Consider the following 115,343-nt stretch of genomic DNA (forward strand, 5'->3'; position numbering starts at 1 on the left):
ATCTGGACCTGCAGCTGCATAGTGCAGCCACGCTGGCACTTGCCATTCCGGCCGGTCATAACGCGCTGGTTTATCCTTATGAAGGTGAAGTCTGGCTTGGCACCCATCGCGTGCCACTGCATCATGCCGGTGTGCTGACGGATGGTGATAGCCTTGCGCTTCGTACAGAGGGCCCGGCCCGCGTCATTGTGCTTGCCGGTAAACCACTGCAGGAACCAGTCGCGCAATACGGCCCTTTTGTGATGAACACTGTGGCTGAGATTGAACAGGCGATTGCCGATTATCAGCAAGGTAAACTGACAGACCGGGCCGCCAAAGTCCTGCAGATTTAAGCCGCAGCCCCCGGCGCGAAATCGCGCTGGGACATTGTCTGACCTGCTTGTATAATGCCGTTTTTTTGTCACAGGATTTTCCTCATGCAATTAATCGGCATTATCGGCGCGATGGAACAAGAAGTTGCCATCCTCAAAGCGCAACTGAGTCAGATTGAAACTACCCGCGTCGCCAGTTTTGAATTTCACCGCGGCCAGTTACAGGGCCGCGATGTGGTGCTGGTGCAGTCCGGCATCGGCAAAGTCACCGCTGCTATTGCCACTACCTTATTAATCCAGATATTTCAGCCATCAGCAGTGATCAACACCGGTTCAGCCGGTGGTTTTGACCCTGAACTGAATGTTGGCGACATCGTCGTCTCCACCGAATTACGTCATCACGACGTCGACGTCACCGCTTTTGGCTATGAACCGGGCCAGCTGCCACGTCTGCCGGCGGCTTTCACTGCAGATCCGGCTTTAATCGCCGCCGCGGTACGCAGTATCCAGACGCTTGGGTTTTGCCAGACCAAAACCGGCCTTATCACCACCGGTGATGTGTTTATGTGTGATCCGGAGCGGATTAACAAAACCCGCGCCACCTTCCCGCAAATGCTGGCGGTGGAAATGGAAGGCGCGGCCATTGCGCAAGTGTGTTACCAGCTCAACACGCCTTTTGTCGTGATCCGCAGTTTAAGTGATATCGCCGGCAAAGAATCGCCGACCTCGTTTGAAGCCTATCTGGAGATTGCCTCGAAAAACAGCAGCGCTATGGTGCTGGAACTGCTGCAGCAGTTAGCTTAAGCGGCCCGATTTCGTGTCAGCAACGCTGCAACAATACTGGTTTGCCTTACAACAAACGCCGGTGTTTGAACCCGGCGTGTTGTTATTACTGACCCTGTTGCTGGCACGTTACGCCGCGCTGCCGCTGCAATATCAGCCCTGGCCGTTATTGCGGGTACTGGCAGAACGTGTCGCCGGCAAAGTGAATAAAGCTGCAGATAACCCGGCGCAGCAGCGTCTGGCCGGCATTTTGGCTTTGTTGGTGGTGGTGCTGCCGCTGCTGACGCTGGCCTGGACCTTGCGCCACTTATCCGAATGGCCGGCCGGTTTTGACGCATTGCTGCTGTACCTTTGCCTGGACCATCGTCATTTCGCCAGTCAGGTCGCCACTATGGCCGGCAGTCTGCAACGCCGGCAGCTGCAGCTGGCAAAAGATCAGCTCCAACCGCTGCTGCGGCGCGATTGTGGCAAACTCTCCGCGACCGGATTGGCCAAAGCCGGCATCGAAGTGCTGGCGCAGCGACAGCTGCGTCATTTTGCTGCCGTACTGTTCTGGTTTGTGGTCGGCGGCGCTATGACGGCGCTGGTCTGGCGCTTACTGGTTGAATTGCAGCAGGCCTGGTCCGGCAAAATCAGCGACCAACGCCGGTTTGGCAGTGCGGTCGGCCAGGTTGGTCGGCTGATGTTATGGCCAGTGTGCTGGTTACAGGGCACGTTGGTTGCCCTGTTGTTCCGTTTTGTGCAAAGCGTGCAGTTTTTTCGCGCCAGTCCGCTGGCCGCTTTGCCGGCGGCAGAGCGCTGGTATTTGTCAGCCTGGAGCGCTGGCCTACAGCGTAATCTGGCCGGGCCCGTGATGTATCAGGGCGTGAAAATCCGTCGCGAACGGATTGGGCCTGAGCAAGCACCAGAGCTGGCCGATTTATTGCTGGCGCAGGTGATGGAACAACAAATCCAGCGTGCACAGTGGCTGCTGTGCTGCATTAGTGTTGCGCTGATTTTGCTGTATCAATGGCCACATTCACTCTGACGGCGCAGGCTGGACTTTTGAGCAGATTCTGCGTTATGTTCGCCGCCACAGGTCAACAACAGGGCAATCTATTGGCTACAAATATCACTGGGTTTCGCCACAAATTAAGCCAGTTGCTACTGTTGATTCTGTGCAGTGTTTTGTTGCTGCCGTCTGCTTTTGCCAGCGAACATCAGGACCCTGTGCCTTTGTTACAACCGCTGACCACCACGCAAGGACTCAGCAGTGGTGCGGTGAATAAGGTCATGATCGACCACAGCGGCTTTTTATGGCTGGCAACAGACCGCGGGCTGAACCGCTATGACGCCAATCAGGTGCGGCAGTTACCGCTGGTGGACGACAGTCAGGTCGAGCTTGATGTGTCCGCAGTGGTGGAAGACAGCCAGCGGCGGCTATTCGTCGCAGCACAGCAACAAGGTTTGTATCTGCTTGACCGTAAAACGGGTGCTGCCGAGTTATTAACTCCGCTACAGCAACTGGAAAGCGATACCATCCCGCTGCTACACGATGTGATAGAGCAACAACCGGATTTATTGCTGCTGGCCATCAATAAAGCGGTTTATCAGTTGCAGTTACCTGGTCGTCAGCTGAAGCAAATCTTTGAGTTCGATGGCGGCAACAGCCTGATGTCCCGTGTCCGGATCTTAAAGAAACTCAACCAGTTGCTGCTGATTGGCACTTCACGTGGCTTATTTATTTATGACCTGAAAACCCAGCAGCACTGGCCGCTGCAGCTGGCGAATACCGGCCAGGGCCGCTTTGACAATTGGGTCAGAACGCTTGAAATCATTGATAACCAGCTTTATTTGTCACAAGGTTCAAGCTTATACCGGCTGGACGAAACCGAACTGCGTCAGGCCGCTACACAACCGCTGACAAGCCAACCGCTGCTGCAGGACCTGCAGGTCAATAAAGTATTGTCGCGGGTCAGTGGTTTATTACTCGGCACCAACAAAGGCCTGTTTCAGCTGGACAATGGCCAGCAGCAACCAAGGTTGTTGTGGCGCTTTACCGACAGCCAATACGATGTGGATCAAGACAGTATCACCGATCTGGCGGCAACACCGGACGGTGGTTTTTGGGTAGCGAGCCGTCTGCAGGGCGCTTATTACTGGCATCCGCGCAGCACCCACTTCCAGCATCTGAAACTGCCGATCCCGGCCGGTTCCGGTCAAATTTTACAGGCCGGATTCAGCCCAAGGGCGGTGCTGGCGCTGGCCGAGAGTCCGGCCAATCAGCTGCTGCTGAGTACCCTCAGCGGCTTAAAGCGCTTTGATCTGATATCTGGCAGCATTACCGATATTCCCTACCCGGCGACCATGCCGGCGACGTTCTCAACGGTCGTAGCGCGGATTTATCCGGATCACGCCGAAAAACTCTGGCTACGCAACGGCAATGCACTGCATCTGTTTTCCACTCAAACACAAGAATTTCTGCCGCTGCCGTTACAGGACCCAATGCAGCAATCATTGGTCCAACTCAATGCCCGTGGCCATTGGCGCGATGACAACGGCGCCTTTTGGTTTTACAACGCGGAAGATTATTACCGCTACCAGCCGGCTGACGGCTCGTTGCTGGCAATGCCGGAAATACGTCAGGCCGAACCAACCCACAGAGCAGGCCGGTTTTTGGGGCCGCATCCACAGCATAAAGAGCTGATGTTTTTCAGTGCGGCCGACCGGCTCTGGCTGTTTGATCAGCAAAAGCGGCAGGTGCGGAAAATCTATGAGGCCATGCCTTACCAGCCCGGCCTTGCCCGCACTGCCGACAGAATGTGTGTCGATGGTCGCGGCGACTTGTGGTTTACCATCCGCGGCCTTGGGTTATTGAGCTTTGATGGGGCTACTTTGCAGCTGAAACATCATCTGCATAAACAAAATGGCCTGCAAAATAATGCGATTTACTCCTGTGAAGCTGATAGCAATGGCGATATCTGGTTCGCCAGTCAACAGGGGCTGACCCGGCTGGCCCCGGCTACGATGCGGCTGGAACCTTTTGATAAAGGCGATGGCTTGTCCGGCAGCGATTTCAGTTATGCCGCGAGCCTGAGACTATCCAATGGTTTGCTGGCATACGGCACCAACTCAGGCCTGACCTGGTTTAATCCAACAGAACTGGCTGAGACAGCCCAGCCACCGAATATTGCCATCACCGGCATCGGTGCGATGAATCAGGCGACGTCGACGGCACTGGATAACCTTGACGGCCAGTTTTTCCGTTTCGCCTATGACAGTTTGGGTATCGAAGTCAGTTTCTCAGCGCTGAACTTTCGCGATACCGATAAAATTCAGTACAAATTCTGGCTGGAAGGACATCGCGAGATCCGTTTCCCGCAACAAAACAATGCCAGCGTGACTTTTCCGCAACTCGAACCCGGCCAATACACTTTCCATGTCAAAGCACTGACACCGCACAATGGCAAAGAAAGCCGGACTGCCACTTTGACACTGCGCATCGAGCCGGCCCCCTGGTATTCGACCACAGCATTGATTAGCTATGCAGTGCTTGGATTCATCCTGCTGTTTATCTGGCAGCACAACCGGCTGGCGCAAAAACGCCTGCTGGCGCAGGCGCATCATAAAGTCCGCGCCAGCGAGCAACGCCTAAAGCAGGCACTGGAAGCGGTGAACAGCGGCGTCTGGGATTATCTGGTGCAGAAAAACAGCATGTACGCGCAGCGTGTCCACGCGATGCTCGGTTACAGCGAAGAACTGAATCCGCTGTCAATGCAGCAACATCTGGCACTGATCCATCCGGATGATCGCGACAGTTATCAGCAGGCCTGGCAACGTTTTATTGCCGTACCGGAACGCAGTTTTGATTTTACCTTCCGCATGCAGCATAAAAACGGCAGCTGGCTGTGGTTCCGCGATATCGGTAAAGTGACGGAAACTCAGGGCGACAAAGCGCTGCGGGTCATCGGCACCTACAGCAATATGACTGAAACCCGCGCCACCAAAGAAAAAGCCCGTTTATTTGGTGAAGCCTTCCAGCAAACCCGCGACTGGGTGGTATTACTGGACCCGGAACAACGGGTGCTGGCCGCCAATCAGTCGTTTGCCGACGTGTTTGGCAATATGGATGATTATCTGTCCAACCCACGGGTGCATGAACTTGGCATTAGCTTGTCGCGCCGGCGTTTTTATACCCGCTTGTTAAGCGGCATGACGGCCAACCAACACTGGCAGGGTGAAGAAATAGTGCTAAGCCCGGATGGCACTGAGCGCCCTACTTTGCTGAACATCAGTGCAGTAGGCGATGAAAACGGCGTTGATTTTTATGTCTTAGTATTTACTGATATCACAGCGCAAAAACAAGCCGAAGACGACTTGCGTTACCTGGCCAATTATGACGCATTAACCGGTCTGCCCAACCGCGCTTTGCTGATGGACCGCATTCTGCACGGCATCGAAACAGCAAAACGGGAAAAACGCTCGCTGGCGCTCTGTTTTATCGATTTGGACCGGTTTAAACAAATCAACGACAGTCTCGGCCATGACATCGGCGATATGTTGCTGAAACAAGTTGCGAAACGCCTGACGTCGATTTTACGGCTGACCGACACTGTCGCGCGCCTTGGCGGGGACGAATTTGTTGTCTTGCTGGAAAGCTATAAAAATGACGACAATATCAGCCATGTCGCGCGTAAAATGCTGAAATCCATCGCTGAACCTATGTCATTGGGCGGGCACTCCGTCAGCGTTTCGCCCAGTATAGGCATTGCGGTCTACCCCGAAGACGCCGCCGACGCCACTGAATTACTGAAACACGCCGATGTGGCGATGTATCACGCCAAAGATTTGGGGCGCAACAACTTCCAGTTTTTCATTCAGGAAATGAACGACAAAGCCCAGATGCAGCTGGCGCGGGAAACCCGGCTCAGAAGCGCGTGGCAACACAATGAATTCCTTAATTATTATCAGCCGATTTATGACAGCCTGCAGCGAAAAATTGTCGGGGTGGAAGTGCTGATGCGCTGGCAGGATGCAGACCGGCTGGTACCGCCGAACGATTTTATCCCGCTGGCTGAAGATCTGCGGCTGATAGTGCCGATGACTCAAGCCCTGCTGGTGCGCGCACTGGCCGACTTACAACAATGGCATCGGGCCGGCTATCCGTTATATGTGTCGGTCAATTTATCCCCCCGTCATCTGGAGCAGCAAAATCTGGCGCTGGAGACCGCGGCTTTGCTGGCGCAATACCAACTGCCCGCCAACTGTTTGCGGTTTGAAGTGACCGAAAGCGCGCTGATGCAGGACCACCACAGTGCCATTGCCACTATGCTGGCTCTGAGTGAACTCGGCGTGCAGCTGGCGCTGGATGATTTTGGCACTGGATATTCTTCACTGAAGTACCTCAAAGAACTGCCGATCGACGGCATCAAAATCGACCGGAGTTTTGTCAAAGACATCGGCATCGACCGCAACGATGAAACCATCATCGATGCAATGCTCAGTATGGCCAGCAGCCTTGGCATGTATTGCATCGCTGAGGGTGTCGAAACCGAACAACAGCTGGCGTTTTTCAGTCAGCGCGGCTGTCATTTGATCCAGGGTTATCTGTTTGGCAAACCAATGGCCGCAGCGCAATTGCTGCAAAGCCTGCAACAGCATTAAACTATGCCGTCCTAGCGCCTGTACCGGAGTCGATGGTGCCTGTTTCCCGTTTGTATCTGGCTGCGGCCTTGTTATTACTGGCCGAAGCCTGTTTTGCCGGCATTGGCGCTTTGGTCAAACTGACCAGTGATTCGGCAAGTCAGGTCCAGGTGGTGTTTTTCCGCAATTTTTTTGCTTTGCTGGTGATGCTGCCGTGGATTTATCTGCAAGGTGCGCAGATTCTCAAAACCAAACGTTGGTATCTGCACTTAAGCCGGGCCAGCACCGGCATCATCTCAATGTATTGTTTTTTCTATATCATCAGCCAGTTACCTCTGGCCCAGGCCATGCTGGTGCTGTTGCTGTCGCCTTTTGTCGTGCCGATTATTGCCAGGTTCTGGCTCAATGAACGACCAAGCAAACTGACGCTGTTTGCCATTTTGCTCGGGTTTATCGGCGTGTTTATTGCCATTCCGCTGAACGAAGGCCCGGGCAACTGGCTGATGCTGGCGATTGGATTACTCTCGGCAGTGCTGGTGGCTGTGACTAAAACCACGATCCGCTATATGTCCGACACAGAACCGGCGGCCCGTATTGTGTTTTATTTTTCGTTGCTGACCGCCATCATTTCTTTTATTCCAGTGCCTTTTGACTGGCATCCGCTACCGGCTATCGCCTGGTGGGCTTTTGCCGGCATGGGCCTGTTGGCGGCGGCCGGCCAAATGGCAATGACGCGGGCTTATGCGCTGGCACCAGCCAGCGATATCGGCATGTGGACCTATAGCAGTGTGATCTTTGCCGGTCTGTTTGGTTACCTATTCTGGCAGGAACCGGTGACGATGGCGTGGTTTGCCGGCGTGCTGATTATCTTTTACGCCGGTTATGTCACCAGCCGGCAGCGCCTGATTTAGCGCTGCTGTGGCGTCGCTGCGATGCGCCTTTGATTAGAATGTGGCCAGCACTTTGACTTTGTCAGTGACGGCGGCCTTGTCGATGTAGCCAATCACGCTGGGGTTCTGGCTGACCAACTCGAGCATTTCAGCGTCGCTGCTGATTTCTTTTGGCGGCGTACCTTTGCCGGTGAACACCAGCTTGGACCAATATGCTTTAATTTGACTGCCGGATTTATTCAGCACCTTCTGGTTAAACATTTCAGTAGTAGAACTGCCCTCCGGCTGACCTAAAGGTAAGGCCGCTTTACCGTCCGGGAAGCTTTTGCTGCGACCAAGATAAATCTGCGCTATCGCTTCGGGGTTTAACGCAGCAGCATTGGAAGGATGCACGACTACAGCGATTTCTGCTGCCACTGACAGACTTAACAGTGCCAGTGGCACCAACAGGATTTTTTTCATTTATTCACTCCGCTCTGGCTTTACAACTTTTCACAAGTGTAGACCAGTATTCTGAAGCGATTGAACTGACAGCAAAATTTACAAAACTGACCCGTTTTGGCCACGCCGTTGCAGGATTTGGCTGCACAACACTGGTACTTGCGCAGGGTGTCAGTTAAAATACGCGCCATTTTTCCGTCCGACTGTTACAGGCAAATTCTGACCATGAGTAAAAAGCTGCACATCAAAACCTGGGGCTGCCAGATGAACGAATACGATTCATCAAAAATGGCTGACTTATTGGATGCCACTCATGGCTTTACCCTGACTGAAGAAGCTGAAGATGCTGATGTGATCTTGTTAAACACTTGCTCTATCCGCGAAAAAGCCCAGGAAAAAGTCTTCCACCAACTGGGCCGCTGGCGTCCGCTGAAAAAGAAAAACCCGAACTTAATCATTGGTGTTGGCGGTTGTGTTGCCTCGCAGGAAGGTGCAGCCATCCGCGAACGCGCGCCTTATGTCGACATCGTGTTTGGTCCGCAAACGCTGCATCGCCTGCCGGAAATGATCAACGCCGTGCGCGGCGACCGCTCGCCCGTCGTTGACGTCTCTTTCCCTGAAATCGAAAAATTTGACCGTCTACCAGAGCCTAAAGCCGAAGGCCCGAGCGCTTTTGTGTCTATTATGGAAGGCTGTTCAAAATACTGTACTTTCTGTGTGGTGCCCTACACCCGCGGCGAAGAAGTCAGCCGTCCACTGGATGACGTGTTACTGGAAATCGCCCAACTCGCTGAGCAAGGCGTGCGTGAAGTCAACCTGCTGGGTCAGAACGTCAACGCCTACCGCGGCGAAACCCATGACGGCCAAATCTGCCATTTCTCCGAATTATTGCGTTTAGTTGCTGCCATCGACGGCATCGACCGCATTCGTTACACCACCTCACATCCGGTGGAATTTACCGACGATATTATCGAAGTTTACCGCGACATACCGGAACTGGTTGATCACCTGCATTTGCCGGTGCAAAGCGGCGCCGACCGCATTCTAACGTTGATGAAACGCAATCACACTGCGCTGGAATACAAAGCCAAGATCCGCAAACTGAAAAAGATCCGGCCTAATCTTTCGATGTCGTCTGACTTTATCATTGGCTTCCCGGGTGAAACTGCTGAAGATTTTGCCCAGACCATGGAGCTCATCAGCAGCATCGGTTTTGATATGAGCTTCAGCTTTATTTACAGCGCGCGGCCGGGCACGCCAGCGGCCGATCTGCCGGATGACGTGCCGGAAGAAGAGAAAAAACAGCGTTTGTATATTCTGCAGGACCGCATCAATCAGCAATCGTTGCAAATCGCCCGTGGCATGCTCGGCACTGAACAACGCATTCTGGTTGAAGGCCCGTCGAAAAAAGATTTGATGGAACTGACCGGCCGGACCGAAAACAACCGGGTGGTGAATTTCGAAGGTACGCCTGATATGATTGGCCAATTTGTCGACGTGCGCATTACCGATGTATTCACCAACTCACTGAAAGGTGTCGTGGTTCGTACTGAAGCCGAAATGGGACTGCGCCGTGAAATATCGCCGCAACAGATTATGGCGCGCCAGCAAAAGCCGGATACGGCGCCGGATATCGCGCCGGATGCCTTAGGTGTGGCCACTTATCAGCCTTGATCCAAAGGCATAAATGCGGCAGTCTTGAGTTTTCCCCAGCAAGTCCGGTTTTCTGCCGGACTTGTTTTATCTGATGAGAGAAGGACATTTGGACAACCCAATCAGTAGCCTCGAATTCAACTTATCCCCGGCCGATCATCAACGCCTCGCGCTGTTATGTGGGCCTTTTGATGACCACCTGCACCAGATTGAGCGCCGTTTCCGCGTACAAATTCAAAACCGCGAAGACAAATTCCGTTTACTCGGCCTGACGGAACAACTGCCATTGGTGCGCCAGTTATTGGAAAGTTTATATCTGGATACCGTCACTGCGGCCGGTAAATTACAGCCGCTGACCCCGGAACAGGTGCATCTGGCGCTTAGCAGCATTGAAAACCCAAGTTCGCTGGTCAGCGTCGATGCCGGCACGCAGGAAGTCAGCATTAAAACCAAAAAAGGGTTGATTAAAGGCCGCAATGCCAATCAAAGCCGCTATGTTGCCAATGTGCTGACCCATGATGTGACTTTTGGTATTGGCCCGGCCGGTACCGGCAAAACTTATCTGGCGGTGGCCTGCGCCGTCGATGCGCTTGAAAAACAGCAAGTCCGGCGTATTGTGCTGACCCGCCCTGCCGTCGAAGCCGGTGAAAAGCTAGGCTTTTTACCCGGCGACCTGACGCAAAAAGTCGACCCTTACCTGCGGCCTTTATACGACGCTTTGTTTGATATGCTCGGTTTTGAAAAGGTCGAAAAATACTTAGAACGTGGCACCATCGAAATCGCGCCGCTGGCCTTTATGCGTGGCCGCACCTTAAGCGACGCCTTTATCATTCTCGATGAAAGCCAGAACACCACGGTCGAACAGATGAAAATGTTCCTGACCCGGATTGGTTTTAATTCTAAAGCGGTGATCACCGGTGACGTGACCCAGGTCGATTTGCCACGTGGTCAATATTCTGGCCTGAAGCACGCCATTGATGTGTTATCGCAGGTCGATGCGCTCAGTTTTAATTATTTCACCGCCAAAGACGTGGTGCGCCATCCGGTCGTGCAAAAAATTGTCATGGCCTATGAAGCACACGAAAAAGCAGCGGCAGAAGCCAAAGCTGCAGCGCGCGCCGCCGAACAGGCCTTAGCGACATCGCAAGTCCAGCTGCAGCAAAACGCGGAAACAACCGCTGAAACGCCGACAGTCTCTGCCGCCAAACCAACGCGCCGGCGCACAAAAGAGGTATAAATGGCGATTATTCTGGATTTACAGCAAGCCAGCACGGCGACCGATTTACCAACCGAAGCCGAACTGCAACGGGTGCTGGACGCCGCAGTAACACCTTTTCAGGCCGATGCGGAAGTGACCATCCGGATTGTTGATGAAGCGGAAAGTCAGCAGTTGAACTTTGATTATCGGGAAAAAGACAAACCAACTAACGTGCTGAGTTTTCCGTTTCAGTGCCCGCCCGGCATTGAATTGCCACTGCTCGGTGATTTAGTGATTTGTGCCCAAGTCGTGGCGCGTGAAGCAGCCGAACAAGGTAAGACACTGCAGGCGCATTGGGCGCATATGGTAGTGCATGGCAGCTTGCATTTGCTGGGCTTTGACCATATAAATGAAGCTGATGCCGAGGAAATGGAAGCCGAAGAGATCCAAATCCTGCACGACCTTGGTTTTCCCAATCCTTATCTGATTGACTGAACATGGAGCTGATCTGAAGTCATGAGTGACGACAATCCACACTCGGGTCGCGGTTCTGCCGCGAAATCCTGGTTAGAACGCATTGCCGCGATTTTTACTGCAGAACCCCAAGACCTGACTGATTTAGAAGCCATTATTACTGAGGCCAACACCAGGCTGCTTATCGACACCGACACCAAAGGCATGTTGCAGGGGGTGTTGGCGATCTCCAAAATGCGCGCCCGCGACATCATGGTGCCGCGCTCACAAATGGCCACTATTGATATCGACCAGCCGCTGGAAGAATATCTGCCAATTTTGCTCGAAAACAATCACAGCCGTTATCCGGTGGTCAATGAAGACAAAGACCACATCGAAGGCATTCTGATTGTCAAAGACATCCTGCAATACGCGTTAAAACCGCAGACCGAATGGCAATTGCGCGATTTACTGCGCCCGGCGGTGATTATTCCGGAAAGTAAAAGAGTTGATGCACTGCTGAAAGACTTTCGCCAGCAGCGTTATCATATGGCCATCGTCGTCGACGAATATGGTGGCGTGTCGGGTCTTATCACTATTGAAGATATCCTCGAGCAAATCGTCGGTGAAATTGACGACGAGCATGACGAAGTGGAAGGTTCAGACATCCGCAAACTCGGCAGTCATGTGTATTTAGTCAGTGCCTTGACGCCACTGGATGAATTTAACGAAGCTTTTGCCACCGGTTTTGATGAGGCAGAAGCCAGCACCATCGGCGGTATTGTGCTGCACGCCTTTGGCCATATGCCGGTGAAAGGCGAAAGTATCAACCTCGGCGGTCTGACGTTTAAAGTCAATAAAGCCAATAGCCGCCGGCTGGTGCAGCTACAAGTAATTAAACCCAAAACCGACAGTACCAATGATGAATAACGGCAGCCGCGCTGGCGCCGCAGGATAAATTCAGTGCAATTCAGAATCTCTGCCCGGACCGGGCTGATGAGCCTGCTGCTCATCGGCGCAGGTCTCCTCAATACCTTTGCTTTTGCGCCTTATGACTGGCATGCGCTGCCGCTGCTGACCCTGACCATTCTGGCGGTGGCACTGCGTCAGAGCCAAAGCCCGGCGCAGGCCGCCTGGCTGGCGTATTGTTATGGCCTTGGCTGGTTTGGCCTTGGCGTCAGCTGGGTGCATGTCAGTATCGCCACTTTTGGCGGCATGCCGCTGATTGCCAGTCTCGGCATTATGGCGCTGCTGGTAGCTTATCTGTCGTTGTTTCCGGCGCTGGCTGCTTATCTGGCGGCACGCCTGGCCAAAGGCCAAGCCAGCTTTTGGCCATTGCTGCTGGCTATTTGCTGGACCTTTGCCGAAAATCTGCGCTCCTGGCTCTTTACTGGTTTTCCATGGTTATCAGTGGGCTACAGCCAGACCGATGGCTGGCTCAGCAGTTACGCCCCACTTATTGGTGAAACCGGTATCACTTTTATCCTGTTATTCGCGGCCGGCAGCTTTGCTGCTTTTTTTCGCCTGTCACGCAAACGCAGTAGTTTGAATCCGCCCGACAATCCAAACAACCTGCTTCAACGCAGCGACCAGGCCCAGCTCGCCGTTGCCGTGTTATTGCTGGCACTGGCGCCATTGCTTACTGGATTAAAAGGCTGGCAGCCAACGGGTGCAGAGGCCAGTGTCGCGCTGGTACAGGGCAATATCCGTCAGGAACTGCGCTGGGCACCAGAGCAAGAACTGCCGACAATGAAAAAGTACATGCAACTGACGCGGCCACAACTCGCCAACCGGTTAGTGATTTGGCCGGAAGCGGCTATCCCGCAGCTGGAACCGGATGCCCAGGCTTATCTGTTTAACCTCGATATGCTGGCAGCAGAAAATCAGTCTGCCGTCATCAGTGGCATTCTGGATGTAAAACGCAACGGCGATGCCTACAACGGCATGATTGTACTTGGCGATACCGGCGTGAAAAGTCAGATTTATCATTATGAAACCCACAACCGCTATCAGAAACATCACCTGCTGCCGATTGGCGAATTTGTACCTTTTGAGCGGCTGCTGCGGGATATCGCACCGTTCTTTGATTTACCCAACAGCTCTTTCGCCCGGGGCGAGTGGCAACAACCGAATCTGCAGGCCAAGGGTTATCAGCTGCTGGCGGCGTTGTGTTTTGAAATCGCTTTTCCGCGCCAAATCCGCGCCAATTTCAGCGCTGACACCGACTTATTACTGACCGTCAGTAATGACGCCTGGTTTGGTGATTCGCACGGTCCATGGCAGCATCTGGAAATTGCCAGAATGCGTGCACTGGAATTTGGCCGGCCACTGCTGCGCGCCACCAACAATGGTGTGACAGCGGCGATTGACGCTGACGGCAAGGTCTTAGGCCAGCTGCCGCAATTTCAGGATGGTGTGCTGACGCTGGATGTGCCGTTAACGCAAGGCCGCACGCTCTATAGTTTACTGGGCGACTGGCCGCTGTACCTGCTGTGCCTGTTCGCAGCGGCACTGTGGTTCTGGCGCCAGCGTCAGCTGCAAGCCAGTGCTAGCAGCAAAGCACCAACTCAATCCGTAGCCCCCACAGCGACAGTGGACGTTTCGGTCAAAACGGCTGAGGCCACAGTTGCGGCAGATCAGTCTGAGGCAACTACAGCACCAAAAGACCGCATCGAACCGCATTTCTGAGCCTCATCGCCAGCACATGGACCAATGAAGCCGCTAAATTAGCGGCTTCTTGTTTTATTCAGCTTCCATCCAGTTTCAGCCGGTTAGTCTGCGGCCAAGTCAGTCGGACTTTTCGGAGAATACTATGAGCAAGATGATGATGATTGGGTCTATGTTAGGCGCTGCCGCTATTACCGCATTAGGCGCAGTAGCCACCAATTACAACAGCCAAAAAGACAGCCAGCCACAGTGGGTTGAGATCGTCGGCAGCAAAGCCCTGACCGAAACCAGTACCGAACCACAACAACAATGCACCACCAAAAAAATCGCTAAAACCGCCCCGGTTGAAGACCAGCACGAAATTGCCGGTACTGTGATTGGTGCAGTGGTTGGCGGCGTGTTGGGTAATCAGGTTGGTGGCGGTTCCGGTAAAAAGCTAGCGACAGTGGCTGGTGCTGCGGCTGGTGGTTATGCCGGTAAACAAGTGCAGGAAGACATGCAGCGTAAAGATGTCAGCTATCAGGAACAGCAAGTGTGCAAAACGGTGCAAAAGACCGTCGAGAAAACTATCGGTTATGAAGTGCGTTATCTGCACGATGGCGAGCTGAAAACCACGCAAGTGAGCCAAAAACCCACAGGCCGGATGTTATTACAGGATGGCAAGCTGATGGCGGTAGAACCCGCCAGCTCATAACAGTTTTTGCAGTTCCCGGCAGCGCTCTGGTCATCAACAGTGTTTATATACTAAAGACCACAGCGCTGCTTTTTCTTACTTCCGTTTCATCCGCAATAACGTATTGTCTTTGACGATATGATGATGATAAATCGCCGCTAAGGCATGAATACCAATCAGCGCATAACCGGCGTCTGCAATCAATTCATGTAAGTCTTCAAAGCTGCCGGCAAGTTCCTCATTTGGCGCGATCAGCGCCGGCAATTCCAACCCCCAGAATGGGATCACTTTGCCTTCGGCCGATAAAATCAACCACCCCAACAATGGCAAGCCGATCAGCATTGCGTAGAGCGCCAGATGCACTAATGCCGCCAGTTTGTGCTGCCAGACCGGCGGTTGTGGCTCGATCGCCGGATAGGGCTGACGGCTGCGGAACCAGATGCGGGCGACGGTCAGCAATAATACGGTCAGGCCCAGCATATAATGCACAGTTTTCATCAGTTCACGCTCCGGGCTGCCGCGCTCAAAGCTGCTACGAAATTCCATCGTGACGTAGACGGCAATAATAAGCAGAAAAGTTAACCAGTGCAGTGCAATAGTCGGTAAAGAATAACGGGAATTACTCATCGATTCGCTCCGTAAAAAGTGACAAACAACAGCATGCGTCAGTTTTTTCACACTGACTTTGCGTTAGCACAAAGCTATTTAAAAAAGCTGTCTGAAAAATCTACCTGAAAAAACTGAAGGCTTTCTGAAGTCTGCTACCAGCGACCAAAATACTGGTCAATCAGCAACATCAGGTGATGATTTAACTCTTCGACCAGCGTGTCGGCGTCGGTCTGATAGCTGCTGCACAAGCGCTCAGCCTGTGCTTCGCTTAATAGCCGGCCACCCAGCGAAAACTGTAATTCAGGCAAAGACTTATCAAATCTTGGGGTCAGTACCCATTGCATAAATACCGGGGCATGACTACTGACCAATGGCTGGGCAAACTGGCAAAACTCAGTGATATATTGCGCGCCGTCCGGCCCCAGACAGCCTGGTTCCAGCCGGTAAATCGCTTCAACAACTGCTTTTTGTGTCATGCCCAGTCCTTGTTCTGCAAGTATTATTGCTGTTTGATAGTGGCAATAAACTGATTCGAATCGGCAATAGCCCGGTTCATATCCAGCACCAGCCGGTCCACATCCTGCTGTAACACAGAAAATTCACCCGAGATGGCCCCTACCGCTTTCGCATTCAGATTATGTTTTAAATACAATACATTATCCTGCAATACCCGCAACACTGGTGGCATTTTACTCTCGGCGCGGCGCATCACTTTAACCAGTGCATCAAACTGGCGTTTGGTATCAAGCAGCTTTTGTTTGCTCTCGGCGCGCAGTTTTTTGTTCTGATATTGCTTTAATTCATCATCCCATTCGTTGAACAGATCAAAAGCCACCAACTCGACTTTGTTGATGCGGGCACTGACTTCAGCCGCCGCTTTTTTACTGTCTTCGTATTGGCTATTCAGCGCTTCATAGCGGCCTTGCAGATCGCCGCCATGAAAACCAATCAGCTGGGACAACTGATCGAGCGCATCTTTAAATTCCTGCTGGCCCTCAATTTGCGCGTCACGCGCCTCTTCAACCCGGTCAATCAGGATGTCGCGTTTATGAATGCCGACTTTTTCCATCGCCGCATAATAGGCCGTCGAACAACCACTTAATGCCAGCAAGCCCGCCAGCAGTACCACTTTTTTTAACATTTATTCTTCCTCAGCGCCGCCATTGACCAGTTCAGCAATGGCAGCCAGTTTTTGCATCGTCAGCGCGTTTAAGGTTTTTTTCGGGTATTGGCCTTTGTGATTGCGCTCGCCAGCGCACAGACCAGTCAGCAGCTCCAGCGCTTCATCCACAGTGCGCACGGTGTAGATATGGAACTGCCCGGCAGCCACTGCCGAAATGACTTCCTGATGCAGCACCAGGTGCAATAAATTGCTGGCCGGGATCACGACACCTTGTTGGCCGGTCAGGCCACGCGACTGGCATAACTTAAAAAAGCCTTCGATTTTTTCATTGACGCCGCCAATGGCCTGCACCTGACCATGTTGGTTGATGGAGCCGGTGATAGCCAGATCCTGGCGCAGCGGCACACCGCAGATGGCAGAAATCAGCGCCAGCACTTCGGCGAGCGACGCGCTGTCGCCATCAATCAGGCCATAAGACTGCTCCATGGCAATATTGGCCGACAGCGTCAGCGGAAATTGCTGGGCATATTTAGCGCCCAGATACCCGGTCAGCAACATCACGCCTTTGGAGTGAATGGCTTTGCCCAGTTCCACTTCACGTTCGATATCGGTCACACCGCTGGAACCCGGATAGACAGTGGCACTGATGCGCGCCGGCGTACCGAACGCAGTATCGCCAATTTCCAGCACCGTCAGGCCGTTGATTTTACCGACAGCCCAGCCGTCAGAATCAATCAAAATCTGGCCTTCCTGAATGTCTTCGAGGAAGGATTCGCTGATGCGGCCGGTACGGTATTGTTTGCCAGCGAGCGCCTGCTGTACATGAGCGCCAGTCAGTTCAGTGTCGCCGGCCTGATTGGCATAAAAACAGGCTTCACGCACCAGTTCCAGCACATCGGCAAAGCGGGCGGATAACTTCTTCTGATGCTCAGCCTGGCGGAAACTGAATAACAACAGCTGCTTGAGGCCACAGACAGTCAGCGGCCCTGCTTCTAGTTGCTGAATTTGGTCCTGCAGCTGCAGCGACATATATTTAATGGTCTGGTCGTTCAGTGGCAGATAATTCTCAAAATCGGCCAGCACGCGAAACAGTTCGTTAAATTCGTCGTCCACATCCTGCACCAGATAATACAAATCACGCGAACCGAGCAGCACAATTTTGACACTGAGCGGAATGGCTTTGGGTGTGATAATGGTGGAGTTAGTGACCGCATGTTCGCTTAAGGTATCAATCGACACTTCGCCCGCTTTCAGGGCAAGCTTCAGCGCATCCCACACCTGCGGTTGTGTCAGCAAGCGGTCAGCATCGAGGATCAGATAACCGCCATTGGCTTTATGCAACGCGCCGGCGCGGATCATCCGGTAGTTGGTATACAAAGAACCTTGCGCTGAACTGTACTCCACCCGGCCAAAAATATTGCCGTAGCTGGGGTTGGCTTCAAACACAATAGGTGCGCCGGACATAGATTCATGATGCACCAGCACGTTCGGCACAAAATCATTGATAAAAATACCGCGGATATCCAGCTCTTCGGCTTTGTCGCTTTCAAGTTCCTCTGGCAATAATTCCAGCACGGCTTTGACCAGCTCAGGCCGCATTTCACGTAAATAACGCAAGATACCCAATTCAGTGGCGTAATCATGTTCCAGCTGTTTGAGCAGCGGCTTGATGGCCTGTTCGATAGTTTCGCGGCGCAGCGTACGTAAGTTCTCTGACAGTTCACGTTTCCATTGCGGCAGTTCCAGCAACTGCTCGTTCAGGATGGTTTCAAGTTCACTGACCAGCTCGTAGAAAAATTGCCGTTTGTCATCTGCGAGGTTGGCAAACTCAGCATCATCCAGCGGTTTGCCGTCCACCACCGGTGAAAAACTGACAGCGCCATTTTCTTCATACAGCACCACTTGTTTTTCCAGCGCTTTGCGCTCGACCAGCGCAATCGCGGCTTCGTATTTGTTATCAAAGGCGGCGTGAATGGCTTTTTTGCGGCGCTGATAACCGGGGTTATCAAAAGCAGCCGGGAAAGTGTCGAGCAACTCGTCGATGAGCGCTTCGAGTTTTTTCACCAGCACCCGGCCTTCCCCCGGCAATAGCCGTAAGGTTTGCGGCGTGCGCTCATCATCAAAATTATTTAAATAACACCAGTCATCCGGTGTTTCTTTTTCGCTGGCGGCTTGCTGCAGAATATCCTGCACTAAGGTGAAACGCCCGAGCGCCGGCTCACCCATCACATAGAGGTTATAACCCGGCATATCCATGCCGATAGCAAAGCCCAGTGCTGCTTTAGCGCGGTCCTGACCGATAAAAGTACTGCTGTAGCCGGCAACATCCAGCGCATCTTTGATTTGCGCTTCATCCAGCTGCGGGGACAGCTGCGCCGCCTGTAGGGCCAGTGCCTGAAGTTTTGCCTCGGCAGCTTTGTTTACTGCAATTTGCGTCATGCCAGAAATTCCTTCACTACGGATACAGGCATACTAACAAAATCAGCAGCCTGCCGAAAAATTTATCTGTGCAAAACTCTGCAGAAACGCATTCAGACCGGCAGGCCACGGCGTAAAAAATGCCCCCCACCGCAGGCCGGGCATGGCAACAGTTCAGCCGGATGATTGTAATGCAGCGCCTCGCCGCATTGCCGGCAGACATAAAGCCCCATCCCCACCGTTTCGCCCTGTAAATACAAGCCCTGATGCGACAAATCCTGCTCCAGCTCCTGCCATTCCACCTGGGTTTTGTCAGTAACCTGCGCCAGAGCCTGCCATAAAGTTTCAGGCCAGATCGACGGCGGTTGCGGCTGCTGTTGCTGGCGAAAAAAGGTTTCGATAAATAGCTGGGACTCATAAGCGGTCAGGTCACGGCCAGCCTTCAGATAAGCTGCCAGCGTGTCCGCCACTTCGACGACGGGCCTGACGGCCGGGTCCAGATGGCTCTGCAGCGATGATTCCAGCTGCTGTAACCATTGCCGGTATTTGTGTAGCAACTCAGGCATAAGCACCTCATAGACGCGGGACTGTTGGTCTCAGTATAGCGCCGGACTTCCCACTCTACCCCTCCGTTGTCAGTCAAAGCTGCTGGTTAAGGCTGCCACCATGGACTGCTACCGCAAGACAAAGCAGCCGTATGTATTTTGTATATTTATTGTACCGATTATGCCCATCAATGTGGTTTTTCTGTGAAGTCATCGCAATTTGATTGTGCCAAAAATCCCGACTGATTAGTTTGTGCGCGCTGCAGCACCCGTACCCATTTTATGAAAACAACCTTTCTCCCTGCGATCATGACGTGAAGGGTGTTGCAGCGAACAAGTCACTAAGAGGAATTCCAGGATGTACCAAAATAATAAACTGGCGATTGCAGTACAAATCGCTTTAAGTCTGGGTCTGGTTAGCCAGGCACAGGCTCAGGAAACCAAGACCGACGACAAAGTAGAACGTATCGAAGTCACAGGTTCAAAAATCAAACGGATTGGCGAATTGTCGCCAACACCGGTCACCGTCATTACCGGCGACTCCATCGTTGACGCTGGTGTCACCAACGTGGGTGAGCTGCTGAACGATATGCCAAACGCGGTGACAGGTCTGTCACCGGAAACCACCAACAACACCATTTTCGCTTCAGGCCTGAATAACACGGCGCTGCGTGGTCTTGGCACGAACCGTACCCTGGTGTTGGTAAACGGCCGTCGTTTTGTTGGCTCGAACCCAGGCAATAGTGCGGTCGACCTGAACAACATCCCAACAGCGATGGTTGAGCGGATCGAAGTTTCAACCGGTGGCGCATCTGCAGTTTATGGTTCCGACGCCGTTGCTGGTGTGGTGAACATCATCACGAAAAAATCCTTTAACGGTTTTGAAGTCGACGTAGCAACCAGCCGGCCACAGCAAGATGGCGGTGAAGAAGACTTTTACAGCCTGACTTTTGGTAACAGCGAAGGCAAATCTGATTTTATTGCCAACCTGACCTACTCAGAACAGTCGCAGATCCGCGGCAGCCAGCGTGATTTTATCCGTGATGGCCTGATCATGATCGACAACCCTGACAATAAGACAGGTACTGACGGCATCCCGGGACGTATCCTGTGGGAAAAAACCGGTAACCCAATTCTGACCAACTACGGCAAAACCGGTACTTTCGCGGTCGGCGGTAAAAACTACGTATTCGCCAATGACGGCTCAGTGCGTCCATTTGATATGAACGGCGGCACCGCTTATCCATTTGTGGCGGGCAGTACCAACAACAGCCGTTATTTGTCAGCCGACGGCGCACCAGGTGATGGTTATAACACGCTGGACCATACCTATCTGCGTACCCCGCTGGAACGTATCAACCTGAATATGAACTACGGTTATCAAATTAACGATGATCACCGGTTCACTTTCGAATCAACTTATTCCAACACCAAAGCCTTTGGTGAAAGCTCGCCGGCATTTTTCGTGTTAAGCGGCGCCAATGGTATTGACCCACTGAACCCGATGCTGACCGACAGCGCACGCAAGTTCTTTGCTGACAATAAAGTCACGTCATCGATTCAGAACACTTACCTGGCCGATATTTTCGGCAACCGTAAATACGACCAGAACCGGACGCTGGCGCGCGCTGCTATTGGTCTGGAAGGTCTGTTAACAGACACCTGGGGCTATGAAGCTTACGCCCAGAAAGGCCATGTTGATGCCAACTCAAAATGGTTTGGTGAAATGCTGGAAGACCGTTTCTATGCGGCGATCCAGGCCACCCGTGATGGCAATGGCAATATCGTCTGTAAAGATACCGCGATGCGTGCGCAAGGTTGTGTGCCACTGAATATTTACGGTTCGGGGATGGCTTCGCAAGCGGCGCTGGATTGGGTCCGCACTGATGCGATGCGTGATGCGACGCTGGATCAGGATGTTGCTGGTTTCACGGTGACCGGTGATATTTATGAACTGCCAGCCGGTATTGTCAGCTCTGCTTTTAGTGCTGAATACCGTAAAGAACGTTCATCATCACTGCCAGATCCGGCCATGCGTTCAGGTGCTTTATTTAACAACCAGTCGTCACCATTGTCCGGTGAATTCTCAGTGCGCGAAGCTTCTGCTGAATTCTCGATCCCGTTATTGGCTGACCTGGCTTATGTCAAAGACCTGACGCTGGAAACAGCATTCCGCGCCATGGACTACAGCACCACCGGCAGCGAAAATGCCTGGAAAATCAGTCTGAACTACACCATCAATGACGACCTGAAACTGCGTTTAAACCGCTCGAAGTCAGTGCGGGCACCGAACATTGGTGAATTGTACAACCCGCCAGGCCAGACCTTCAGTTCGCTGACAGATCCATGCCAGCAACTGCGCATTGACAGCGCTGGTGTATATAAAGCCAACGTCGAGAAAAACTGCCGCGCGGATGGCATGCCACAAGGCTGGTCACCAACTCCGGCCTGGGTCAATGGCGGCACTAAACCAGGTTTCATCATTGGTAACACTGATCTGAACAGCGAACGCGCCTACGACATCACTGCCGGCTTTATCTATACGCCGTCTTACCTGGATGGTTTCAGCCTGACTGTCGACTACTGGTCATTCAAAATTGCTGACATGATCGAAAGCCACACGGCGCAAAACGTGGTGAACTTCTGTTATCAGTTAGACAGCCTGGATAACCCGTATTGTTCACTGTTTACCCGTGACGCTGTGACCCGTGATATCACCAACTACTTCGTGAAGCCGGTGAACTCGGCATCTGCGGAACTGGCTGGTTACGATATCGAGACCAACTATAAGTTTGACCTGAACGGTTACGGTGCATTAGACCTGCGTTTAATCGCCACTTATACCGAGAAATGGGATCAAAACACTACAGGTCGTGCTGGTGATGACCGCAAGTATGCGGGCACTTATGACACATTCCGCTGGAAAGGCCGTTTTAACGCCAACTACAGCTACGAAGATTTGTCGCTGGTGTTAGGCGCTACTTATATCCACAGCTCAGTCTGGGATCGCAACTCCTGGACACCTGAAGTGAATAACTTCAACGACATCGGCTCTTATATTGCCTGGGATTTAACAGGTAAATATAACCTGACGCCAGAGCTGCAAGTGCGTGCCGGCGTACTGAACCTGGCCGACCGTCAACCAGTGCGTAACCCAAATACCTATAACTCAGGTGAGCACTATGACATTCTGGGTCGTCGTCTGACGCTGGGCGTGAACTACAAGTTCTAATACCCCGCTGGATTCAGTCCCTATCTAAAGGAGAGGCTTGCCTCTCCTTTTTTTCGCCTGTCAATTTGCTGCATTGGTCGCAGCCGGGTTGCCCGAGTGGACCAACACCGACATGCTGCTGGTTTTAGTCAGGAGCCAGGCGCATGCAACTTCATTTTATTAGCCATCCTAAAAGCCAGCTGAAATGCCGCTCAGTGACGCTGCTTTTGTTGCTGTTGAACGCTGCATTGCCAGTTGCAGCCAACACTTATTTCCCGCCAGCCGGCCAATGGGCTGAAGCCACACCGCAAAGTTTGCAGGTGAATGCCACTTTATTACAGCAGGCGGTGGACTATGCCATTGCCAGCGAAAACAAAGCGCCGAAAGATCAGGCGCTGGTGCAGGCCACTACTTTTGGCGCTAAAGAGCCCTATGACCAAATCATCGGGCCTATGAGTGTGCGCGCCGCGGCAAATGGTTTGATTGTGTATCAGGGCAAAGTCATCGCGCGCTGGGGTGATGTCGATAAAGTCGATATGACCCACAGCATCAGCAAAACTTTTTTAACCACAGTGACTGGTCTTGCCTGGCAGCAGGGGCTTATTCAAAACCTCAACGACAAAGTCGCGCCTTATATGCCCCCTGGCGTTGATTTGTATCAGGGCGAACATAACAGCCAAATCCGCTGGGAACATTTATTACGCCAAAGCAGCGACTGGCAAGGCACTTTGTGGGGCAAACCCGACTGGGCCGACCGGCCGGAAGGCAAAACCCCGGCCGACTGGCCGAACCGGCCACTGCACACACCTGGGACTTATTACAAATACAATGATGTGCGGATGAACCTGCTGGCACTGTCGACTTTATATGTCTGGCGCAAACCGCTGCCACAAGTATTAAACGAACAGATTATGCGGCCTATTGGTGCGTCGTCGACCTGGCGCTGGGTTGGTTATGACAACAGCTGGATAGAACTGGACGGCCAAAAGGTGCAGTCAGTGTCTGGTGGCGGCCACTGGGGCGGTGGCATGTTTATCAACGCCTGGGACTTAGCCCGCTTTGGTTATCTGTTTTTACAAGACGGCAACTGGAACGGCAAGCAACTGATAAGACCCGAGTTTATTCAGCAGGCAAGCACCGGCGGCCCGGCCAATGCCCAATATGGTTTTGCTAACTGGTTTTTAAATACTGACCAAAAAGCACTGCCGGCAGCGCCCGCTTCCGCCATCACCTTTGAAGGCGCTGGTCGCAACGTAATTTATCTGGATAAACAACATGACTTATTAATAGTCACCCGCTGGATTGGTAACGGCACTGAACTGAATGAACTGGTTGGCAAAGTGCTGGCAGCACTGCCGGCTGGCAAATAATCCGTGTTGATTGGCAAAAGCACAGTTTGCTACCCTTTCAGGCCTTCGTGGCAGTTGTTGCCACAGGCCTGAATGCGTTATCCTAGCGGCAAATTGCTTTTATTTTTTTGCCAATATCCCTCGTGATATTTATCTGTTGAGATCCTTCGCATGCAAGCACCAGAACAAAGCACTCAGGCACCAGCCGCCACCGCCGCGTATGAGCCGCGCCTGATTGAAACCGCCTTACAACAGCACTGGGCCGACTCTAACGCCTTTAAGGTGACTGAAGAGCCAGGCAAAGAAAAATACTACTGTCTGTCGATGTTTCCTTACCCAAGCGGCCGCCTGCACATGGGCCATGTGCGTAACTACACCATTGGCGATGTGATCAGCCGCTTCCAGCGCATGCAAGGCAAAAACGTGATGCAGCCAATGGGCTGGGATGCTTTTGGTCTGCCGGCTGAAAACGCCGCCATTGCCAATAAAACAGCGCCGGCCAAATGGACTTACGCCAATATCGACTACATGAAAAACCAGCTGAAACGCTTAGGTTTTGGTTATGACTGGGACCGCGAAATCGCCACCTGCAAACCAGAATATTACAAGTGGGAACAATGGTTCTTCACCAAGCTGTTTGAAAAAGGCCTGGTCTACAAAAAAATGGCAACCGTCAACTGGGACCCGGTGGACCAGTGTGTGCTGGCGAACGAGCAGGTCATCGACGGCCGCGGCTGGCGTTCAGGCGCTTTGGTCGAACAGCGTGAGTTAGCCCAGTGGTTTATCAAAATCACTGATTACGCTGAAGAATTACTCAATGACTTAGACCAGCTGGACGAATGGCCAGAGCAGGTCAAAACCATGCAGCGCAACTGGATTGGCCGCTCAGAAGGCGTCGAAATCAAGTTCAGCCTGGGTGGTTCCAGCTACGATTTCACTATTTACACCACCCGGCCTGACACCTTATTTGGTGTGACTTATGTTGCTATTGCGCCGCAGCACCCGCTGGCGCAAAAAGCCGCCAAGCTGGACGACAAGCTGGCTGCCTTTATCGAAGATTGTAAAGGCAACAAAGTGGCTGAAGCCGACATGGCGACGATGGAGAAAAAAGGTCATCCGACCGGTTTCTTCGCCGTGCACCCGCTGACCGGTGAACAGGTGCCGATTTTTGTCGCCAACTTTGTGTTGATGGACTACGGCTCAGGCGCAGTAATGGCAGTCCCTGGCCATGACCAGCGCGACTATGAATTCGCCACCAAATACGGCCTGAAAATCAAACAAGTGGTCGCGCCAGCTGCCGGTTCTGAATCAGTGGTGGATTTAGGCAAAGCCGCCTTTACTGAAAAAGGCGTGTTAATTAATTCCGGCGAATTTGACGGTCTGGATTTCGCAGCAGCTTTTAAAGCTATTTCCGACAAGCTGGTCGAAAAAGGCGTTGGCAAGGTGAAGGTCAATTACCGCTTACGTGACTGGGGCGTGTCGCGCCAACGTTATTGGGGCGCGCCAATCCCGGTGCTGACGCTGGAAGACGGCACGCAAGTGCCGGTGCCTGCCGACCAGCTGCCGGTACGCTTGCCGGAAGATGTGGTGATGGATGGCGTCAAATCGCCAATCAAAGCCGACGTTGAGTGGGCGAAAACCACTTATCAAGGCAAAGCCGCTTTCCATGAAACGGACACTTTTGACACCTTTATGGAATCCAGCTGGTATTACGCCCGTTACTGCAGCCCGGATAACACCGAGATGATGCTGGACCCGGCCAAAGCCAACTACTGGCTGCCGGTCGACCAATACATCGGTGGGATTGAACACGCCATCCTGCATTTGTTGTACTCACGCTTTTTCCACAAGCTGATGCGTGACGTCGGTCTGGTGCAGTCAGACGAGCCGTTTAAACGCCTGTTATGTCAGGGTATGGTGTTAGCTGAAACTTTCTACCGTGACAACGAAGGCGGCAGCAAAACCTGGTTCTCGCCACAAGATGTCGCTGTAGAGCGTGACGACAAAGGCCGTATTATTGGTGCAGTGCTCAAATCCGACGGCCAGAAAGTTGAATCGGCCGGTATGAGCAAAATGTCGAAGTCAAAAAACAACGGCATAGACCCACAAACAGTCATCGACCAATACGGCGCTGACACTGTGCGTTTGTTTATGATGTTCACCTCACCACCAGAGCAAACGCTGGAATGGCAGGATTCTGCCGTTGAAGGTGCGCTGCGTTTCCTGCGCCGCGTCTGGACTTTGGTCAATGAATTTAGCACCTTTGGCCAGGTGGAAACTGTCGACAAAGCGGCATTAAACGCCGACCAAAAAGCGCTGCGCCGTGAACTGCATAAAACTATCGCCAAGGTGACTGACGACATCGGCCGGCGTTATACCTTCAACACCGCTGTCGCCGCCATTATGGAGCTGATGAACAAGCTGCAAAAAGCGCCAGTTGAAACCGCGCAGGATAAAGCGGTGCTCGGCGAAGCCATTATTGCCGTACTGCAACTGCTGAACCCGATCACGCCGCACTTATCACAATATCTGTGGAAAGCGCTGGGCTACGCCACTGAACTGGAGCGTAGCGGCTGGCCTGTGGTGGATGAATCTGCGCTGGTCGAAGATGCCAAGCTGGTGGTGGTGCAAATCAACGGTAAAGTGCGCAGCAAAGTCACAGTGGCTATTGATGCGACCCAGGACGACGTGCTGGCGCTCGCCAAAGCCGAAGAAAACGTTCAGCGTTATCTGGAAGGCGTCGAGCTGAAAAAAGTCGTGTACGTGCCGGGTAAACTGCTGAGTCTGGTGGTCGGCTGATGCGCGCCCTGCGCCTGTCTGCCCTGCTGTTACCGCTGCTGCTGAGCCTGCTGCTCAGCGGTTGCGGTTTTCAGCTGCGGGGGTCTTTACCGCTGGAAAAATATCCGGCGGTATATCTGCAAGGCGACAAACACTCTGAGCTGTTGCAGCAACTGGGTGCGCAATTAGAGCGCAATCAGGTCAAATTGCTGGATAGCTCCGATGCCAAATCTGCCATTTTTGTGCTGGATTCAGACAGCCTGCAGCGTCGCACTTTGTCGTTGTTCCCGAATGGTCAGGTCGCCGAATACGAATTGATTTACAAGGTCAACTATCAGCTGGTATTGCCTGGACAAGAGCCTCGCCCTTACCAGATTGAACTGTACCGCGATTATCAGGACGACCCGTCCCGCGCACTGGCGAAATCAAAAGAGCTGGACCTGATGCTGACCGAACTGCGCTCGCAGGCCGTTGCCCGTATTATCCGTCAATTCGGCCGGCTCTAAGCCATGCTGAAACTCTATGCCAATCAACTGGGCGCCAGCTTAAAAAAACAGCTGGCACCGGTTTATCTGGTATTTGGTGAAGAACCCTTACAAAAACTGGAAAGCCTCGATGAGATCCGCGCTGCGGCACGCGTCCAGGGTTTTACCGAGCGGCAAAGTTATCTGCTCGAAGCGCAGCTTGACTGGGACAGCCTGTTTGGCGAATTTAACAGCCTGTCGTTGTTTTCCGACCGCAAGCTGATTGAACTTGACCTTGGCACCAGCAAAATCACCCCGGCCCAACAAGACCAGCTGAAAAAAATCCCGCCGATGCTGCACCCAGATGTCTGCCTGGTATTACACGCGGCGCGCAACAGCGGTGAATTCAGCAAAACCAGCTGGTTTAAAACGCTGTCTGAGCAAGGCGTACAGGTGCAGTTTTACCCGCTTGATGACCAGCAGTTTATGCGCTGGCTGAAAGATCGCGCGCAGCAGCTTGGCCTGAAATTACAAACCGACGCCTTGCAGCTGTTGCAACATCATGCCGCCGGTAACTTACTGGCGGCACGGCAAGAACTGGAAAAGCTGGCACTGACTGCGCCTGGTCAGTGGCTGGATGGCGCTTTTTTGCAGCAATATCTGGCAGACCAATCACATTTTACCGTGTTTCAGCTGGTGGACGCTTTATTGGCCGGCCAGGGCGAAGAAGCGCTGCACCGGCTCGACCGGCTGTTACAACAGGACACTGAACCTGTGATCATCGCCTGGCAGCTGCAAAAAGAAGCCACGACTTTATTAGCGCTGCAACAAGCCGGTCAGGTCGGCGACGAGCTTTATAAAAAACACGGCATCTGGCCCAAACGCCAGCCCCTCTATCAGCAGGCGTTGCTGCGGTTATCGCCAAACTGGTTACATTTTTTGTTGCAGGAACTGCAGGTGTTTGACCGCAGTTTTAAATCTGGTCAGTTAAGCCATCCGGAAACTGCACTGGCGCACCTGGTGACTTTGTTTATCAAACCTGTACCCAAAGTTTTTGCTTTGCAGCAGCTGGTCGCCGGAGATTAACCGATGGCAGCGGCTACGCCCCTACTACGTGGCTTTTATGGCGGCACTTTTGACCCTATCCATCAGGGCCATTTGTTATCGGCGCTTTATGTGCAACAGGCTTGTCAGCTCGATAGCCTCGACCTGTTGCCCTGTCATTTGCCACCGCACCGCGATTCTCCGAGCAGCAGCGCCCATCGCGCTGAGATGGTTCGCTTAGCGATAGCACCTTATCCCCAGCTGCAGCTGAACCTGCTGGAACTAAAGCGCGACACGCCGTCTTACACCGTCGATACCCTGACTGAACTGAAACAGCAATATCCAGCGGACATTCTGTGTTTTGTCATCGGTATGGACTCGTTGTGTTATTTCACCCGCTGGCATCGCTGGCCGGATATTCTGGCGCTCTGTCATCTGCTGGTATTGCAAAGACCCGGCTACAGCGCCGCTTCCGGTGATGCGCCTGGGCTTCTGCAGCAATTTGGCTGTCCGTCCTTCACCGCTTTACGAGAAGCAAAGCATGGCCACATTCTGCTGCTGCAAAACCCGCCTGTGGATGTTTCCGCCACCGCTATCCGCAGTGGCGAGGCCGCGCCAGCGCAGCAAATTCCGGCGGTGCAGGCCTATATCCAGCGGCATGGTCTGTATCGGCGCTGAAATCAGCGGAAATCCTGACATTAGGCCTTTTCCGACTTTGGCTTGCGCGGCAGAAACTGTTAACATGCAGCCATTGTGATTGAAGGACCCGCATGGTGCACAGCGAACAACTAGCCGCTTTTGTCGTGGATAAACTCGACGATATGAAAGGCCGCGACATCATCCAGTTAGATGTCAAAGGCAAATCCTCGGAAACCGAATTTATGGTGATTTGCTCCGGCACGTCCAACCGCCACACCCGCGCTGTCGCCGGGTATCTTATCAGCGAAGCCCGTAAAGCCGGCCTGCATATTATCGGTACCGAAGGCGATCGCAGTGCAGAATGGGTACTGATCGACCTTGGCGACGTGGTTGTGCATGTGATGCAGGAAGAAAGCCGGCAGTTTTATCAGCTGGAAAAACTCTGGGCGGCCTGAACGATGAAACTGATTTTAATCGCCGTAGGCACCAAAATGCCGGGCTGGGTCACCACCGGCTTTGAAGAATATGCCCGACGTTTTCCGCGTGATATGCCGTTTGAACTGATTGAAATCCCGGCCGGCAAACGCGGCAAAAACGCCGACATCAAACGTATTCTGGATATCGAAGGCGAAAAAATGCTGGCCGCTGTGCCCAAAGGCGCCCGCATCATCACGCTGGAAGTCGAAGGCGGCAATTGGTCCAGCCCGCAACTGTCACAAAAACTGGTGCAATGGCAACTCGATGGCCGCGACGTCTGTTTGTTCGTCGGTGGACCAGAAGGCCTGGCGCCGGCGTGCATCGCCGCCAGCGAAGGCAAATGGTCATTGTCGGCCTTAACCTTACCGCATCCGCTGGTGCGCGTGGTGCTGGCAGAAAGCCTGTACCGCGCCTGGAGTATCAGCACCAACCATCCTTATCATCGCGAGTAACGGATGCAAAAACGCCGTATTGCCATTGCCGATGTTGCTTTTGAAACGCTGCTGTTTAACCGCCGGGCGCTGTTTGCTTTTGGTTTTATTCTGCTGTGCTTTGGCATTCTGATCGCCAATTTGTATAACCTGCAAGTGCTGCGCTACGAAGAATACTCGACCCGCGCCGACGGCAACCGCATCAAGCTGGTGCCCTTATCGCCCAACCGCGGCATGATTTTCGACCGGCGCGGCACTTTACTGGCAGAAAATGCGCCGGTGCATTCGATAGAACTGGTACCGGAACAAGTGCCGGACCTGGCTGCCACGGTCGAACAAATCGCCGCTATCATCGAGATCACCCCAGAACAAAAAGCGGACTTTTTTAAAGAGGTCAAAGCACAGCGCCGGTTTAAAAGTATTGCGTTAAAAGAACTACTGACCGAACAGGAAGTGGCGCGCCTCGCTGTACATCTGCACAAGCTCAAAGGCGTCACTTTAGAAGCACGTTTAACCCGGCATTATCCATACGGTGATTTGCTGACGCATGGCCTCGGCTACATCGGCAAAATTAACGACAAAGAATTTAAACAGATTGAAGAAAACGGCCAAAGCCCAAATTACGCTGCTACACGCGACATCGGTAAAATCGGTATTGAAAAATATTACGAAGCGCAACTGCACGGCACCGTTGGCTTTCAGGAGGTGGAAGTCAATAACCGTGGCCGGGTGATCCGCACATTGCGCGAACAACCAGCGGTTTCCGGCGACGATTTATATCTGACTTTGGACTTAGGTTTACAGTTAAAAGCGCAGGAAGCTCTGGGGGAAAACCGCGGCGCTATCGTCGCTTTGGACCCGCGCACCGGCGGTATTCTGGCGTTTTATTCCAACCCTTCTTATGACCCGAATTTATTTGTCCACGGCATCAGCGGCAAAAACTACCGGATGTTGCTGAATTCACCGGACCGGCCTTTGGTGAACCGGATGACACAAGGTGTTTATCCACCGGCCTCGACGGTGAAACCGCTGATGGCGGTCGCAGGCCTTGAAGCCGGTATTGTCACTGAACACACCCGGGTGCCTGACCCTGGTTTTTACCGTTTGCCAAAAGTCAGCCGGCCCTGGCGCGACCATATCAAATGGGGCCATGGTTATGTCGATGTTTACACCGGCATCATCAAAAGCTGTGACACTTATTTCTATGATTTAGCGTACAAAATGGGCGTCGACCGCATTTCTGATTTTATGCAGAAGGCCGGTTACGGCCATTTGTCCGGCATCGATATCGGTGAAGAAACATCTGGCCTGATGCCAAGCCGTGAATGGAAAAAAGTCCGGCGCAAACAAAATTGGGGACCAGGGGACACCATTAACATCGGTATCGGCCAGGGCTACTGGCAATCCACGCCGCTGCAAATTGCCCTGACTACCTCGACGCTGATTAATGACGGCGCTCGTATCACACCACGGCTTGGCGAAAGCTTTCGTAATGCTGAGCAACAAACCTCACTGTTAAAACCGCTGGAACAGGTCATCGAAGTCATCAATCCACAAAACTGGGCCATCGCACGCGAAGCCATGTACCGCACTGTTCAGGAAGGCGGCACGGCGCATGGCGCATTCATCGGAGTGCCCTACACCGCAGGCGGTAAAACCGGCACTGCCCAGGTCATTAATATCGCCGCCGGTGTAAAGTACAAAGCCAGTAACATCAGCGAACGCCATCGTGACAATGCGCTGTTTGTTGGTTATGCGCCGCATGACAAGCCGGAAATTGTCATCTCAGTCATCGTTGAAAACGTTGCCAGTGGCGGCGGAGGCACCAATGCCGCACCAGTCGCACGCCAGCTGATGGATTATTATTTCTCGCCGCAATACAACGAGCCGCAATTGCCAGACCGCGCCACAGTACAAAAAATGCAGGCCGAACGCGCTGCAGCCATGATGGTGCGTGAACAACGTTATGCCGAAGAAGCGGCGCGGGAAAAAGCGGCAAAAGAATTGGCCGCACAAAAAACCAGTGAGAGCAAAGCCGCTCCCCCTGTTGCCCCTGCACCAGCCAATACTGAAGTCAGCTCCGATAATGTGCCGGCCCGCAGTCAGCCACAAAACGCCGCCCCGGTAATTGACACGCCGGAGCCTGAAGACTTACCGGCACCTCAGCTGGACGAAGAAGGCCAGCAGCAAGGTCAACAGCAAAATAGCGGCAACAATGCCACCGGCACGCAAAGTGGAGGCCGCTTATGAACAGTTTTCTGGAAAACACCACACACCGCCTGCAACGCTGGCATATCGACCTGCCGTTACTGATTGGTATATTGGCCGCCACAATCCTTGGTCTGGTTACGCTGTATAGCGCTGATGGTCAGGATTTAATTAAGCTGGAACAGCAGACGGCACGGCTTGGTTTTGCCCTGGTTGTCATGTTTGGCCTCGCCCAGGTTAATCCAAAAACTTACCAACATTGGTCCGTGCCTTTGTACTGCTTTGGCGTCGTGATGCTGGTGCTGGTTGAACTTTTCGGTTATACCGCCAAGGGCTCTACCCGCTGGCTGGACCTTGGCTTTACCAAGTTTCAGCCCTCAGAAATAATGAAACTGGCAGTGCCGATGGCGGTCGCCTGGTATATGGGCAATCAGCCTATCCCGCCGCGCATCCGCGATATTTTGGTTGGTTTTGTGATCTGTCTGGTACCGACGTTACTGATCGCCAAACAGCCTGATCTCGGAACTTCGATTCTGGTGTGTGTCGCCGGGGTTTTTGTGATTTTTTTCAGTGGCATGAGCTGGAAAATCATCGGTGTGATCGCCGGTCTTATCGCCGGATTCATTCCGATTTTGTGGAATTTTCTGATGCATGATTACCAGCGTCAGCGTGTTTTGACGCTGCTGGATGAAGAGCGCGATCCACTCGGTAAAGGCTTTCAGATCATCCAGTCAAAGATTGCGATTGGCTCCGGCGGCATTGAAGGCAAAGGCTGGTTGCATGGCACCCAGTCACAGCTGGAATTTTTACCAGAGCGCCATACCGATTTTATTTTTGCGGTGTATTCGGAAGAATTTGGCCTGATGGGTGTGTTAGCCCTGCTGGCGATTTATCTGTTTATTCTCGGCCGTGGCCTTATCATCGCCAGCCAGGCACAGGACAATTACAGCAAATTTCTGGCCGGCAGTATCACGCTGACGTTTTTTGTCTATGTGTTTGTAAATATCGGCATGGTATCTGGTATCCTGCCGGTAGTTGGCGTGCCTTTGCCGCTCATCAGCTATGGTGGCACCTCATTGGTCACTTTATTAGCCGGCTTTGGCATTCTGATGTCGATCAGTACCCACAAACGGATGTTAGCAAAACAATCATGAAGCACAGCGCCCGAATTTTTCATCTCCCTTGCTCCGGCAAAACAGTTTCCGTTATCGCTCTTGCCGTTTTTCTTGCAGCTTGTTCCAGCGCGCCGGAGTCGACCGACAGTGGGCTGCGCGACAATATGGACCCGAATGCCGGCCGTTATTCGCAGGACAAAGACAGTATTCCGCTACGCCTGCCGACCGAAGACGAATTACGCGACCCGGAACCAACAGTTGAAGCGCTAAGCCGCGGTGGTAACAAACCTTATAACATTTATGGTGTGAATTACTCACCGCGCACCGACATTCTGCAATATGAGGAACAAGGCACCGCGTCCTGGTACGGCAGCAAGTTTCACGGCCATCTGACGTCAAACGGCGAAGTGTACAATGTGTTTTCGATGACGGCGGCGCATAAAACCTTGCCTCTGCCCTCCTATGTGCGGGTGACCAATCTCGACAACTACCGCACGGCCATTGTGCGGGTCAACGACCGCGGCCCGTTCCACGACAACCGTATTATCGATTTGTCCTACTCGGCCGCCTATAAACTGGGTATTTTCCCGGGCGGCACCGGCCGCGTGAAGCTGGAACTGATTTCATCCCCGGCGATGGCGTCACAGGAAAGTTTTGCCACCCCTATTGCCAAACTGCCGGACATTCCTTATCAGCCAGTGACGCCAAGCGAGCGGCCAAGCCGCAGCAGCAATGAATTTGTTGAGCGGCCTTATGTCCCGGCGACCAGCGCGCCAGCCACTGTGCCGGCACGCAGCAGCACTACAGCAGCATCTAATGCGCCAGCACGTCCGGCCGCTTCGTCGCAGCTGGCCAGTACCAGCAGTGCCGATGGCTGTTTTATCCAGCTGATTGCCAGCAGCGATAAAGCCAAAGTGCAGCGTTTAGGGAACGAATTACAACAGCAATTGTCCGTACCTACAGCCATTGAAAATGCCAACGGCCTGTTCCGGCTGCTAGCCGGCCCGTTGCAGGGCAATGCGCAACATGTGCTGGACACAGTGCGTTCCGGTGAATATCCGCAGGCATATTTCACCAATAAGAGTTTATGTGGCTGAAAAGCCCAATCCAATTAACCTGTTAGCACAATAAGAAAGAGTCTCATGAATCAGTATCGTCGTCTTTTACTCGCCACCAGCCTCAGCTGCTTTAGTTTCTTCGCGCACAGCCAGGCTGTCCAAATCACCCCAACCCCACCGGAAGTGATTGCTAAAGGTTTTATCCTGATTGATTTTCACACTGGCAAAGTGCTGGCTGAAGGCAATGCCGACACGTCTTTAGCGCCGGCCAGTCTGACGAAGATGATGACCAGCTATGTCATCGGTACCGAAATCAAAAACGGCAATGTCAAACCAACCGATCAGGTCACGATCAGTGAAAACGCCTGGGCGAAGAAATACACCGACTCATCCAAGATGTTTATCGAAGTGGGTAAAACCATTTCCGTTGAAGAATTAAACCGCGGCATTATCATCCAGTCTGGCAACGACGCCTGTGTGGCGATGGCAGAACATATCGCCGGTACTGAAGGTGCTTTCGCAGAATTGATGAATGCCCATGCCAAACGTCTGGGCATGGATAATACCCATTTCACCAACTCACACGGTTATCCGGACCCTGAACTGAAAACCACTGCCCGCGATATGGCAAAGTTGTCGGTAGCATTAATCCGCGACGTACCGGAAGAGTACAAAATTTACTCCGAAAAAGAGTACGTGTTTAATGGCATCAAACAATACAACCGCAATGGTTTGTTGTGGGATAAAAGCCTGAATGTTGACGGCATCAAAACCGGCCACACCTCAGAAGCCGGCTATAGCCTGATCACCTCAGCCACTAAAGACGGCATGCGGCTGATTTCAGTGGTGATGGGCACTGAAAGCGCCAAAGCCCGCGAAGCTGAAAACAGAAAATTACTGACTTATGGCTTCCGCTTTTTTGAGACTTTCTCGCCATACAAAGCCGGTGAAGAGTTTGCATCGCAACGGGTCTGGCAAGGTGTCAAAGAGAATATCAGCCTGGGTGTGTTAAGCGAAACGCCAATCACGCTGCAACGTGGCCAGCGTAAAAACATCAAAGCCGACTTCAAACTGAACCAGCAACTGGTGGCGCCTATTGCTAAAGGTCAGGTGGTTGGTACTGTTTATCTGAAGTTAAATGACGCTGACATTGCTGAGTATCCGCTGGTTGCACTGGAAGATATTGAGCAGGCAGGCATTTTTGGCCGCTTGGTTGATTATGTGAAGATGCAGCTGCAATAACAGACCGCAGATATTTCAGCGTACTGACGAAAGTCCCGGCACAGCCCGGGACTTTTTGTTAGAATAGAGCCCGTTTTTTCGCTGTTCCCTGCTAAGAGCAAGAGGTGTGCTGTGGTGACTGTGGTTAAAGATACCAAATTTGACGAATTTCTGGAGTTTCCCTGCGCTTTTACCTTTAAGGTGCTGGGGCTGGCCCACGAAGATCTGGTGCCGCAGGTGATTGCAACTTTGCATCAACATGCCGGTGCCAACGATTACGCACCAACGGTTAAACCTTCCAGTAAAGGTAACTACCACTCAGTATCTGTGTCGGTTGTGGTGCGGGACAAAGACCATATCGAACTGCTGTATACCGAACTTGGCAGGCTCGAACTGGTCCGCTATGTCATGTAACACTCGCGCAAGCCGGCCAACACCTTATAATGCGCCGGCCTTATCAGCCAGAATTCAGCCGAGGATTGCCTATTGCCCTGTTCTGATGCTCTGATCATCCGCGATTTAGGTCTGGTGGATTACACGTCGACCTGGCAACGGATGCAGCAATTTACCGATCAACGTGACGACGATACTATCGACGAAATCTGGTTACTGGAACATCCGCCGGTGTTCACTCAGGGCCAGGCCGGCAAAGCCGAGCATCTGCTGTTTCCGGGCGATATTCCGGTAGTACAGGTCGACCGCGGCGGTCAGGTCACTTATCACGGTCCGGGCCAACTGGTGGCTTATGTGTTGCTGAATATCAAACGCCGCAATTTAGGAGTACGCCAACTGGTGAACCTGATTGAGCACAGCATTATTGCTACACTGGCGCAAAATGATGTAGAGGCTTATGCCAAGGCTGATGCACCTGGTGTTTATGTCGATGAAAAAAAAGTGGCGTCACTCGGCCTTCGTGTACGTAAAGGCTGTACCTTCCATGGTCTGGCGCTGAATGTCGATATGGATTTATCACCCTTTTCCCGTATTAACCCTTGCGGTTATGCCGGCATGCAAATGGTACAAAGTAAAGATTTGGGCGGGCCTGTGTCGATACAACAGGCAAAACAGCAACTGAGTGCTCAGCTGATTAACCTGCTGAATGTCAGTGAATTTCAGGAATTAACAGGGTTTTAGTACAGATGACCAAAACTGCCCGTATGGAGCCAGGCGTCAAACTGCGTGATGCTGACAAAATGGCCTTAATCCCGGTAAAAGTATTGCCAACCGAACCAGCCGAAATGCTGCGCAAGCCGGCCTGGCTCAAAATCAAATTACCAAAAAGCTCTGAACGTATCGATGAAATTAAAGGTGCCCTGCGTAAGCATGGCCTGCATTCGGTCTGTGAAGAAGCGTCTTGTCCAAATCTGACTGAATGTTTTAATCACGGTACTGCGACTTTTATGATTTTGGGCGCGATCTGCACCCGCCGTTGCCCGTTTTGTGATGTAGCGCATGGCCGTCCGCTGCCACCAAGCGCCGAAGAGCCGGAAAAACTGGCACTGACTATCAAAGATATGAAGCTGAAGTATGTGGTGATCACCTCCGTCGACCGTGATGACCTGCGTGATGGTGGCGCCCAGCATTTTGCCGACTGTATCAGTGCTATCCGCCGCGAAACGCCAACAATCAAAATTGAAGTGCTGGTGCCTGATTTCCGTGGCCGCATGGACACAGCACTCGACATTCTGACCCAAACGCCGCCCGATGTGTTTAACCATAACCTGGAAACCGCACCACGTCTGTACAAACTGGCGCGGCCGGGTGCGGACTACAAATGGTCGCTGGAACTGTTACGTCGCTACAAAGAAGCGCATCCGGAAGTATCAACCAAATCCGGTCTGATGGTAGGCCTTGGTGAAACCACCGAAGAAATCATTGAAGTGATGAAAGACTTACGCGCCCACAACGTTGATATGCTGACCGTTGGTCAGTACCTGCAGCCGAGTAAACACCACTTACCGGTCAAACGTTATATGGCGCCGGAAGAGTTTGATGAAATCAAACGCATCGGTTATGAGATTGGCTTTAAGCATGTCGCTTCAGGCCCATTTGTTCGTTCGAGTTATCATGCCGACCGCCAGGCCGCCGGTGAAGATATCAGTTAGCAGTTAATCAGGCTGAAGTTGTTCCAAAGCAGGCTGTATCACAACAGCCTGTTTTTTTTCGCTAAAACAGCTTATGCTTTTAACGTTTCTCAAGGAGCTGTCATGGACCACCGTAAGTTCAGCCGTATTTTGTATAACAATCAGGCCACTCTGCGTTTTCAGGGCCAGAACTTCTTCACTCAGGTGCTGGATCTGTCGTTAAAAGGTGCCTTGGTACAGCGCCCCACCGATTTTCAAGGGCTGGTCGGTGAACAGGCGCAATTACAGTTTCAGCTGGACCAATCTGAGCTGGTGTTAGAAATGGATGTCAGCATTGCTCACTTACATGACGCCACTATAGGCCTGCGCTGTGAGCGTATCGATATTGAAAGTGCCAGTCATTTGCGCCGGTTATTAGAGCTGAATCTCGGTGACGCCGAAATGCTCAGCCGTGAACTCAGCGAGCTGTCAAACTAGGCCCTGCGGCTTCCAGCGCTTCCAAAGCGGCCGGATAACCAAATGCGGCCGCACGCCCCATCAACAGCTGCCAACGTTGCATATCCTGCTGTTGGCGCGCCAGATAAGCAAAATAATACTGTACCGGCATCAGCAAAGCGGCCTGCGCGAGCTGTTGTTGCATCACCCGCTGATATAAAGCCGGTACTGCCAGTTCAAAATGCTGCATATGGCTGTCTGCCTGCACCGGGCGCCACGCCTGAATGCCGGCTGCACGGCAAGTCTCGACCGGCGTTAACTGCAAGTCCTGCACATCAAGCTGCCAATGCCTGGCATAACGGCCGGCATCGGCTGTCTCCAGCAACAAATTCGCGAGAACGTCGGTGCGTGCACATTCCGTTGTCGCCGTTGTTGCCGGCAACGGATACTCATCAATAAACCCCAGAGCATGGCTGAATTCATGTCGGAACAACGCCGGTGAAAACTGCTCCGGCAATTGCAACCAGCCATTGTTAAAGCTGGCCTGGCCACGGCCGGCGGCAACCAGCAGAATTTGTGCCTTGCTGTGCTGCATGATTTCACTTAGGCGGGCAGGATCACAGGCAATGCGCTGCTCTGCCTGCTCTGTACAGCGCAGGTCGCGGCTATCGACGAAGATCGGCGCCAAAAAGCAGACTGGTAGCGGCGCAAAATCAGACTGTGGCCAGTCTTGCTGCAACTGTTGCCAATGCGCGACCGATGCTTCGGTGCTGAGCACAGCTTGTACGGTCAGCTTACAACCGGCTTGCGCCGTGCTGGCGGTCAGGGCCGGCGGCGTCACAGTTGCGTCGTGCCATAAGCCTAAACGCACCGCCTGCGCAGATGACAGCGGGGCCACTGACCATGCCTGCAGCTGTTGGTATTGTTGTAACGGGCCAAGCTGCGGCCCTGTCAGTTCCAGCCACTGGGTGACGGCCTCAGGATGACCTTGCCTGATAGCGGTAGCCAGCTGCTCGGCTGCTTTGATCGGCAGGCCTACCTGTAACGAGCGTTGGGCTCTGCTTAATTCCAGTGCGCCCGGTTCAGGTGCGGGCTGTGGTTGGCAGCCCAACAGCAGCGCAAATAAAAAAAAGCCAGCGAGCCGGCTTTTTTTAACCTGACACCACAGCTTAATGCTGATGTGCATCCGTCTGTTCCTGCGTTTCAGCCTGATCCGAAGAGCCAGCCTGCTCAATGACGGCCTGACGCAACCGATCCAGCTCGAGCCGGGCGTAACGATGTTCAACAAACTCATACACGTTGGTCGCCAGTGACTTTTTAAAGTACAAGGCCGCTTGTGTCGGGTTCTGTTTCAGCGCATGCCAGCGCGCCAGGTAAAAATACACTTCACAGAGTTGTTCGGCGAGTTGCTTCGGATCTGTGGCATCAGTGCTGGCGAGCTTTAACAGCTCGGTTTCACTGATTTGACCAAGATAAAACGCCACAATCTGTGAGGACCAGGCTTTTTTATCCAGCGCCGCTTGTTGCTTCGCCAATAAAGCCAGTGCCTGCGGCTCCGACTGTTCGGCTCCGGCTAAAAATAACCAAAGACTCCGATATGGATCATCCGGTTTTAACGCCTGAAACTGTTGAAAATCACTGATCGCCAGCGCCAGTTTTCCATCATACTGCAAAGCAATACCACGGTTTAAATAGGCGTACTGATACTTGGGTTCCAGTTCGAGTGCGGAATCAAAAGCGTCGTAAGCCAATTCATAATCACCGCTCAGCGTGTGCTGAATGCCCATAAAGTTATAGGCATCCGCCATATCAGGCTGCAGGCGCAAAGCACGCATAAAATCATAACGCGCCAGCGCAGCAAGCCCGACGCTGTCATACATCACACCGCGGTCATAGTGCAAACGGCCACGCTCGGCGTCCGACATTTTAGCGTTTTGCAGCATTTCACTGATGCGCGCAATGGCGATTTCAGTGCGAAATGGCGCAGCGAGCGGTTCTGGTTCAAGCGGGTTTTCAACGAGGACACCAACAGGCGCTTTGGGCGCCAGTTGGCAGGCAGGTAACGCCACTACTGCGCTCAGCAGCAGTGGCACCAACAGCAGCTTAGTTAACTGCTTCGGCATGGGCAGCCTCGCCCGGTTTTGCATTGGCTTCTTTGATAGACAGACGGACACGGCCTTGTTTGTCTACTTCCAGTACCTTCACTTTCACTTTCTGACCCAGTTGCAGGTGTTCTGCCACGTTGTTCACACGCTCATCAGAGATTTGTGAAATGTGCACCAGACCATCTTTACCTGGCAGTACGTTGACGAAGGCACCGAAATCAACGATACGCACCACTTCACCTTCGTACACTGCGCCCACTTCGATTTCAGCGGTAATGGCTTCAATCTTCGCGATAGCAATACCAGCAGCTGCGCTGTTGGTAGCGGCAATTTTAACAGTACCGTCATCTTCGATTTCGATGGTGGTGCCTGATTCTTCAGTGATCTGACGGATCACAGCGCCGCCTTTACCGATCACATCACGGATTTTCTCCGGGTTGATGTGTAAGGTGTAGATGCGTGGCGCGTGCTCAGACAGTTCTGAGCGGTGCGTGCTGATTGCAGAATCCATTACGCCCAGAATGTGGATACGGGCTGCTTTGGCTTGTTTCAGCGCGATCTGCATGATTTCTTTGGTGATACCTTCAATCTTGATATCCATCTGCAGTGCAGTGATACCCGCAGTAGTACCGGCCACTTTGAAGTCCATGTCGCCCAGGTGATCTTCATCGCCCAGAATATCCGACAGTACGACGAAGTTGTCGCCTTCTTTCACCAGACCCATAGCGATACCAGCAACTGACGCTTTGATTGGTACACCAGCGTCCATCAGTGCCAGCGAAGAACCACACACAGACGCCATAGAGCTTGAACCGTTTGATTCAGTGATTTCAGATACCATCCGCACTGTGTACGGGAAGGCGTCAAAATCAGGCATCACTGCAGCTACGCCACGTTTTGCCAGACGACCGTGACCGATCTCGCGGCGTTTTGGTGAACCGACCATACCGGTTTCGCCAACAGAGAACGGAGGGAAGTTGTAGTGGAACAGGAAGTTGTCAGTTTTGTCTGACAGCAGGTCGTCAACTGTTTGTGCGTCACGGGCTGTACCTAAAGTACAAGTGACCAGTGCCTGTGTTTCACCACGGGTGAACAGTGCAGAACCGTGTGTGCGTGGCAGTAAACCTGTCATCACTGACAGACCACGGATCATTTCGTTGTCGCGACCATCGATACGTGGCTCGCCGGCAATGATGCGGGTCCGGACAATTTTTGATTCCAGGTTATGGAAAATTTCGCCGGCTTCAGTTTCGTTGAAGCTTTCACCTTCGGCCAGTTCAGCTTTGATTTGCGCAAAGACTTCAGCTTTGATAGCGCCAATGCGCTCGTAACGTTTGGCTTTTTCAGTGATGCGGTATGCTTCACCAACAGCAGCTGTCGACAGCGTTTCAATTTTGCTAATCAGCGTGTCATTTTTCGGTTTAGCAACCCAGTTCCAGGCTGGTTTGCCGGCTTCAGCAGCGAATTCAGCGATAGCTTTGATAGCAACCTGCATTTGGTCATGACCATACACCACTGCACCTAACATCACATCTTCTGACAGCACTTCAGCTTCAGATTCAACCATCAATACCGCGTTAGCAGTACCGGCGACAACCAGGTCCAGCTTGCTTGATTTCAGTTCGGTTTCAGACGGGTTCAGCACGTACTGGTCATTGATATAACCGACGCGGGCAGCACCCAGCGGGCCACTAAACGGGATACCTGAAATCGCCAGTGCGGCAGAAGTACCAAGGATAGAGATGATGTCCGGCTGGATGTCCGGCTCAACAGAAACCACAGTTGCAATGACCTGAACTTCGTTGGTGAAGCCTTCCGGGAACAGTGGGCGGATTGGACGGTCGATCAGACGTGAAGTTAAAGTCTCGCCTTCGCTTGGGCGGCCTTCACGTTTAAAGAAGCCACCAGGGATACGGCCGGCAGCATACATTTTTTCCTGGTAGTTTACAGTCAGCGGGAAAAAGTCCTGACCTGGTTTTGGTTCTTTTTTACCAACTACTGTGACCAGAACAGCGGTATCGCCCATGCTGGCTAATACTGCGCCGTCAGCCTGACGGGCCATGACACCTGTTTCTAAAGTGACGGTATGCTGACCAAACTGGAATGATTTTACGATAGGATTCACTTGATATTTTTCCTTTGTCTTGTACGCGTGGATCAGGGCCCTGCTGGGCCTTTTACGCGGTATATTTTTGGCTCGATATTGCGCGGCACAGTATAGCTGTTTCACAGGCGGAAAAGATAGTTCAGTACCGGGCAGCAACAGGAAAAAGCCGGGCTTTTTGTCGCAGTAAAATGGGGATCGGAAAAATTCGCCGCACTCTGGGTGGTTAAAATATTGCGGCCATAAAAAAAGGAGCTTTTAGCTCCTTTTTTATTGGTTTAGCAGGTCGATTAACGACGCAGACCTAAACGCTCGATCAGTGTTGCATAACGTGCTGAGTCAGTGCGCTTCAGGTAATCCAGCAGTTTACGACGCTGAGAAACCATCCGCAGCAGACCACGACGTGAGTGGAAGTCGTGTTTGTGTTCAGCGAAGTGTGGTTGCAGCTTGTTGATAGAACCAGTCAGCAGAGCGACCTGAACTTCAGTTGAACCTGAATCGGCAGCGTTTGCACCGAAGTCAGCCAGGATTTTTGCTTTTTCTGCAGTAGTTAGTGACATAGTATCCTCCAGGATATGAAATACAGCCGCAGCCAGGCACTAATCCAGCCTACGACCAAAAATGAGCGCGCATTCTAACACAGCTCGCGCTCAGTACAACAACTATCTTAACTATTCGCGGTATTCAGTAAACGACGCACTTTGAGTTCAGCACCGTCCTGCATCCCTACACCGATAAAACTTTGCTGTTCGTCATAAAGCGCAATGGCATCGTTTGGCCCTGCCGGCATCATTACCAGCAGCTCGGGGGTCAGCAAGACCGTCTGGCCATGGCGAAGACGTTTCACCGCAGCAGGTTCTAATGTCAGGCGCGGCAAACCGGCGAGCGCATAGTCCATCGGTAATAACAATGCATCAAGACCCGACCAATCCTGTGCCTGATTCAGCGGCGCCAGCAACTCATCCGTCAGCATCTGGCTGGCCTGAAAAGGCCCAACCTGAGTCCGACGCAGCGCTGTGACATAAGCGCCACTGCCCAGCGTTTCGCCGAGATCATCAATCAAGGTGCGGATATAAGTGCCTTTGCTGCAATGCACGATAAATCGGGCGTCCTTACCGTCAAAATCGAGTAATTCAAAGCGGAAGATATTAATGGGCCGGGCGTCGCGCGGCACTGTGATGCCCTGACGGGCATATTTGTACAGCGGCTGGCCCTGATACTTCAGCGCGGAAAACATCGTTGGCACCTGCAGCTGCGGTCCACGCATCTTTTCAACTGCCTGCTGTAACTGTGCCAAATCAAAGTTAACCGGTTTTTCGCTGATGATTTCGCCGGCCGCATCTGAAGTGTCGGTGCGTACGCCAAAACGCGCACTGACTTCATAAGTTTTGTCGGTATCGAGCAAAAACTGACTGAATTTGGTCGCTTCACCAAAACAGATTGGCAATAAACCAGACGCCAGCGGGTCTAAAGCGCCGGTGTGACCGGCTTTTTCTGCCTGATATAACCAGCGCACCCGCTGTAGAATGCCGTTACTGGACACTTCCAGCGGTTTATCCAACAGCAAAATGCCGTCAACGATACGACGCGCCATGTTTATTCTTCTTCGTCAGATTTGGTCTCAGCACCAGGTCTTGGATCCAATTCCTGACCCGCAGCGACGCGTTTTTGCTCGTCGCTTTTACGCACGTTTTCCACCAGATTCGCCATCCGGATGCCTTCATCCAGCGACTTATCAAAGTAAAAACGCACGGTCGGCACGATCCGCGCCTGGATCCGTTTAGCGATAAGGCTGCGGATAAAACCACTGGCATCGTTCAGGATGTCGAGGTTTTGCTTGACTTTGTCCGCTTCGAGGCCAAGGAAAGTCACATAAATTTTGGCGTGCGACAGGTCTTTGGACACATCGACGTCAGATACAGTGATCATGGTATGTAACCGTGGATCTTTAATTTCCCGCTGCAAAATGAGCGCCATTTCCTGCTGCATTTGCTGGGCGAGCCGGTCAACCCGGCTGAATTCTTTTGCCATAATACTCACCTGAAATCAGAAACAAACAGGGGCCGCTGGCCCCTGCTTCATTCAATAATTTCTATTAACTCAATAGATTACAGTGTACGTTCAACCTGAACCACTTCGAATACTTCGATTTGGTCGCCTTCACGGACATCATTGTAGTTCTTCACGCCGATACCACACTCGAAGCCGTTCCGCACTTCAGAGACGTCGTCTTTGAAGCGGCGCAGCGATTCCAGTTCACCTTCGTAAATAACCACGTTGTCACGCAGCACGCGGATTGGCGCATTACGTTTGACGATACCTTCAGTGACCATACAACCGGCAACTGCACCGAATTTCGGTGAACGGAACACATCACGCACCTGTGCCAGACCGATGATCTGTTGTTTGAACTCAGGCGCCAGCATGCCGGTCATTGCCGCTTTCACTTCATCTAACAGTTCATAGATGATGCTGTAGTAACGTAAGTCCAGATTCTCGTCTTCGATGATTTTCCGCGCATTGGCTTCGGCACGGACGTTAAAGCCGATAACGATGGCTGAAGATGCTGCTGCAAGCGTGGCGTCGGTCTCAGTGATACCACCAACACCGCTACCGATGATACGGATTTTCACTTCATCTGTAGACAGGCGTGACAGCGACTCGCTGATTGCTTCGACAGAACCCTGTACGTCAGCTTTAAGCACGATATTCAGCTCGGCCACATCGCCTTCGGTCATGTTGGCAAACATGTTTTCCAGCTTGGCTTTTTGCTGACGTGCCAGTTTGACGTCGCGGAATTTACCCTGACGATACAGGGCAACTTCACGGGCTTTACGCTCGTCACGAACCACGGTCACTTCGTCACCGGCTGAAGGAACACCGGACAGACCCAGAATCTCGACCGGAATTGACGGGCCAGCTTCTTTCACTTCCTGACCGTTTTCGTCACGCATCGCGCGAACACGGCCATATTCCAGACCACATAACACGATGTCGCCCTGACTCAGCGTGCCTTCTTGTACCAGGATAGAGGCCACCGGACCACGACCTTTGTCCAGACGCGATTCGATCACCACACCGCGAGCCATGCCTTCGCGTACTGCGGTCAGTTCCAGTAACTCAGACTGAACCAACAGTGATTCCAGCAGGTCGTCGATACCTAAGCCAGTTTTCGCAGAAACCTGCACGAACTGAGTATCACCACCCCAATCTTCAGAAATCACACCGTATTGCGACAGTTCGTTACGTACGCGGTCTGGATCTGCATCTGGTTTGTCGATTTTGTTGACTGCAACCACGATTGGCACACCGGCCGCTTTCGCGTGCTGGATAGCTTCTTTGGTTTGTGGCATTACACCGTCATCGGCTGCAACCACCAGAACCACGATATCCGTCGCTTTCGCACCGCGGGCCCGCATCGAGGTAAAGGCAGCGTGACCCGGGGTATCGAGGAAAGTGATCATGCCACGGTCAGTTTCAACGTGATAAGCACCGATATGCTGGGTAATACCGCCGGCTTCGCCCGCGGCTACTTTCGCTTTACGGATGTAATCGAGTAATGACGTTTTACCGTGGTCAACGTGGCCCATGACGGTGACTACCGGAGCTCGTGGTTCCAGTGCGCCTTCACCTTCACGGTCTGCCATCACGGTTTCTTCTAACTCGTTTTCACGGGTCAGTGTAAACTTGTGGCCCATTTCTTCACAGACGATAGCCGCAGTTTCCTGGTCTATCACCTGGTTAATCGTCGCCATCGCACCCATTTTCATCATCACTTTGATGACTTCAGAGGCTTTTACCGCCATTTTGGCAGCCAGTTCAGCAACAGTGATGGTTTCACCGATTTTCACTTCACGCTCAACCGGCTGTGCTGGCTTGTTAAAGCCATGCTGCATACTGGTTGGTGTTTTCTTTTTCTTATGACGATTGGCGCGGTTAAAGGCGTCTTTGTCATCGGCGTCATCTTTTTTCTTGGCTTTGCCAACCGGGGCTTTTTTGCCATGACGACGACCACCACGCTCATCGCGTGAATCTTCTTCGTCTTCCGCCTGTTTAGCGAAGACGTTACTGGTCAGGTGGTAATCACCCACTTCCACTGCCGGAGCAGCTTCTTGTGACCAGCGTTCTGCATTCTCTTCTGCCAGACGACGGGCTTCTTCTGCCTGGCGCTGGGCTTCTAATTCCAGCTTGCGCAGGCGCTCTGCATCTTGCTGAGCGATAATCCGCTCGGCTTCGCGTTTGGCTTCTTCTTTTGCCGTGCGACGTGCCGCTTCTTCCGGATCATCTTTCGCCAGCTGAGCGCGTTCTGCTTCACGGCGTTTTGCATCTGCCGCTTTACGTTCCGCTTCGGCTTTACGTTCAGCATCTTCACGGGCGCGCTTTTCAGCGGCCTGACGCTCAGCTTCTAAACGTGCTTCTTCTTTAGCTTTTTCTTCGGCCAGACGGGCTTCTTCTTCCGCTTTAATCGCGGCGTCATCCATCATCGGGCGTTTGACATAAGTTTTTTGCTTGCGGACTTCAACCTGAATTTCCCGGTTGCGGCCAGCACCACCGCTGACACTCAGCGTGGTTTTTTCTTTGCGTTTCAGTGTAAGCCGTGAAGGCTCATTACTGGCTCCGCCGTGTTGTTTACTCAGGTGCTCCAGCAGCGACTTTTTCTCATCTTCGCTGACCATCTGGCCAGCCTGCTTTGCAATACCTGCATCAGCAAATTGTTGAACCAACCGATCAACAGTCGTTCCCACATCACTGGCCAGTTTTTCTATCGTGACATCTGCCATGTAATAGTTTCCTCCGTTGACCTATCAGTTCTGCTCGCTAAACCAAACGATATTGCGTGCAGCCATAATTAATGCAGCAGCTTTATCTTCTGCCATTTTTTCAATTTCAATCAAATCATCGACACCTAATTCGGCCAGATCATCGAGCGTCACCACACCTTTACTGGCCAGAACATAAGCGGTGTGGGTTTCCATGCCTTCGAGGCTCAGCAGCGCTTCACTTGGCTGCGAACCTTCCAGTGACTCTTCACTGGCCAGCGCACGGGTCGTCAGAACGGCTTTGGCGCGGCGGCGTAATTCTTCAACAGTGTCTTCATCCAGACCGTCGATGCTCAGCAGTTCAGAAACCGGTACATAAGCAACTTCTTCCAGCGTGGAGAAGCCTTCGTCGACCAGAATCGAAGCGAAATCTTCGTCGATTTCCAGCGCGTCCATAAACACACTGAGCACTTTCGACGTTTCTTCCTGATGCTTTTTCTTCATGTCAGAAACTGACATCACATTCAGTTCCCATTGTGTCAACTGACTGGCCAGACGCACGTTTTGACCGGCGCGACCAATCGCCATTGGCAGATTTGAATCTTCTACCGCGATATCCATCGCATGGGCATCTTCATCGACAATGATTGACGCAACTTCAGCCGGTGCCATCGCATTGATGACGTATTGTGCAGCGTTATCGTCATACAGAACTATATCCACACGCTCACCGCCCAGTTCACCTGAAACAGCTTGTACGCGTGAACCGCGCATCCCCACGCAAGCGCCGACCGGGTCGATCCGGCGGTCGTTGGTTTTGACGGCGATTTTGGCGCGTGAGCCCGGATCGCGGGCAGCGCCACGGATTTCGATCATTTCTTCACCAATCTCCGGCACTTCGATGCGGAACAGTTCGATCAGCATTTCCGGACGGGTACGGCTTAAGAATAACTGGGCACCACGGGCTTCCGGGTTGACTGCATAAAGCAGCGCACGGATGCGGTCGCCAGGACGGAAGGTTTCGCGTGGGATCATCTCTTCGCGGGCTAACATCGCTTCGGCGTTATTACCCAGGTCTACGATGACGCTTTCGCGATTGACTTTTTTCACCACGCCGGTGACCAGCTCGCCGACCTGGTCGATGTAAGCTTCAACGACTTGTGAACGTTCAGCTTCACGAACCTTTTGCACAATGACCTGCTTGGCCATTTGCGTGGTGATACGGTCAAACTGAATAGATTCAATTTGCTCTTCAACGTAATCGCCGACTTTCAGCTCTGGCTCATCATACTGGGCCGCAGATAAAGTCATTTCGCGGAACGGATGTTCCTGTACCTGGTCATCCGGGATCACTAACCAACGACGGAAAGTTTCATAAGCGCCGGTTTTACGGTCAATTGCTACACGAACTTCAATGTCGCCTTCATTTTTCTTTTTGGTGGCTGCTGCCAGCGCGAATTCCAGCGCCTGGAAGATTTTTTCACGCGGAACTGATTTTTCGTTCGATACCGCGTCAACAACTAATAATATTTCTTTTGCCATGATTTCTGCCTCACTCAGAGCCGTGGTTCTTGTCAGAACACCGGAACTACGTTTGCTTTTTCTACGTTATCCATAAGCAAACGATAAGGTTTGCCATCCACTTCGATGACCAGCATGTCATCTTCTATTGCATTAAGAAGCCCTTTGAAACGCCGGCGACCATCCTGCGGAATGGCCAGTTTGACTTCAATTTTTTGTCCGACCACCTTGGCGAAATGTGCCGGGGTAAACAAAGGACGATCTAAACCCGGAGATGAAACCTCCAGGTTGTATTCGTTGGGAATTGGGTCTTCGACATCAAGGATGGCACTGACTTCACGGCTGATCAGCGCACAGTGGTCAACATTAACCCCATCCGGATGATCAATAAATAAACGCAGGGTGGAATGCCGGCCTGCGGCCATGAACTCGATGCCCAGCAGTTCAAAGCCATTGGCTGCAACTGTGGGTGCCAACAGCTCAGTTAAACGCTGTTCTTGTTTAGTCAAAGAGACCTCCGGAAATAAAAAAAGGGCATATAGCCCAGAATAGTAGTACAACGTTACCCCAGATATAAAAACGCCCCGACAGATCGGGGCGACTTTACACCGGTAAAACAGGATATCGCCAATCCTGTTTTAAATCTGGTTGCGAACTGAAGTTTACACTTGCGGTTCGCGACAACGGCTGAATTCAGGGAAAACTGTCATTGTCGGTGAAAGTGGTTGCGGGAGCCGGATTTGAACCGACGACCTTCGGGTTATGAGCCCGACGAGCTACCAGGCTGCTCCATCCCGCGTCCGTAACTGGCGTGCATTATATAGTGGAGACCACTGTATCGCAACATATTGTTTTGCAGTGTACTGGCTGAGTTTCACTGCATCATCACCATATTTGAGCAACGGCAATGACAAGAATTGGTGCCGAGAGCGGGACTCGAACCCGCACGCCTAGGGCACTACCACCTCAAGGTAGCGTGTATACCAATTTCACCATCTCGGCATTATTCAGAGGGTATTCCGGAAGATTAGTTACCGACCGGGATATCTTTAGAAGCTTCTTTTTTCTCTTCAGGCTTAGCTGGTGCAGTTTCTGCAGCTGCTGGCGCTGTGATGTTTTCAAATTCAGATTTCTTCTGAATATGAGTGGTGTTGTAGTTGCCCAAAATCAGGCTCAACACGAAAAATAAAACTGCTAATACTGTGGTTGAACGGGTCAGGAAATTACCGCGACCAGCAGAACCGAAAATCGTTGCCGAAGCACCCGCGCCAAATGACGCACCCATATCTGCGCCTTTACCGTGCTGGATCAGCACCAGACCGATAATTGCCAGCGCGACGATTGCGTATAAGACGATGATAATTTCGTACATCTTTATTCCTTTGCCATCCGGCAAATTGCAGCAAACTCTGCTGGTTTTAAACTTGCTCCGCCGACCAGCGCACCATCGATGTCTGGTTGGCTAAACAGTGTCGGCCAGTTGTCGGCATTGACACTGCCACCGTATAAAATTCTGACCTTAGCAGCCGCTTCCGGATTGATGCGTGCCAGGTGTTGCCTGATAAATGCGTGCACTTGTTGTGCCTGCTCAGGCGTCGCTGTAAGCCCTGTGCCGATGGCCCAAATGGGTTCATAAGCAATCACAGTCTCAGCCAGCAAATCAGGGTGCGCAGCATACACTGCATCCAAATGCTGTGCAAGAACCCACATGGTTTTTTCTTGCTGCCTTTCGGATAAAGTCTCGCCAAAACAAATGATTGGCGTGATCCCAACCCTTAAAGCCTGCTGTGCTTTTTGTAAAACTGTTGCATCAGTTTCGGCAAACAGGCAACGCCTTTCACTGTGTCCGAGAATCACATACTCGGCACCAGCGGCGCGAATCATATCAGCACTTATTTCACCTGTGAAGGCACCAGCCGTCTCACTGCTGACATTTTGAGCACCGAGCCGGTATTGCGACGATTTCGGGAAGTCAGACAGAAAGATTACAGGCGGACAGATCAGAATTTCATGAGGGCTGTCGATACCTTGCAGCGTGGCAGCCATCGCGCTGACCAGTTCACGATCCCCATTCATTTTCCAGTTTGCAGCTATTAACGGACGACGGACTGTCATGCGGACTCCCCTGTTTCAGCCGGCGCGATCTTAACGAACATCGCCCCTGCAGACAAGCAAAAGCCGAAAAAAACCTGTGCTGAGATTTTTTTCGGCTCATTTTTTCAGCGCACCAGCACGGGCTGTTTAACACTGAAACAGCCCCATTATTAACTGGCCAGTTTTACTGCGGCAGCGATCCGCTCAGCATATTCCTGTACCTGGGCCTGTTCTCTTCCTTCTACCATTACACGAATTAAAGGCTCAGTGCCGGATTTACGAATAAGAACCCGACCCTGACCGTGTAATTCAGCTTCAACCTGAGCGATTACTTCTTTCACGTGCATGTTATCCAGCGGTGCCGAACCTTTTTCAAACTTCACATTGACCAACACTTGTGGCAATTTGGTCATACCGTGACTCAGTTCGGCCAGGCTCAGGCTGGTATCCATCATCGCAGCCAATACCTGCAACGAGGCGACGATACCATCCCCAGTGCCAGTATGGTCAAGGTTAATGACATGGCCGGAATTTTCACCACCGATGCGCCAGCCATTTTCCTGCAGCAGTTCCATTACATAACGGTCACCGACTTTACTGCGTACAAACGGAATGCCAAGCTCTGCCAGCGCTAGTTCAAGACCCATATTACTCATCAGAGTCCCAACAACACCACCAGTCAGGCGGCCGCGTTGTTTGGCTGAGCGCGCAATCATATAAATAATTTCGTCGCCATCGATTTGGCGGCCCAAATGATCCACCATCATCACCCGGTCACCATCGCCGTCATAAGCAATACCGAGGTCAGCGCCCAGTTCAACCACTGCCTTTTGCAGATCATCAGTGTGCGTTGCACCACACTTTTCATTAATATTCAGACCGTTCGGTGTACAAGCGATAGTGTGCACTTCTGCACCTAACTCACGAAACACGTTCGGTGCAATGTGATAGGTGGCGCCATTGGCGCAATCCAGCACAATTTTATAGCCGCTCAATGACATATGATTCGGCAGGTGGCTTTTACAAAATTCAATATAACGGCCTGAGGCATCGTCGATCCGCTGCGCTTTACCGAGCTTTTCAGAAGGTTCACACACCATCGGTTGTTCAAGCTCGGCTTCGATGGCAAGTTCAATGTCATCAGCCAGTTTACTGCCGTCGCCGGAGAAGAACTTAATGCCGTTATCATAATAAGGGTTGTGCGACGCACTGATGACGATACCGGCTTCAGCCCGGAAGGTATGGGTCAGGTAAGAAACCGCTGGCGTTGGCATCGGTCCTAATAACCGCACATCGATACCGGCAGAGATTAAACCGGCTTCTAATGCTGTCTCCAGCAAATAACCAGAGATACGGGTGTCCTTGCCAATCAATACTTTACGTGTGCCGCGCTGCGACAATACCCGGCCGGCTGCCCAGCCCAATTTCATTGCAAATTCCGGTGTGATTGGAAACTCGCCGACCCGGCCACGTACACCATCAGTTCCAAAAAACTTCCTGCTCATTGAATTACTCCAGATTTGGTCGCGGCAACAATAGCTAAAGCATCTGCCGTTTCTTTGACATCATGGACACGAACTATCTGTGCCCCTTGCATGGCGGCTATTGTGGCACAGGCAATACTGCCTGCCAAACGTTCTGATACGTTGCGCTGAAGTAACTGACCGATCATAGACTTACGCGACATTCCGGCCAGGACCGCATAGCCGCTCCCGACAAAATCCGGCATCGCCGCCAGCAGCTGATAATTGTGGCTGAGGCTTTTACCAAAGCCAAAACCCGGGTCCAGGATAATTTGTGACGCCGGGATACCAGCTTGCTGACATTGCTGTGCACGCAAGATTAACCATTGCAGGACTTCACTGACGACATCCTGATAAACCGGCTGATGCTGCATCGACCTCGGCTGCCCTTGCATATGCATCAGACAAACCGGCAATTGGCTGGCAATCGCCACCTGTAGCGCACCGTCTTCCTGCAAAGCCCGCACATCATTGAGGATATCTGCGCCAGCAATTGCCGCCTCGCGCATCACTTCGGCTTTACTGGTGTCAACAGAAATCACCAGGTCGGGAAATTTACGCCGGATTGCACTCAACACTGGGATCACCCGCTGTAACTCGTCGTCCAGCGTCACATCCGCAGCCCCCGGGCGGGTGGACTCGCCACCGATATCAATGATTTCAGCGCCGGCGGCTACTAATTCGCTGACCCGGTCTAAACACGCTTGTTCACCGGTAAAACGGCCACCGTCGGAAAACGAATCCGGCGTAACATTTAAAATCGCCATCAGCCGGGTTTGGCGCAAATCCAGCCGGCGCTGGCGCGGTAATAACAATTCCATCAGGACTCCAAACAGAAAACCCCGGCGAACCGGGGTTTTATTTAATTAGACAGGATTAGCTACTGTGGCTTTCGCTTGGCGTCACATCAGCAGTTGGTGTTGCTGTCGCCGCTGCGCCGCCTGAGCCTGGCGCTTCAGGCTTTTTGTCTTTCGGCTCCCAATGCTCTGGTGGACGCACTTCACGGCGTGCCATCAGGTCATCGATTTGTCTGGCGTCGATGGTTTCGTATTGCATCAGGCAATCTTTCATCGCGTGCAGAATATCCATGTTCTCTTCGATCAGTTGCTTCGCCCGCACATAGTTCCGGTCAACAAACTCGCGGATCTCCTGGTCAATCAGCTTCACAGTATCTTCAGACATATGTTTGTTCTTCGTCACTGAGCGGCCAAGGAACACTTCACCTTCTTCTTCCGCGTACAACAAAGGCCCCAGTTTTTCTGAGAAGCCCCACTGCGTGACCATCTTACGCGCCAGATTGGTCGCGCGTTCGATGTCGTTAGAAGCACCGGTGCTGACCGCTTCGGAACCGTAAATCACCTCTTCGGCGATCCGGCCACCAAACAACGAGCTGATCATGCTTTCTAAGAAACGTTTGGAGTGACTGTGGCGGTCCTGCTCCGGCAAGTACATGGTCACACCCAGCGCGCGGCCGCGTGGGATAATACTGACCTTGTAAACCGGGTCATGTTCCGGTACCAGACGTCCAACGATGGCGTGTCCGGCTTCATGATAGGCCGTCATTTCTTTTTCTTTCTCTGTCATGACCATAGAGCGGCGCTCTGTGCCCATCAGAATCTTGTCTTTGGCTTTTTCAAATTCGTCCATCGACACCACGCGGCGATTATTCCGTGCGGCAAACAAAGCTGCTTCGTTCACCAGGTTCGCCAGATCGGCACCTGAGAAACCTGGCGTACCACGGGCGATCAAGGATGCATCTACACCATCGCCCAACGGCACTTTGCGCATGTGAACTTTCAGAATTTGTTCACGGCCACGCACATCCGGTAAACCAACCACGACCTGGCGGTCGAAGCGGCCCGGACGTAATAATGCAGGATCCAGCACGTCTGGTCTGTTGGTAGCAGCGATGACAATAATACCCTCGTTACCATCAAAACCGTCCATCTCTACCAGCATCTGGTTCAGCGTTTGTTCGCGCTCGTCATGACCACCGCCAAGACCTGCGCCACGCTGACGACCAACCGCATCAATTTCGTCGATGAAGATGATGCACGGAGCAGCTTTTTTCGCCTGTTCGAACATGTCTCGCACGCGGCTGGCACCAACACCAACAAACATCTCAACAAAGTCCGAACCGGAAATGGTGAAAAACGGCACTTTGGCTTCGCCGGCAATCGCCTTGGCTAACAGGGTTTTACCTGTACCCGGTGGGCCTACCATCAGCACGCCTTTTGGAATACGGCCGCCGAGTTTCTGGAAGCGTGATGGGTCTTTCAGATAATCAACCAGTTCGGTCACTTCTTCTTTGGCTTCGTCACAACCGGCAACGTCGGCAAAGGTAGTTTTAATCTGGTCTTCACCCATCAGGCGGGCACGGCTCTTACCAAAAGACATCGCGCCTTTGCCACCACCGCCCTGCATCTGGCGCATGAAGAAAATCCACACACCAATCAACAACAGCATTGGGAACCAGGAAATGAAAATCTGACCTAACAAACTGGTTTCTTCCGGTTTCACGCCGGTTGAGTCCACGTTGTTTTTGATCAGATCGTCCAGCAGTTTTTCATCATAACCGCCAGGGATTGTAGTTTCGATACGCTGGCCGTCTTTACGGACGGCCCGCACCACGCCACCGCGGTCCACCTGAACTTCGCGGATTTGCCCCTGATTCACATCATTAATGAACTGGGTATAGCTGGTGCTGCGATCAGACCGGTCGGCCGGACTGAAGCTGTTGAACATCGTCATCAGTACGACGGCGATCACCAGCCATACCATCAGATTCTTTGCCATGTCGCTCAAGGAAATAACCTCTTGTTACCAGAATTGCTTCTGTTGCTACTTTACTAGAGTTTGAAACCAGTCGCCACGATATATGTCTCGCTGGAACGGGCGCGGGACGAATCGGGTTTGCGGATCCGTACATTGGTAAATACGTCCCGGACCTGCTGGACAAAGGTTTCGAAGCCCTCGCCATGGAACACTTTGACGACAAAACTACCGTTTTTCTTCAGTACTTTGTTACACATATCCAGCGCCAACTCGACCAGATACATGCTTCTGCTCTGGTCGACTGTGGCATTGCCACTCATATTCGGCGCCATGTCAGATAACACAACATCGACATTACGGCCATCTATGCGGGTTAGCAGGGCTTCCAGCACTGCGTCTTCGCGAAAATCGCCCTGCAGAAACGCCACACCGGCCAGCGGATCCATCGGTAATATATCGCAGGCGATGACCATGCCGTCCTGCCCGACCAGTTCTGCCGCCAACTGCGACCAACTACCGGGGGCAGAGCCCAGATCTACGACTGTCATCCCGCTTTTGATCAATTTATCTTTTTGCTGGATCTCGTCGAGCTTAAAGGAAGCCCGGGAGCGCAAGCCTAATTTTTGTGCCTTGTGCACAAAAGGATCGGACACATGTTCCTGCAGCCAGCGGCTGGAACTGGCCGAGCGCTTTTTCTTTGTCATGGAAACACTCTTAATTGGTCTTCCCTGCAAGATGGCGGTACAATGACGCTATTTCAAGCTTTCCACACGGAAAAATCTATTTTATGAGTCTTACAAACAAGCAAAAACAATTTTTAAAAGCCAAAGCCCACGAATTAAAGCCGGTGATCCTGCTCGGTGGCAACGGTCTGACCGAAGGCGTGATGGCCGAAGTCGATCTGGCGCTGGAGCACCACGAGCTGATTAAAGTCAAAGTGCCAAGCATTGACCGTGAAGAAAAGCTCGCTGTGATGGACGCCATTGTGCGTGAATCTAAAGCAGAAAAAGTGCAGGTCATTGGTCATATTTTGGTGCTGTACCGCGCCGCCAAGGACAAAAAGCTGCAACTGCCACGTGGCTGATTTCGTCAGCACAAACAGCAGATGACTCTGTTGTTTGAGTACAGGAAACTTAAAAAACCGCTCCAGGCGGTTTTTTTATTCGCTACCATCCGTGGTGCTCACCTTCTAGGCCAGCGCTTTGCGTTGTTAAAAACCGCTCCCGGCGGTTTTTTTATTCGCTGCCATCCGTGTCGCTCACCTTCCAGGCCAACGCTTTGCGTTGTTAAAAACCGCTCCAGGCGGTTTTTTTATGCCTGTGAAATCGCTGCTGGCTTGGCTGGCTGAATAAAACCGGCAACCAGCAAATTCTGCCGGGCCTCTTCATCACTACCCGCGCGTTGACGGACCAGCGGACCAGGCACATCGACCGACGTTGCTTTAACAAACTGCCAGCCAACCAGGTGATCGGCCGGCACCAGCGCAATCACATGCGCCAGTTGATGAGCCAAACACCACGCGCTGTTATCCAGCGCCGCCGCGAAAATCTCAGCAGGACTGGTTTGCCATTGCCGGACGTCCAGCACTAACGCCCACGGCTTGCCAATGAGCGGTGCCACCAGTTCGCGAAATGCGCGGACATAATCGTCAACGTCGCGGAGAGTCCAGACGCCAAGGGCACGCACCCACAAAGTCTGATCTTCCAGTTCCAATTCAAACGCGGGATGATTACTTCTCATCTGAGGCTCCGATTGACACCAGCAGTTACAACACCTGACCACTGTTATTAAACCATAGTCAGGTCCGATAGAAACAACAAAAGCGGCCGAAGCCGCTTTTTCATGTCATTTCAAGACTAAAGTCTTATTCAGACGTACTGCACATCAGTGATTTCAAACTCAACCACTCCAGAAGGCGTAGTGATATTCACCACATCGTCCTGGCTTTTACCAATCAGGCCGCGGGCAATTGGCGAATTCACCGAAATCAGATTGTTTTTAATATCTGCTTCGTCATCACCAACGATTTTGTAAGTGACTTCTTCCTCTGAATCCAGATTCAGAATGGTTACCGTCGAGCCAAAAATCACTTTGCCATTGTTGTTCAGCTTACTGATATCGATGATCTGCGCGTTCGACAGTTTGCCTTCGATATCCTGAATACGGCCTTCGCAAAAGCCTTGCGCTTCACGGGCGGCATGGTATTCCGCATTTTCTTTCAGATCACCATGCTCACGCGCTTCGGCAATGGCTTCGATAATCGCCGGCCGCTTCACTGTTTTCAGTTCATGCAGTTCGTCACGCAGTCGCTGCGCGCCCTGAACTGTCATCGGGATTTGACTCATCCGTTAACTCTCTTATGTAACTCCTGCACCGAATTCACTGTACCAAACGCATTGGCGGCGTTGGCTTTACAGGTCGCGAATGCGGCGTTCAGGGTCGTGGTGTAATTGGCTTTATGTTGCAGGGCGCCACGACGTAACACTTTGGAATCTTCAATCGCCTGACGGCCTTCAGTGGTGTTGACGATATAACTGTACTCACCGTTTTTGATCCGATCCAGAATGTGCGGGCGGCCTTCAAATACTTTGCTGACTTCGCGGCATGGAATACCGGCGGCCTGCAACGCTTTCGCGGTACCGCCGGTGGCATCCAGTTCAAAACCGAGGCTAACCATGGTTTTTGCCAGTTCAACGACGCGCACTTTATCGCTATCACGGACCGAAAGTAAAGCACGGCCACCGGTTGGGATCAGTGTCCCAGCCCCCAGCTCACTCTTGGCAAAAGCTTCGGCGAAGGTTTCACCCACGCCCATCACTTCGCCGGTTGAGCGCATTTCAGGGCCAAGGATAGGGTCAACACCCGGGAACTTGTTAAACGGGATCACCACTTCTTTCACTGAGAAATACGGTGGGATGATCTCTTTAGTCACGCCTTGTTCCTGCAGTGAACGGCCGGCCATGCAACGGGCGCCGACTTTGGCAACGGCAACGCCGGTTGCTTTAGACACAAATGGCACCGTGCGCGCGGCACGCGGGTTCACTTCAATCAGATACACTTCGCCGTCTTTGACCGCGAACTGGGTATTCATCAGACCAACAACGCCTAATTCCAGTGCCAGTTTACGCACCTGGTCACGCATCACGTCCTGAATTTGCTGATTCAGGCTGTGCGGTGGCAATGAACAGGCCGAGTCGCCTGAGTGCACACCAGCTTGTTCGATGTGTTCCATGATGCCGCCGATGACAACTTCTTTGCCGTCACAGATGGCATCGATATCCACTTCAATCGCATCGTCCAGGAAACGGTCCAGCAACACCGGTGAATCGTTAGACACTGACACGGCTTCGGTCATATAACGACGTAAGTCGATGTCGTCATAAACGATTTCCATGGCGCGGCCACCCAGTACATAAGATGGGCGTACTACCATCGGATAACCGATATCCGGCGCTTTGGTCAGCGCCTCTTCCATGCTGGTCACAGTGGCGTTTTTCGGCTGTTTCAGACCCAGACGTTCTACCGCCTGCTGGAAACGTTCGCGGTCTTCGGCGCGGTCAATCGCATCTGGCGATGTTCCGATAATTGGCACGCCATTAGCTTCTAAAGCACGTGCCAGTTTCAGTGGCGTCTGGCCACCGTATTGCACGATCACGCCTTTAGGCTGTTCTTTTTTCACGATTTCCAGCACGTCTTCCAGTGTGATCGGCTCAAAGTACAGGCGATCTGAAGTGTCGTAATCGGTCGATACTGTTTCCGGGTTACAGTTCACCATGATGGTCTCATAACCGTCTTCGCGCAGCGCTAAGGCCGCGTGTACACAGCAATAGTCAAACTCGATACCCTGACCGATGCGGTTCGGGCCACCACCGATGATCATGATTTTGTCGCGGTTGCTTGGCGCCGCTTCACACTCTTCATCGTAAGTGCTGTACATATAAGCGGTGTCGGACGCGAATTCTGCCGCACAGGTATCCACGCGTTTGTAGACCGGGTGCAGACCAAAACCATGGCGTTTTTTCCGCACTTCGGCTTCAGCCACGCCCAGAATGTCAGCGATACGTTTGTCGGCAAAACCTTTGCGTTTCAGTACTGTCAGGCGGGCCTGATCCAGACCGGCGAAGCCAGCCGCTTTGATAGCTGCTTCTTCTTTGACTAAATCTTCCAGCTGTACCAGGAACCAGGGGTCGATATTGGTCAGCTTAAAGATTTCATCCATGCTCATGCCAAAGCGGAACGCATCGGCGATGTACCAAATACGGTGTGAGCCAGGCTCACGCAGTTCGCGGGTGATTTTCTCTTTGGCTTCCGGCGCATGAATATCAATAATCGGGTCCAGACCACAGACGCCGATTTCGAGGCCACGTAACGCTTTTTGCAGCGACTCCTGCTGGTTACGGCCAATCGCCATTACTTCACCGACCGATTTCATCTGCGTCGTCAGACGGTCGTTAGCACCGGCAAATTTCTCGAAGTTAAAGCGTGGCACTTTGGTCACAACATAATCGATACTCGGCTCGAATGACGCAGGCGTACGACCACCGGTAATGTCATTCGCCAGCTCGTCCAGCGTATAACCAATCGCCAGCTTGGCCGCGACTTTGGCGATAGGGAAACCGGTTGCTTTCGATGCCAGCGCAGATGAACGCGACACCCGCGGGTTCATCTCGATGATCACCATGCGGCCATCAACCGGATTGATACCAAACTGCACGTTTGAACCACCGGTTTCTACGCCGATTTCACGCAGCACTGCCAGAGAGGCGTTGCGCATGATTTGATATTCTTTGTCAGTCAGGGTCTGAGCTGGTGCCACAGTGATGGAGTCACCGGTGTGCACGCCCATCGGGTCGAAGTTTTCAATTGAACAGACAATGATGCAGTTGTCGTTTTTATCCCGCACCACTTCCATCTCGTATTCTTTCCAGCCGATCAGTGATTCGTCGATCAGCAGCTCTTTGGTCGGAGATAAATCGAGACCACGGGCACAAATTTCGTCGAATTCTTCGCGGTTGTAGGCGATACCGCCACCTGAGCCGCCCATCGTAAAAGACGGACGGATAATGCATGGAAAACCAATGGTTTCCAGCACCTGGTAAGCTTCTTCCATCGAGTGAGCAAAACCTGCGCGTGGGCATGACAAACCAATCGAGCGCATCGCTTTGTCAAAACGACCACGGTCTTCGGCTTTGTCGATAGCGTCAGCAGTAGCACCAATCATCTCGACGTTATATTTCGTCAGCACACCATGACGTTCCAGATCCAGCGCACAGTTCAGCGCCGTCTGCCCACCCATGGTTGGTAACACCGCACATGGCCGCTCTTTCTCGATGATTTTTTCTACCACTTGCCAATGGATAGGCTCGATGTACGTTGCATCGGCCATTTCCGGGTCGGTCATGATAGTCGCCGGGTTTGAGTTGACCAGAATGACCCGGTAACCCTCTTCCTTCAGCGCTTTACAGGCCTGAGCACCTGAATAGTCAAACTCACAGGCCTGACCGATAACGATTGGGCCTGCGCCCAGGATTAAAATACTTTTAAGGTCGGTACGTTTTGGCATAGCTCTGTCAATCCTGGCTTATTTGGCGTTACGCTGTTGCATCAGTGTGATGAAGTGGTCAAACAGTTCGCTGGCTTCATGCGGGCCTGGGCTCGCTTCCGGGTGGCCCTGAAAGCTGAATGCCGCTTTGTCCGTGCGGTGAATGCCCTGCAACGAACCATCAAACAGTGACTTGTGCGTGGCGCGTAAAGTGGCCGGCAGCGTCGCTTCATCAACGGCAAAGCCGTGGTTTTGCGCTGTGATCAGTACTTTTTTGCTGTCGAGGTTTTGCACCGGGTGGTTACCACCATGGTGGCCAAACTTCATCTTCAGGGTTTTTGCTCCACTGGCAAGCGCCAGCAGCTGGTGACCCAGACAGATCCCGAATACCGGAATGTCGGTTTCGAGGAAAGTTTTAATAGCTTCAATGGCATAAGTACAAGGTGCCGGGTCGCCAGGGCCGTTGGACAGAAAGATACCATCCGGGTTCAGCGCTAACACTTCTGCAGCAGAAGTTTGCGCCGGTACCACAGTCAAACGGCAGCCGCGGTCAACCAACATACGTAGAATATTGCGTTTCACACCAAAATCGTAGGCAACGACGTGAAATACCGACTCAGGTGCAGCACGGTGGCCTTCGCCCAGTGCCCAGCTGCCTTCACTGAAGCTGTACAGCGCTTTGACCGTCACTTCTTTGGCCAGATCCATGCCGGACAAACCAGGGAAGCTACGTGCCAGTTCCAGTGCTTTGGCTTCATCGATATCACCAGCCATCAGACAGCCATTCTGCGCGCCTTTCTCCCGCAGGATCCGCGTCAGTTTGCGGGTATCGATGTCGGCGATGCCGAGGACGTTGTGATCTTTGAGGTATTGACTAAGGGAACGTTGATTGCGGAAATTAGAAGCGAGGAGTGGAAGGTCACGAATAATCAGGCCCTTGGCCCAGACTCTGCCGGATTCCTCGTCTTCATCATTGGTTCCGGTATTACCAATGTGGGGATAGGTCAAAGTGACCATTTGTTCTGCATACGAAGGGTCGGTCAGGATCTCCTGATACCCGGTCATTGAAGTATTAAATACCACTTCACCAACCGACACACCTTCAGCGCCAATGGCTGTACCACGAAATACGGTGCCGTCTTCCAGTACGAGCAGGGCGGACTTAGTCAAGATAACCTCCAAACAGCAAAAAACGGGCGTAAAATGCTGCTGTTTTACCACCCGTTTTGACCCAGAAATTGTGTACTCAGTTCTGCCTAGGCAAACCTGCTTATTCTAGGCCATTTGCGCTCTTTGGTCTAACTATTTTTTGGATTTTTGCGAAAATAACGGCTTTATCACAAATTTGCTCTAAAAAAGCCAAAAATCTATGTTAAGTCAGCCAAACCCAACACTTGTTGCATAGAATAAAGTCCAACCTGTTGATTTTTCAACCACAAGGCCGCACGCAGCGCACCTTGGGCAAAAGTGTTGCGGCTGGATGCTTTGTGAGTGATTTCCAGCCGTTCACCCAGGTCCGCAAAAAGTGCGGTATGATCGCCAATGATGTCACCGCCGCGTACTGTAGCAAAGCCAATCGTCTGTTGATCACGTTCGCCGGTGATGCCTTCACGGCCATACACAGCGCAGTCTTTTAAATCCCGGCCAATGGCTTTGGCAATACTATTACCAATGGCTAAGGCGGTGCCGCTCGGTGCATCCTTTTTAAAACGATGGTGGGCTTCAATGATTTCAATATCAGCACTCTGCCCCATCACTCTTGCGGCGGTTTGCACCAGATGCAGCAGTAGATTGACGCCCACACTCATATTCGGTGCCCAGACAATCGGAATTTGCCGGCTTGCCGCTTGTACTTCAGCGTACTGTGCGTCCGTCAGACCAGTCACGCCAATCACCATGGCCTTTTTCGCCGCCACCGCCAGTTTCAGGTGGGCCAGCATCGCTTCCGGCATGGTGAAATCAACCCAGACATCGGCTTTTTCCACCGCTGCGAGGCTGGTTTGTGTCAGCGCCAGCTTTAATTTGCCGCAGCCCGCCAGTTCGCCGGCATCAGTACCGATGAGCTCAGAACCAGCACGCACTGTCGCGGCGGTTAGGTTTAATTGTTGCTCTTTTGCCACTGTCACTAAAGCGCGGCCCATGCGGCCATTGGCGCCAAAGATGCCAATTGAAGTCATGTCTAGTTCCTGTATCGCCAAAATGGCAGTCCAGACCGCCATATTTAAAAAAGTGGCTTATTAAAGCAAAAAATTGCCGGCGGCTCTAATCAAATTTGCTGCCTTGTTCTGTAAAAGCTGCGCAGACGCTTTAACTACGACTTCTGTCATTTTCAAAAAAAACGCACCCCGAAGGGTGCGCAAGTCAGACAACAACATTCACTCAGTCGGTGCCTGTGTCTGTTTAGTTGTAACGAATTCGCCAAAAGCGCAATTTATTTCAGCAATGGCTGCAATTGATCTTGTTGTGCCAATAGATCCAGATACAAACGCAGCTGGTTTTCAGCGCGCTGTAAATTGTGATTTGGCCTGTGCACGGCGAAATAACAATCGCCGTTTAAATGGTCAGCCAAAAAGCGGATGCCGATCATCAGACACATCACTTTGGCGCCAAGCCACAGACTTTGCCGCTCGGCCGGTGTGATAATGCCAGCGAGCCCTTGCAGATAGCCTTGCGCCAGGGCAGTAAAAATTTCCGGTCGGATACGCACCGCCGCCGGATTTAACGAATCTTCCGGCTCCGGCGAGCAGCAGGTGCGTACCATATCGCCAAAATCAAACAGCCAATAGCCAGGCATGCAGGTATCCAAATCGATAGCAGCAATACCACGGCCCTGCGTGTCCGAATACAGCATGTTGTTGATTTTGGTATCGTTGTGGCAAACCCGTCGCGGCAGCTCAGCACATACAGCTTCGAGTTCTGTCACCAGTGTGCGCTGCGACAGGCAATAATTCAGCAAATCCTGACAGCCAGCAAGCCGGCCGGCTTTATTTTGCGCGGCGGCGTCTTCGAGCTGTTGAAAGCGAAATGCCAGATTGTGAAAATCCGGGATCACCGTATGCAGCTCGTCGGCCGGAAAGTCGGCCAGTGCCGCGGCAAACTGACCAAAAGTCAGCGCAGCGGCAAATGCCTGCTCGGCAGTGTCAACCACTTCAATGCTGCGGCCACCATCAATAAAGGCCAAGGCGCGTAAATCTGCTTGCTCACCACTTAAATAACAACCGTCCTGGCGTGGCTGCTGGCGCAGGATCTGCAATGGATATTGACCTTGCGCCTGCTTTTGTTCCAGATGTTGTTCAATTCGCAGCGCATTGTCGACCAGTTGCTGCGGCGACGGGAAAATTTGCGTATTGATTTGCTGCAAAATGAGTCTTTGTTGTGCATTTTCAATCAGATAAGTCCGATTGATATGGCCATTACCAAATAACCGGACAGAGGCATCCGGCGAAAACTGATAAGCCGCCAGCACATCGGCTGGTAATAACGACGACACCGCAGCTGCGGCTGATTCAACTGACATAGAACTTACCTGATTGACGGACGGCCCACGCATGCTTTGAGCAAGCCGCCTATTGTGCTTGATTAGATTTTATTGTCAAAAAAACTGCCGAGCGCAGCCAAATCGGCCGGATAAGTGATCCCGCGCCAGGCTTCTGTTGAGACCATGACACAAAGCTGCTGACCTTGTTGCAGCGCCTGGTCCACCGCAACAGGCAAATAGGATTCAGCTTTTTCGCCGGGACCGGCCTGAAAAAACTGCTGCAACTGTGTTTCGAGCCGCGCCAGCAGGTTTGGGGTAAAACCCCAGATATTCATCGACACCAGTTGTTGACCGGACAATGGCCGGCGAAAGCCCTGCCCGTCCAGCCCGCTGAGTGCGCCATCGTGGTCGGCCTGTATCTCAGTCCACTCGGTTACCTTCAGCAAACGCCCTGCTTCAACCTGACAACAACCGCGGTTGACGCCGCCATGCTCCGACAAAGTAAGTGCCAGCGGATAAGCCACCATGGCCCAGCTGCTGGCCGGCGCAGAAAAATGCTGCACTAACTTAAACATCGCGTCGCCGCCGTAATAATCATCGGCGTTAATGACAATAAAAGGCTGCGTCAGCTGCTGGCGCGCCGCCCAGACCGCATGTGCGGTGCCCCAGGGTTTGGTTCTGACCATAGTTGGCAAAACACAATCTGCAGGGATGTCGTCGAGTTGCTGCACAACGAACTCAACTTTCAAATCAGCCGGTAAAGTGGGTAACACCTGTTCGGTAAATAACGTCTGTAAATTCTGCCGGATCACCAGCACCAAATGGCGGACACCGGCGCGATAAGCGTCCATCACGCTGAAATACAACAGCGGCCGGCCGGTATTACCAACAGTCGCCAGCTGTTTATCACCGCCAAAACGACTGCCCATGCCCCCAGCCAGCACTAATAATGAAACCGCAGCAGTCATTCCCGCTTGCCTCCTGCCTGAATAAAACAGCGCCGGCTGAGCCGGCGCTTATTAACACTTTAACAACAATGTACCACAGTTCTGATTGCCTCGTCAGCTGATCAGAGGCCGTCAGCTATTCAGACTCCGCCAGCAAAGCGCCTGTTACAAAGCGCGCTGCAGAATGTGCGCGACCACTTCAGGCGTAATATCACCGTGCTCGCCCAGACGTTCGGCCTTTAACTCGGTCAGCTTGGCCACAACAGCCGCTTTGGCATCCGCATTGATGCCGTAGTCGGCCAGCCGGGTCGGTACACCCATCTGCTCGAAGAATGCCCGGGTATGACTAATGGTTTCATCAATCAGCCGCTCTTCGTCCTGATGCTGCAGGTTAAATACGCGGCGGCCGTACTGTAATAACTTTTCGCGTTTTTGCTCGCGCTGTTGCTGCATCACGGCTGGCAGCACTATCGCCAGCGTCTGGGCATGATCCAGACCGTATAAAGCGGTCAGCTGATGGCCAATCATATGGGTTGACCAGTCCTGCGGCACACCAACACCAATCAGGCCATTTAGCGCCATTGTCGCAGTCCACATCAGATTGGCGCGGATGTTGTAATCCTGCGGATTCGCAATCGCTTTAGGGCCAAACTCAAGTAACGTCAGTAATAAACCTTCAGCGAAGCGATCCTGCACCGCTGCGCCGACCGGATAAGTCAGATATTGTTCCATCACGTGGATATAAGCATCGACCACACCGTTCGCCAGCTGTTTGGCCGGCAATGAATAAGTCACAGTCGGGTCCAATACGGCAAATTGCGGATAGACCAGCGGGCTGCCAAAAGATAATTTCTGCTGAGTCGCCTGTTTGGTGATGACGGCAAAACCATTACTCTCAGAGCCTGTGGCCGGCAACGTCAGCACACAACCTAAAGCCACTGCTGCTTTTAACTTGACCTGTTTACTCAGAATGTCCCAGCCTTCACCATCGTAACGCGCCGCCGCAGCGATATATTTTGTGCCGTCGACCACACTGCCACCACCAACCGCCAGCAGGAAATCAATCTGTTCGGCATGCACCAGCGCCACCGCTTTGCTCAGGGTTTCGTAGCTTGGGTTCGGCTCAATACCGCCAAATTCAAATACCGTGAAATCCTTCAGCGCCGTTTTCACCTGGTCATACACGCCATTGTGTTTGATCGAGCCGCCGCCGTAAGTCAGCAACACCCGGGCACCGGCAGGGACCAGCTGGCGCAGTTGGTTGATTTGGCCTTCGCCAAACACAATACGGGTCGGATTCTGGAAGGTAAAATTCAGCATAACGGGCTCCGGCAATGGTGAGACAAAGTGGAAAACTTTAGATCGCTCAGGTAGATATGGTCGCGTTGTGGCGTATTTCAAGGGAAAAAATTCGGCATTTGCGGCAAATTGCGGTAAAACATCGTTATAAGCAAGTCCTAATTCATATTGACAGGCCTTCTGGACGTCCTTATATTCCGCAAAATTATTAAAAACATAAAAGTAATTAAATTAACCAAGCTTGCTCCGGTGTCAGATTGGCACCGGCATTTGATACCGAGGTTTAGCATGTCCGGATCTGCCGTCGGCGCCAAACGGTCTTTATTGCCGTTGTTGCTGTTTGTTTCGTTATTTTTAGGCACTGGCCTCTACCTGCAAAGTCAGGGCGTGGCTTATGCGTTTTATCAGCTGCCGGGTCCCGTGGCGATACTGCCAGCCTTAGTGCTGGCTGTCTGGTTACACCGCGCACCATTAACCGAATCGGTGGATTTACTGGTTAAAGGTGCCGGCAACAGCAATATCATCACCATGTGTATCATCTATTTGCTGGCTGGGGCTTTTGCCACCGTCGCCCAGGCGACTGGCGGTGTGGACGCTGTGGTCAATGCCGGTTTAAGTCTGGTGCCGGCCAGTCTGATTTTACCCGGTTTATTTGTCATTTCTGCAGTAGTCGCCACCGCCATGGGCACCTCAATGGGCACTATCGGTGCTTTGGCGCCCATTGCAGTAGGCCTTTCACAACAAGCGCAAATAGAACCGGCATTGATGGCGGGCGCATTATTGAGTGGCGCCATGTTTGGCGATAATTTATCCATTATCTCGGATACGACTATTGCCGCGACCCGCACTCAAGGTGCGGAAATGAAAGATAAATTCCGCGAAAACCTGAAGATTGCTACGCCTGCCGCGGTCTTGACTGTACTGTTGTTTGCTGGCCTCGCGACAACAGATCAGGTGATTGAAGCCAAAGCTTTTAGCTGGAGTGGCGTGTTGCCTTATGCGGCGATTTTGATTCTGGCGATCGCCGGCATGAATGTCTTTGCCGTGTTATTACTCGGCATAGTTCTGGCAGCGCTGCAAGGCGTGTTTTTTGCTGATTATGCCGTGGCGAACCTTGGCAAAGATATTTTTAAAGGCTTTGGCAGCATGCAGGAGATTTTCCTGTTGTCGATGTTTGTCGGTGCTTTGGGCGAATTTGTGAAAGCTCAGGGTGGCCTCGCCTGGATCGCGGGTTTAATCGATGGCCTGGCAAAACAGCTGCGGCTGGCTGGCAACAAAGCCCAGCAGCTTGCGATTGCTGCGCTGGTATTTATCAGTAACCTGTGTATCGCCAACAATACAGTGGCGATAGTGCTGGCTGCCGACGTCAGCCGCGATTTGGCACAGCATCACGACATCACCCCCAAACGCAGCGCCAGCCTGCTGGATATCTTCTCCTGTATCAGCCAGGGCCTGGTGCCTTATGGCGCGCAGGCGCTGTTATTAGGCGCCAGCTTCAGCTTGTCACCCTGGGATGTGGTGACGCAAAGTTATTACTGTCTTATTTTACTGGTGGTTGCACTAGGCGTTATTTTGCTGCGGCCGGCACGCGGCCACTAAGAGAGTCATCGCGCGCAAAATAAAAAATCCCGCAACTGCGGGATTTTTTTGCCTGAACACCAGGACTTATTTATTACAGGCTGGTAAACCGCCACTGGCTTTACGCTGCTGGTATTCAGCATCCGCTTTGGGCATATTCTTTTGCAGCGCTTTGATGCGATTTTCCGGCACCGGGTGGCTGGATAAAATCTGTGGTGTGCCACCGCTGCCTTGTTTGGCCATGTTTTGCCAAAGCTTCACTGACTCTTCCGGCTTAAAACCGGCTTTGGCCATCAGCTCCAGGCCAATTAAGTCGGCTTCTGATTCATGCACCCGGCTAAAGGGTAAAATCACCCCAACTTGAGCACCTAAACCAAAAGCGGTCGACAATTCAGTTTTAAACCGGGTATCCATCGCGCTGAGTGCCACGTCGGCGACACCTAAAGTGGCCTGCACCGCCTGGTTGCTGGATAAACGCTCATTGGAATGACCGGACATCACGTGGGCGATTTCATGGCCGATGACGGCCGCCAGCTGATGCTGGTTCTCAGCGACCAGCAGCAGACCGGTATACACGCCGATTTTGCCACCGGGCAGCGCAAAGGCATTGACCTGATCGCTTTCAAATACCACGATTTCCCATGGGTTTTGCTGATACTTGGCAGGCGTCACACTCAGTACCTGCTTCGCTACGCACTGCACGTACTGATTGGTTTTTTTGTCTTTACTGACCGGCGTTTTAGCTTTCAGATCTTCAAAAGTCTGAATGCCCATTTTATTGACCTGGGTTTGATCAAATAACATCAGTTGCGGCCGGCCGGTCGGAGACTCGGCACAAGCGGTTAAACCTAGCGCGAGTAACACCGCGGTCCAGAGCATGGTTGGTTTTTTCATCAGAAATCCTGTTCGTAAAAAAACTTCAAAATTGCAGCCTGGCAAAACAACACCGCCAGCGAGGCTGGCGGTGATTTTCGAGCTGGCAGTTAACCGGTTAAATCATCAAAGAATTTCTTCACACCATCGAAGAAACCTTTGGATTTCGGTCTGTGCATGGCTTCGCTGTCACCGGCCCAACTTTCATCGAGCTGACGCAGCAGGTCTTTTTGTTTTTCCGACAAATTGACCGGTGTTTCGACCACTACTTTACAGACTAAATCACCGACACCACCACCGCGCACCGACTGCACACCTTTACCGCGCAGACGGAACATTTTGTCGGTCTGGGTTTCGGCCGGGATCTTCAGTTTGACACGACCATCCAGCGTCGGCACATCGATTTCACCACCCAGCGCCGCAATCGAGAAGCTGATCGGCACTTCGCAGGCCAGATTATTGCCATCGCGGACAAAAATAGGGTGATCTTTGACATGCACCTGCACATACAAGTCACCTGCCGGTGCGCCATGCATACCCGCCTCGCCTTCGCCGGTCAACCGGATACGATCGCCGGTGTCGACGCCAGCCGGGATCTTCACTTTCAGCATCTTGGTCTTTTCGACGCGACCTTCGCCATGACACTTCGGACATGGTTCCGGGATTATTTTGCCGCGGCCGTTACAGGTCGGACAGGTTTGCTGTACGGCAAAAAAGCCTTGCCGCATCGTAACCTGACCGTGGCCCTGACAGGTACCACAAGTCTTAGCTGAAGTGCCTTTTTTCGCGCCTGAACCGTCACAGGTATCACAAGACACCAGCGTCGGAACTTTGATCTCCAGCTCTTTGCCTTTAACCGCCTCTTCCAGACTCAGTTCGAGGTTGTAGCGTAGGTCAGAGCCGCGCTGCGCCCGCTGCCCACCACCGCCACCACGGCGGCCGCCGCCGAAGATGTCGCCAAACACATCGCCAAAAATGTCACCAAAATCAGCACCGCCGCCGCCAAAACCACCGGCGCCACGGTTTGGATCGACACCGGCATGACCATATTGGTCATAAGCGGCACGTTTCTGGTCGTCGTTCAGGATCTCATAGGCTTCCTGAACTTCTTTGAATTTCTCTTCCATGGCTTTATCGCCCTGCGTACGATCAGGGTGATATTTCATCGCCAGGCGCTTATAAGCCTTTTTAATCTCTTTTTCGTCGGCGCCTTTGCTGACGCCCAACACTTCGTAATAATCACGCTTTGACATAATGCTGCTTCAACTGTTCAGGGTCAGCGGATAAACAAGCGACCGCCGGGGCGGTCGCTTTTACTGTTCAGAAGACCGCAGCTTAATGCTTTGGTCTTACCAAGACAACGCTTACTTGTTGTCTTTGACTTCTTCAAACTCAGCATCAACCACGTCGTCGTTGGCGTTTTTGGCATTGCCTGCCTCTGCGCCCGGATTATGTTGCTGGGCAGCAGCCTGCAGTTTTTGTGCAGCCTGTACCAGCGCCTGAGTTTTGGCTTCGATTTCAGCTTTATCACTACCTTTGATCACGCTTTCCAGCGCGCTGATAGCGGCTTCAATCTCTTGTTTGTCGTTAGTTGCCAGGTTCGCACCCGCTTCTTCCACCTGTTTGCGGGTGGCGTGCACCAGCGCGTCGGCCTGGTTACGGGTTTGCACCAGCTCTTCAAACTTCTTGTCTTCTTCCGCGTTCAGTTCGGCGTCGCGAACCATGCGCTGGATTTCATCGTCAGTCAGACCTGAAGACGACTTGATCGTGATCTTCTGCTCTTTACCTGTGTCTTTGTCTTTCGCTGACACATGCAGAATACCATCGGCGTCCAGGTCAAAAGTCACTTCGATTTGTGGCTCGCCACGGCGGCCCGGACGAATACCTTCTAAGTTAAACTGACCCAGCGACTTGTTAGCTGAAGCCTGTTTACGCTCACCCTGCAGCACGTGAATGGTGACGGCAGACTGGTTGTCTTCAGCCGTTGAGAAAGTTTGCGACTTCTTGGTCGGAATTGTCGTGTTTTTCTCAATCAGCGCTGTCATCACGCTACCCATAGTCTCAATACCCAGAGACAGTGGGGTCACGTCCAGCAGTAACACGTCAGTCACGTCACCAGACAGCACCGCGCCCTGAATCGCCGCGCCAACAGCAACAGCTTCATCCGGGTTGACGTCTTTGCGTGGCTCTTTGCCAAAGAACGCTGTCACCGCTTCCTGTACTTTTGGCATCCGGGTCTGACCGCCGACCAGAATGATGTCGTCGATGTCACCGACTGACAAATCCGCATCTTTCAGCGCCTGTTTTAACGGCTCGATAGTGCGGCTGATCAGGTCTTCTACCAGCGCTTCCAGTTTGGCGCGTGTCACTTTGATGTTCAGGTGTTTTGGACCTGTGGCATCAGCAGTGATGTAAGGCAGATTCACTTCAGTCTGAGAGGCAGAAGACAGCTCGATTTTGGCTTTTTCTGCTGATTCTTTCAGACGTTGCATCGCCAGCGGGTCGTTCCGCAGGTCAATACCCTGTTCTTTTTTGAACTCGTCAACCAGGTAGTTGATCATACGTGAGTCGAAATCTTCACCACCTAAGTGGGTGTCACCATTGGTCGACAGCACTTCGAAGGTTTGCTCACCATCGACATCGTCGATTTCGATGATCGAGATATCAAAAGTACCGCCACCTAAGTCATACACCGCAATTTTGGTGTCGCCTTTTTTCTTGTCCATGCCATAAGCCAGCGCCGCAGCAGTTGGCTCGTTGATGATACGTTTCACTTCCAGACCCGCGATACGGCCGGCGTCTTTCGTTGCCTGACGCTGCGCGTCGTTGAAATAAGCTGGCACTGTGATAACCGCTTCAGTTACTGGCTCGCCCAGATAATCTTCGGCAGTTTTCTTCATCTTTTTCAGCACTTCCGCAGAAATTTGCGGTGCGGCTAATTTTTTGCCTTTGACTTCAACCCAGGCGTCACCATTGTCGGCACGGGTGATTTGATAAGGCATGATTTTGATATCACGTTGTACTTCGGCGTCTTCAAAACGACGACCGATCAGACGTTTAATCGCAAACAAAGTATTTTTTGGGTTGGTGACAGCCTGACGTTTTGCCGGCTGACCGACCAGAACTTCACCATCTTCGGCATAAGCAATAATAGATGGCGTGGTGCGCGTGCCTTCAGCGTTTTCAATGACGCGAGGCTGGTCGCCGTCCAGGATTGCCACACAGCTGTTTGTTGTACCTAAGTCAATACCAATAATTCTGCCCATAATTTACTCCGCTCTATAATTTGGAACAATTTCATTGTGTTGACCGGTTAATGGGGTTTACCCCTGATCGATTCAAGGTTATTCCAACAAAAATTTTCATTTTTCTGCGCTTAACGGGGCAAAACAGCAGGTAAAAGCGGGAACTTCGACCAAACCGCAGAGTCGGCTAATCTGCCACAGCGGAATTTTCGTACCCAAGGTCAACCAGCACCGGTATAATCGGCGCATTGTTCTTACGGAGACACCCAGCATGCCATTACTCGACAGCTTTACCGTTGACCACACCATCATGAAAGCCCCTGCCGTGCGCGTGGCGAAAAAAATGACCACGCCAAAAGGCGACGACATCACTGTGTTTGACCTGCGTTTTTGCGTACCGAACCAGGAAATTCTGTCAGAAAAAGGTATCCACACACTCGAGCATTTGTTTGCCGGTTTCATGCGCGACCACTTAAATGGCAACGGCGTTGAAATCATCGATATTTCACCAATGGGCTGTCGCACCGGTTTTTATATGAGCCTGATTGGTACACCGGACGAAGCGCGTGTTGCCCAAGCCTGGCAAGCCGCGATGAACGACGTGCTGCAGGTGCAAGACCAGAATAAAATTCCAGAGCTGAACGTCTATCAGTGCGGCACTTACGAGATGCACTCACTGGAAGAAGCCCGCCAAATCGCACAAAACATTATCGACCGCGGCGTAGGGATTAACCGCAACGACGAGCTGACGCTGGCGCCAGAGTTTTTAGGGCATTAAGCCTTCGCTCAACTTCAATTAAAACGCCACACACGTGGCGTTTTTATTTTTGCATCCCTGGACATCGGCACAAACTGCTCCATGCGTTTGCGTCGGTCATTTGCGGAGCAAATGACGTTCAACCGGCAACAGGCCAAACTGTTGGCCTGTTGAAATCCCGGTTTCACCATACCGTACTTCCTGTACATCGCCGAAAAGCTCCGGGTACCGCGTACCTGCATTTTCGGCGTACCATCCCTGGATATAAAAAAACCGGTCCATTGCTGGACCGGTTGGCAATATCTCCCGCCGGACAGGATGCCGGCCGGAGGTCCATCGCACTCTTCACACTACGATTGGCTGTCACATAATTACTGGCAAGCCGCACCTTTGGTCCAGACTTCATTGGTGCCAGGAGTATTGCCCTGGGTCCACCAACGGGCGGTGTATTCAAAGCCCTGATAGCTGACTTTATTGCCACCGACGTAGACTTTGCTGGCTTCCCACACCGGCGTCAGACAGCTGCTGCCGACTTCAAAGCTGACCACCACTGTGCCATTGGCTTTGACCTGAGTCAGCGTCAGACTGTTACCGACCGCTTGCGCTACACCATTGACCAGAATCGATTTCACCTTAAAGCCGGCATTGGGCGTGATGGTAAAGAGTTGATTGGTGTTATCCCGCACCTGCACCGCGCCACTTGGCGAAATAGTGCCGCCGCTGCCGCTGACACTGGCATTGATAGTGTGATAAATCGCATTGGACGGATCATCAATAGTCACATCACTGAAACTGCCGCCTTTGAGGCCGTAGAAATTCGCCGCAGTTAAATCGGTGATTTTGGTATTGAGCAGACGCAGGGTTTTGGTATCGCCCTGCCCCTGACTGCCAACCAGACTGACCACTGTGGTGGTACCATCCTGCGTCAGCTTCAGTGTGCTGAAGGTATAAGGGAAAGCGCTTAAATTCAGCGTCGTATCGGCGGCTTTAAAATAATCCACCGTTTTGGTCTGGCCCCAGCTCCAGCTGGTATTGGTCAGCAGGACAGTAAAGCCGAGCCGGTTGTAGCTGCCGGTGACATCAACAAACATGTCCGGGCTCACCTGGCTGCGATTAACGCCTTTGAGTTCAATCCAGGAATAAATGCCACCGTCTGCGGCTTGCGTGCCGACAAACAGGCTGCCATTGTCCTGGAAGGCTTTGAGGTGTTTAAAGTCAATGCCGGCAGTGCCGCGGATTTGGTCGGCTTGCGGGTTAAAGCTGTTGACTGTGCTTTTGCCACTCCAGGCCAGCGGATAAATCTGTCCGGCCTGAATGACAGCGCCAACATTGGCCTGCACCTGCGCGACCGTGACATTTTCCAGCACCAGCGTCTGACCGGCAAAACTCAGTTCTGCGCCTTGTACACCCTGCGTCACCACCAGATTGACCAGTGGATTAGCCACCGACCAGCCACGCAGCACCACGCGATCATCGCCGACGGTAAAGCCTTTCACCAGCGTGCGGGCATTGGCACTTTGATTGAGCTGAATCAGGTCTTTACCACCGCCGGTCTCAACCACATCATTGCCCCAGCCAGCCGCTAACACTTCGTTGTATGGACTGCCGCTAATCACATCATTGGCAGGCGTGTCAAAAATAGTGTCGAAACCTCCAAATTTGTGAATATAAGTGGTGATACAAGTGCCGAGTTCATCACAACTTTGCTGGTTTTTAATCAGCAGATCTGCAGTGCCCCAGGCGCCGCGTAAGTGTGCAGCCGCCAATAAACCCGACATAGTCGCCTGAATGGTGATGTTATTGCCGTTGGCGTCTTTGCCCGGCCAGCTTTTCGCCAACGCCTGTGCCCAGGTCATATTGGCTTTGGTCAAGAGTTCAGTCATGACGCCATAGTTAAACCGCATCACATCGCGGATCACCACTTCTTGTTTATCTGGTACTTTTAAGTCGGCAAAGCTGCTGACACCGTTTTTGCCGACAAAACTGCCCTGCCACAGGTTGGTATCAGTCGCCAGAATATAATTGCCACCTGAGCCCGGAATTTCCGAACGCGCTTGTTTCACGCCATTAGCCCAGGTGCTGTCCGGCATAAAGATATAAAAGCTGTCGAGCGTCTCATTGCCGGTTGTCACTTGTTTCGGGCTGTAATAACCGGCCGAAATCAGCACGGCTTCACCAAGCTGATAACCAATAAAACCCCAGGCATTCAGCGAGTTGTATTGCATAGTGCGAAACATCGCCGCTTCGTCGGCCGGAAATTCGCTATAAAAAGATGCGACACCGAGTTTCTGGAAAAACTCGCGGATAGTAGTCGCTTCAGAAATCATCGAGCCTGTGACCGGGTCGCGGATGATCTGGCCCGGCGCTGTGACTTTGGCGTAGTTGTACACCGGCTGGTCCAGATTCTGCCGGTAAAACGCCGCTTTGGCCGGGTCAATACCGGACTCAAAAGCGCGCATCGTATCGAGAAATTGCTGGAAACTGCCCTGCGCCGCGAAAGCCTGTGCACTTAAGCCGAGACAGCATAAAGTGACGAGGCGTGCCAATGGCCGTGTTAAAGGCCGTTTCATTAGATTTTGCATCGGTAACTCCTTTGGAAGAGACGATAGGTTGGCAAAAGCCATCGCGTAATACCCTGCTCCCGGGCCTGGAGCAGGACGCAAAGCTGTGAAGGGATACCGTCAGCGCAAAGCTTTCGGTATCAGCCCGTCAACTATCCTTGTCAGAAGTCGTAACCAAAGCGCACGCCGTACATCCGCGGCGGGTTATAAGTGGACCGGATAAAACCGTCGCGGAACTGGAAGTAATTGGCATTGCGCACAATTTCATCGGTCAGGTTGCTGCCGTAGGCTTCCAGCCACCAGTTGCCCTGCGCCGGTAATAACCGCACGCTGGCGTCGATTTTCCAGTAAGCGTCCTGCGCATCAGATAAATGCGCGCCGTCGTAGTTATTCAAAGAGGTGTACATTTTGCTCTGCCAGTGCGCAGTGACTTGCGGTTCCAGCGCAAAAGCCTGCGCCAGTTCCAGCGTATGTTTCAGCGTGAGGCTGGTAGACCAGTCCGGTGAATATGGCAGGCTGTTGCCGCTGATATCGACTTTACCGGCGCACGGTTTCTGGCCGTATTCCAGTCGTTCACTGCAGTAATAAGCATCTTCAAACGGGATATCTTCCACCCGGGCATTGAGCCAGGCGACATAACCAGTCAGGCGGCCACCGATCCAAGGGATATAATCCAGCTCCAGCTCCAGACCTTTGAGCGACGCTTCACCGATATTGGTGGTGACGTTGTGGGTCTTTTCACTGCCATCCGGCCGGGTGCCGACTTTTTGGTTGTTGGTGACCTGCATGTCGGTGTAGTCGCTGTAAAACAGCGCCGCCGACAGGTTCATTTTACCGTCGAGCAAACTGCCTTTATAACCGGCCTCGTAGTTGGTCACTTCTTCCGGGCCGTATGGCAGGTTGGAGTACTGACCACAGTCGCAGATGTCAAAATCTTCGAAGAAACCACCGGCTTTAAAGCCCGTAGCGACGAAGGCGTACAGCAAATCGTTGTTGTCGAGGCGATAATCGGTGCCGAGTTTCCAGGTGCCTTTTTGCCAGTCTTCACTGGCGTAGGTGCGCCGGCCGGCCGTCAGCACCTGGCCGAGTGGCGGATAAGTGCCCATATCTTTGGTCAGACTGTCGCCCTGAATGCTGCCACTTTTGGTCGGGTCATATTTGCCGTTGTAGTATTTGTCACTGAATACCAGCTCATAACCCACACCGCCGTTATCGATTTTCTCGTCGCGGGTCTGGCGGTAACCAAAAGTGACCTGCTGCTTATCGGTCAGCTGATAATCAAACTGGCCAAACACCGCATCGGCGTTGGCGCGGCGATCATCCTGCGGATAAGAAAAAGCCGCCGGATGATAACCCAGTGCCGAATGGCGCAGGCCGTGCACTAATTCCACATCAAATTTGATTTTGTTTTTCTCGCGCATCGAGAACACACCGGTGACAAACTTCAGATCGGCGCTGGAATAAGTGAACTGCAGTTCATGGATGGTCGATTTAAACTTGGCGTCGGTACGGGCATAACGGTCAAATAACAGCGGATGGCTGAAACTGTCGAGCTTGGCGCGGGATGGCGCCGCAGCAAAACCGGCGTCTTCATCAAACAACTGATAGCGTTCCTGATCCGCCACACTGAAGCGATAGTCAGCACTCCACATGTCGTTGATCAGCCAGTTCAGATGTGAGCGCGTGGTGTCGATGGTCATATCCATGTCACCCGGCACGTTGATGTTGGCGTAAAACTGTTGCTGGGTACATTCGTCGACCGTACCTTTGGCCTGCTTACAGTCTTTTAAAAACAACTCACCGGCGCTTTTATCGGCAAAGTGTTCGAGGGTTAAATCCCAGGTCAGGCTGTCGGTTGGCACCCAGCGGGCCAACGCGCGCACGGCCTGTTTATCGGCGTTGGTATAATAGTCTTCTTTGCCAACCCGGCGGTTTTCGCGCTGATCAGTGTCCGGCCGGCCGTCGGCCACCATCGGCTTGCCGGTGAACGGGTCTTTGATATCCGGTCTGTTGATATCCCGCACGTCATAATCCTGCTGGATATAACCATCGCGTCGGTCCGCCATCAGGGCAAACCGCAGTGCAAAGCGGTCATTGACCGCGATGTTGGTCAGGCCACGCAGCTGTTTATGAGCGTATTTGCCATACCCCAGCACAATGCTGGAGTATGAATCTGCAGTGTCAGCTTTATTCGGGATCACGTTGATAGAGCCGCCAGTCGAGTTGCGGCCAAACAAAGTCCCTTGTGGGCCGCGTAGTACTTCCACCTGCGACACGTCATACAACAGCGCTAATGCGCCTTGTGGCCGTGGCGAATAAATACCATCGATGTGCACACCCACGGCCGGATCGCCGATTTCAGTGTTGTTGCCGGAGCGCACGCCGCGAATAGACGCCTGAATACCGGAATCGGTGCCGGACACCACAAATTGAGTATTCGGAATGCTGGTGGTTAACTCGCGTAATTCTTTAATGCCGCTGCGGGTCAGCTGGTCCTGGCTGATTGCCGTGATCGCACCCGGTGTTTCCATCAGATAAGTTTTGCGTTTGCTGGCCGTGACGGAGATCCGTTCAATTTTGCCGTCGTTTGCAGCATCGGCCGCTTTTACATTTGTGTTACTTTGCGCTGTAGCCGAGCAGCTGAGCAACGCTGCGGCCACACAACAGCCCAGGTAAGTGATTTTGCCGTTCATCTGTAGTTCCCCGTGTATTTTTTTTGGTTTCTGTTTTGGTTTTGGACAGTTACAGCGCTAGCAATATCAACAAGTTACCACTCAGTTTTTATATGCGCACCACACAAAAACTGATCCGTTGTTGTTTTACCTTTGCTGCTTAAATTTTAGTCTATTTAATTTACTAAATATTTGTCAATTGTTTTGACTTTTTATTTCAGAAAAAAATATCATCATTTATTTACATATTTTGACCGCTTTGCAGCTGATGTCCCAGTAACACATCGACCAAAGCTTTGGCACTGCAGCGCCGGCTGGAATAACTGCACAGATACGTCGGCAGTTCCGGGTAAAAGCTCAGCTCAGTGTCAGAGCGCAGCGCCATCACAATCACCTGCTCGCCAAAGGCCGTCACACATTGACGCACCCGGCTTTGTTGCTGTGACAGATCAAAACGGCTGCCCGGTAACGGGTAGTCTTCAGTCAGCAGCACCAATGGCTGTTGCAATGACAGCCCTTGCGCTATCCAGCCGGCAATAACTGGCCAGCTTAATACCTCGACCTGCACCCGCGCTTGTTGCAACTGCTCCAGCACTACGCTGCTTGCTGGTACCGGGTCATTGGGCCCGATGCCCCTGCTGTTCTGGATTTGCTGATATTCCGCCGGCTCTGCCAGCGCCTGCAGATAAAAACTTTGTTGCAGTGGCAACAGCCCTTGCTGATTACGCAGCACAGCACAAGCCCGTTGTGCCGCCAGCGCAGCAATATCGCCACCCGGCGGTAAAGCCCGCAGCTGCGGCTCGACCAGCTGATAACGCAGCAGCAGCACACGCTGTAATGCCGCATCAATCTGCGCTTCAGCCAGCTCACCACTTCGCACCGCAGCCACCACGCCAAGGATGGTCTGGCGCTGAATGGCCTGATAATCAGTGACAGCGTTTTCGTAGTGCTCTTCGCTGAGCATAATCATGTCCGCGCCGGCTCTGAGGGCCTGCACAGCGGCCTGCACCGGGCCGTAGTGGCGGCGCATCGCGCCCATATTCATGCTGTCGGTCAGGATCACGCCGTCAAACCCTAACTGTTCGCGTAGCAACCGGGTCAAAATCAGTGGTGATAAAGTCGCCGGAAATTCGCTATCAAGCTGCGGATAACAAATATGGCTGGTCATCAGCAGCGGCACATCAGCGGCAATAGCGGCGACAAATGGCTGCAGATGGCTGTCGAGCAATTGCGTCAGCGATAAATCAACCACCGGCAAGCCGTTATGGCTGTCGGTGGCGGTATCGCCATGGCCCGGAAAATGTTTGGCGCAAGCCAGCATGCCGGTTTGTAAAATCGCCGTCACCGCTGCGCTGCTATGACGCGACACCAGCGCAGGCTCTGCGCCAAAAGAGCGCTGCCCGATGATTGGATTGTCCGGATTGCTGTTCACATCGACACAAGGCGCCAGCAGCGTGTTGTAACCCAGCGCCTGCATCTGTAGCGCCATGTTTTGATATTGCTGTGCAGTCAGCGCCACATCATCGATAACACCCAGCGCCAGATTACCAGGGCCGGTGTCGGTGAACCTTGTCAGCACACTCCAGGCGCCTTCCTGATCGACGCCTAAAATCAGCGGCGCATCAACAGTGCGCAGCGCGGCCAGTTTCTGCAGTTCCAGATTCAGCGCCGCCGCTTGTTGCGGATCGGCGGCATTGTCATCAGTCAGATAAAAACCACCGATCTGATACTGTTCGACCAACTGGCGGGCGTACGCCACATCAGGCCCGGCAAAGGCCAGCATAAACAGCTGACCGACTTTATGTTCCAGCGGCAGGCTGTCAATCAGCTGGCGGATACGATGTTTCATAGTGTCTCCTCAGGCCGCGACTGCAGCGCCGGTGATAAGCGCCACCAGCTGTTCTTTACTGACTTCATTAAGCGCCACATCGGCCACCGAACGGCCCTGATACAGCACCACGGCGCGGTCGCAGGTTTCCAGTACATGTTGCATGTTGTGACTAATCAGCAACACTGCTACGCCCTGTGAACTGATAAGCCGGATCAGTTCATTGACCTGCGCACTTTGCTCAACGCCAAGCGCCGCGGTCGGCTCATCCATAATCACCAGATCAGCGCCCCAGTTTACGGCGCGGGCGATCGCAATCGCCTGGCGCTGGCCACCGGACAAGCTCTGCACCGGGGCGGCAAAATCGGCCATCCGGCTGTTGAGCCGGTGCAGCGACTTACGCGCCTGCCGCTCCATCGCCGCTTTGTCCAGCCAGCCAATGGCGCGCAGCAACGGGTTTTTGCTTAAAATTTCCCGGTTTAAGAACAGGTTGGCCGGGATATCAAACTCCGGCACCATCGCAAGGTCCTGAAACACCGTTTCAATGCCCAGTGCCCGCGCCTGCTGCGGATTGTCTAAAACCACCGCTTTACCGTTAAACAGTATCTCGCCCTGATCAGCCTGATGGATGCCGGCCAGGCAACGCACCAACGTGGTTTTACCGGCGCCGTTGTCACCGAGTAACGCCACCACTTCACCTTTTTGGATGGAGAAACTGACTGCTTTTAACGCCTGCACGGCGCCAAAGGATTTGCCGAGCTGACGGATCTCAAGTGCTGTCTGACCTAATGCATTTCTAACCACGTTTGACCTCCCGCACACCGATAGCTACAGCCACAATCAGGATCACCCCACGGGCGACCATCTGCTCATTGGTGGAAAAACCAGACAAAATCAGCCCGTTGTTGATCATGCCCATCAGCCAGGAGCCAAGCACTGCACCGAAGATACAAACCCGGCCACCAAACAAACTGGTACCGCCAATCGCGACCGCCGCAATCACCGTCAGTAAATCAGCTTCGCCTAAGGTATACCGCGCGCCCTGCAGCCGGCCGGCGTACAGCAGACCGGCCAGTGCCGCGCCTGTAGCAGAGATCATCAGCGCCCGCACCCGCAGGCTCTGCAGCGCAATGCCCATAGCGCGCGCTGCCTGTGGCTGCCCACCGACCGCCAGCAAATGCCGGCCAAAGCGTAATTTATTCAGCAGCAGATAGCCCAAAAGCGCGACCGCGACTGTCCATAACAACAAAGTCGGAATGCCCCACAGCTCACCGCCGCCGAACCAGAAGATAAAACCATCGTGCAGCACCGGCACCGATTCCATACCCGTCAGTTGCCGTGCGACACCAGCCAGCACACTCATAGTGCCAAGGGTGATGAGCAAACTCGACACCTGCAATTTCTCGGTCAGCAGGCCGTTAATCAAACCAACGGCGGCGCCAAGCCCAAGTGCTGCGATGGTCGCGACCAACACGCCATATTGCGGCAACAACAGCGCCGCCACTAATGCACTGACCGCCACCACTGCGCCTATCGACAAATCGATATGACCAACAGCCAAGGCGAAACACAAAGCCACCGCCATCACAGTGACCGGCGTGGTCTGGCGCACGATATTCAACAGATTGTCGAGGCTTAAAAATGCGGTGTCATGCAATAGCACGGCAAAAAAGCTCAACACAATCAAAAAGATGTAATAAATATAAGCGTCGCGGCGCAGCAGCAGCTGCTTCAGCATCGTCGCCTGAGTCTGCGTGGTCATCGGCCGTTCTCCGTTACGATGAAAGGTTGTAATACAGCAGGCAGTGGGCTATGAAAGGCACGCAGCCAGCCTTCGCTGATGTTGTGGCGGTGTACTGTTTCAAAGGGCACTAAGGTCAGTTTGGGTGTCGGCGCGCCAAGTTCGGCCAACAGCGCCACTTTGGCCATGGTCTGGCCAAGCAGATAAGGCTGGTCGGCAATAGTCGCCAGCATGTTGCCGTCTCTTGCCAGATCCAGCAGGTTGTTGACGCCTAAATCATGGGTCACCACGCGGATATCCTTGCGCCCGGCTGCCCGTAGTGCTTCCAGCACACCTTCGGCCGCGCTGTCCCAGGACACATAAATCAGGTCCAGTTCCGGATGTTGCAGCAACAGGGCTGCCGCCACGTCACTGGTTTCCTGCTCGCGGACAAAACCTTTACGCGCCACCAGCTGCAGCTGCGGATGGGCCTGCAGCGCATCAACAAAGGCTTGGTCACGGGTATTGGTAATAAAATAATCAGCGTCGTGGAAAATCATGCCGACCTGCAGCGGTTTGCTGCTATGTTCAGCCAGCACCCGGGCGGCACGCCGGCCCATGCCAATCATGTCGTCAGTGACAATGCCGGCATAATCCGCCGGATGGGAAAAACCCGCGATCGGGTTACTCAACAACACCAGTTTGGCGCCGCCGGCACCAGCGCGCTGCAGGCTGCTTTTAACACTGGCGGCGTCGATGGCCAGTGTCAGGATAAAATCAGGTTTCAGCGTGGTGACATTTTCCAGATCTGCCACCTGACGGGCCGGGTCATAATTGGCATCTGTCACCGCAATCACTTCAACGCCAGCCGCGGCAAATTCAGCACGGGCACCAGCAGTGACGGCATTGATCCAGGGGCTGGCGCCATGCCAGACCAAAGCGGCTCGGCGGGGTGTCTGTTTCAGCTGTTGCTGCTGAGCGCTACTCAGCACCACTTGTTCAGCCTGTTGCGCTTGCGCTAAATCCAGCAGCGCCGGTGTAGCGGCCAGAGCTGAAAACGGCAGTGCAGCGGCGAGCCACAAAGGCTGGAGCCATCGCCGGGCGGCGAAATGCCTGCTTAGCAAACCCAACGGACGCGGCAAAATTAAATTTTTTCTCACATGCCACCTTTTTTTCACAAAGTTGATAGATTGGTTATATTCCAACCAGACTTAATATGTCAATCATTTTTACTTATATCTTTATCCCGACAAATTGATTGCCTTTGTTCACAGTTCAGGTCAAAAATGACGGCTGATTTTTTGGCGTTGCTGCCGGACAAGGCCCCTGCATGAAAGGTTCAAACTCTAAACAAAACAAATCGTTGAATCTGCGTCTGGTGTTGTCACAAATCGCCACGCAAAGCCCGCTGTCACGAGCCGACCTGGCCAGAGCCACGCTGCTGACCAAACAGACCATCACCAATCTGGTCGACGAACTGATCGCCCATCAGCTGGTGATTGAAACCGGCCAGCTCAAAGCCGGCGTTGGTAAACCCTCAACGATGCTGATGTTAAACGGGCCGGGTTTGTTTAGTCTGGGGATCCGGGTCTGGCCACAGCGGCTGGAACTGGCGCTCAGTGATTTAACCGGGCAGCTGCTGGCGCATCAAACAGTGGCACGCCAGAGCGAACTCAGTCTGGTCAATCAGGTTTGTAGTTTCAGCCAAGAGTTTTTGCAGCAATCTGGTCATACTCACGGCCAGTTGTTAGGCGCAGGTCTCACCATCGTCACTGCAACAACGGCCGAGCCGGAACAACGTCATCAGGAACTGCAGTTGTTGCAACAGCAGCTGGCCGGCGCACTGCAACTGCCCATCATCGCCGCCCACACGGCAGCGGCTTGTGCCGCTTATCAGCTGCTGCACGGCGAAGCACGGCAATTAGACAGCTTCTGTTATATCCACCTCGGCCAGCAAATTGATACCGCTATGGTGTTTGAACGGCGTCTGTTGCTGGGACAACAAGGGTTAACCGGCGCACTGGGGGATATTTTTGTCACACCGGATCAGGATCATCGCACCGGAGATTTTGGCCGGCTGAATGATTTTGCCTCGGTGCGCTCCTTACAGCAATTTGTTGATAAAAAGCTACCGGGCCTTGCGCTTGATTCCGCCGACGGCTTTGACCGGCTGGCCGCATCAGCCGATAAAATCGCTCCCTGGTTTGACCGGGCGACCGAACCGATGCGGGTGGCCATTCATACGCTGGAGACGTTGTTTAACAGCCAGACTATCATCATCGGCGGCGAGGTTAGTACCTGGTTCCTAGACAAGCTAATCAGTAAGTTAAGGCCTTTTATCCCATCGATCGCGCAATATGGCCCACGCGATGTACCGCGGCTGATTAAAACTCCGCAGGTGGAACAGGTTGCGATGCAGGGACTGACAACACTACCACTACATGCGGCGTTGCGGCCGGAGCAGGCGCAGCAGGTGCAACTGCCGCTCGTGTCGGTGCTGGATGCGCGGCAACAGTTGTTGTTTGGCGCCGATTCGGGCGCAGCGGAAGAGAGCGAAGACTAACACCGGCTCAGGCGCGGCGCAGATTGTCATGCAGCAGCTGGCGCAGTGCCGACGGCTGTTTGGCGCGGGTGGCGGAAGTCGCATAATAATTCGATGTGTCGTTTTTCACCCGGTTTAAGATCACACCACCAATATTGACGCCGGATTGCGATAACAACTCCATTTTGGCGGCAAAATCCACCAGCGGTGTTTTTTTCACATCGACGACTAGTTCAAGCTTACCGACACATTTGGCCACCACCATCGCATCAGACACCGACAAAATTGGCGGGCATTCGATAATGACCCGGTCGTATTTTTTTGCCAACACTTTGAGTACCGCATCAAAGCGTGGCATCGACAAAAACAGCAAGGGGTTCATCGGCCGGATGCCGGATGGCAGCACATCGGCATTGAGTTCTTTGCTGTAAAACACACATTGCTCAAAGGTATGGGTTTTGGCCAGCAAGTTGGTTAAACCGGGTCTGTGCGGATTTTCGCCAAGCGCTTCGGCCAAAGCCGGAAAACGCAAATCAGCGTCAATAATAATGACCCGCTCCAGCTCAGAAAACGACTTGGCAAGCTGCAAACAGATACTGGATTTACCTTCGTTCGGTGAAATCGAGGTTAAGGCCAACAAACGCTGGGTACTCAGTTGTTTATCCAGCAGAATATTGGTGCGCAGCGAACGGATATATTCCTGATACAAGGTGTATTGTTTACCGGATTGCTGAATCACCGGCAGATTGCGATCTATGCCTTTGATGCGGATTTGCGGCACGACGCCAAGCAGTTTATAACCATAACGGCTGGCAATGTGGCGATATTTCGACGTGACATCGGCGAAAAAATGCAGGCATAACACTAAAAACACTGCGCTGATAAGACCGAGCACCAAAGCCGCCACCGACAACAACAACCGCTTAGGTCCAATTGGTTTGACCGGCACCACCGCCGGGTCAACGACAAAGATACTCGAGGTTTTATTGATGTCTTTCATCAGCTCGGTTTCTTTCATTTTGTCGGATAAGGTCGTCACTAAATGCAGATTGGCCTGAATTTCTGCTTCCAGTTTTTTATGCGTCTGCCCTACCCCGACCAGCTGCTCCAGCCGCGCCGTGGCCGCTTCGGCCTTAGCGTTGGTTTCCTGCAAAGTGCGCTGGAAGTCACGCTGCCGGATTTGCAGGTTACTGGCCAGCTTATTCACTTCGCTGTTGAGCTGTTGGCTGGCCACTTCAATTTTGCGGTTCGCTGCGATATAACGCGGATGTTTTTCCAGATAACTGAGCCGCAGCTGGGCAAAATCAGCCTGCAGCATCGACAGCTGCTGTTGCAAAGACGCAATCACCGGCACCGAAGCCACTTCCGGGATAGTGATCAGCACATCGTAGTTGTGCCCTGCTTGCTGAACTTTTCCCAGCAACACCGCCAGCTCTTCTGATTGTTTTTGCAACTGCCGGCGTTCGCTGAACAACTGCGCTATTTCCTGCTTGGTCAGTTCAATATCACTGCCGATGTCGATGATATTGCGCTCCTGACGGAACTGCTGCAGCTTCAGTTCTGATTCGCTCAGCTTGGCTTTGACCTCATCCACCCGCTGTTTAATCCAGTCACTGGCCTGATGATTATGTTGTTGCATCAGACCAGACTGATAATTCATAAAATGGCTGGCGACCTGATTGACAATTTCGGTGGCGATATAAGGGTTATGGTGGCTGAAGGAAATTTGCAATAAGGTGGTTTTGGGCACCGCCTGCACCGACAAGCCACCGAGCAGCGCGGCCACATCGTCGCGCCGACGGTCGTCCGGGATGCCAAGTTCCAGGTCGGCGGGCAGGCCCTGCACCACGTCCTGCGCAAACTGGGTGGATGTCAGCAGTTTAATCTGCGTGTCCAGCTCCTCGCTGCCACCGCCCATGCCGGGGATCAGCGACTGCAACGGATTAGCCGCCAACACGCTTTTAACCATTAGCGTTGTATCAGCCCGGTACACTGACGGCAGCTGTGCGACAAAAGCTGTGACCAAGGCAAAAATGACAGCGCTAATCACCACAATCAGCCAGCGCCGCGCTGACAGAATAGCCAGAATGACGCTGAGTTCAATCACGTCACTGGCGGGCGGCGCACTGCGTTGCGGTTCAGCTTGCATCAGAAGAAACTCTTATCAATCTTGATCACATCACCGGGTAGGATGATGGTGTCGGCTTCTGCTTTAAAGGTCGCTTTATCCGCGCCGCGCTGAATGTGCCAGGCGCTACGCGAGGCGCGGTCCAATAAACCGCCGGACAAAGCGATCGCCTGCTCCAGCGTGATATCTGGCTGATAATCGTAACTGCCGGGATTACGCACTTCGCCGTAAATAAAAAACGGCCGGTAGCTGTCGATGGTGATCGACACACTGGGGGACACCAGATAGCCGTCTTTCAGCCGCTGCTCCAGGTATTCTTTGGCACTTTGCTGGGTATGGCCAGTCATTTTGATACTGCCAAGCAGCGGCATATCAATATAACCCTGTTGACTGATTTCGGCGGTCACCGACAAATCCGGTTCTTGGTACACGCTGATTTTCAGCGCATCACCAGGCCCAAATTTGTAGCTCTGTAAGCCAGACGTCACGGCAGATTCGGCCAGCACAAAGTGCGGCAGCAGAACCAGCAGTAACGGTAGCAACAGACGAGTTATCACCATGCCCAGCTCACTTCAGCGGTCAGTTCCAGCCGGTCGCGGTCTGGTTGCTGCTCACGGCTTTGCTGCACCTGGCTGACCTGCAGCAGGCTGCGCCACTGCTGAGCCCACTGCCATTGCCAGCTGGCGCTGATGGCATCGCGGGTACGGCGGTAATTACTTTGATCCAGCCGGCTGACCAGACGGCTGAAGTGCGCCGCAAACTGGTGCGATTGGTCGTATTGCCAGTGCATGGCAGCAAGGTGCTCTGTATCCAGCTGCGAAATACTCTGGCTGGCGTACGACAATACTGAGCGGCGGCCGCTTTGCAGTACTAACTGCCAGCGGCTGTCCAGCTGCCACAGATTATTCAGCTGCCAATAACTGCCGGTCGCATCTTCCAGTGACTGGCCGGCAAAGCTACGGACAAAGCGGCCACCAGTCAGGCGGAAATACTGCTGACCGGTCCACTGCACAGCGACACCGGCGCCATATTGATTTAAATCGGAATCACGTTGATTTTGCTGTTCCTGATGACGGGCTATATCCAACACCAGCGCCATGTTTTCATTCAGCTTATGACTGTAATTGATGGCGGCCGAGTCGCTGTCCTGTTGTGAAAACAACTGATCACGCACTTTTTGCCGGCGCTGTTCAGTGGCAACTTTAACCTGCAGATTTTGTGTATCCGGCGCCCGGCCAAAACTCAGTGTGGCTTGCAGGCCTTGCTCAGTTTCATTTAATGCACCAGCGACGGGACTGAGAAATTCAGCAGCAGCGTCACCGGCTAAAAATTGTTGTTTATTTAATCTGGCTTGCAGCGACAAATCAGTTTGTGGGGTCAGAAATAACCGCAATTCAGGCTGCAACTGATACAAAGTGGCGTCTAGTCCGGTTTGATCAAGATAATGCTGGCGCTGTACCTGCAGCGGCCACCGCAAACCATAACCTTCAAACAACCCCAGCCAGTCCCAGTTCAAACCGGCGTAAAGCCTTTGATCCTGGATTTGCTGCGCTGTGGTATTAAATAAATTGTTACTGCTTTGTACCCCGGCAACAGTGCTGACTTCGTGATGGGCTTGTTCCCAGTCTGCTGCAGATATCTGCGCTGAAGTGACGATAAAAAGAGGTATAAATCCGGTTAAATACGACCTGTTCATGCAAAATGCTCTTGAAAAATAAAATATCCATATCTTTCTTTTATTTTTCCCTTATCTGCATGGTAATGGAGAACGCATAAAAAACAAAGTCTTTATACCGGTTCTGCAGATGAAAACTGTGTAAATATAATGATCCAGTTCGTGGTAACAGCCACGGAAAATCACAGCCGTTGCCGGTGCACAAAAAAAAAGCCACAGTCCGCGAACTGTGGCCTTATCGATCAAACAGCGTTGACCCCGTGCTTAAATCCGAAATTGCGCGACAACCTGATTCAGTGCCGACGCTGAATTATCGAGCTGCAGAGCTTCTCCGGTCAATTCTTCCGCATGCTCTGCCGTATTATCCACTAAGGCAGTAATAGCGGTCAGACTGCGGTTGATATCATCAGCCACTATCGTCTGCTGCTCTGTTGCTACGGCGATTTGTGTACTTTGTTGCTGTACCACCACAATAGCCGCACTGATAGCCTGCAGCGACTGTTGCATAGCACGCGCCCGCTCGGCACTGATTTCGGTCTGACTGCGGCCTTGTTCCATCGCATCTTCTGCCTGTTTGGCGATCGCCTGCAGTTTTTCTACCATGCGGCGGATATCGTCGGTACTTTCGCGGGTGCGGCCCGCCAGCGAACGCACTTCATCTGCGACTACGGCAAAACCACGGCCCTGCTCACCAGCACGCGCCGCTTCAATCGCGGCGTTTAATGCCAGCAGGTTGGTCTGTTCAGCAATACCTTTGATCACATCGACCACAGTACCGATATTTTCCGACTCTTTGGCGAGGCCAATCACCACATCAACCGCCGAACGCATGGTTTGATTCAACGCATCCATATCAGTGACTGCAAGCTGTGACAAAGTGGCGCCCTGCTGGCCCCGCTGATCCGCATCTGCGGCGGCCTGACTGGTTGACTGCGCGTTACGACTGATTTCCTGCACTGTGGCGGCCATTTCAGTGACCGCTGCAGACACTGAATCAATTTGTGCCTTTTCGTGCTGGATTTCCTGATTAGTCAGTCCAACCACCTGATTGAGGTGTTCACTGGATTGCTTGACCTGCACCGCCTGCTGCTGCGTTTGCGCCAGTGACTGGCGCAACTTACTGACAAAGGTATTAAAGTGGCGCGCCAGCGCGCCTACTTCGTCCTGTGCCGCGATATCAATCCGGCGGGTTAAGTCGCCATCGCCGCTGGCAATGTCCCGCATGGCTGCAGTGAGCTGCTGCAGTGGTCTGGTGATCACTGTGGTTGTCAGCATAATGCTGCAGGTAATTAATGTCAGGATCAGCAAAGCACCGGCTATAGACCACTGCACAGCACTTTCAATGGGAGCGTCGATTAAGGCCGCCGGGATCAGGATCCCCACCAGCCAGTTCATTTGTGGAAAGTCGCGGCTAACCGGCTGATAGGCCACATAATAATCAGCGCCATTTAAACGTACCGGCGCAAACCCGGCACGGCTTTGCATAGCAGCCTTGCTGAGCTCGGCAAAACCACTGCTGTTATCGATTTTGCTGTCAAAAGCCGCGATTGGATCATTGGCTTTTGTGGCGATACCAGCGCGTTCAGAGAAATGCACGATCTGACCTTTGCCATCTAACAGAAAGGGCAAGCCTTCACCCTGATAACGAATAGTTTCTACTTTATCGCCCACTTTATTGATGTGCAGGTCCAGACCACCAACCCCTAACAAAGTGCCGTCCGGCAAGTAGACCGGGCCTTCGACCACTGCAGAAACAATCCCGGTGGTAAAATCCGCTGACGGCGAACCAACGAAAAACTTATTGTGCTGCATCGTTTCGATATACCAGGGCCGTTGACTGGCAAAATAGCCTTTTTCAATCACCCCTTTATCCGGTCCATCCACGTCAACACCGGTTCTGGAATCTTCGCGAAAATATTCGTCGGAACGGGTTAAGGCAAAAAACGCTGACAGGATATTGGCATCACCACCACTGATGGTTTTAAAAGTCGCATTAATTTGCGGATAGCCGGCAGCAGTCGCAAGGTCAGTGCCGCGGCCTGGATAACTGACAAACCATTGCTGGAACTGCGGATTGTGTAAAAACGTTTTGGCAACCTGAGCATATTCCGCAAAAAACTGCCCTACAGCGACCGCTTCTTTTTGCATCAGACTTTGCGCTTCGGCCTGAACCTGAGCCCTGGTTTGTGCTGCAATTTGCTGGATCACCAGCAAAGCCGCCGCCGCCAGTAACACCGCAGTAGAACCACCAACCGCCAATAGGATTTTCTTTTTTATTGATGTTATTTTTTGATACAACATAATTCCCCCAAACATGTGCGGAACCATCAAATCACAACAACACAATTAAATCCAGTCACTAACTAATTTCAGTTAAATTAATGATCTGTAAGGTTTTATCTAATTAAGGAGCGGCTGATTTGCACTATTGCTGTGCAAGAGACTGTAAACAATACGCCAAGCCGCTCACTCATTGCGGCCAGTGCAGCTGTGGTGCACCATACAGGTGCGACGCTGAAGACCATTGAACAGTCTTCGCGCAATATATCTCGCACCGGTATTTGCTGCAGATAACGTCAAAAGTTCAGGGGCGTTTTACACTCGCGACATCCATGCCGCTCGCCTATCGGCAGCTTTGCTGTGCAAAACGGCTATCCTGCCGTTTTGTGGACAGCTACAGCTGGTCCCGCAGGGATTTTTGCCTGTATGGCAAAAACAAAAAAACCTGCACTAAGCAGGTTTAATGGGTGAAAACGGATCAAAGCAAGCCAATCGTTTGGCTTGCGCCGTTTTCACGCGACGAGCTCTGCGAGGAGCCGGAGGACGCAGGAGGATTACAGCTGGCTGCGCCAGCTGCCCTTCGGGTCGCGCTGCGCGCGCTCGGTCGGCAAAGCCGACACGTCGAACCGTGAGACCGGGATCTCAGCACGCCAACAGTTTGGCGTGCTGCCGGCTGAACACGACGAGCTCCGCGAGGAGGGAGGTTCTCACTGCCTGCGTCTTCAGTCTTTAATTCAGGTACTAATTAAAAACAAAAAAACCTGCACTAAGCAGGTTTAATGGCGGACGCAGGAGGATTCGAACCTCCGACCGCTCGGTTCGTAGCCGAGTACTCTATCCAGCTGAGCTATGCGTCCGGTGAGTATGTCTTGCGACAGGTCTTACATTTCTAAAGCGTTGCTTGCAGTGCCAGTGTTTCAGATGGCGGACGCAGGAGGATTCGAACCTCCGACCGCTCGGTTCGTAGCCGAGTACTCTATCCAGCTGAGCTATGCGTCCATCTAATCTAAAAACAACTGGCGGAGGGAGAGGGATTCGAACCCTCGATAGAGTTTCCCCTATACACCCTTAGCAGGGGTGCGCCTTCAGCCACTCGGCCATCTCTCCGCGCTACGTTGCGGTGCGTATATTAATGTTTCAGGAAAATAAGTCAAACAAAATTTTAAGCCGGATTGTGCGATTGCCGACCTTTTAGACAATCTGCGCAATTATTCACTAAACTGGCCATTTTTCACACAACAAAACAATAAAAACAATGATTTACAAAAACAGACTTATTGATCATCATCCTGGCTGTAGCTGCCTGGTGTGCCCTTTTCAGCCTGAATTCGCATGTAGATTTCTTCGCGGTGCACAGAGACTTCTTTTGGCGCATTCACCCCAATCCGTACCTGATTCCCTTTAACGCCTAACACTGTGACTGTCACTTCGTCACCAATCATTAATGTCTCACCAACGCGACGGGTCAAAATAAGCATTCGTTTGCTCCTATCCTTTAATCCCAGATTTCCCAGCGATAACTACGACGCTTAGTGTGGTACCAACGCGTCCATGTCTTCAATGATAACTCAGCATTCAAATTTATGAAAATCCAGCGATTAATTATCGCTGCCGAACAAAACCTGATGCAATTTTGCTGCTGTGGCGTCGACTTGTTCAGCCGCCATCAGCACCGAAAGCCGGGTGTCTGTCTGATACACAGACCACAGCTCAATATTCAGCAAATCTAACAACTGATGCACGCGGGCCACTATATCAGCCTGTGTACCGATGCCGTAGCCAACCACCGACAGTTTAGCAAGATTTGCCTGACTGCGGAGGGTGGCGCCCTGACAAATTTTCAGCAATTCCCGAGCTTCCTCAGCCACTTGCTGCCAATCCGCATTGGCCAGTACCCATTCTGTCTTTACTACGCTACCGGCTTCAGTACGGACCATGTCGATGTCGATGTTCCTTGCGCTCAGCAGTTCCAGTACCGCGGACGTCAGCTCCGGACTGGCATGCTCCAGCTGGACCAGCGTCAGACCGTGCTGGCAGGCGATCCCGGACAATAGCGGCTGCTGCGGGATATCGCGGTACAGCATCAGCGTGCCGGCGTCCGGCCTGAAGGTTGATAATACCCGCAATAACACCTGAAAACGGCCGGCATACTCGACTGAGCGCGAATGCAGGACTTTCGCGCCGACACTGGCCAGCTCCAGCATATCGCCATACGGAATAAAGGCTAAGCGCTTTGCCGCCGGACAAATCCGCGGGTCTATGCTGTAGACGCCGTCAACATCGGTATAAATCTGACACTCATCCGCTTGCAATGCAGCCGCCAGCGCCACAGCAGAAGTATCCGAGCCACCACGGCCCAGCGTCGTCAGGTTGCCTTCGAAGTCGCGGCCCTGAAAACCCGCCACGACCACAATATGCCCCTGCTCCAGTTCCTGTTGCAGCCGGTGGGTTTCCACGTGTTCAATCCGGGCACGACCAAATTTGTTATCGGTGCGGATACAAATCTGGTCAGCCAGTAGCGACACTGCCGGATAACCGCGTTTAACCAGTGCTATGGCTAACAGCGCCACCGTGACTTGTTCGCCGGCAGCCGCCAACACATCAAGCTCACGGGGTGCTGCTTTAACATCAATCTGTTGCGCCAGGCCCAGCAACCGGTTGGTATCCCCCGCCATGGCCGAGACTACAGCCACGACTTTGTGCCCGGCCTGCACTGTGCGGATAATCAGCTCCGCCACAGCTTCAATCCGTTCAGTGGTCCCGACAGAAGTACCACCGAACTTTTGAACCAGAAGTGCCACCTGTTACAGCTTCGCTGCCAGATAGTCAGAGGCTGCAGCCAATACTTTGCTAAGCCCTGCGACGTCAGTGCCACCGGCCTGCGCCAGATCAGGTTTACCGCCGCCTTTGCCGCCGAGCTGCTCCGCCGCCCAGCCTACCAACTGACCAGCATTGACTTTATCGGTCAGGTCTTTGGTCACGCCGGCGATCAGACTGACTTTGCCGTCGCTGGCCGTGCCCAGCAGAATCACACCAGAGCCAATGTTGTTTTTCAGCTCGTCGACCATAGTACGGAAGCCCTTTGGATCAACACCGGCAAGCTCTGCAATCAGCACTTTAGTGCCGTTGATGGCCACTGCTTTTTCCAGCAAGGAAGCACCGGCTGCACTGGCCATTTTAGCCTTTAATTGCTCCAGCTCTTTTTCCAGCTGTTTACTGCGATCTAAAGTCTGCACAACACGCTCGCCAATCGACAACACATCGCCTTTTAATAAGGCTGCCACTTGCTGCGCCTGTTGCTCTAACTTATGCAGATAAACCAGCGCGCCAGCGCCTGTCACCGCTTCAATCCGGCGTACACCGGCAGCGATACCGCTTTCGACCACAATCTTAAACAGACCGATATCGCCGGTACGGGCAACGTGGGTACCACCACAGAGTTCTATCGAGAAGTCGCCCATCGACAACACCCGCACATCGTCGTCATATTTTTCGCCAAACAGCGCCATAGCGCCGGCGGCTTTAGCGGCATCGAGCTGCATCAACCGGGTCAGCACTTCATGGTTGGCCTGGATTTGGGCGTTGACCAGCTGTTCGATGGTACGCACTTCATCGGCTTTGACCGCTTCAAAATGGGCAAAGTCAAAGCGCAGGCGATCCGGGCCCACTTGCGAGCCTTTTTGCACCACGTGCGCACCTAACACTTGCTGCAAGGCCGCATGTAATAAGTGGGTCGCTGAGTGGTTTTTACGAATGGCATTGCGGCGTTCGTTGTCAATCTGGGCATCAACACGCTCACCAACAGTTAAAGTGCCGGTGATGGTGCCGCGATGGGCAAAAGCTTTACCGATTTTGACCGTATCCGCGACGGTGAACACGGCACCGGACGCCAGCGTTAAAGTGCCGGTATCGCCCATCTGACCGCCAGATTCAGCATAAAATGGTGTCTGGTCGAGGATCACCAGCGCCTGCTGGCCGTCGATAATAGTGTCGACTTTGTCACCATCGCGGACGATTTCCAGCACGACGGCATTGCCGTGCTGCTGCGTATAACCTGTGAAATCAGTTACTTGCTCTGAAGTTACGGTTTGGTTGTAATCCTGACCAAAGCTTGAAGCGGCCTGCGCGCGTTTGCGCTGTGCTTCCATTGCCGCTTCAAAGCCGGCCTGATCAACGGTATAACCCTGCTCGCGCGCCACATCACTGGTTAAATCGACCGGGAAGCCATAAGTGTCATAGAGCTTAAACACCACTTCGCCCGGGATTTCTTTGCTGTCACCCAGCGCCGCTAAAGCATCTTTGAGCAGTAACAGACCACGTTCCAGTGTTTTGCCAAACTGCTCTTCTTCCATCCGCAGTACTTTTTCGATAATGGCTTGTTTTTCAATCAGCTCCGGATAGGCTTCGCCCATCTGCACGGCAAGTTCTGCCACTAATTTACTGAAGAACACGCCTTTGGCGCCGAGCTGATTACCGTGGCGCACTGCACGACGAATAATACGGCGCAGTACATAACCGCGGCCTTCGTTCGATGGCATCACACCATCGGCGACCAGGAAAGAACAAGAACGGATATGGTCGGCAATCACCCGCAGTGATTTATTGTCCAGATCCGTGGTGCCGGTCACTGCTGCAGCTGCTTTAATCAGGCCCTGGAAAATGTCGATTTCGTAGTTGCTGTGCACATGCTGCAGAATCGCCGCGATGCGCTCTAAGCCCATGCCGGTGTCGACGCTTGGTTTTGGCAGCGGTTCCATCCGGCCATCGGCGTGGCGGTTGAACTGCATAAAGACGTTGTTCCAAATTTCAATGAACCGGTCGCCGTCTTCTTCTGCGGAGCCCGGTGGGCCACCCCAGATATGGTCGCCATGGTCGTAGAAAATTTCTGTACAAGGGCCACAAGGGCCGGTATCACCCATGGCCCAGAAGTTATCAGAAGCAAAAGGGGCACCTTTGTTGTCACCGATGCGGATCGCCCGCTCTTTTGGCACACCGATTTGCTGGGTCCAGATGTCAAAAGCTTCGTCGTCGGTGGCATAGACTGTGATCCACAGCTTTTCTTTTGGTAATTTGACGACTTCGGTTAAAAATTCCCAGGCGTATTTGATCGCGTCTTCTTTGAAATAATCGCCGAAGCTGAAGTTACCCAGCATTTCAAAGAAAGTATGGTGCCGCGCGGTATAGCCGACGTTTTCCAGGTCATTGTGTTTACCACCGGCGCGCACACAGCGCTGCGCGGTCACAGCGCGGCTGTAGCTGCGCTTATCCTGGCCAAGGAACACATCTTTAAATTGCACCATGCCGGCATTGGTGAACAGCAGCGTCGGGTCATTGCCCGGAATTAACGAGCTGCTTGAGACAATTTGGTGGCCTTTACTGGCAAAAAAGTCCAGAAAAGCACGGCGCAGTTGCGCAGAGGTCATGTACATAATGGCTGTCCTAACTATCTGAATGTTGTAATGCGTAACGGATCTGCTCTGAACTAAAGCCCCGGCGCTGCAAAAACGCCATCCGTTTTAATCTTTCTTTGTCTGAACCGGCCGCAAGCTCACCGAATTTCTTCTGCGCACAGCTGCGCGCCAGTTCAAACCAATCAGGTTCGGCGTCATCCAACGCCTGTTGTAATAAGTCATTGCCAAGCCGGTGTTGCCGGCTGAGCTGACGCAGCACTGCCAGGCCCTGGCCTTTGCTGATGCAGTGGCGTAATAACATCTCAGCAAAACGCTGGTCGGACTGGTACTGCTCCTGCTGACAGCGTGTTAATGTCGCCTGAGCGAGCTCGGCAGTCACGCCGCGTTGCTGCAGCTTTTCCAGCAGCTCATGGCTGCTGTGGTCGCGCCTGCTCAGCAAGCCGATGGCGAGTTGCCAGGCTTGTTGCGGTGTCAGTACTTCGGCGTCAGACTTCAAACACTGCCGCCTCATCCGGCCGCGCCGGCGTCAGCACAAAAAACTCCCGGAACGACAGGAAAAAGCTAATCGCCAGCCAGGGCAATATCAGGATCAGCGAAATCATCATGGTAAAAGGGCCGGTTAACACAAGCAGCACTGACAGCACGCCATACAGAGTCAGCGCCGGTACATTACGCCAGCACGCCATAAAACTGGCCTGCAGCACCGGCCACAAACGCTGCTCGCGCAGAAAATAAATCACCGGCACGGCATAAGCAAATAACATTGCATTGATAGCCGCCATCGCCACCAGCGCGAACAAAGCCAGCAAATCCGCCTGCCCGGTTTCCCAGAGTGGCATCTGCTGCTGGATCAATAACTGACTGGGGATGGAAAACAGAATATTCAATGCGGCAAGCCGGATAAAAGCGGCCCGGTGCTGCCCGTCTTTCAGCGGTTGCCAGAGAGTAGACAACGTCAGTGGTTTTTGTTGTTGTGCCCGGACTATGCCTTCATAAAAACCGGCCATTAAAAATGGGCTAAGCAAAGTCGATACTACCGCCAGCAGCGGATGCAGCAGCCCGAGTAACGAGACCGACAACATCAGCCAGAACAACACCAGCAACAGCAGCTGAGCGCGCATCAGCAACCAGCCTTGTTTGAGCCATTCCAGTGCAGCTTTGGCCGGTGCCCGGCGGATCACCAGTTGTAATTTCATTGCGTCATCTCCTGCCACGCCGGACTTTGATCGCCTGGCTTTGCTGTGCTTAACCAGGCCAGGTAAGCGCCGGCCTGCATATCTTGCTCAGCCGGGGCAAAAGGCGCAAAAAACCGCGGCTGTGCCGGGTCAAACGGGCCTTGTTTTACTTCGAGAAAAACTGCGCCGCCACTTGCAGCGACTATGCTGTGCCAGACACCAGGCGCCAGTTCAAGCCCGGTTAACGCTGAACCTGCCGTTAAAGTATTGCGGGCCGTCAGCAGGCCGGCATCATCAAACTGACAAAAATCGATACTGCCGGCTAACACCACAAACAATTCCCACTGATGCGCCTCAACATGCCGGTGCGGCGGCACATAGCTATCAGGTTGAATGGCGATGACCACACGCTGCACCGGCTCAGCAAAATCCTGATGCAGATTTTTGAAGGCACGCCGGCGCGGGCTTTGCGCCGCCGCTTCCAGTAATGCGTTAAATAAGGATTGATCTAATAACATGCCAGCAAATTCTAACATTATGGCCAGGATAAAAGCGCCCTATCATACTGCAATTGCGCCAGCATCCCATAGCGTAAATCGGCCGGACTTTGCACAAAAAAGGTGCCAATGGCACCTTTTTTTCGCAATTCTGCGCAACCTTTGCGATTACTCGCGGACTATTTCCATTTCCGCGGTCAGATTGGTCGCACCATCGACTTTCTCCATTTGCCACAACAGATAGCGGCTGTCGACGTGGATGGAGCGGTTAAGCAGAGGATCATAAGCGTAATTACCGATAATGCCTTCAATCACGCCGTCAAACAGCAGGCCGACCAATTCGGCCTTGCCGTTTAGCGTCGGTGAACCTGAATTGCCGCCTGTGGTGTCGACGGTACTTAAGAAGTTGACCGGCACTGTTTTGAGCTCAGGATGGGCATAAGCGCTGAAGTCACCAGCCGCGATAGCCACAAGCTGCGGCGCCGGAGCGCTAAACGGGCTTTGGCCTGTGTGTTTTTCACTGATGCCTTTGAGGGTAGTAAAAGGCTGATAGGCCACACCGTCGCGTGGCTCGTAGCCTTTGACTTCACCAAAAGTGACCCGCAAGGTGCCGTTGGCATCGGCATAGACCGGTTTTTGACTGGCTTTGTTAAAGGCAATCACCGCTTCCATGACCTTAGGCCGCGCCACCGCCAGTTTACCGGCCTGGTTCTTCTGGTCGTTTTCCAGCGCTAAATCCGTTTCCGCCATCGCCAGCGCAAACTGAATCGCCGGATCTGTGCTGGTTTTGAGTTCATCCGGAGTTTTACCCACCAAGGCCAGCCGTTCGATTTCATCGCCAAGCAACGAAGTCTGATAAATCTGCGTCAGTTTGGTGCGCACTGCGGCCTCGTCAAAAGCCTCAGCGATACCAAAATACTGATCAAACGCCGCCAGGCGCTGCGGTTTTGGCAAAGCCGCATAATGCTTGAGGAAATGCAGAGCGATCTCTAAATCGATGGCGCTGTCATAACTGCGCGACATCCGTTTCAGGCCGGCTTTAAAGCGGTCCAAATCACGTTGCTGATAACCGGTCTCACGTTCTTCATCCGGTTTTTGTTGTTCCAGCGCCAGCCGGTAAAGTTTGCGGCCGGTACTGAATAACTGGGCATAACCAAAATAAGTCAGCACCAAATCACGTTGCTGGGTGGCGGTCTCCGCTTCCAACAATTGCTGCAGGCTCAGCAGCGCTGGTTTGTATTTGGCTTTGCGTGCAGGGTCGGCGTCTATCCAGCGATTCAGCACGGCTTCGAACTCATCCTTTTGCGGCTGCGTAGCGCCTTTTTGATAAGTTTTTATCATGCCGTCATAGTTTTTTGCGTAATTAGCAAGGCCAGCCAGAATTGATTCGTATTTAATCCGCGCTTCTGAACCTTCTGCCGCATGTTGCTTAATCAGCGCGATAGTTTCTTCACGATATTGCCGCGCCGCCGGTAACACTGTGGTGAACTGGTTTTTCACTTCAAACGCGGTGTTATAACGGTTAGTACGCCCCGGATAACCCAGCACCATGACAAAATCACCGGCCTGCACGCCTTTGGCTGACACTTTTAACGAACTTGGTGGCACAAAAGGCACGTTTTCCGTGCTGTAGTCTGCCGGTTTGCCGTCTTTACCGACATAAGCGCGGTAAAACGAATAGTCGCCGGTATGACGCGGCCACATCCAGTTATCGATGTCGCCGCCAAAACGTCCGACGCCATCAGCCGGCGCATAGACCAGCCGCACGTCGCGGATCTCCAGCTGTTTAATCAGATAATATTCCAGACCACCATGGAAGCTGTACACCTCACAGCGATAGCCCGGCGCAGTTTCACATTCGGCCACCAGCTCTTTACGCAACTGTTCAATTTTGTCAAAACGGTCCTTGCCCTGCAGTTGTGGCGTCAGTTCCTGTTTGATTTGCTGCGTGACATTGCTGACCGCTTCGGTCACCAGAATTTTACTGCCGGGCGCCGCCGGTAACTCTTCGGTCTGGGTTTTAGCTAAAAAGCCGCGTTCGATGCGGTTATTCTGCGCTGTGCTGTTGTACTGAATGCTGCTGTAAGCACAATGGTGGTTGGTCAGCGCTAAACCTTGTTTTGACACAAAAGACGCGGTACAGCCGCCGAGGCTAATCACCGCATTCATCGGAAAGGCGGTTAAATCGGCGATCGCTTTGGCATCAATTTGCAGGCCTTTGGCCTTTAAGACAGTTTCGAGTTCCGGCAACTGATGCGGTTGCCACATACCTTCTTCTGCGTTTGCAGCCAGAGCCAGTCCGACCGACAACACAAGCACAGTTTTTTTCATTGATAATTTTCCTTGCTGACGCTGACCCGCAGGCAATGCGGTCAGTCTCCATGAGTGGGCAGGTATGGCACGCATTGTGCGATAAATCTGGCGCGAAAATACAGCCCTTGCCGCAGAAAAACGTCAGACCTTGAAAAAAAGCCGCCGTACCCCCAAATCTGCCGGATAGTCGCCGTCACAAGCAGAGCAAAAAATATGGAAAAACACCTGGAATCCCTGATGTACGCCAGCCGCTGGCTGATGGCGCCGATTTATCTCGGTCTCAGTCTGGTGCTGATTGCGCTGGGTGTTAAGTTTTTTCAGGAAATTTTCCACTTGCTGCCGAATATTCTGCAGACCAAAGAGGCCGACCTGATTTTAGTGGTGCTGTCGATGATCGATATCGCGCTGGTCGGCGGACTCATAGTGATGGTGATGTTTTCCGGTTATGAGAACTTTGTTTCGCGGCTTGATATTGATGAATCCGCGGAAAAGCTCAACTGGCTGGGAAAAGTCGATTCCGGCTCGTTAAAAAACAAAGTCGCCGCTTCTATTGTGGCGATTTCCTCTATCCATCTGCTGAAAATTTTTATGGATACACCCAATATCGATAATGACAAAATTATGTGGTACCTGTTGATCCATATCACTTTTGTACTCTCAGCTTTTGTAATGGGGTATCTGGACAAGCTGACCAAAGAAAAAGTCTGAAATTGACCCGGACTAAGGGCTGGGTTAATTTAGCAGGTCTGCGCTCCGTCTGGAGCCGCGTTCAGACCACGAGGTTTTGCTGTGCAGGGATTTGCGTCAGTTATTTTATCGATCACCCGGTTGCTGACTCTCAGTCTGCTGCTGCTCAGTACACAATTGCCGGCGATGGAAGCCGGGTTACCACTGCTGAAAAATTTCAAACCCAAAGATTACAATGCCGGCACCCAGAACTGGGCTTTGCTGCAGGACAGCGACGGTCTGATCTATGCTGGCAACAATGTCGGCGTGCTGGAGTTCGACGGCGTGCACTGGCGCACACTGGCGACCACCAACCAGTCGGTAGTGCGCTCGCTGGCGCTTGGTTCTGATGGCCGCATTTATGTCGGTGCTAAAGGTGATTTGGGGTACATCAATAAAAGCCGGCCACAAGGCGCGCAGTTTGTCTCGTGGCGCGAACGCATTCCGGCGGCTTACCGTAATTTTCAGGATATCCGCCAGACTTTTGTCACCGAACAAGGCGTGTTATTCGTCGCCCGCTCTTATCTGTTTTTAATCAATGATCAGGAAGTCCGCAGCTGGACCAGTGAATCGGCTTTTATGAAGGCCTTTCAGCTGAACGACCGCATTTTGATTAAAGAACAGGACAGTGGCCTGCTGGAGCTGACCGACGGCCGGCTGGAACCTTTACCCGCCGCCCAGCCGCTGGCCGACAAAGCAGTGTTTATCGCCGAACAATGGGACGAAAATCAGGTGCTGATTGGCACGCGCGACGCAGGCTTTTTTCTGCTGGGCCCGCATGGCATGACCCCCTTCACGCTGCCGGCCAGTGCCGAACTGAACGAGGCGATGATATACACCAGTCAGCGTCTGCGTAATGGTTTGCTGGCCGTCGGGACTGTACGCAACGGCATTTACCTGCTGGACGCCAAAGGCAATATCCATAGTCATATCAATAAGTTTTCCGGCATGCTGGATGACAATATCCGCGCGCTGATGGAAGACCGGCAACAAGGTCTGTGGGTGGCAATGGACCATGGCCTGGCCCGGGTTGAAGCGTCGTCGGCGATTTCGATGTTTAATCATGTGATGGGGCTCAAAGGGAATGTGCTGTCGCTGCACCGCTATGCTGACCAGCTGTTTGCCGGCACCAGTCAGGGGTTGTTCCGGCTGCAGGCCGACGGCGTCAAAGCCGCTCACTTTACTGCCATCGACGGTTTTACCAATCAGACCTGGGATTTTGCTGATTTCGCCGATTCAATGCTCATCGCCAACAACAAAGGCGTGTTTCAATACAAAGACGGTAAAGCCAGCCTGATATACAGCGCGCCGCTGCCAGTCAAAGTGTTGTTAGTGTCACGCCGCGATCCGTCACTGGTCTGGGTTGGCTTACAAAACGGTCTGATCCGGCTGCAGTTTGACGGTCAGCACTGGCATGAACTGGGCCCGGTGGCCGGTATTCAAGGCAACCTGAACAGTCTGGTAGAGGAAAGTGACGGCACTTTATGGATTGGTAGTCTGGCGGATGGCATTTATCGCCTGCAAAGCGGCACGCCGGCATTAATTGACAAATTCACTGAAGCGGCCGGGCTGCCGAGCCTGAACCGCAATTCTGTGCATCGTTGGTCCGGCGGTTTGTTGTTCGCGACCGTCGCCGGATTGTATCAATTTAATCAAAGTACCCAGAGTTTCCAGCTCCATCCGGTGTTTCGCGATTTGTTCCCTGAGCAGCCCTGGGTCCGTTCACCAACTCAGGACAGTGCCGGCCGCATCTGGATGATCAACTGGGACAATCAGACCGGCGAACGTCAGGCCGGTGCCGCAGAAAAATCCGCTGCAGATCAGCCCTATCACTGGTCAGCCGCGCCGCTGTTCCCGCTGGCTGATACGCCACTGGACGTCATTCTGGCCGAAGACGCTGCCGTCACCTGGTTTGGCGGCGCTGAAGGTATTTTCCGTTTTGATGCCAACCGGATCAGCAAATCTCAGGTGGCACATCCGCCGCTGATCCGCCGGGTGGTGAGCCGGGATAATCAGACGCACTTCGCTGGCGGCCATCTGTCAAAACTGGAGCTGGCCGCCGATCAAAATTCGTTGCGGATTGAATACACAGTGCCGCGCTACGGCCATCTGGATACCAACCTGTTTCAGGTGCAGCTGACCGGTAACGACCCCGCCTGGTCGGATTGGCACAATGAAACCTATCGTGATTACACCAACCTGGCGCCTGGCAGCTACCAGTTTAAATTACGCTACAAAAATGCCTTTGGCGAAGTCAGCGAAGCCACACCTCTGCATCTGCAAATTGCCGCACCCTGGTACCAAAGCTGGTGGGCTTATCTGCTGTATTCGCTGCTGGCGTTGTTGGTGCTGAAAAGTCTGATTGGCTGGCGCGTGCGGCCGGTGTTACAGGAAAACAGTAAGCTGGAAGATTTAGTGCGCCAGCGCACGCAGCACCTGGAAGACACTATGCTGATGCTCGAAGGCGCCAAGCAAAAAGCCGAAGCGGCTGCGGTGGCAAAAAGCGAGTTTCTCGCCAATATGAGCCATGAGATCCGCACCCCGATGAATGCGATCGTCGGTTTTGCCCAGCTGGCGCAAAACAGTGAATCCTTCGCCGACCAACAGCTTTACTTAAGTAAAATCACGGCTTCCAGCAAAATATTGCTGAGTATTATCAATGACATTCTCGACTTTTCCAAAGTCGAAGCGGGTAAGCTGGAATTAGAGCAGGTGCGCTTCCGTCTGCAGGATATGCTGCAGCAGATCCGTGATTTGTTTATCGAACAGGCACGGCAAAAACGGCTGGAGCTGCAATTCAGTGTCGATCCGCAGGTTCCGGCCTGGTTGATTGGCGACCCGCTGCGGCTCAGTCAGGTGCTGATTAATCTGCTCAGCAACGCAGTGAAATTTACCGGCCAGGGCAAAGTGGTGCTGCGGGTTGATTTGGCGCTGCAGGTTAAAGTGCCGGAAACGCCGGCCGAAGTCTGGTTGCATTTTGCGGTGCAGGACACTGGCATTGGTCTGAGCCCGGAACAGTGCAGTAATCTGTTTCAGGCGTTCAGTCAGGCCGACAGCTCGACCAGCCGCAAATATGGCGGCACCGGGCTTGGCCTGAGTATCGCGCAGCGTCTGGTGCAACTGATGGGCGGGCGCATCGACGTGCAAAGCCAGGCCGGCATCGGCAGTACTTTCAGCTTTAATATCCGCAGTTACCGGGCCGAATCCAGCGCCGAGGGCAAAGCAGCGCCGCGCACAGATTTAAGCACACCTGCGGTGAAGCCTGCGCCTGAGCCCCAGCCATCCCAAAGCGCATCAACGGCGCCGCAAGCTACGAACGCAAACCGTATCCTGCTGGTTGAAGACAACAGTTACAACCAGACGCTGGCGCGTATCATCCTGCAACATGCCGGTTTTGCCGTCGATGTTGCCGACCACGGTGAACAGGCGTTGTCGCAGCTGCAACAACAGCAGTATGCATTAGTGCTGATGGACGTGCATATGCCAACGATGGATGGCTACACCGCGACGAAATTACTACGCCAACAAGCGGTTTACGCCAAATTGCCGGTGATTGCGCTGACGGCGCACGCTACTGAAGAGTTTCGCCGTGAATGTCTGGAGGCCGGCATGAATGATTTTATTGCCAAACCTTTTGACGCCAGAACCTTGCTGAGCAAAGTGCAGGAGTGGGTTTGAACTTAGGGCCAAGATCTTAGGGAGCAAGCCACTAGCGGTAAGCTGCCAGGATCTGCTCGATTTTTCCTTGCTGCTGCAGTGCGCTGATCCTTTGGTTTAATTGCTGGATCGTCTGCTCAGCCAGCACCGGTGAATACATGCAGCGGATTTGATTGCGTTCAATTTCCACCACGTGCAAATCCTGTTTTTGCGCCAACAGATAATTAAATTCAAATTCAGACACCACGACGGCATTCAGATGGCGCTTTTGCAGGTGGCGCAGACTTTCTGCCGGCGAATAACTGTCGACCCGCTGCAGCTGGCCGCGGGCAAACAACTCAGTTAAGGTCGGATAGACATAACCAAAAGTAGTGCCGACTTTGCCGCTGACCCGCTGGCGAAAATCGGCAAAATCACGATAAGGCTGTGCCGATACGTACAAATCGCGGTGAATAAATAGCGGCGGGCTCCAGCGCAGCTCCGGTTCAGTAAACCAGTCCGGCGTGCCATTGCAGTACAAATCCAGCTGGCCGCGCAGCAGCATTTCGGTGACTCTTTTGCGTGGAATAGCTTCGATTTGCAAAGGCCGTTGCATCGCAGCACTGAGCTGCTGATAGATATCAAATAAAATCCCGCCATTGGGCACCTGCTGTGCGTCCGTCAGCATAAAAGGCGGCGCATCAGCGATATGCGGCACCCGTAATGGCGCCTCTGTAGCCAGCACAGCACAAGGCCACAACACCCAGTGCAGCGGCATAAAAAGGTTCAGCTTGTGTTTCAACCGCAGTCGCCCCCTACCAGCCATCTGCCTGATAGCATAGCCGCTGTTAGCTGCATACGCAGTTTCGCCCTTGCGCTTTGGCCTGATACAACAACTGGTCGGCCCGGCTCAGCAGTTTGTCGTAACTTCCGGACTCTTGCTGTTGGGCCACGCCGAAACTGGCCGTGACCTGCAAACCAGGCACATCGGCAGAGAAATCCAGCGCTTCGATAGCCTGACGAATACGCTCACTGATCTCAACCGCCTGGGCCAAGCCTGTTTGTGGCAGTAATAACGCAAACTCCTCACCGCCCCAGCGCGCGATGCGATCAATTTCACGCACTTCCTCGCACAGCAGCGCCGCCAGCCGCTGCAACACCAGATCGCCAGCCTGATGCGACCAACGGTCGTTGATGGCTTTAAAGTGATCAATATCCAGCATCACCAGACAGAGCGGTTGTCCGAGACGCTGTGCCCGGCTGAACTCGAAGGCCAGCTGTTCATCAAAAGCACGCCGGTTGGCAAGACCAGTTAAACCATCTTCGCGCGCCTGCGCGGCAAAAGCGGCCGCTTGTTGCTGTAACTGCTCGGCCAGCTGGGTTTTCTCGGCCACGGCCTGGCGCAAGCTTTGCGCTTGCGCCAGTAATTCGGTGGTTTTACCGGCGACCTGCAGCTTCAGTTTCAGCTCAGACTGACTAAGCCGGTACAACCGCCAGCGCACAAAGCCTAGCAGCGCCAATAAAGTCAGCGCGCCGGCACAAAGTTGAACCCAACCCTTTTGCCAAAACAGCGGCAACACCCTGAACTCGATCCGGGCCACGTCGCTGTTCCATTCACTCTCCGGATAGGCGGCACTGACCAGCAAGCGGTAATCGCCCGGCGGCAGGTTGGTATATTCAGCGTGATTGGCGGTGCCACGCTCCACCCAGTCGGGCTCCACGCCCTGCAACTGGGTGCGGTATAAAATCCGCGACGGCATCACATAACTCAAGCCAGCAAATTCAACGCGAATCCGAAAAGTGCCAGCCGGTAATTCGGCGCGTTGCAATGACACTTCGCGGCCATCGGCATTCATTTGCTGCACCACTACCGGCGGTGGTTTCAGACTAAACTGCGCCAGCCGGGCCGGGTCGACACTGGCCACCCCCATCGAGGTGGCGAACCATAAAGTGCCATCCCTGCGCACCGTCGCCGCCGGCACTGAGCCACCATTACACTGCGCACTTTGCATACCGTCGGCTTCACCAAAAATGTCAGAGCCTGCCAGCCGCTGCGCTTTGCCATCGGCCACGGCATGCGCATCACTTTGACTGATCCGCACTATGCCTCTGTTGCTGCTGAGCCAAAAATCACCTTTGTTGTCGGCAAGCAGCGCGAAGATTTTTTCCACCGGCAGCCCGGCGCTACGCCCGACCAGCCGTAATACATTGCGGTTGAAATCATAACGGACGAGGCCACGGTCTGTAGCAAGCCATACATAAGAACTGTCTTTATCGTGATGAAAATCAAATACATATTCAGCCTGTTCCTGACTGACTAAACTCAGCGGGCGCAGTTTCCCATTGGCCCAGACCGCCGCACCTGAGCCGGTGCCAATCCACAATTGTCCACTCTGCACTTTATCCGGCACCTGAAGATACAAGGCCGAAATAAAATTGCCCGGCAGGCCATCTGCCACTGTCAGCAAGCTGATTTGCTGCTGATGCAACCGATGCAGACCGGCCGAAGTGCCGATGAACACTTCATCTGCCACAGGTGCAATAGCGCGAACTTCGTTACTGGCAAGGCCATTGCCACGATGGTAATGCGCCACCACCTGCCCCTGCCGCAGCTGGTAGGCACCATCGCCATAAGTGCCAACCCAGACATCGCCGTCCGCGCCCTCGGCCAGACTGAGCACTGAAACGCTGTCATTGAGCTGAATTTTACTGATCTGGCCCGCCGACCAGCGATCCAGCCCACCGGCGCTGCCAATCCAGACACTACCATCAGAATGCTCAAGAATGGTGCGGACATAATTGTCGGCCAGACCCTGCTGTTGCGTCAGATTGGTAAAAGGGGTTTCACGCAGCCGGTACAGGCCGGCGTTGGTGCCGACCCAGATACTCTGTTCACTGTCCTGAAAGATACTCAGCACCCGGTTATTCGGCAGGCCATCCTGCACCGCCAGCTGCTCGATACCGAGTTCACTGAGGCGCTGCAGACCCTGATTCAGCGTGCCAATCCAGATCTGGTTCTGCGTATCGACATACAAAGCCGTCACCGCCACGTTGGCAAGAACCGGGTTGACCAGACTGAACTGCTGACCGTCAAAGCGGAATAACCCTTGTTCAGCCCCGACCAGCAAGCGACCATGCTGATCCAGTGTCAGCGCGAACACATTGACATCCGGCTGGTCGGGCAGCACCGCAACCTGCTCAAAGCGGATCTCAGCTGCCGCTGGATCAGCCCGGTACAATCCCTGCTGTGTGGCAACCCACAGGGTGCCCTGACGGTCCTGCTGTAACTGATAAGCCACCCTCACCGGCAAACCGGCGTCACTGCCAAAGCGCTGATATTGCCCGTCCGGCAGTTGACGGGCGACCCCACCACCTTCGATGGCAAACCAGAGCTGACCTTGCTGGTCACGCAGTAAATCATTGATGAGCTGGCCAAGCGGCGGCAAACTTTGCCAGCGACCATTGCCGACGCGGCTGACACCGCCACGGGAACCGGCTACCAGCAAACTGCCGTCGTTTTCGCGGAAAAATGTCCGCACACCGACATCAGGTAAACCGGTGATGGCGTCGCGGCCAAATACGGTAAAATCACGGCCATCGTAACGCGCCGCGCCTTCCCAGGTCGCCAGCCACAAATAGCCGTCACCGCTTTGCTGGATATTGTTGATGGTGTTATGCGGCAGGCCGTCGCGGGTTGTCCAGCTTTCGCGGAAATAGTCATGTAGCGGCGTCACAGCCAACGCTGGCCACGCCAGCATTAAACTCAGGCCGTACCACAGAATGATCTTAATCCACAGCATGTCCGTCTCCGGCTGAAATCAGTCAGCTAATGCCCAGCATAAATGTTTGAGTTGCAGATAATCGTTGATACCGTAACTGGAGCCTTCGCGGCCAAATCCGGCGCTGCCAACACCACCAAATGGAATGCGGGCGTCCGAAATGGCCGTGACATTCATCCCGACCATGCCGGCTTTCAGCGCCGAAGCCACCCGGTAATTACGCTTTTCGTCGGCCCCATACAGGTAAGCTGCCAGGCCACCGTCGGTCTGATTGGCGAGCTGCAGCGCCATCTGCTCGTCGGCAAAGGTCTGTAGCGTCAACACTGGGCCAAAGATCTCCTGCTGACAAATCGTCATGTCCATCTGTACGTCAGCAAGTAGCTGCGGCGCGACAAAATGCCCGATATCAGGCACAGACGTTTGCCGGCACACCAGCCGCGCCCCGGCTGCCAGTGCATCAGCCACCAGCTGCTGTACTTTGTCGACGGCGGATTGGTTAATCAGCGGGCCAATTTGGCTATCCGCCGCAGTGCCAGCGCCCAAACGCAGTGCCTGCACTGCCGCTGCGAGCTTTTGTTCCAATGCAGCGGCGATACTGCTATCGACCAGCACCCGGTTGATACAGACGCAGGTCTGGCCGGCATTGCGAAATTTCGCCGCCATAATACCGGCAACGGCTGCATCCAGATCCGCATCGGCAAATACCAGTACCGGCGCATTACCACCAAGCTCCAACGACAGGCGTTTCAGCGTCGCGGCACTTTGTTGCATCAGCTTTCGCCCGACCGCGGTGGAGCCGGTAAAACTGACTTTGGCCACTTGCGGCGAAGCGATGAGATAAGCCGCCACCGGATCCGGCGTGGCACAAGGCAGCAACTGGATCACGCCGGCCGGAAAGCCGGCCTGCTGCGCAAGATCCACCAGCGCCAGCGCCGTCAGTGGCGTGTATTCGGACGGTTTCACAATGACCGGGCAGCCGGCAGCAAGTGCCGCACCTAATTTACGGGTGATCATCGCCGCCGGAAAATTCCACGGCGTCAGTGCCAATACGACGCCAACAGGTTCAGGAATATTCAACAAAGTGCGGCCGGCCACGCTAGGGTGTTGCCAGTCACCACGAAGGCGCAGCGCCTCACCGGCATACCAGTTTAAATAAGACGCGGCGTAATCAATTTCCGCCCGCGCTTCGGCAAGGGGTTTACCCTGTTCGGCTGTCAGCAATTGCGCCAGCCAATCCTGGTTCTGTAACAGCAGCGCATGCCACTTCATCAGTAAGCTCGCCCGCTCCGTTGCGGTACTGCGCCGCCACAACGGCTGGGCTGCAACGGCCGCGTCCAGCGCCAGCTGCGCATCAGCGGTGCAGGCACTGCTGACCTGCGCCAGGGGCTGCCCTGTCGCCGGATCTGTCACCGTGAAGCTGTCGGCCCTGTGCTGCCAGCGGCCGGCGATGAACAGATCACAAGGTGGCAGACGCAGTGCTGACGGAACTGGGTGCATCAGAGACTCCTGTTATACGACAGCGCGAATCATAACTCTAACCGGCTGGCAAATATAGAAAAACCGCTGAAAAAACCAACGCTGACCACCGCATTCTGTCGTTTTTTCACTGGCGGTTCCAGCAGCTCATGAGGCAAAATCGCAAGCGAAAAAAAACCAGCCGCAGCTGGTTTTTTCTGACAAAGCCCTGAATTAATCTGGCTTTTTCGACACGCCTACCATAGCAGGACGTAATAAACGACCGTTCAGTTCATAGCCTTTTTGCATGACAAAAATAACGGTATTCGCTGCCAGCTCAGCATTCGGCTGAATTGACATCGCCTGATGGAAATCCGGGTTAAACGGCTGGCCCTGCGGATCAATTTGTTGCACACCGTATTTGGCTACTGTGTCCAGCAGGCCTTTTAACGTCAGCTCGACGCCTTCTGCTAACGCTTTGACCGCTTCGTTGGCCGGGTCGATGAAACCTAATGAGCGTTCCAGGTTGTCCAGCGCCGGTAATAAATCACCGGCAAATTTTTCTAAGGCGAACTTATGCGCCTTTTCTACGTCCTGCGCGGCACGACGTTTCATATTCTCGGCTTCCGCCCGTACGCGCAGCGCTAAATCAGTCTGCTCGGCTGCTGTGGTGCGGGCTTTTTCCAGCTCAGCTTCGAGTTTGGCAATAATCTGTTGTTCATCAGACAGTTGCACTTGCTCTTGCTCAACCTGCTGTTCCTGTTCTGCGCTTTGTACCTTGTCTTGCTCGTTCATTGCTTACTTACTCCGAAATGAATGCGGCTATTATGGGGATTGTCACGGCTGATTCAAGTGCTTTGATAGCTGTAAGCCAACCGCTTCGACCAAGGGAATGAGATGAGCATAATGCATCCGGCTCGGTCCTATGAGCGCCAGCACCCGGTGCGGCTGGGCCTGATAACGCAGTGCGATGATACTGACGTTGTGTAATTCACTGAGGCCGGACTCGCGGCCCAAAATCAGTTTGGTGCACTGGTCCTGCAGCACCGGCGACAGCATTTGCAGCAGACAGGCCGGTTGTTCCAGCAACTGCACCACCTGCTGCAGCGCGGCATCTGACTGATATTCAGCTTCCTGCAGTAAATGGTGCTGACCATAGACCAGCGGCTGGTTTTGCTGCATTTCATCAAGGCTGAGCTGCGCCATCACATCAAGCAGCAGCGGCTCGACATCGCCGCCCTCCGCGCGCGCCATCAACGCCAGCCGGCCTATCGCATCCGGCCAGCACTGACCGCATAACGCCGCATTTAACACACAAAGACTGCGGCTTAATGTTTGTTGTGTGATATCAGACTGTTGCGCCAACACGCGGTGCAGAATATCGCCTTCCGCATCAATCACAACCAGCAACAGTTTATCCATCGCGAGGCGCACCAGTTCCGCCTGGCGGATCACCCGGCCACCTGCTTTCGGTGGGCTTAACAGACTGACGAGGCCGGTTAAGTTCGCCAGCAACTGACCGGCGCGTTGGATCAGTACCGACGGCGGCAATTGCGGCAATAAAGTCTGCTGAATTTCGTTGAGCCAGCGCTGCGGCACAGGTTCAAGTTGCAGCATTTTATCGATAAACAGCCGGATGCCCTGTGTGGTCGGAATACGCCCGGCTGAGGTGTGCGGCGAGCGGATAAGCCCCATCTGCTCTAACTGCACCATGGTATTGCGCACAGTCGCTGAGCTGACCTGCAGCCCGCCCTGCTCAGAAATAAATTTTGATGAAACCGGGGCACCATCACTCAGGTACTGCTCAACAATGAGTTTCAGAATCAGCTCGGGCCGGCTCAGCATCGGGGTATGTGCTCATGCAATCAAAAGACTTGTCTATAGTGGGGATATCAGCGGAAAAATCAATGACCCATGCGGCAATAGGGCGGCAATACCGCTAAGGAAAGGTTGGCAGCTGAAGGTCATGCTTTGTATACTCGGCGCAAATACACTTAGCGGAACGCGCTGCATGACACCCAGTTTTCGCACCATTGGCCTGATTGGCAAACCCAATCATCAGGGCGCAAATCACACGCTGGTCAGCCTATACCATTTTCTCAGTAAATATGATGTGCGGATCCTGGTCGAAGAACGGGTTGCCGGCACTTTGGGTCTGCCCGACGCCGAAGCCGCTGATTTGGTGGATTTGGGCAAACAATGTGACCTCGCCATTGTGGTGGGCGGCGACGGCAATATGCTGGGTGCAGCCCGCGTACTGGCACGCTTTGGCGTGGCCGTACTTGGTGTGAACCGCGGCAATCTGGGGTTTTTAACCGACTTATCTCCGGAAAGTTTCCAGGTGCCTTTGGCCGACGTGCTGGCCGGCCAGTTTGTCACGGAAAAACGCAATCTGCTGGAAATCGAAGTACACCGCAACGACACCATTAAAAGCAGCAACAGCGCGGTTAATGAGGCTGTACTACACGCCGACAAAGTCGCGCACATGATTGAATTTGAAGCCTATATCAACAATGAGTTTGTGTTCAGCCAACGCAGTGACGGCCTGATTGTCAGCACCCCGACCGGCTCTACCGCGTATTCATTGTCCGGTGGTGGGCCGATTTTAACACCGGAACTGGACGCGATGAGCCTGGTGCCGATGTTTCCACATACACTGAGCAGCAGGCCGCTGGTTGTTGCCGGTACCAGTGAGATCCGTTTAAAAGTGGCACCGAGTAACGACGCTCACCTGCAAATCAGCTGCGACAGCCATGTGATCTTAGCGGTGATGCCGGGTGATGAAATTGTGATCCGCAAACACCCAAAACCACTGATCCTGGTGCATCCACCCGGCTACAGCTATTTCCACGTGCTACGGAATAAACTAGGCTGGGGTTCCAAGCTGTATTAATGAATTCAAATCAATGTGTTGTAATTTATTTCACCACACAGCTTGTCAGCCAGAAAAACACTGTATAAATTAACAGTCATTATTCACTGTGACTGGAACTGACATGCTGACCCATCTTCACATCAGTAACTTCGCGATAGTGCGTGCGCTGGAAATCGAATGGCAAGCCGGGATGACCACCATCACCGGCGAAACCGGCGCCGGAAAATCAATCTCACTGGATGCTTTAGCGCTGTGCCTCGGCGAACGCGCTGACGGCATGGCTGTCCGGCCTGGGGCAGACAAAGCGGATTTGGTTGCCACCTTTGATATCAGCACCTTACCTGCTGCACAGCAGTGGCTGCAAGAACAAGACCTTGCGATGGGGCAAGAATGTATTGTCCGGCGGGTCATTGGTCAGGAAGGCCGTTCACGGGGTTATATTAACGGAGTGCAGGTGCCGGCTCAGCAACTCAAAGCGCTCGGTCAGCATCTGCTCAGCATTCATGGCCAGCACGCCCATCAGCAACTGCTGAAAAATGATTATCAGCGCCAGTTACTGGACGCCTTTGCGGCGCATCCGGAATTGCTGGCAGCCTGTAAACAACAGTGGAAACAAGCCCAGCAGTTAAAAGCCGAATATCAGGCATTACAGCAAAACCAACAACAGCGTGAAGCACAGCGCCAGTTGCTGGAATATCAGGTGGCCGAGCTTGATCAATTCGCGCCACAGCCAGACGAATTCGCTGCGTTAGAAGCCGAGCATCAACGGCTCAGTCACAGTTCAGGCCTGATCCAGAGCAGTCAGCTGGCATTGCAGCTGTTATATGACAATGACGAATCTAACAGCTACGCCATGCTGCGGCAGGCATGTTTTGAAATCAGTGACAGCGCTGCTATCGACAGCCAGCTCAGCCCGGTTGAGCAAATGCTGCAGGAAGCCCTGGTGCAGATTGAAGAAGCCAGTCGTGAGCTGCGCCGATATGCCGAACGCGTGGAAGTGGACCCTGAACGTTTATTGGAAATAGATCAGCGACTGAGCCAATGGCTGAACCTAAGCCGTAAACATCAAATCGCGCCGGACACCTTGCCACTGCATCATCAGTTGCTGAGCCAACAGCTACAGGCCCTGGCCGGTGATGACGAGCGACTGGTTGAACTGGAACTGCATATTCAGCAGGCACTGCGTGAATTCAGCAGCTGCGCCGAACAGTTAAGCCTAAGCCGGCAACAAGCTGCGCTGGAGCTGTCCGCCCGTATCGCCGGCAGCATGGCTGACTTAAGTATGCATAACGCCCGTTTCCATATCGACGTGCAGCCACAGGCGCCGGAGCGCGCCAATGGCCATGGCTGGGACCAGATTGAATTTCTGGTCAGCACCAACCCAGGCCAGCCGTTACAACCCTTGCATAAAGTAGCATCAGGGGGTGAACTCTCACGTATTAGCCTCGCAGTACAGGTCATTCTGGCGGACAAAGTCACTACCCCAACGCTGATTTTCGATGAAGTGGACGTAGGCATCAGCGGGCCTGTCGCCGCCGGTGTTGGCCGCATGTTGCGCCAGCTTGGCAGCAGCACGCAGTTAATTTGTGTCACTCACTTACCGCAAGTCGCCAGTCAGGGCCATCAGCAGCTCTTCGTCGAAAAATATACCGACGGCATTCACACCGAAACCCGCATGCGGGCGCTGACTGATGATGAGCGGGTGCAGGAGATCGCCAGACTGCTGGCCGGTGAAAACGTCAGTGCGCATGCAATTGCCAATGCCCGCGAACTTTTATGCACACCATAAGTCAGAACAGCGCTGCAGCAAAAGCCTGCAGCTTCTGACAAGTTCTGCAGCGCAGCACTTTAATCTTGGCCGGCGCTTGCGGTATGATGCCGGTCACTTTGCTAACTAAAGCTGATAATGAAGAGAATTATGCGCGAGTTGACGTTAAAAAAAGCCGGAGCCTGGCTGTTCGCCTCTGGCCTGATGCTGTCCGTGACAGCTTGCAGCAGCTGGATTTACCGGATAGACGTGCCACAAGGTAACTTTCTGGAGCAAAAAGATATCGACAAGCTGCGCATCCAGATGAGCAAAGAACAAGTGCAGTACGTACTTGGCAACCCAGTGGCTGAGAATAGCTTCGAAGACAATACCTGGCATTATTTTTACGCGCTGCAAGGCGGCCGCGGTGACAATTTCAAAAAACAGCTGGTGCTGAATTTCCAAAACGGCAAGCTGGCAAAAATGAGCGGAGATTTTGACGTGCCAAAAGAGTTTAATGTCCCGCTTGACCAATAACATTGCCGGCTACCGGTGCTGTTAAAACAATAAACCCGCTGAAACAGTGGGTTTATTGTTTTTGTGGGTCTGACTTATTGACCAGCCCTGTCAGTGTGAAGCATCACCATCGGTGTCGTCGTGATCGCGGCTTTGATGCTGCTGCGGCCGGCCACCCGTGACTTTATCTGCCCGCCCTTCTTCTTTCGCTTTGTCGGCGCGGCGCTTGCGCATATCTTTTGGATCGGCAATCAAAGGCCGGTAAATCTCAATGCGATCACCAGCGGTTAAGTTGTCTTCCAGACGCACAGTGCGGCTCCAGATCCCAACTTTGTGCTGCGTCAGGTCAATTTCCGGATACATCCGTAAAATCCCCGAACTTTCAATCGCCTGCCGTACAGTGGCATCCACCGGTACACTGACGCTGAGCAGCGACTGGCGCTGCGGCAAGGCAAAAGCCACTTCAATCAAAATCACATCAGCCATGGGACACTCCATAAACCTGCTTGGCTCTGTTGGTGAATGCCTGCACCATAGCGCCGGTCAGCTCGTTGAAAATCTTACCAAAGGCAAATTCGATGAGCTTGCTGGAGAACTCAAACTCCAGTTCAAGCACCACTTTGCAGGCCTGGTCATTCAGTGGCACAAAACGCCAGCCACCGCGCAGGAATTTAAAAGGCCCGTCGACCAGTTCCATACCAATGCGCTGAAACGGCTCTAAGCTATTGCGGGTAGTGAAACTCTGGGTGATACCGGCTTTGCTGATATCCAGTCGTGCCGTTTGCTGCTGTTCAGTAGCGCTCAGCACCACCGCATGGCTGCAGCCCGGTAAAAATTGCGGATATGACGGAACATCATTAACCAGTTGATACATCTGTTGGCAGCTGTAAAAAACCAGCGCGCTGCGCTCAATTTGTGGCATACTCACTCCCCTGGATCAGGTCGGCGATTGTAACAGATCCTGCCCCTGTCACAAGTTTTCACGGCAGCAACACAAGCTGTGTTGTTTAAGCCCGCAAGTCTTCTCTGAGTTAGCATGACTAAGAAAAAAAACCAAAATGAGGGCGGCACTATCGCCCTGAACCGCAAAGCCCGCCACGAATACTCGCTCGAAGACCGCTTCGAGGGTGGCATGGCGCTGCAAGGCTGGGAAATCAAAAGTATCCGCCAGGGTAAAGCCAATATCGCCGATTCCTACGTCATTATCAAAGACGGTGAGGCTTACTTATTTGGGGCAGTGATCCAGCCACTGAACAGCGCGTCCAGTCATGTGGTTTGTGACCCGGAGCGTTCACGCAAGCTGCTG

At 53.0% G+C, this 115,343-nt stretch carries 93 protein-coding genes and 5 tRNA genes (2 of these 98 only partly in view); 37 read left to right on the plus strand and 61 right to left on the minus strand.

Features of this window, described 5'->3' with window-relative positions; all coding sequences use genetic code 11:
* The 5 genes from ABNT34_RS15915 to ABNT34_RS15935 form a co-directional block, all read left to right on the plus strand.
* Window positions 1-332, plus strand: the 3' portion of a protein-coding gene (locus tag ABNT34_RS15915; RefSeq protein ID WP_348733361.1) for a pirin family protein. Its footprint begins 553 nt before the window's first position; only the last 332 of its 885 coding nucleotides appear in the window; its start codon lies beyond the left edge, outside the window; the stop codon is at window positions 330-332.
* Between the two features lie 84 nt (window positions 333-416).
* Window positions 417-1,115 (plus strand): 5'-methylthioadenosine/S-adenosylhomocysteine nucleosidase, encoded by a 699-nt coding sequence (mtnN, locus tag ABNT34_RS15920; RefSeq protein ID WP_348733363.1) that lies wholly within the window; start codon window positions 417-419, stop codon window positions 1,113-1,115.
* Window positions 1,116-1,128: 13 nt separating this feature from the next.
* Window positions 1,129-2,121, plus strand: coding sequence for a cobalamin biosynthesis protein (locus ABNT34_RS15925; RefSeq protein ID WP_348733365.1), 993 nt, complete (start codon window positions 1,129-1,131; stop codon window positions 2,119-2,121).
* Window positions 2,122-2,156: 35 nt separating this feature from the next.
* Window positions 2,157-6,737, plus strand: a complete 4,581-nt coding sequence (locus ABNT34_RS15930; RefSeq protein WP_348733367.1) for an EAL domain-containing protein — start codon at window positions 2,157-2,159, stop codon at window positions 6,735-6,737.
* 35 nt (window positions 6,738-6,772) lie between these two features.
* Window positions 6,773-7,627, plus strand: coding sequence for a DMT family transporter (locus ABNT34_RS15935; protein ID WP_348733369.1), 855 nt, complete (start codon window positions 6,773-6,775; stop codon window positions 7,625-7,627).
* A gap of 33 nt (window positions 7,628-7,660) precedes the next feature.
* Here the strand turns inward: ABNT34_RS15935 and ABNT34_RS15940 are convergent, their stop codons facing one another.
* Window positions 7,661-8,068 carry a phosphate ABC transporter substrate-binding protein gene (locus ABNT34_RS15940; RefSeq protein ID WP_348733371.1) on the minus strand — a complete coding sequence of 136 codons (408 nt, stop codon included), beginning with the start codon at window positions 8,066-8,068 and terminating at the stop codon, window positions 7,661-7,663.
* 204 nt (window positions 8,069-8,272) lie between these two features.
* Here ABNT34_RS15940 and miaB point away from each other — a divergent pair, with 204 nt between their 5' ends.
* From miaB to ABNT34_RS15970, 6 genes are all read left to right on the plus strand, one after another.
* Window positions 8,273-9,721: a tRNA (N6-isopentenyl adenosine(37)-C2)-methylthiotransferase MiaB gene (miaB, locus tag ABNT34_RS15945; protein WP_348733373.1), complete on the plus strand. Its 1,449-nt coding sequence runs from the start codon at window positions 8,273-8,275 to the stop codon at window positions 9,719-9,721.
* Between the two features lie 73 nt (window positions 9,722-9,794).
* Window positions 9,795-10,937 carry a PhoH family protein gene (locus tag ABNT34_RS15950; protein WP_348733375.1) on the plus strand — a complete coding sequence of 381 codons (1,143 nt, stop codon included), beginning with the start codon at window positions 9,795-9,797 and terminating at the stop codon, window positions 10,935-10,937.
* The gene (gene ybeY, locus ABNT34_RS15955; RefSeq protein ID WP_031566245.1) at window positions 10,938-11,393 is read left to right on the plus strand and encodes an rRNA maturation RNase YbeY; all 456 of its coding nucleotides are present in this window, start codon (window positions 10,938-10,940) and stop codon (window positions 11,391-11,393) included.
* A 21-nt stretch (window positions 11,394-11,414) separates the two neighbouring features.
* Window positions 11,415-12,281, plus strand: a complete 867-nt coding sequence (locus ABNT34_RS15960; RefSeq protein WP_348733377.1) for a transporter associated domain-containing protein — start codon at window positions 11,415-11,417, stop codon at window positions 12,279-12,281.
* 66 nt (window positions 12,282-12,347) lie between these two features.
* Window positions 12,348-14,039 (plus strand): apolipoprotein N-acyltransferase, encoded by a 1,692-nt coding sequence (lnt, locus tag ABNT34_RS15965; RefSeq protein WP_348733378.1) that lies wholly within the window; start codon window positions 12,348-12,350, stop codon window positions 14,037-14,039.
* A gap of 124 nt (window positions 14,040-14,163) precedes the next feature.
* A complete protein-coding gene (locus tag ABNT34_RS15970; RefSeq protein ID WP_348733380.1) occupies window positions 14,164-14,712 on the plus strand; it encodes a glycine zipper 2TM domain-containing protein in 549 nt (182 codons plus the stop codon).
* 75 nt (window positions 14,713-14,787) lie between these two features.
* Here ABNT34_RS15970 and ABNT34_RS15975 read toward each other — a convergent pair whose 3' ends face one another.
* The 5 genes from ABNT34_RS15975 to ABNT34_RS15995 all read right to left on the minus strand — a co-directional run bounded on the left by ABNT34_RS15975 (window position 14,788) and on the right by ABNT34_RS15995 (window position 19,407).
* Complete coding sequence (locus ABNT34_RS15975; RefSeq protein ID WP_348733382.1) at window positions 14,788-15,318, minus strand: cytochrome b; 531 nt, start codon at window positions 15,316-15,318, stop codon at window positions 14,788-14,790.
* Between the two features lie 134 nt (window positions 15,319-15,452).
* Window positions 15,453-15,776 carry a hypothetical protein gene (locus ABNT34_RS15980; RefSeq protein ID WP_348733384.1) on the minus strand — a complete coding sequence of 108 codons (324 nt, stop codon included), beginning with the start codon at window positions 15,774-15,776 and terminating at the stop codon, window positions 15,453-15,455.
* 23 nt (window positions 15,777-15,799) lie between these two features.
* On the minus strand, window positions 15,800-16,441 hold the full coding sequence (locus ABNT34_RS15985; protein WP_348733386.1) for a DUF2959 domain-containing protein: 642 nt from the start codon (window positions 16,439-16,441) through the stop codon (window positions 15,800-15,802).
* Window positions 16,442-18,862, minus strand: coding sequence for an AAA family ATPase (locus ABNT34_RS15990; protein ID WP_348733388.1), 2,421 nt, complete (start codon window positions 18,860-18,862; stop codon window positions 16,442-16,444).
* Between the two features lie 92 nt (window positions 18,863-18,954).
* Window positions 18,955-19,407, minus strand: a complete 453-nt coding sequence (locus ABNT34_RS15995; protein WP_348733390.1) for a hypothetical protein — start codon at window positions 19,405-19,407, stop codon at window positions 18,955-18,957.
* 337 nt (window positions 19,408-19,744) lie between these two features.
* Here ABNT34_RS15995 and ABNT34_RS16000 point away from each other — a divergent pair, with 337 nt between their 5' ends.
* The 16 genes from ABNT34_RS16000 (at window position 19,745) to ABNT34_RS16075 (ending at window position 37,942) form a co-directional block, all read left to right on the plus strand.
* Entirely contained in the window at window positions 19,745-22,618 is a 2,874-nt protein-coding gene (locus ABNT34_RS16000) for a TonB-dependent receptor (protein ID WP_348733392.1), read from the plus strand.
* A gap of 143 nt (window positions 22,619-22,761) precedes the next feature.
* Window positions 22,762-23,967 (plus strand): serine hydrolase, encoded by a 1,206-nt coding sequence (locus ABNT34_RS16005; RefSeq protein ID WP_348733394.1) that lies wholly within the window; start codon window positions 22,762-22,764, stop codon window positions 23,965-23,967.
* 150 nt (window positions 23,968-24,117) lie between these two features.
* Complete coding sequence (gene leuS, locus ABNT34_RS16010; protein ID WP_348733396.1) at window positions 24,118-26,745, plus strand: leucine--tRNA ligase; 2,628 nt, start codon at window positions 24,118-24,120, stop codon at window positions 26,743-26,745.
* Entirely contained in the window at window positions 26,745-27,230 is a 486-nt protein-coding gene (lptE, locus tag ABNT34_RS16015; protein WP_348733398.1) for an LPS assembly lipoprotein LptE, read from the plus strand. Before leuS ends, lptE begins: the two co-directional genes overlap by 1 nt.
* A gap of 3 nt (window positions 27,231-27,233) precedes the next feature.
* Window positions 27,234-28,274, plus strand: a complete 1,041-nt coding sequence (holA, locus tag ABNT34_RS16020; RefSeq protein ID WP_348733400.1) for a DNA polymerase III subunit delta — start codon at window positions 27,234-27,236, stop codon at window positions 28,272-28,274.
* A 3-nt stretch (window positions 28,275-28,277) separates the two neighbouring features.
* Window positions 28,278-28,910: a nicotinate-nucleotide adenylyltransferase gene (gene nadD / locus ABNT34_RS16025; protein ID WP_348733402.1), complete on the plus strand. Its 633-nt coding sequence runs from the start codon at window positions 28,278-28,280 to the stop codon at window positions 28,908-28,910.
* A gap of 92 nt (window positions 28,911-29,002) precedes the next feature.
* Window positions 29,003-29,326 carry a ribosome silencing factor gene (rsfS, locus tag ABNT34_RS16030; protein ID WP_348733404.1) on the plus strand — a complete coding sequence of 108 codons (324 nt, stop codon included), beginning with the start codon at window positions 29,003-29,005 and terminating at the stop codon, window positions 29,324-29,326.
* A 3-nt stretch (window positions 29,327-29,329) separates the two neighbouring features.
* Window positions 29,330-29,800 (plus strand): 23S rRNA (pseudouridine(1915)-N(3))-methyltransferase RlmH, encoded by a 471-nt coding sequence (rlmH, locus tag ABNT34_RS16035; RefSeq protein ID WP_348733406.1) that lies wholly within the window; start codon window positions 29,330-29,332, stop codon window positions 29,798-29,800.
* Between the two features lie 3 nt (window positions 29,801-29,803).
* The gene (gene mrdA / locus ABNT34_RS16040; protein ID WP_348733408.1) at window positions 29,804-32,029 is read left to right on the plus strand and encodes a penicillin-binding protein 2; all 2,226 of its coding nucleotides are present in this window, start codon (window positions 29,804-29,806) and stop codon (window positions 32,027-32,029) included.
* A complete protein-coding gene (gene rodA, locus ABNT34_RS16045; RefSeq protein ID WP_348733410.1) occupies window positions 32,026-33,141 on the plus strand; it encodes a rod shape-determining protein RodA in 1,116 nt (371 codons plus the stop codon). Before mrdA ends, rodA begins: the two co-directional genes overlap by 4 nt.
* 125 nt (window positions 33,142-33,266) lie before the next feature.
* The gene (locus ABNT34_RS16050) at window positions 33,267-34,199 is read left to right on the plus strand and encodes a septal ring lytic transglycosylase RlpA family protein (RefSeq protein ID WP_348733412.1); all 933 of its coding nucleotides are present in this window, start codon (window positions 33,267-33,269) and stop codon (window positions 34,197-34,199) included.
* A gap of 45 nt (window positions 34,200-34,244) precedes the next feature.
* Window positions 34,245-35,402: a D-alanyl-D-alanine carboxypeptidase family protein gene (locus tag ABNT34_RS16055; RefSeq protein ID WP_348733414.1), complete on the plus strand. Its 1,158-nt coding sequence runs from the start codon at window positions 34,245-34,247 to the stop codon at window positions 35,400-35,402.
* A gap of 114 nt (window positions 35,403-35,516) precedes the next feature.
* The gene (gene ybeD / locus ABNT34_RS16060; RefSeq protein ID WP_348733416.1) at window positions 35,517-35,795 is read left to right on the plus strand and encodes a DUF493 family protein YbeD; all 279 of its coding nucleotides are present in this window, start codon (window positions 35,517-35,519) and stop codon (window positions 35,793-35,795) included.
* Window positions 35,796-35,885: 90 nt separating this feature from the next.
* Window positions 35,886-36,515 (plus strand): lipoyl(octanoyl) transferase LipB, encoded by a 630-nt coding sequence (gene lipB / locus ABNT34_RS16065; RefSeq protein ID WP_348733728.1) that lies wholly within the window; start codon window positions 35,886-35,888, stop codon window positions 36,513-36,515.
* Window positions 36,516-36,520: 5 nt separating this feature from the next.
* Window positions 36,521-37,486 carry a lipoyl synthase gene (lipA, locus tag ABNT34_RS16070; protein ID WP_348733417.1) on the plus strand — a complete coding sequence of 322 codons (966 nt, stop codon included), beginning with the start codon at window positions 36,521-36,523 and terminating at the stop codon, window positions 37,484-37,486.
* Between the two features lie 102 nt (window positions 37,487-37,588).
* Window positions 37,589-37,942: a PilZ domain-containing protein gene (locus ABNT34_RS16075; protein ID WP_348733418.1), complete on the plus strand. Its 354-nt coding sequence runs from the start codon at window positions 37,589-37,591 to the stop codon at window positions 37,940-37,942.
* Here ABNT34_RS16075 and ABNT34_RS16080 read toward each other — a convergent pair.
* The 17 genes from ABNT34_RS16080 to rlmE all read right to left on the minus strand — a co-directional run bounded on the left by ABNT34_RS16080 (window position 37,923) and on the right by rlmE (window position 55,486).
* Window positions 37,923-39,086 carry a hypothetical protein gene (locus ABNT34_RS16080; RefSeq protein ID WP_348733420.1) on the minus strand — a complete coding sequence of 388 codons (1,164 nt, stop codon included), beginning with the start codon at window positions 39,084-39,086 and terminating at the stop codon, window positions 37,923-37,925. The two genes, ABNT34_RS16075 and ABNT34_RS16080, sit on opposite strands and share 20 nt — an antisense overlap.
* The gene (gene nlpI / locus ABNT34_RS16085) at window positions 39,070-40,023 is read right to left on the minus strand and encodes a lipoprotein NlpI (RefSeq protein ID WP_348733421.1); all 954 of its coding nucleotides are present in this window, start codon (window positions 40,021-40,023) and stop codon (window positions 39,070-39,072) included. The genes ABNT34_RS16080 and nlpI overlap by 17 nt, the downstream gene beginning before the upstream one ends.
* Window positions 40,004-42,130, minus strand: coding sequence for a polyribonucleotide nucleotidyltransferase (gene pnp / locus ABNT34_RS16090; RefSeq protein WP_348733422.1), 2,127 nt, complete (start codon window positions 42,128-42,130; stop codon window positions 40,004-40,006). Before pnp ends, nlpI begins: the two co-directional genes overlap by 20 nt.
* 269 nt (window positions 42,131-42,399) lie before the next feature.
* The gene (rpsO, locus tag ABNT34_RS16095) at window positions 42,400-42,669 is read right to left on the minus strand and encodes a 30S ribosomal protein S15 (RefSeq protein ID WP_031568361.1); all 270 of its coding nucleotides are present in this window, start codon (window positions 42,667-42,669) and stop codon (window positions 42,400-42,402) included.
* Window positions 42,670-42,776: 107 nt separating this feature from the next.
* Entirely contained in the window at window positions 42,777-43,703 is a 927-nt protein-coding gene (gene truB / locus ABNT34_RS16100; protein WP_348733423.1) for a tRNA pseudouridine(55) synthase TruB, read from the minus strand.
* 2 nt (window positions 43,704-43,705) lie between these two features.
* Window positions 43,706-44,140: a 30S ribosome-binding factor RbfA gene (rbfA, locus tag ABNT34_RS16105; RefSeq protein WP_348733425.1), complete on the minus strand. Its 435-nt coding sequence runs from the start codon at window positions 44,138-44,140 to the stop codon at window positions 43,706-43,708.
* Window positions 44,141-44,217: 77 nt separating this feature from the next.
* Window positions 44,218-46,890, minus strand: coding sequence for a translation initiation factor IF-2 (infB, locus tag ABNT34_RS16110; RefSeq protein ID WP_348733427.1), 2,673 nt, complete (start codon window positions 46,888-46,890; stop codon window positions 44,218-44,220).
* Between the two features lie 24 nt (window positions 46,891-46,914).
* Complete coding sequence (nusA, locus tag ABNT34_RS16115) at window positions 46,915-48,411, minus strand: transcription termination factor NusA (protein ID WP_348733429.1); 1,497 nt, start codon at window positions 48,409-48,411, stop codon at window positions 46,915-46,917.
* A 32-nt stretch (window positions 48,412-48,443) separates the two neighbouring features.
* Window positions 48,444-48,899 (minus strand): ribosome maturation factor RimP, encoded by a 456-nt coding sequence (gene rimP, locus ABNT34_RS16120; RefSeq protein WP_348733431.1) that lies wholly within the window; start codon window positions 48,897-48,899, stop codon window positions 48,444-48,446.
* A 213-nt stretch (window positions 48,900-49,112) separates the two neighbouring features.
* Window positions 49,113-49,189, minus strand: a tRNA-Met gene (locus ABNT34_RS16125).
* A gap of 119 nt (window positions 49,190-49,308) precedes the next feature.
* A tRNA-Leu gene (locus ABNT34_RS16130) sits at window positions 49,309-49,392 on the minus strand.
* 25 nt (window positions 49,393-49,417) lie between these two features.
* Window positions 49,418-49,762, minus strand: coding sequence for a preprotein translocase subunit SecG (gene secG, locus ABNT34_RS16135; RefSeq protein ID WP_348733433.1), 345 nt, complete (start codon window positions 49,760-49,762; stop codon window positions 49,418-49,420).
* A gap of 2 nt (window positions 49,763-49,764) precedes the next feature.
* Entirely contained in the window at window positions 49,765-50,505 is a 741-nt protein-coding gene (gene tpiA, locus ABNT34_RS16140) for a triose-phosphate isomerase (RefSeq protein WP_348733435.1), read from the minus strand.
* A gap of 149 nt (window positions 50,506-50,654) precedes the next feature.
* Complete coding sequence (glmM, locus tag ABNT34_RS16145) at window positions 50,655-51,989, minus strand: phosphoglucosamine mutase (RefSeq protein ID WP_348733437.1); 1,335 nt, start codon at window positions 51,987-51,989, stop codon at window positions 50,655-50,657.
* Entirely contained in the window at window positions 51,986-52,828 is an 843-nt protein-coding gene (gene folP, locus ABNT34_RS16150; protein WP_348733439.1) for a dihydropteroate synthase, read from the minus strand. Before folP ends, glmM begins: the two co-directional genes overlap by 4 nt.
* A 55-nt stretch (window positions 52,829-52,883) precedes the next feature.
* Window positions 52,884-54,803, minus strand: coding sequence for an ATP-dependent zinc metalloprotease FtsH (gene ftsH, locus ABNT34_RS16155; protein WP_348733441.1), 1,920 nt, complete (start codon window positions 54,801-54,803; stop codon window positions 52,884-52,886).
* A 53-nt stretch (window positions 54,804-54,856) separates the two neighbouring features.
* Window positions 54,857-55,486 carry a 23S rRNA (uridine(2552)-2'-O)-methyltransferase RlmE gene (rlmE, locus tag ABNT34_RS16160; protein ID WP_348733443.1) on the minus strand — a complete coding sequence of 210 codons (630 nt, stop codon included), beginning with the start codon at window positions 55,484-55,486 and terminating at the stop codon, window positions 54,857-54,859.
* Between the two features lie 83 nt (window positions 55,487-55,569).
* Here rlmE and yhbY point away from each other — a divergent pair, with 83 nt between their 5' ends.
* Window positions 55,570-55,866: a ribosome assembly RNA-binding protein YhbY gene (gene yhbY / locus ABNT34_RS16165; RefSeq protein WP_348733444.1), complete on the plus strand. Its 297-nt coding sequence runs from the start codon at window positions 55,570-55,572 to the stop codon at window positions 55,864-55,866.
* Window positions 55,867-56,093: 227 nt separating this feature from the next.
* On the opposite strand, the gene ABNT34_RS16170 is transcribed toward yhbY, so the two are convergent.
* The 8 genes from ABNT34_RS16170 to ABNT34_RS16205 form a co-directional block, all read right to left on the minus strand.
* On the minus strand, window positions 56,094-56,522 hold the full coding sequence (locus tag ABNT34_RS16170; protein ID WP_348733445.1) for a hypothetical protein: 429 nt from the start codon (window positions 56,520-56,522) through the stop codon (window positions 56,094-56,096).
* A gap of 128 nt (window positions 56,523-56,650) precedes the next feature.
* Entirely contained in the window at window positions 56,651-57,127 is a 477-nt protein-coding gene (gene greA / locus ABNT34_RS16175) for a transcription elongation factor GreA (RefSeq protein ID WP_348733447.1), read from the minus strand.
* Complete coding sequence (gene carB, locus ABNT34_RS16180; RefSeq protein ID WP_348733448.1) at window positions 57,124-60,345, minus strand: carbamoyl-phosphate synthase large subunit; 3,222 nt, start codon at window positions 60,343-60,345, stop codon at window positions 57,124-57,126. Before carB ends, greA begins: the two co-directional genes overlap by 4 nt.
* A gap of 18 nt (window positions 60,346-60,363) precedes the next feature.
* Window positions 60,364-61,494, minus strand: a complete 1,131-nt coding sequence (carA, locus tag ABNT34_RS16185) for a glutamine-hydrolyzing carbamoyl-phosphate synthase small subunit (RefSeq protein WP_348733450.1) — start codon at window positions 61,492-61,494, stop codon at window positions 60,364-60,366.
* Window positions 61,495-61,691: 197 nt separating this feature from the next.
* Complete coding sequence (dapB, locus tag ABNT34_RS16190) at window positions 61,692-62,501, minus strand: 4-hydroxy-tetrahydrodipicolinate reductase (RefSeq protein ID WP_348733452.1); 810 nt, start codon at window positions 62,499-62,501, stop codon at window positions 61,692-61,694.
* Window positions 62,502-62,755: 254 nt separating this feature from the next.
* Window positions 62,756-63,841 carry an aminoglycoside phosphotransferase family protein gene (locus ABNT34_RS16195; protein ID WP_348733454.1) on the minus strand — a complete coding sequence of 362 codons (1,086 nt, stop codon included), beginning with the start codon at window positions 63,839-63,841 and terminating at the stop codon, window positions 62,756-62,758.
* A 62-nt stretch (window positions 63,842-63,903) separates the two neighbouring features.
* Complete coding sequence (locus tag ABNT34_RS16200) at window positions 63,904-64,770, minus strand: NTP transferase domain-containing protein (RefSeq protein ID WP_348733456.1); 867 nt, start codon at window positions 64,768-64,770, stop codon at window positions 63,904-63,906.
* 144 nt (window positions 64,771-64,914) lie between these two features.
* On the minus strand, window positions 64,915-66,069 hold the full coding sequence (locus ABNT34_RS16205) for an iron-containing alcohol dehydrogenase (RefSeq protein ID WP_348733458.1): 1,155 nt from the start codon (window positions 66,067-66,069) through the stop codon (window positions 64,915-64,917).
* A gap of 267 nt (window positions 66,070-66,336) precedes the next feature.
* Between ABNT34_RS16205 and ABNT34_RS16210 the strand changes: the two genes are divergently transcribed.
* Window positions 66,337-67,647 (plus strand): Na+/H+ antiporter NhaC family protein, encoded by a 1,311-nt coding sequence (locus ABNT34_RS16210; RefSeq protein WP_348733460.1) that lies wholly within the window; start codon window positions 66,337-66,339, stop codon window positions 67,645-67,647.
* Window positions 67,648-67,713: 66 nt separating this feature from the next.
* Here the strand turns inward: ABNT34_RS16210 and ABNT34_RS16215 are convergent, their stop codons facing one another.
* The 3 genes from ABNT34_RS16215 to dnaK all read right to left on the minus strand — a co-directional run bounded on the left by ABNT34_RS16215 (window position 67,714) and on the right by dnaK (window position 71,765).
* On the minus strand, window positions 67,714-68,520 hold the full coding sequence (locus tag ABNT34_RS16215; RefSeq protein ID WP_348733462.1) for a M48 family metallopeptidase: 807 nt from the start codon (window positions 68,518-68,520) through the stop codon (window positions 67,714-67,716).
* Window positions 68,521-68,609: 89 nt separating this feature from the next.
* Window positions 68,610-69,752: a molecular chaperone DnaJ gene (gene dnaJ, locus ABNT34_RS16220; RefSeq protein ID WP_348733464.1), complete on the minus strand. Its 1,143-nt coding sequence runs from the start codon at window positions 69,750-69,752 to the stop codon at window positions 68,610-68,612.
* Window positions 69,753-69,863: 111 nt separating this feature from the next.
* Complete coding sequence (dnaK, locus tag ABNT34_RS16225) at window positions 69,864-71,765, minus strand: molecular chaperone DnaK (RefSeq protein WP_348733466.1); 1,902 nt, start codon at window positions 71,763-71,765, stop codon at window positions 69,864-69,866.
* Between the two features lie 250 nt (window positions 71,766-72,015).
* Between dnaK and luxS the strand changes: the two genes are divergently transcribed.
* A complete protein-coding gene (gene luxS / locus ABNT34_RS16230) occupies window positions 72,016-72,522 on the plus strand; it encodes an S-ribosylhomocysteine lyase (protein ID WP_348733468.1) in 507 nt (168 codons plus the stop codon).
* Between the two features lie 350 nt (window positions 72,523-72,872).
* Here luxS and ABNT34_RS16235 read toward each other — a convergent pair whose 3' ends face one another.
* From ABNT34_RS16235 to ABNT34_RS16260, 6 genes are all read right to left on the minus strand, one after another.
* Window positions 72,873-75,083 (minus strand): carbohydrate-binding protein, encoded by a 2,211-nt coding sequence (locus tag ABNT34_RS16235; RefSeq protein WP_348733470.1) that lies wholly within the window; start codon window positions 75,081-75,083, stop codon window positions 72,873-72,875.
* Window positions 75,084-75,223: 140 nt separating this feature from the next.
* Entirely contained in the window at window positions 75,224-77,755 is a 2,532-nt protein-coding gene (locus ABNT34_RS16240; RefSeq protein ID WP_348733472.1) for a TonB-dependent receptor, read from the minus strand.
* Window positions 77,756-77,975: 220 nt separating this feature from the next.
* Entirely contained in the window at window positions 77,976-79,583 is a 1,608-nt protein-coding gene (locus ABNT34_RS16245; RefSeq protein ID WP_348733474.1) for a glycoside hydrolase family 3 N-terminal domain-containing protein, read from the minus strand.
* 9 nt (window positions 79,584-79,592) lie between these two features.
* Complete coding sequence (locus ABNT34_RS16250) at window positions 79,593-80,366, minus strand: ATP-binding cassette domain-containing protein (RefSeq protein WP_348733476.1); 774 nt, start codon at window positions 80,364-80,366, stop codon at window positions 79,593-79,595.
* Window positions 80,359-81,324 (minus strand): ABC transporter permease, encoded by a 966-nt coding sequence (locus tag ABNT34_RS16255; protein ID WP_348733478.1) that lies wholly within the window; start codon window positions 81,322-81,324, stop codon window positions 80,359-80,361. Before ABNT34_RS16255 ends, ABNT34_RS16250 begins: the two co-directional genes overlap by 8 nt.
* Window positions 81,321-82,364: a substrate-binding domain-containing protein gene (locus ABNT34_RS16260; protein ID WP_348733480.1), complete on the minus strand. Its 1,044-nt coding sequence runs from the start codon at window positions 82,362-82,364 to the stop codon at window positions 81,321-81,323. The genes ABNT34_RS16255 and ABNT34_RS16260 overlap by 4 nt, the downstream gene beginning before the upstream one ends.
* Before the next feature lie 248 nt (window positions 82,365-82,612).
* Here ABNT34_RS16260 and ABNT34_RS16265 point away from each other — a divergent pair, with 248 nt between their 5' ends.
* Entirely contained in the window at window positions 82,613-83,845 is a 1,233-nt protein-coding gene (locus ABNT34_RS16265; RefSeq protein ID WP_348733482.1) for an ROK family transcriptional regulator, read from the plus strand.
* Window positions 83,846-83,852: 7 nt separating this feature from the next.
* Here the strand turns inward: ABNT34_RS16265 and ABNT34_RS16270 are convergent, their stop codons facing one another.
* The 14 genes from ABNT34_RS16270 to ABNT34_RS16335 form a co-directional block, all read right to left on the minus strand.
* The gene (locus ABNT34_RS16270) at window positions 83,853-85,973 is read right to left on the minus strand and encodes a polysaccharide biosynthesis tyrosine autokinase (protein ID WP_348733484.1); all 2,121 of its coding nucleotides are present in this window, start codon (window positions 85,971-85,973) and stop codon (window positions 83,853-83,855) included.
* On the minus strand, window positions 85,973-86,512 hold the full coding sequence (locus ABNT34_RS16275; protein ID WP_348733486.1) for a polysaccharide biosynthesis/export family protein: 540 nt from the start codon (window positions 86,510-86,512) through the stop codon (window positions 85,973-85,975). The genes ABNT34_RS16270 and ABNT34_RS16275 overlap by 1 nt, the downstream gene beginning before the upstream one ends.
* The gene (locus ABNT34_RS16280) at window positions 86,506-87,648 is read right to left on the minus strand and encodes a hypothetical protein (RefSeq protein WP_348733488.1); all 1,143 of its coding nucleotides are present in this window, start codon (window positions 87,646-87,648) and stop codon (window positions 86,506-86,508) included. Before ABNT34_RS16280 ends, ABNT34_RS16275 begins: the two co-directional genes overlap by 7 nt.
* A gap of 243 nt (window positions 87,649-87,891) precedes the next feature.
* Entirely contained in the window at window positions 87,892-89,886 is a 1,995-nt protein-coding gene (locus ABNT34_RS16285) for a methyl-accepting chemotaxis protein (protein WP_348733490.1), read from the minus strand.
* 801 nt (window positions 89,887-90,687) lie between these two features.
* Window positions 90,688-90,764, minus strand: a tRNA-Arg gene (locus tag ABNT34_RS16290).
* A gap of 65 nt (window positions 90,765-90,829) precedes the next feature.
* Window positions 90,830-90,906, minus strand: a tRNA-Arg gene (locus ABNT34_RS16295).
* Between the two features lie 18 nt (window positions 90,907-90,924).
* Window positions 90,925-91,014, minus strand: a tRNA-Ser gene (locus ABNT34_RS16300).
* Between the two features lie 167 nt (window positions 91,015-91,181).
* The gene (gene csrA, locus ABNT34_RS16305) at window positions 91,182-91,385 is read right to left on the minus strand and encodes a carbon storage regulator CsrA (protein ID WP_031568392.1); all 204 of its coding nucleotides are present in this window, start codon (window positions 91,383-91,385) and stop codon (window positions 91,182-91,184) included.
* Window positions 91,386-91,505: 120 nt separating this feature from the next.
* Entirely contained in the window at window positions 91,506-92,708 is a 1,203-nt protein-coding gene (locus tag ABNT34_RS16310) for an aspartate kinase (protein WP_348733493.1), read from the minus strand.
* A gap of 3 nt (window positions 92,709-92,711) precedes the next feature.
* Window positions 92,712-95,330, minus strand: a complete 2,619-nt coding sequence (gene alaS, locus ABNT34_RS16315; protein WP_348733730.1) for an alanine--tRNA ligase — start codon at window positions 95,328-95,330, stop codon at window positions 92,712-92,714.
* Window positions 95,331-95,346: 16 nt separating this feature from the next.
* Window positions 95,347-95,814 (minus strand): regulatory protein RecX, encoded by a 468-nt coding sequence (locus ABNT34_RS16320; protein WP_348733495.1) that lies wholly within the window; start codon window positions 95,812-95,814, stop codon window positions 95,347-95,349.
* The gene (locus ABNT34_RS16325; protein WP_348733497.1) at window positions 95,804-96,514 is read right to left on the minus strand and encodes a hypothetical protein; all 711 of its coding nucleotides are present in this window, start codon (window positions 96,512-96,514) and stop codon (window positions 95,804-95,806) included. The genes ABNT34_RS16320 and ABNT34_RS16325 overlap by 11 nt, the downstream gene beginning before the upstream one ends.
* Window positions 96,511-97,029: a WbuC family cupin fold metalloprotein gene (locus ABNT34_RS16330; RefSeq protein WP_348733499.1), complete on the minus strand. Its 519-nt coding sequence runs from the start codon at window positions 97,027-97,029 to the stop codon at window positions 96,511-96,513. Before ABNT34_RS16330 ends, ABNT34_RS16325 begins: the two co-directional genes overlap by 4 nt.
* 129 nt (window positions 97,030-97,158) lie before the next feature.
* A complete protein-coding gene (locus tag ABNT34_RS16335; protein ID WP_348733501.1) occupies window positions 97,159-99,321 on the minus strand; it encodes a S46 family peptidase in 2,163 nt (720 codons plus the stop codon).
* A 195-nt stretch (window positions 99,322-99,516) separates the two neighbouring features.
* On the opposite strand from ABNT34_RS16335, the gene ABNT34_RS16340 reads away from it, so the two are divergent.
* Both ABNT34_RS16340 and ABNT34_RS16345 read left to right on the plus strand, forming a co-directional pair.
* Window positions 99,517-100,011 (plus strand): TIGR00645 family protein, encoded by a 495-nt coding sequence (locus tag ABNT34_RS16340; protein WP_348733502.1) that lies wholly within the window; start codon window positions 99,517-99,519, stop codon window positions 100,009-100,011.
* Window positions 100,012-100,092: 81 nt separating this feature from the next.
* On the plus strand, window positions 100,093-103,707 hold the full coding sequence (locus ABNT34_RS16345; protein ID WP_348733504.1) for a response regulator: 3,615 nt from the start codon (window positions 100,093-100,095) through the stop codon (window positions 103,705-103,707).
* Between the two features lie 31 nt (window positions 103,708-103,738).
* On the opposite strand, the gene ABNT34_RS16350 is transcribed toward ABNT34_RS16345, so the two are convergent.
* The 5 genes from ABNT34_RS16350 to hrcA all read right to left on the minus strand — a co-directional run bounded on the left by ABNT34_RS16350 (window position 103,739) and on the right by hrcA (window position 110,744).
* Window positions 103,739-104,443: a transporter substrate-binding domain-containing protein gene (locus ABNT34_RS16350; RefSeq protein ID WP_348733506.1), complete on the minus strand. Its 705-nt coding sequence runs from the start codon at window positions 104,441-104,443 to the stop codon at window positions 103,739-103,741.
* Between the two features lie 70 nt (window positions 104,444-104,513).
* The gene (locus ABNT34_RS16355; protein ID WP_348733508.1) at window positions 104,514-107,465 is read right to left on the minus strand and encodes a diguanylate cyclase; all 2,952 of its coding nucleotides are present in this window, start codon (window positions 107,463-107,465) and stop codon (window positions 104,514-104,516) included.
* A gap of 18 nt (window positions 107,466-107,483) precedes the next feature.
* Complete coding sequence (locus tag ABNT34_RS16360) at window positions 107,484-108,941, minus strand: NAD-dependent succinate-semialdehyde dehydrogenase (RefSeq protein ID WP_348733510.1); 1,458 nt, start codon at window positions 108,939-108,941, stop codon at window positions 107,484-107,486.
* 192 nt (window positions 108,942-109,133) lie between these two features.
* Window positions 109,134-109,694, minus strand: a complete 561-nt coding sequence (grpE, locus tag ABNT34_RS16365) for a nucleotide exchange factor GrpE (protein WP_348733512.1) — start codon at window positions 109,692-109,694, stop codon at window positions 109,134-109,136.
* A gap of 42 nt (window positions 109,695-109,736) precedes the next feature.
* Entirely contained in the window at window positions 109,737-110,744 is a 1,008-nt protein-coding gene (hrcA, locus tag ABNT34_RS16370; protein WP_348733514.1) for a heat-inducible transcriptional repressor HrcA, read from the minus strand.
* A 166-nt stretch (window positions 110,745-110,910) separates the two neighbouring features.
* On the opposite strand from hrcA, the gene nadK reads away from it, so the two are divergent.
* From nadK to ABNT34_RS16385, 3 genes are all read left to right on the plus strand, one after another.
* Window positions 110,911-111,792 (plus strand): NAD(+) kinase, encoded by an 882-nt coding sequence (gene nadK, locus ABNT34_RS16375; RefSeq protein WP_348733516.1) that lies wholly within the window; start codon window positions 110,911-110,913, stop codon window positions 111,790-111,792.
* A 103-nt stretch (window positions 111,793-111,895) separates the two neighbouring features.
* Window positions 111,896-113,563, plus strand: a complete 1,668-nt coding sequence (gene recN, locus ABNT34_RS16380) for a DNA repair protein RecN (protein WP_348733518.1) — start codon at window positions 111,896-111,898, stop codon at window positions 113,561-113,563.
* Between the two features lie 129 nt (window positions 113,564-113,692).
* Window positions 113,693-114,058 carry an outer membrane protein assembly factor BamE gene (locus tag ABNT34_RS16385; RefSeq protein WP_348733520.1) on the plus strand — a complete coding sequence of 122 codons (366 nt, stop codon included), beginning with the start codon at window positions 113,693-113,695 and terminating at the stop codon, window positions 114,056-114,058.
* Between the two features lie 90 nt (window positions 114,059-114,148).
* Here ABNT34_RS16385 and ABNT34_RS16390 read toward each other — a convergent pair whose 3' ends face one another.
* Together ABNT34_RS16390 and ABNT34_RS16395 are read right to left on the minus strand one after the other, a co-directional pair.
* Entirely contained in the window at window positions 114,149-114,523 is a 375-nt protein-coding gene (locus ABNT34_RS16390) for an RnfH family protein (protein WP_348733522.1), read from the minus strand.
* A complete protein-coding gene (locus ABNT34_RS16395; RefSeq protein ID WP_348733524.1) occupies window positions 114,516-114,959 on the minus strand; it encodes an SRPBCC family protein in 444 nt (147 codons plus the stop codon). The genes ABNT34_RS16390 and ABNT34_RS16395 overlap by 8 nt, the downstream gene beginning before the upstream one ends.
* A gap of 114 nt (window positions 114,960-115,073) precedes the next feature.
* Between ABNT34_RS16395 and smpB the strand changes: the two genes are divergently transcribed.
* Window positions 115,074-115,343 carry the 5' portion of an SsrA-binding protein SmpB gene (smpB, locus tag ABNT34_RS16400; RefSeq protein WP_348733526.1) on the plus strand. It continues 210 nt past the right edge of the window, so the window shows 270 of its 480 coding nt (coding positions 1-270); the start codon lies at window positions 115,074-115,076; the stop codon falls past the right edge of the window.

It is taken from the genome of Rheinheimera texasensis (assembly GCF_964031785.1).
GTDB lineage: Bacteria > Pseudomonadota > Gammaproteobacteria > Enterobacterales > Alteromonadaceae > Pararheinheimera > Pararheinheimera texasensis_A.

Bases quoted from the DNA above. Each gene is read 5' to 3' on its own strand.
- mrdA (WP_348733408.1), top strand. From the start codon at position 29,804: ATGCAAAAACGCCGTATTGCCATTGCCGATGTTGCTTTTGAAACGCTG.
- ABNT34_RS16075 (WP_348733418.1), top strand. From the start codon at position 37,589: ATGGACCACCGTAAGTTCAGCCGTATTTTGTATAACAATCAGGCCACT.
- csrA (WP_031568392.1), bottom strand. From the start codon at position 91,385: ATGCTTATTTTGACCCGTCGCGTTGGTGAGACATTAATGATTGGTGAC.
- ABNT34_RS16235 (WP_348733470.1), bottom strand. From the start codon at position 75,083: ATGCAAAATCTAATGAAACGGCCTTTAACACGGCCATTGGCACGCCTC.
- ABNT34_RS16350 (WP_348733506.1), bottom strand. From the start codon at position 104,443: ATGCCGCTGCACTGGGTGTTGTGGCCTTGTGCTGTGCTGGCTACAGAG.
- rodA (WP_348733410.1), top strand. From the start codon at position 32,026: ATGAACAGTTTTCTGGAAAACACCACACACCGCCTGCAACGCTGGCAT.
- ABNT34_RS16000 (WP_348733392.1), top strand. From the start codon at position 19,745: ATGTACCAAAATAATAAACTGGCGATTGCAGTACAAATCGCTTTAAGT.
- lptE (WP_348733398.1), top strand. From the start codon at position 26,745: ATGCGCGCCCTGCGCCTGTCTGCCCTGCTGTTACCGCTGCTGCTGAGC.
- ABNT34_RS15995 (WP_348733390.1), bottom strand. From the start codon at position 19,407: ATGCCTGAGTTGCTACACAAATACCGGCAATGGTTACAGCAGCTGGAA.
- ABNT34_RS16395 (WP_348733524.1), bottom strand. From the start codon at position 114,959: ATGCCACAAATTGAGCGCAGCGCGCTGGTTTTTTACAGCTGCCAACAG.
- nlpI (WP_348733421.1), bottom strand. From the start codon at position 40,023: ATGCCGAAGCAGTTAACTAAGCTGCTGTTGGTGCCACTGCTGCTGAGC.
- ABNT34_RS16205 (WP_348733458.1), bottom strand. From the start codon at position 66,069: ATGCTGAATTTTACCTTCCAGAATCCGACCCGTATTGTGTTTGGCGAA.
- rbfA (WP_348733425.1), bottom strand. From the start codon at position 44,140: ATGGCAAAAGAATTCAGCCGGGTTGACCGGCTCGCCCAGCAAATGCAG.
- nadD (WP_348733402.1), top strand. From the start codon at position 28,278: ATGGCAGCGGCTACGCCCCTACTACGTGGCTTTTATGGCGGCACTTTT.
- grpE (WP_348733512.1), bottom strand. From the start codon at position 109,694: ATGAACGAGCAAGACAAGGTACAAAGCGCAGAACAGGAACAGCAGGTT.
- ybeY (WP_031566245.1), top strand. From the start codon at position 10,938: ATGGCGATTATTCTGGATTTACAGCAAGCCAGCACGGCGACCGATTTA.
- mtnN (WP_348733363.1), top strand. From the start codon at position 417: ATGCAATTAATCGGCATTATCGGCGCGATGGAACAAGAAGTTGCCATC.
- ABNT34_RS16055 (WP_348733414.1), top strand. From the start codon at position 34,245: ATGAATCAGTATCGTCGTCTTTTACTCGCCACCAGCCTCAGCTGCTTT.
- lipA (WP_348733417.1), top strand. From the start codon at position 36,521: ATGACCAAAACTGCCCGTATGGAGCCAGGCGTCAAACTGCGTGATGCT.
- dnaJ (WP_348733464.1), bottom strand. From the start codon at position 69,752: ATGTCAAAGCGTGATTATTACGAAGTGTTGGGCGTCAGCAAAGGCGCC.
- ABNT34_RS15930 (WP_348733367.1), top strand. From the start codon at position 2,157: ATGTTCGCCGCCACAGGTCAACAACAGGGCAATCTATTGGCTACAAAT.
- ABNT34_RS16335 (WP_348733501.1), bottom strand. From the start codon at position 99,321: ATGAAAAAAACTGTGCTTGTGTTGTCGGTCGGACTGGCTCTGGCTGCA.
- hrcA (WP_348733514.1), bottom strand. From the start codon at position 110,744: ATGCTGAGCCGGCCCGAGCTGATTCTGAAACTCATTGTTGAGCAGTAC.
- ABNT34_RS15990 (WP_348733388.1), bottom strand. From the start codon at position 18,862: ATGACGCAAATTGCAGTAAACAAAGCTGCCGAGGCAAAACTTCAGGCA.
- rpsO (WP_031568361.1), bottom strand. From the start codon at position 42,669: ATGTCACTAACTACTGCAGAAAAAGCAAAAATCCTGGCTGACTTCGGT.
- rlmE (WP_348733443.1), bottom strand. From the start codon at position 55,486: ATGACAAAGAAAAAGCGCTCGGCCAGTTCCAGCCGCTGGCTGCAGGAA.
- ABNT34_RS15975 (WP_348733382.1), bottom strand. From the start codon at position 15,318: ATGAGTAATTCCCGTTATTCTTTACCGACTATTGCACTGCACTGGTTA.
- rlmH (WP_348733406.1), top strand. From the start codon at position 29,330: ATGAAACTGATTTTAATCGCCGTAGGCACCAAAATGCCGGGCTGGGTC.
- carB (WP_348733448.1), bottom strand. From the start codon at position 60,345: ATGCCAAAACGTACCGACCTTAAAAGTATTTTAATCCTGGGCGCAGGC.
- ABNT34_RS16385 (WP_348733520.1), top strand. From the start codon at position 113,693: ATGCGCGAGTTGACGTTAAAAAAAGCCGGAGCCTGGCTGTTCGCCTCT.
- lnt (WP_348733378.1), top strand. From the start codon at position 12,348: ATGAGCCTGCTGCTCATCGGCGCAGGTCTCCTCAATACCTTTGCTTTT.
- nusA (WP_348733429.1), bottom strand. From the start codon at position 48,411: ATGGCAAAAGAAATATTATTAGTTGTTGACGCGGTATCGAACGAAAAA.
- rsfS (WP_348733404.1), top strand. From the start codon at position 29,003: ATGGTGCACAGCGAACAACTAGCCGCTTTTGTCGTGGATAAACTCGAC.
- ABNT34_RS16390 (WP_348733522.1), bottom strand. From the start codon at position 114,523: ATGGCTGATGTGATTTTGATTGAAGTGGCTTTTGCCTTGCCGCAGCGC.
- ABNT34_RS16200 (WP_348733456.1), bottom strand. From the start codon at position 64,770: ATGACTGCTGCGGTTTCATTATTAGTGCTGGCTGGGGGCATGGGCAGT.
- ABNT34_RS16195 (WP_348733454.1), bottom strand. From the start codon at position 63,841: ATGTCAGTTGAATCAGCCGCAGCTGCGGTGTCGTCGTTATTACCAGCC.
- miaB (WP_348733373.1), top strand. From the start codon at position 8,273: ATGAGTAAAAAGCTGCACATCAAAACCTGGGGCTGCCAGATGAACGAA.
- ftsH (WP_348733441.1), bottom strand. From the start codon at position 54,803: ATGGCAAAGAATCTGATGGTATGGCTGGTGATCGCCGTCGTACTGATG.
- ABNT34_RS16005 (WP_348733394.1), top strand. From the start codon at position 22,762: ATGCAACTTCATTTTATTAGCCATCCTAAAAGCCAGCTGAAATGCCGC.
- holA (WP_348733400.1), top strand. From the start codon at position 27,234: ATGCTGAAACTCTATGCCAATCAACTGGGCGCCAGCTTAAAAAAACAG.
- recN (WP_348733518.1), top strand. From the start codon at position 111,896: ATGCTGACCCATCTTCACATCAGTAACTTCGCGATAGTGCGTGCGCTG.
- leuS (WP_348733396.1), top strand. From the start codon at position 24,118: ATGCAAGCACCAGAACAAAGCACTCAGGCACCAGCCGCCACCGCCGCG.
- ABNT34_RS16080 (WP_348733420.1), bottom strand. From the start codon at position 39,086: ATGCACATCAGCATTAAGCTGTGGTGTCAGGTTAAAAAAAGCCGGCTC.
- glmM (WP_348733437.1), bottom strand. From the start codon at position 51,989: ATGAGCAGGAAGTTTTTTGGAACTGATGGTGTACGTGGCCGGGTCGGC.
- ABNT34_RS16050 (WP_348733412.1), top strand. From the start codon at position 33,267: ATGGACCCGAATGCCGGCCGTTATTCGCAGGACAAAGACAGTATTCCG.
- ABNT34_RS16255 (WP_348733478.1), bottom strand. From the start codon at position 81,324: ATGACCACGCAGACTCAGGCGACGATGCTGAAGCAGCTGCTGCTGCGC.
- ABNT34_RS16275 (WP_348733486.1), bottom strand. From the start codon at position 86,512: ATGGTGATAACTCGTCTGTTGCTACCGTTACTGCTGGTTCTGCTGCCG.
- ABNT34_RS16215 (WP_348733462.1), bottom strand. From the start codon at position 68,520: ATGAAAAAACCAACCATGCTCTGGACCGCGGTGTTACTCGCGCTAGGT.
- ABNT34_RS15950 (WP_348733375.1), top strand. From the start codon at position 9,795: ATGAGAGAAGGACATTTGGACAACCCAATCAGTAGCCTCGAATTCAAC.
- ABNT34_RS16330 (WP_348733499.1), bottom strand. From the start codon at position 97,029: ATGTTAGAATTTGCTGGCATGTTATTAGATCAATCCTTATTTAACGCA.
- truB (WP_348733423.1), bottom strand. From the start codon at position 43,703: ATGGCGCGTCGTATCGTTGACGGCATTTTGCTGTTGGATAAACCGCTG.
- folP (WP_348733439.1), bottom strand. From the start codon at position 52,828: ATGGAATTGTTATTACCGCGCCAGCGCCGGCTGGATTTGCGCCAAACC.
- yhbY (WP_348733444.1), top strand. From the start codon at position 55,570: ATGAGTCTTACAAACAAGCAAAAACAATTTTTAAAAGCCAAAGCCCAC.
- alaS (WP_348733730.1), bottom strand. From the start codon at position 95,330: ATGACCTCTGCGCAACTGCGCCGTGCTTTTCTGGACTTTTTTGCCAGT.
- ABNT34_RS15985 (WP_348733386.1), bottom strand. From the start codon at position 16,441: ATGTTAAAAAAAGTGGTACTGCTGGCGGGCTTGCTGGCATTAAGTGGT.
- ABNT34_RS16360 (WP_348733510.1), bottom strand. From the start codon at position 108,941: ATGCACCCAGTTCCGTCAGCACTGCGTCTGCCACCTTGTGATCTGTTC.
- ABNT34_RS16340 (WP_348733502.1), top strand. From the start codon at position 99,517: ATGGAAAAACACCTGGAATCCCTGATGTACGCCAGCCGCTGGCTGATG.
- dnaK (WP_348733466.1), bottom strand. From the start codon at position 71,765: ATGGGCAGAATTATTGGTATTGACTTAGGTACAACAAACAGCTGTGTG.
- ABNT34_RS15970 (WP_348733380.1), top strand. From the start codon at position 14,164: ATGAGCAAGATGATGATGATTGGGTCTATGTTAGGCGCTGCCGCTATT.
- greA (WP_348733447.1), bottom strand. From the start codon at position 57,127: ATGAGTCAAATCCCGATGACAGTTCAGGGCGCGCAGCGACTGCGTGAC.
- infB (WP_348733427.1), bottom strand. From the start codon at position 46,890: ATGGCAGATGTCACGATAGAAAAACTGGCCAGTGATGTGGGAACGACT.
- secG (WP_348733433.1), bottom strand. From the start codon at position 49,762: ATGTACGAAATTATCATCGTCTTATACGCAATCGTCGCGCTGGCAATT.
- nadK (WP_348733516.1), top strand. From the start codon at position 110,911: ATGACACCCAGTTTTCGCACCATTGGCCTGATTGGCAAACCCAATCAT.
- luxS (WP_348733468.1), top strand. From the start codon at position 72,016: ATGCCATTACTCGACAGCTTTACCGTTGACCACACCATCATGAAAGCC.
- ABNT34_RS16170 (WP_348733445.1), bottom strand. From the start codon at position 56,522: ATGAGAAGTAATCATCCCGCGTTTGAATTGGAACTGGAAGATCAGACT.
- ABNT34_RS16270 (WP_348733484.1), bottom strand. From the start codon at position 85,973: ATGCAAGCTGAACCGCAACGCAGTGCGCCGCCCGCCAGTGACGTGATT.
- ABNT34_RS16240 (WP_348733472.1), bottom strand. From the start codon at position 77,755: ATGAACGGCAAAATCACTTACCTGGGCTGTTGTGTGGCCGCAGCGTTG.
- ABNT34_RS16245 (WP_348733474.1), bottom strand. From the start codon at position 79,583: ATGAAACATCGTATCCGCCAGCTGATTGACAGCCTGCCGCTGGAACAT.
- ABNT34_RS16280 (WP_348733488.1), bottom strand. From the start codon at position 87,648: ATGAACAGGTCGTATTTAACCGGATTTATACCTCTTTTTATCGTCACT.
- dapB (WP_348733452.1), bottom strand. From the start codon at position 62,501: ATGACTTCAATTGGCATCTTTGGCGCCAATGGCCGCATGGGCCGCGCT.
- ABNT34_RS16210 (WP_348733460.1), top strand. From the start codon at position 66,337: ATGTCCGGATCTGCCGTCGGCGCCAAACGGTCTTTATTGCCGTTGTTG.
- ABNT34_RS16355 (WP_348733508.1), bottom strand. From the start codon at position 107,465: ATGCTGTGGATTAAGATCATTCTGTGGTACGGCCTGAGTTTAATGCTG.
- tpiA (WP_348733435.1), bottom strand. From the start codon at position 50,505: ATGACAGTCCGTCGTCCGTTAATAGCTGCAAACTGGAAAATGAATGGG.
- ABNT34_RS15940 (WP_348733371.1), bottom strand. From the start codon at position 8,068: ATGAAAAAAATCCTGTTGGTGCCACTGGCACTGTTAAGTCTGTCAGTG.
- ABNT34_RS15960 (WP_348733377.1), top strand. From the start codon at position 11,415: ATGAGTGACGACAATCCACACTCGGGTCGCGGTTCTGCCGCGAAATCC.
- ABNT34_RS16265 (WP_348733482.1), top strand. From the start codon at position 82,613: ATGAAAGGTTCAAACTCTAAACAAAACAAATCGTTGAATCTGCGTCTG.
- ABNT34_RS16325 (WP_348733497.1), bottom strand. From the start codon at position 96,514: ATGAAATTACAACTGGTGATCCGCCGGGCACCGGCCAAAGCTGCACTG.
- ABNT34_RS15980 (WP_348733384.1), bottom strand. From the start codon at position 15,776: ATGACACAAAAAGCAGTTGTTGAAGCGATTTACCGGCTGGAACCAGGC.